This is a genomic window from Mucilaginibacter sp. SG538B, assembly GCF_013376065.1.
GTDB classification, from domain to species: domain Bacteria; phylum Bacteroidota; class Bacteroidia; order Sphingobacteriales; family Sphingobacteriaceae; genus Mucilaginibacter; species Mucilaginibacter rubeus.
The window spans coordinates 179344-294686 of the sequence record NZ_JABMJI010000001.1 but is presented as its reverse complement, the minus strand read 5'-3'; the positions used below and the strand labels follow the sequence as shown (position 1 = coordinate 294686).

The window sequence follows — 115343 nt, the reverse complement described above, 5'->3', positions numbered from 1 at the left end:
ATACAGATAACGCATCATTACTTTCTAAAAATGCAAGCTTTGACGGATTCCAAAAATTCGCATTTACATCCGGCGACAAAGCCACGCCCGCATCCCCCATAGCCCCCGAACGCGAATCAGGTGAAATATTTAAAAACGGGACTTCGGTGGGAATTGCATTGATATTACTTCCGTTAGGATTTGTTTGCGCAGCCGCAGCAAGTGGCAACAAAAATGGTGTAATAATAGCAAGGCCTCGAAATGTAAAAAACTTCATTTGTAGGAGTTAGGTTTTAACAATTTGTATTTTATAACTATGGGACCATGACTTGCTTCACATTTTCAAGTCCGCACTTTTGCTGAAAGTTAAATCAAAAATTTAAATCAACGCAACTAATTTCATTAATTTTTCGTTAAAACCCCTGATAATTGTAGTATTTATTTCTAAATAATGGTTCATTAGCATAAGCACTGTATCCATTTTTTTATAAATTTACCACTTAATATAACTGTAAAAATATGAAAATACTTTTTACTAAAACTGCTCTGGGATTGTTGGCTTTAGGTGCCGTGATGAGTAGCTGCAGTAAACGTGAGCAATCGCAAAAAACGGGTATAACTTATAACGATAAAAACAACGGCGGTTATGAGCGTTTCAGGCAAAGCCATCCATCGCCAGGACCCGGATTGGTGCCTATTGAGGGTGGTACTTTTGTTATGGGAGGCAGCGCCGATCAGGACATAACTTACGATTATAATAATGTACGCCGCAGGGTTACTGTACCCTCTTTTTACATGGACGAAACCGAGGTATCAAATCAGGATTGGCTTGATTACCTGCATTGGATAAACATTACTTTCCCGCAGGATCGCGAGTTATATTACAATGCGGTGCCTGATACATTGGTTTGGCGTCATCCCTTATCTTATAATGAACCATACGTAGATAACTACCTGCGTCACCCTGCTTTTCAGGATTATCCTGTTGTAGGCGTAACCTGGGACCAGGCACAGGATTATTGCTCATGGCGCACCGACCGTACCAATGAAAACATTTTACGCGAAACCGGAAAAATGGTAGCATGGAAAGATATGGGCAAAAAAGGTGGCGGCGGTGATGCCGGCATTGCAGCGAACGGACAACCTTTTAATACTGATATTTACCTCAACGGCCAGATGACCGGAGCAGGCATCGATGGTAAAAAAATGATGCCTAACCTGAGCCCTAATGCCCAGGCAGGTACAGGAAAAGGCGGCAAAGCCGTTAGGCCTGTACGTATGGAAGACGGGATCCTTAAGCAAGCATATCGCTTACCATCAGAAGCCGAATGGGAATATGCAGCATTGGCCCTTGCAGGAAACACCCAGTTTGAAAACATCGATGATGGCAAAATATATACATGGAACGGTATGGGTGTACGTTCGGCAAAAAAGAAAACACGCGGCCTGATCATGGCAAACTTTAAACGCGGCAACGGTGATAACGCCGGTGTTGGCGGTTACCTGAACGATAAGGCAGACATTACCGCCCCTGTACGTTCATATGCACCTAATGATTTTGGCTTATATAACATGGCGGGTAATGTTAACGAATGGGTTGCTGATACCTACCGCCAAACATCATTTGAGGAGTTTGAAGATTTTAACCCTTTCCGCGGTAATGAGTTTTCAAACAAACGCCTTGCAGATCCAAGCAAAGGACTTTATGCAAAAGATAAATATGGCAAGCCGATCAAAGATCCCGCACATGCCAATAAGAAACTAAAATACAGCGAACTTTTAGCTTTACAGCAACAGAATACAGTCGCGCAAAGCGCCAATCCAAACGCGCCGCTTGCAACTCCTCAAACAGGGTCATTGCCGGTTGATTCATTGCTGCCTAAAAACTCGGGGAAAGCTTACAACCCGGATGCGAGAGGTGAAAAAGACGAAGTTAATAAAGCTCTTTACGGAACAACCACCCTGGTTAATGATCACTCTAAAGTTTACAAAGGTGGATCATGGAACGACATGGCGTTTTGGCTAAACCCTGCTACCCGTCGTTTTATGGATCAGGACGAGGCAAGTGCCGAAGTTGGTTTCCGCTGTGCAATGACCTTAGTTGGCGCTCCCGAAATTAACCCTAATGGCAAACCACATTACCCGGTTAAAAAAGCTAAACCGTTTAAAACAAGATAATTTTTATAACAGATATTTGAAATGAGGCCTTTCAGTAATGAGAGGCCTTATTTGTTTTAAAGTAACCAACAAAATACATTATCACCAATTAGTAGATCTCGCTTCAACAATGCGTTATCCGTCAATCGGCTCAACCCATTGGCTTCGCCAGGCCGGAGCTTCGAAGGGATCCGTGAAATACTGTGTTTCATGTATTACCTTATCCTCACGAAACTCCATAATGCTTACTGTGTAAGCCAGCTGCTCCTGATAGTTAATAGTATATTCCGTGACCCAGGTATCGCCTTTTCCCAGAATCCTCCTGACACGGAAACCAGATGGTTTACCGGGATGATGCCCGCGCAAGGCCAGCAAATTAATGCGCCCAAAAATTCGTTCGCCCGACTGGGGATAATCACAGATAACATCGTCATCGTAAATGTCATGCTCTGCGTTTATGTCCCCGGCTGCCGAGGCTTGCCAGTGGGCATTCAGGGCGGCAAGTATTTGTTGATCGTTCATGGTTTGTATAATTTAGGTTATTTTATTTATCGATTGATACATCAATAATAATCTAATCGCATTTAGATAACGGATAGCCATCACTCGGGTAAAAATAGGATCTATATCCTAAATAAAAATCCCGGAAAACAATACTGTTATCCGGGATCCATATTATTAAAGCTATTGACAATTAATAACCTTCATTTTGCACCAACTTTGAATTAGCCAAAATTTCGCGTTGAGGGATTGGATACACCAGTCTCGGTGAATTGTAAGGAAGCCCGCCTGCACTTTGTTTTAGCCTTTTCGCATCATGCAGAAAAAACCCTCCTTCAAAACATAACTCATGCCTGCGTTCTGCTAATATTGTAGCAAGATTTACAGTTACTAAAGGGTCAAGGCCAGCCCTCTGCCTGATGGTGTTAACGTCACTTGCCGGCGTTGCACCTGTGGATGTTCCACCACGGAGGTTAGCTTCAGCACGGATAAGATACATCTCTGCAAGGCGCACGACATGTACGTTTCCATATTGATTATCGAACTTTTTAGTTCTGTTAACCGATGTAACAGTATAAAACTGGCCTCTTACGTCGTTGGCTTCAAATTCTGCCAAAAAATCATCTGTTATTTTAATATCTCCGCGCCCTCCGTTTGCAGATGAGGCATAAAATTCATTCAAGCTATTTATACCTTGCTGTTGAGTAACCTGTATAGCAAAGATATCTTCAGTAGTATTTTCCTGATGCGATGGTTTGCTTGACAGTAAAAACTCCTTGGTGTAATCAGGCACAAGAGAAAACGCGCCGGATGTAATAACAGTATTAGCCTCCTTTAAGGCATTGGTATAATCGCCTTTTTGCAGATAAAGCCTTGCAAGGATTGCCGAGGCGGAATATTTATTGGCATAGAAATCATTATCCTCCGGCAGCTTGCTTTTGGCAGCCGTCAAATCGTTGATAGCCTGATCATAAACCTGCTTTACTGTAGACCGGCCAACTTTAGCCCCTTCGCTATCAGCAGAAGTAGTTGGACTTGATACGATAGCGGCTGCTAAGTTAGTTGACGGATCGCCATCATTCCATGGCTTTCCAAACAAGCGGGCTAAGTCAAAATACATCAACCCCCTTATAAATTTAGCTTCCCCCTCCCATCTTGCTTTATCATCCGCGTTATCAGCTTTATCTAAATTGGCAAGCACAGTATTGGCCTGATTTATTACCTGGTAGGCATCCAACCATGTGTTTTCAACAAAACTATTATCTCTCGTTATAGCCTGTACAGTAATTTGCGTTAAACCTGTATAAGTGCCAGTCCAGGTAATTTCAGCCTGTGCAGCTAACAAATCGGGCTCCATAAATATACGGCCGCCATACAGGTCAACCTGCCCCAACCGGTTATAAGTGCCTACCAAAACGCCCTGAACATCTTTGGCTGTTTTAATAGCCTGGTTTTGATCAACAGATTCAACCGGCTTTATATTAAGTTGTTTATTACATGCACTTAAGAAAAGTGCTAATGCTGTTGCCGATATATATATAAACTTTATCTTCTTCATTTTTGTAATTTTTTAATATTATAAGCCTATATTAATACCAAATATTATAGTACGGGGCTGCGGGGCCGAGTAAAAGTCATTACTCAGATCAACATTACTTGGCAACTCGTCTGAATTTACTTCAGGATCCCATCCTTTGTACTTGGTAATTAAAAACAGGTTATAGGCGCTAGCATATACCCTTATTTTTTGCAGCCTCAATTTGCTAACCACAGCTTTTGGCAATGTATAACCTAACGTTACTGTTTTACAACGAACGTAGCTGGCTCCTGAAAGGTACCTGCTTGAAGTACTGATGCCATTTCCATAAAATAAACGAGGCTCAGGTATATCGGTTATGTCACCGGGCTTATTCCAGTATTTTAATTGGTCGATGGTTTGGTTATCGAAGCCATTGCCTGCACTTGTGCTCATATATTGGCCTCCATTGTTATACACTTTGTAGCCAAATGCACCCTGGAAGGTTACCGCCAATTCAATTCCGTTATAACCAAATGTATTTGTAATACCTCCGTAGTATTTAGGTGTTGGCGAGCCTACTACAACATTTTGTGCCTGGGTAGGATCGTTTGTTTTAGTACGATCCAGCTTTCCGTCGGTTCCCTTTGCGTTTTTGTAATATAAAGCATCTCCATTGGCAGGATCTACTCCTGCATATTCGGGCATGTAGAATATACCTATCGGCTGACCGGCCATTACATAATTGATATTATTATCAGTTATAACCTGGCCTTTTATATCGGTAATTAAATTTTTTTGGTATGAAGCATTCAAACTTGTTGACCATTTGAACTTACCCACAAAATTATCTGATGATAACTCCAACTCAAACCCTTTATTAGATAGTTTACCAAGATTTTGCAATTGCCTTGATATGCCTAACGTGCCAGGAAGGTTCACGTTTAATAACAGATCGCGGGTGTTTTTCTTATAATAATCAAAACTACCCGATAACCTGTTGTTAAAGAAACCAAAATCAACAGCTAAATCAAGTGCTGCGGTTGTTTCCCACTTTAAGTTTGGATTAACTATTTGTGAAAAGCGCTGACCGCCTACACCATTATAATTTGCTGCGGAAAATAAACCCAATGACGAAAAATTTCCAATATTGGCGTTACCCGTTAAACCATAACTTGCCCTAACTTTTAAATTACTTAGCAGATTATTGTTTTTCAAAAAGTCCTCTTCTGTTAGTATCCAGCCTACGGAGCCTGATGGATAAAATCCATACCGATTGTTCACACCAAACCTTGACGATCCATCTCTACGGATACTTCCCGAAAACAGGTATTTTCCTTTATAGGCATAATTGGCCCTGAAGAAATAGGCTAAAAAGCTGTACGGGCTATCATACGATGCACCTGAAACAATTACTGCTGCCGCGGTTAGTTTTTTATAAGCATCAGAGGCAAACTCCTGCCCCTGTACATCGTTACCAACAGTACGGGATTTTTGATACGTTGTTCCCAACGTTAAATCCAGTGAATGATCCTGACCAAAAATAGTTTTATAACTAAAATAGTTATTGGTATTATAGTTCAATACTTGTGTGGTTGTATTTTGACCAAAACCATTGTTAGTACCTGTATTACGGAAAGTAGCACTTCCATAGTAACTATCTTCAGCCTGGTTTAATTGATCAATACCAAATTCCGACCGGAAGGTTAGGCCTTTTACAATTTCCCAATTGGCATATACATTACCAATAGTGCGGTAAACTGTCGCCTGATAAAACGCATTGTTCTTGCTGATCAGCGGGTTATAATACAATGGAAAATCTTCTGATTCGCCCGGAGGGGTACCGCTTATTAAACCGCTGCGAGGGTCAATTAATGGTGTTATTGGCGATAAAGCCACTGATTGCAAAGGTGTACTGAAAGCATTATCGTTTGAAACCCTGTTATTAATGGTATTAGCAAAACTTAAGTTCATACCGATACTCAAGTTTTTATCTACCTTGCTATCCAAATTTAAACGCCCCGAGTACCTTTTAAAGCTGTTACCAATCAATATACCCGTTTGATCAAGATATTGCCCCCCCATATAATAGGTAGTTTTGTCGTTACCTCCAGATATGTTTAAATCATATTGCTGTTGTGGAGCACTTTGATATGCAGCCCTTTCCCAGTTTGTATTGATCTTGCCTGTTTTCCAATCATCAGTACCAGCCGAAAGGGAGGTAAAATTATCTTCAACATATGATTTATAATCGGCAAGTGCGTCGTCGAGTGTATCGTAAGCCCCGGCAGCAAAGTCCTGCTTGGCTGCACCCTCACCCGCACGTTCCATTATCTGTACAAATTGTTTGGCGTTCAGGAACTCGCGGTGCCTTGACGGTGTACTTTTACCATATGATGCTGAAAAATTAACTTTAGGAGTACCTGCCTTGCCTTTTTTGGTAGTAATTACAACTACACCATTAGAAGCCCGAGCACCGTAAATTGCAGCTGCCGATGCATCTTTTAAAATCTGTACAGATTCGATATCATTGAAGTTAATGTCCGCCAGCGGATTGGTTGGCGCATCGGTGCTTGATAAGTTATCGGTGGTAATTGGCATACCATCCAAAATATATAATGGCTCCGAACCGGCAGATATTGAAGATGAGCCGCGTACCCTAACCTGGATCCCTTGCCCAAGTTTACCATTTCCTGACTGAATATATACACCAGCTGTTTTACCCTGTATAGCCTGCTCAATAGAAGTGGTTGGGGTGCCTTCAATTTCCTTTGCAGATACTGAAGATATTGAACCTGTAATATTGGCCTTCTTCTGCGTACCATAACCCACTACTACAACTTCCGTCAGCTGTTTCGAATCACTTGTTAACTGAACATCTACAATGCTACCATTAATTGATTGTTCGGCAAGTTTGTATCCCAAAAAGTTAAAAGCCAAAACTTTGGCAGTGGCCGGCACACCTAATTTGTAACTACCGTTGATATCGGTTTGGGTGCCAAGTCCGGCAACTCCTTTTACGGTTACGCTTACTCCCGGTAAGGGCGAGCCGTCTTTCTGGTCTGTTACTTTACCTGTAATAACCCGGTTTTGAGCAAAAACCATAGCCATACAAGAAAACAGTAACATGACTGTTAGTAGATGTTTCTTCATAAAAGTTAATATTGTTAATTAAGAAAGTAAGTTCGTAAAAAAAATGTGTAGAAACAACAAAAGCCTTAAAACTACGTTGCATTTGTTGCAAAAATGTTATTATCGCATATTTAGAACAATAACAATCAGTTAAAACAGCATTAAAATCTGCCCTTTTTCAACTTTATCTCCTGATTTTATTAATATCTTTTCTACAACAACATCGGCCGGCGACTTGATAATATTTTCCATTTTCATGGCTTCAAGCACAAAGAGATTATCACCTTTTTTTACGATATCTCCTTTATTTACAAATACTTTCAAAACCAAACCCGGCATGGGAGCTTTTATTTCGCTAACCCTGGCACTGTTTAAATCACTAAATCCAAGCTTATCAAGTAATATATCAAACTGATCTTTAGCGCTAACATGATAAATACGATTATTAACCTTTATTTCAGCAGTTTTTTCGTCACCGTTAAAATCGACTATCTCGACATTGTATGAGCGGTTGTTTTCAATAACATGATAGGTTCCCGGCCTTAACTGTTTAATATCGGCTTCACTTTTAACCCCGTTAATAAGTAAGCCTGCCGCAACGGTTCTTTCAGCTTCAATACTGTAGCGGTCATTAATACTCAATTTATACATAGGATTTGGATTTGAAGATAAGCGGTTTATTTATTATTTGTTTAGGGGATTGGTATAAAGCTAAACATATTATATAAAAGCTGAAAGCAAAATGCAAAAAGCTTATGGCTTATAATTATTCAATTGCTTTATATAAAACCAATAATAAACACTATATAATTTCACTTACAATGCAGCAATAAGTAAATTCCATCCCCGATAGTGTTAAAAGGGATTGAAAGCTGCGGATAATAGCGGCTACTATTGAGTAAAAATATACTGGATTAAATTCGCGCCCATTTTAAGAGCTTTTTGGCGAGCTTCCTGGGTATCGCCAGCATAGGTACCATAATCCTCCCAGCCGTTGCCTAAATCGCACTCATAGGTATAAAAGCAAACCAGTCTGCCCTTGTATATCAAACCAAAACCCTGGGCGCGCTTGCCGTCATGCTCATGAATTTTGGGCAAGCCATTCGGGAAGTCATATTTTTGATGGTAAATAGGGTGATTAACCGGCAGTTCAACAAAATCAAGCTCAGGGAACACCTTCTTCATTTGCGGGCGAATATATTGGTCGAGCCCGTAATTATCATCTATATGTAAAAAGCCGCCACCTGTGAGGTATTTGCGCAGGTTACGGGCCTCCTGATCGGAGAAGATAACATTGCCGTGGCCTGTCATAAAAGTAAAGGGATAATTAAATAATGAAGCACTGCCTGCCTCAACTACTTCATCGTCGTCATCAAAATTGGTTTTGAGGTTTTCATTGCAGAACCTGATCAGGTTAGGTAATGCTGTGCGGTCGCCATACCAATCGCCGCCGCCGCTGTATTTAAGGCGGGCAATTTTATAGGCAGGGGCATTAAAGCTGCTCATTGCTATAGCCGCAAATAAAACAACCAATGCTAACCTTATTCTTTTCATCCCCTGTTTAAAAAATTCACCTCAAAACAAGCCTCCAGCGCGGCAGTTTCCGTACGCAGGCGACTTGTACCTAAAGATATTGGTTTAAACCCGTTGTGCAAAGCCTTATCAATCTCAGCCGGAGCAAAATCCCCTTCGGGGCCTATCAATATTAAATAACGGCCTTGCGGGGTTATTTCGTCTTTCAGATTGAATTTTTCCCCAGGCTCGCAATGCGCAATAAATTTTTGCCCCTCAAAAGGTTTATCAAGTAGCTGATTTAGCGTTACCGGCTCATTTAATATAGGGTGATAAGCCTTAAGGGATTGCTTGATAGCCGCCGTAATAATTTTATTTAAACGCTCTGTCTTGGCTTCCTTACGTTCCGAGCGCTGTGTGATAATTAATGACACCTCATCAATACCTATTTCTGTAGCTTTCTCTAAAAACCACTCCAGGCGTTCGATATTTTTGGTCGGAGCTACCGCGAGGTGCAGGTAATGGTTGCGTTTTTCAAATTCGGTAGATACGGATGTAATTTTAAGAATGGTACGCTTGGGGTGCGCGTCATGGATCAGGGCTGTGTATAAACCGCCCCTGCCGTCAATCAATTGTACCTCGTTGCCTGCTCCAAGGCGCAGCACACGTATAGCATGTTTGCTTTCCTCTTCGCTTAGAAAGTATTGGGGATGCGAGGCGTTAATATCAGGCGTATAAAAAAGTTGCATTTTGGAAAAGCAGATTAATGTAAATCTACTGCATCTTCTTCATTTATCAGTAATTCGAGTTTAACTGATTCAATATTTTGGTCGGATTTTTTCAGTACAGTGATATTGTACCCGTTCGATTCTTTCTGCTCGCCTACATCGGGGATCTTTCCGAAGATATCTCCAAGCCAGCCCGATACGGTATCAAAGTCGCCATCTTCAGGTAAATCATGCGGTAAATGCTCGTTCACATCGTAAATAGATGCAAGGGCATTAACTATAAACTCACGCTCATTTACTTTTTCGACAATCGGCTTTTCTTCATCATACTCATCCTGAATTTCGCCAACCAATTCTTCTACAATATCCTCCAGCGTAACCATGCCGGCCGTGCCGCCAAACTCGTCAAGTACAATAGCTATCTGGATACGCTTTTGCTGCAATTCGGCCATCAGATCGTTGATCTTTTTGGTTTCGGGGATGAAATACGGTTTGCGGATAATATCTTTCAGTACGATCTCTTCATTGCGGGCCAGTAGTGGCAAAATATCTTTGGCGTGTACTATTCCGATGATCTTATCTATCACATCGTCATAAACCGGCATCCGCGAATAACCTTCGTTGATGATCATATCCAGCAACTCTTCTTTGGTTGAAGCAATATCGACTCCCGAGATTTTGGTACGCGGTACCATGATGTTTTTTACCACACGCTCGTTAAAATCAAACACGTTCTGGATCAGTTCGTGCTCATTGGAATCAAGTGCACCAGTCTCTTTACCTTGCTCCAACAGGTATTGCAGTTCTTCCGAACTATGATGGGTTTCACTGCCTTCAACCGTGCTTATACCCAATAATTTCAGAATGAAATTTGCAAAATTATTAAGTACCCATATAAATGGCCTGAAAACTACAAAGAAGAACCTGAGCGGCAATGAAACAGCCATCACTGTACGTACCGATTTTTGGATAGCTAACGATTTAGGCGCAAGCTCACCAAAAACAATGTGCATGATGGTAATAAAGCTAAAAGCCAGGATATGACTGGCCGTGATATAACCGGGAGAAAGGGTTATGCCCACGCTCAGGAAAGCGCGGATAACGATGTTAGTGGCAACCTCCTCGCCCACAACACCGAGCGCCAGCGAAGCAATGGTAATACCCAGCTGTGTGGCAGCCAGGTAACCATCTAAATTATGCAATATGCCCCGGGCAACTTTGGCTACGCCGCTGCCGCCTTTAGCCCTAATTTCAATTTGCGAACCCCGAACCCTTACCATGGCAAACTCCGCAGCTACGAAAAAGCCATTGAGTAAAACCAAAAATATGGTAGCGAAAATGTAAAATAAACTAATCTCGTAATGTGCGGGGTCCATTTATTTAAGATTGATACACAGGGAACGTAGACTTGTACAGCTCCAAACTCTCGTTTATCACTTTATGTGCGTAACGCACACCTAACAAATGTTCGATGGTTACGTTTTTGCCTTCTAATTTTTTGTAGTCTTTAAAAAAGCGAACAATTTCGGTCATGGCATGTGGAGGCAATTCGTTTAAGTCGTTAATATAATTTACAGACATGTCATTTTTAGCCACTGCAATGATCTTATCATCCTGCTCACCGTTATCAACCATGTGCATTACACCTACTACCTTAGCCTCAATGATAGACATTGGGAAAACATCAATTGAGCAAAGTACAAGGATATCCAAAGGATCTTTATCATCGCAATAGGTTTGAGGGATAAAGCCGTAGTTAGCCGGGTACATTACAGATGAAAATAACACACGATCGAGCTTTAGCAAGCCCGACTCTTTATCAATTTCATATTTCGCTTTTGATCCTTTTGGAATTTCAATAATAGCGTTTACTATCTCAGGGATATTATCACCTGGTGAAACCTGGTGCCATGGATGCAGAGTACTCATTTATCTTTATTATATAGTATATAAAATTATTAACTAATCTATTTTTTCGTTTTTTTCACGAAGTTTCTTTTTAACATAAGCAATAACCAGCGGAATTGTTGTAATTACAATCAATCCCAGTACAATGTATTGCAGATAATCCTGCAGTTGAGGGAACCTTCGCCCTAAAAAAAAACCGCCCAGCGTAAATACACATACCCAGGCCACGCTGCCAATAAGGTTATAAACCGAAAATCTTTTAATATCAACCTTAACAACACCTGCAAATATAGGAGCAAATGTTCTAACAATAGGGAAAAATCTCCCTAAAATAAGCGCCATCCCTCCATGTTTGTTGTAAAACTCACTGGCCAGTACTACGTAGCGCCGCTTAAAAAATAGTGAGTCGTTTTTATTGAATAATACCGGCCCCGTTCGGTAACCAAACCAATACCCGGTAAAATTGCCTAATACTCCGGCGCCTATCAATGACAATACCAGCGTAGTTATAGAAACATCAACTTTACCAGCGGCACACAATAAACCAGCCATAAACAGCAGGTAATCGCCGGGCAGAAAGAAACCAAAGAATAAACCGGTTTCAGCAAAAACAACAATAAGCAAGAGATAAAAACCACCCCTGCTTATTATGGATTGTGCGTCAGTTAAATTTTGAAGGTATTCCCAGAAACTTTCCATTCACTATATCTGTAAAACTACAAATATTATATCAATTTGCAGTTATCAATACCGATTATATGAAACGGGCTATAAGATCGGGATAAACACCAATAAGGATTGTAACGAGAGCTGAAAGTGCGAATACTACTTTATAATAAACCGGCACTGCAACCTCTGCGCGTTCGTCGGTACGGAAGTACATGGCGATGATGACCCTGAAATAGTAAAAGATACTAATGATAGCGTTAATCACAGCTATAATAACTAAACCGATATGATAACGGCCTACCGCTCCCGAAAACATGAAGAATTTACCGATGAAGCCTGCAGTAAGCGGAATCCCCGCCAATGAAAACATGGCTACAGTTAATACAAAGGCAAGGAACGGGTTCTTCTTACCCAAACCATTAAAACTTTCAAAGTTATCACTTCCACCTTGTTGCTGTACTAATATTAAACCGCCAAACGCGATGATTGAAGCTATCGAGTATGCTGTCGCATATACAAATACCGAATTACCTGAGGCAGCGCCTAATGACACGATTGCAAATAACAGGTAGCCGGCGTGAGAGATACTTGAAAATGCAAGCATCCTCTTAAAGCTTTGCTGATACAACGCGGTGATATTGCCTATAAATAAGGTAATAATAGTGATTACAAGTATTATTGGTGTCCAGAAGTCAGACAATGGCTGGAAACAGGCTGAAAATAAACGCAGGAAAGCTGCAAACCCCGCCGTTTTAACTACTGTAGACATGAAAGCCGTGATCAGCGTAGGCGCACCTTCGTATACATCCGGTGTCCAGAAATGAAAGGGGGCTGCACCAACTTTAAAACATAAACCTACTATAATCAAGGCTATGCCGGTATAAAACATCGGATCGATATGCGGATGATTAATTACATATTCCCTGATTGCATCGATATTGAATGAACCTGACGATCCGTACAACAGCGCCATACCAAACAGCAGGAAACCGGTTGAAAAAGCACCCATCAAAAAGTATTTCAAAGCTGCTTCATTTGAAGCGAAATCGCTCTTTTTAATACCCGCCAGGATGTATAAGCTCACCGACATGATCTCGATGCCGATAAACAGCATCACAAGGTTATTAAACGATACCATTACGATTATGCCTGTCAGTGAAAACAGGATAATAGCATAATATTCCGCCGTGTGCCTGCTGATACGCTCAAAGTAACCTTTTGACAGCAACAGGATCAGGATAGTAGATATAATGGTAACGCTTGAAAATACAACCGAGAAATTATTGAACAACAGCATGCCGGTATAAAGCGGCTCAGCTGTATCTTTTGAAGTCCATTGGCAAATTGCAAAACCCAAGGCAGCCAGCAATCCTATAACAGTAACGGGCAGCAAAGCCTTTTGCGCTTTATATAGCCCTAAATACAGCAGCACTATAGGTAAAACAGATATGATGATTATAGTATTCATTCTTTTCTTTAAAATCTTAAACCTACATTGTAAACTTTGAACCTATCTGATTTACCAGTTGCGTTACCGCAGCTTCAGATATATGCAGAATAGGCTGAGGATAAATGCCCAATACAATAACCAGGGCACAAATGATACACAACGTTAACTTTTCAGTACCGCTAACATCAGCAAAAGTAGCTGTAAGCGGGTTGGTTTCACCCTGCATTACGTTTTTATAAAGGCGTAACATGTAAACCGCACCAAAAATGATGGTAAGACCTGCAACTGCAGCCAGTACCAGGTTTACATAATGCTGTACGCTAAAATCAAATACACCTTTCAGCAACAGGAACTCGCCAATAAAACCATTGGTAAGCGGTAATCCCACTGTACCTAATAATATGATCAGGAAACCTATTGCAAATTTAGGGGCTACCTTCGCGATACCGCCAAGCTGATCTATCTCACGGGTGTTTAGCCTGCGGCTGATGATGTCCCAGATAAAGAACATGCCAACAACGTTAATACCGTGGTTAAGCATCTGAATCATGGCGCCCTGAACACCGGCAATATTCCAGGCAAAAATACCCGCAGCAATCAGGCCAACGTGTGCTATTGATGAATAAGCCACCAGGCGTTTTCCGTCTTTTTGTTTAAAGGCGATAATAGAAGCATAAACTACACCTATAACCCCAAGGATCATGGCCAACGCCTGGAAATGATAAAAGCCAAGCGGGGCATTAGGGATCATCCAGCGGATAGCACCGTAAATACCCATTTTAAGCATGATACCTGATAACATCATGGTCCCGCCAGATGGAGCTTCGGTATAAGTATCAGGCTGCCAGGTATGGAAAGGGAACAAAGGCATCTTGATGGCAAAGGCCAGAAAAAACGCCCAGAAGATCCAGCTCTGATGTTTAACATCCAAAGTCATTTTATAGAAATTGTGGATATCAAAAGTTTTGTCGGGAGATTGGAGGTACAGGTAGATAATGCCTACCAGCATGAACAACGAACCGGCAAAGGTGTAGATGAAAAATTTAATGGTAATACGGATGCGGTTTTCACCTCCCCAAAGGGCACAAATGAAGTAGATCGGGATCAATGCCGCTTCCCATCCAACGTAAAACAAAAATCCGTCGAGGGCGGTAAATACAACCAGCATACCAGCCTGCATAAACAGGATAAGACCATAAAAGGCACCTTCGTTTTTATATTGATGCTGATAGGTTGTTAAAATAATTAATGGTACAAGCACGGTGGTCAACAAAACCAGGATCATACTGATCCCGTCAATACCGGCACTGAAGTAAATTCCAAAACTGCTGATCCATGGCACATCAATTACAAACTGGGTTGATGCATCCGGAACAAATTTGCTTAAAAATATAAGCGCTATTACCAGTTGGGCAACAGAGAAAAATAATGCAGCATGTTTAGCTATCCCGTTTTTAAGCAGGGCAGTTATAACAGCGGCAACTATTGGCAAAAAAAGTAATATACTAACGGTCATTTTTATGTTGCTAAACGCTTATCGTTTATATTTTAGTTAATCCAAATACGCTATACAGTAATACCGCGATAATTCCCAGTACCATTATAAATATGTAGAAACCTACATTACCTGTTTGCAGCAGGCGCAAGCCTTTACTGGTTTCAATTGTTCCTCTGCCAATCCCGTTCACCAAACCATCGATACCTAAACGCTCTATGATGTTATAGAAGAAGGTTGAAAGCCAGTCGAGTGGTTTGCGAACAATCAGGTCATAAAGTTCATCAAGGTAAAACTTGTGGTATGATAAGCTGGTCAACGCCGGACGCTCTTCAGTATCGGCAACAGGTACACTACCATTTTTAGCATATTTAACATAAGCATATGCCATAGCAGCTAAAGCCAATACTACCGAAGTACCCATTAAAGCATACTCAAGTGATTCGGACAAATGATGTTCGCCCAAAATCTCATTTGATTTTTTGAAAACTGGTTCAAGGAAATGTGCCAGTTCGTGATGCCCGTGTAATACTTCCGGCACACCTATAAAACCACCAAAAAATGAAAGTATAGCCAACACAATAAGCGGAATAGTCATGGTTGGAGGCGATTCATGTAAATGATGCTCCTGCTCATGGGTACCACGGAATTTTCCGTAAAATGTAAGGTACATCATCCTGAACATGTAGAATGAGGTTAGCATAGCAGTTAATACACCTACAGCCCAGAATATAGGGCTATGGGCGTAAGCATGTGCCAGGATCTCATCTTTTGAAAAGAAACCTGCCAAAGGAGGGATACCGGCGATAGCTACAGTACCGATCATCATGGTGGTGAACGTAGTTTTGATCTTGCCTTTCAAGCCGCCCATTTTACGCATATCCTGCTCACCACTCATGGCGTGGATCACTGACCCTGCACCAAGGAATAATAAAGCTTTAAAGAAAGCGTGTGTTAACACGTGGAAGAAAGCACCTGTATAAGCACCAACACCCAGGCCTAAAAACATATACCCCAATTGAGATACTGTTGAATAAGCCAATACCTTTTTAATATCTGTTTGCGTTAACGCGATAAGTGCTGCAATAAGAGCCGTGGCCAAACCTACATAAGCAATAATCTCCATTGTATCCGGAGATAAAGTATAGAATATGTTTGAGCGGGCAATCATATAGATACCGGCTGTAACCATGGTAGCAGCGTGGATCAAAGCCGAAACTGGAGTTGGGCCGGCCATCGCATCTGGCAACCAGGTAAACAACGGCAACTGCGCAGATTTACCGCAGGCACCAATAAATAGTAAAATGGTAATGATAAACAGTGGACCAGCGCCTGATTTCATAACAGCTGCCTTCGGAAAGATCTCTGCAAACTGGATGCTACCGAAAACATAAATAATGGTGAAGATGCCTAATAAGAAACCAAGGTCACCGATACGGTTCATTACAAACGCTTTCTTCGCTGCATCTGCATAATCAGGATTGGTAAACCAGAAACCGATCAGCAGGTATGAGCACAAGCCTACGCCCTCCCATCCAATAAACATGATGAGGTAGTTTGAACCTAAAACCAGCAGCAGCATGAAGAAAACGAACAGGTTGAGATAAGCGAAAAATTTCCCGAAACCTTCGTCGTCATGCATGTAGCCAATAGAATACAGGTGGATCAGGAAGCCAACGCCTGTAATGATCAGCAGCATGATAGCGCTTAACTGATCTATAAGGAATGCGAAAGGAAATTTTAATGACCCAACCGCAAACCAGGTAAAGTAGTTGACATTAATAGGAACTCCGGTTGATTTTACCTGGAAAAAAGCTGCAATGCTTAAACCAAATGATACCAGTACAAGCAAACTGCCAATAAAGCCAATTACACTTTTTGATAATGAATTACGGCCAAGTCCGTTTATAACAAAACCGGCTAACGGTAGTATTGGAATAAGCCAGATATATTTATCCATGTTCGATGTTGTACGTTTTACGCGTTACGTTATACGTTTTTAATTATCTAATCGCTATTGCGGGAAAGAGGCAACAACGTTTGTTTTATTACTAATCAGCTATTACAATTCCGAAATCGAAACTTCGAAATCCGAAATAACTATTACCACTTCAACCTGTTCAGTACGTTGATATCAATTGAGTTTGTGTTACGATAGATCATCACGATAATAGCCAAACCAACTGCAACTTCAGCAGCGGCCAGCGCCATGATAAAAAACACGAACACCTGCCCGGTTGCATCACCCCTGTATACCGAAAACGCGGTAAGCAGCAGGTTAACCGAGTTAAGCATCAACTCAACCGACATGAAGATCACGATTGCATTACGGCGGATCAATACGCCCATTACGCCTATAGCAAAAATGATTGTGCTTAACAGTATGTAATGATTAAGCGGCACGGCGTGCATAGTATTTGTTAAACTTTCCATTATGCTGCTTTAGGTTCTTTTTCTTTAGTGGCCAATAATACCGCGCCTACCATCGCTGATAAAAGCAATACGGATGATACTTCAAATGGCAATAAAAATTCGTTGAACAATACTTTACCTAAGTTTTTTACAAGGCCCAGATCAGGGTTTTGTAACAATACCGGGTTTGATGCGCCCATCAGTTTAAGTGAAGATGCAACAGCTACAGCCAAGATGCCGCCGCCAAAAACACCGGCTATTTTAACCATGAAAGGCTTTACAGGTTCCGACTCCTTGTTAAGGTTGATGAGCATCAGCGTATACAGGAACAATACCAATATAGCGCCCATGTACACGATGAAGTTTACTATCGCCAAAAATTGAGCGTTAAGCAAAATGTAGTGAATGGTGAAAGTAAAAAAAGTAAGGATCAGATAAAGGATACTATGTACCGGATTTTTGGCCGAGATTACCAATATCGAAAAGAATATGGACAAAAATGCGATGAAGTAAAATGTACTCATGTTTTTATTTACAAAATACCTTTACCCTTTTAGGCAGGGCAAAGGTATAAAACTTCTTTATTGATTTAAGGGTGCTTCTACTAATTTGTCTTTACCGTAAATAAAATCCTTCCTTAAATAGTCGGCAGGTACAATATCACCGTCAAGATAAATAGCTTCCTTAGGGCAGGCCTCTTCACATAAACCGCAAAAAATGCAGCGCAGCATGTTGATTTCATAAACAGCAGCGTATTTCTCTTCGCGGTACAGGTGCTCCTCGCCTTTCTGACGTTCGGCTGCTGTCATGGTAATAGCTTCTGCCGGGCACGATAATGCGCAAAGGCCGCAGGCTGTGCAACGTTCCCTGCCATCCTCATCACGTTTAAGCGAATGCATGCCGCGGAAATTCTCTGAAAACTCACGCTTTTCTTCAGGATAGCTGATGGTTACCGGCTTTTTGAAAAAGTGTTTCATTGTAGTGGATAAACCGCCCACAATGGCCGGCAGATAAGCACGCTCTAAAAAATTGAGTGGCTTAACTTCCAGTACTTTTCGTTTATTGCTTAATGATTCCATTTTTTAAAAACTCCAATCTATTTAAGTAATGTACTAATCACGCCTGTCAGCACGATATTGGTGATGGCCAAAGGAATTAATATTTTCCAGCCAAGGTCCATCAACTGGTCATAACGGAAACGCGGGATAGTCCAGCGTACCCACATGAAGAAGAAGATAGAGAAGAAGATCTTACCAAATAATACAACAACGCCAATAAGCGGTGCAATGGTTGGGCCTGCATGAGCCGCAACCCAATCCATACCAGGGTAATTGTAACCGCCCCAATACAGGGTAGCCATTACTGCTGATGAAATGAACATGTTGATATATTCGGCAAACAGGTAAAAACCTAACTTCATTGATGAGTATTCGGTGTGATAGCCACCTACAAGCTCAGTTTCGCACTCAGGTAAGTCAAACGGTGAGCGGTTGGTTTCGGCAAAAGCACACACCAGGAACAACAGGAAGCCAAGTGGCTGCCTCCAAACATTCCAGGCAAAACCATGTTGTTGCTCCGCGATTTCCTTAAGGCTTAAAGTACCGGTAAGCATCAGCAATGCGATGATCGATAAACCCATCGAAATTTCGTAGCTGATATTTTGTGACGCTGCGCGGATAGCACCTAATAATGAATATTTATTGTTTGATGCCCAGCCACCAATCATGATGCCATAAACACCCAACGATACTACACCAAATATGTACAATACACCAACGTTGATATCAGTAACCTGTAAGTCGAAAGTACGACCACCTATAGTGATTGCTGATCCCCATGGAATAACAGCCGAACCTATACAAGCGGTTAAAATTGCCAGCGATGGGCCAACAATGAACAGGAAGCCGGTTGCATTGGTAGGGATGATCTCTTCTTTCAAAAACATTTTACCACCATCAGCAAGAGGTTGTAAAATACCCCATGGACCGGCACGGTTAGGGCCTATCCTATCCTGGAAAAATGCAGCAACTTTACGTTCGGCATAGGTTGAATACATAGCCACAACCAGGCTGATAGCGAAAATCACAACGATCAGTACGATCCTGAATATTAAATCGGTAGTTTCCATTATAAGCGGGTCTCCCTTTCAAATTGTTCTTTATTAGCTTCCATCAGTACCGGGTTGGTTTTAACAACCGGCAGCGGTGTAAACTCGTAATGGTTAGCGCTGATCACAGAGTGGTGAGATACTTTACGTGGGCCTTCAATAACCCAATCGGCAGTTTTCTTTTTATCGAATCGGCAGGTATTGCAGATAAACTCTTCAACCTCACCATAAACGTCCTTACGACCGGTTACCCTGATCACATCTTCGCCTTTGTACCAAAGCGTTACTTTACCGCAGCATTTATCGCAATCGCGGTGTGCTTCAACAGGCTTGGTAAACCAAACACGGTTTTTAAAGCGGAAAGTTTTATCAGTTAAAGCACCTACCGGACATACGTCAATCATGTTACCCGAAAAATCGTTATCAACAGCCTTGCTGATGTAAGTGGAAATTTCAGAATGATCGCCCCTGTTCAGGATGCCATGTAAACGGGTATTGGTGATCTGATCGGCAGTAAACACACAACGGTAGCAAAGGATGCAACGGGTCATGTGCAGCTGAATTTTGTCACCTATGTCTATCTTTTCAAATGTACGGCGGTCAAATTCATAGCGCGTTTTAGCTGCTCCATGCTCAAAGCCCAGATCCTGCAAGTGGCATTCGCCGGCCTGGTCGCAAACAGGGCAATCAAGCGGGTGATTGATCAGCAGCATTTCTACCACGCCTTTACGGGCTTCAATAACCTCCGGCGAAGTAATATTTTGTACCTCCATCCCATCCATAACACCGGTACGGCATGAAGCCACCAGTTTAGGCATAGGGCGCGGATCTTTTTCTGATCCTTTGGTAACCTTAACCAAACAGGTACGGCATTTACCGCCGCTACCCTGCAGCTTAGAGTAATAGCACATTGCAGGCGGAACAATATCACCTCCTATTTGCCTTGCGGCGTTCAGGATGCTTGTTCCGGGTTCTACATCAACGGTTATTCCGTCTATTGTTACTTTCATTGACATTTAATAATAACGTCGTTTATAAATTCTCAATCCTGATTTCGAAAATGAAATATGGATAAATATGCAAATCAAAAGTCTCTCCTTTAGGGGAGATTTAGAGGGGTTACGCAGTCTCTACAACCTTCAGCGGATCAGCATAATGCGCTAAACCATAGTTTGTTGAAGTTGCTTCGCTCGCATTAGTTACGTGCCATTCAAACTCATCCCTGAAATGGCGAATAGCACTGGCCACAGGCCATGCTGCCGCGTCACCCAGCGGACAAATGGTATTTCCTTCTATTTTTTTAGATACATCTACCAGCAGGTCCATGTCGCTCATTTTGCCATGACCATACTCGAGGCGATGTAATACTTTTTCCATCCAGCCGGTACCTTCACGGCAAGGCGAACATTGTCCGCAGCTTTCGTGATGATAAAAACGGGCAAAGTTCCAGGTATTACGTACAATACAGGCATCCTCATCATAAGCGATGAAACCACCCGAACCCAACATAGTACCACTTACGAAGCCACCATCTGACAATGACTCATAGCTCATCAAACGGGCTTCGTTATTGATAGTTTTCAGGATCAGGTTAGCCGGTAAAATCGGCACTGATGAACCACCTGCAACAACTGCTTTCAAGCGTTTGCCGTTGGCGATACCACCGCAATACTCATCAGAATAAATAAATTCTTCAACAGGTACACCGAGTTCAATTTCATAAACCCCTGGTTTTTTCAGGTTACCACCTGCAGAGATCAATTTGGTACCTGTACTACGACCGATACCTATTTTAGCATATTCGTCGCCTCCTTCGTTAATGATAGGTACAACTGCCGCTATAGATTCAACGTTGTTTACCACTGTAGGGCAACCGTATAGACCTGCAATAGCCGGGAACGGAGGTTTGATGCGCGGGTTACCACGTTTACCTTCCAATGATTCCAATAAAGCGGTTTCTTCACCGCAGATATAAGCGCCACCGCCTGGCTGAACGTAAAGCTCAAGATCGTAACCGGTACCTAAGATGTTTTTTCCTAAGAAACCTTTTGCTTTTGCTTCAGCGATAGCTCTTTCCAGGATCCTTACCTGCGGCATCATTTCGCCGCGCAGGTAGATGTATGATGTATTAGCACCAAGCGCAAAACTTGATACAATCATGCCCTCAATCAGCAAGTGAGGGATATAAGTCATCAGGTAGCGGTCTTTAAAAGTACCAGGTTCCGATTCGTCACCATTACAAACCAGGTAACGCGCAACGCCTTCGGGCTTAGCCAAAAAGCTCCATTTCATACCGGTAGGGAAACCCGCACCGCCACGACCGCGTAAGCCCGATTTTTTAACCTCTTCAACAATCGCCTCAGGCGACATGGTTTTCAATGCTTTCTCCACAGAAGCATAGCCACCTTTTGAACGGTAAACATCAAATGTGTTGATGCCGGGTACGTTTATATGTTCTAAAAGTAATTTCCGTCCCATAACTTAATTCTTAGCTTTCGCTTTTAAATCACTGATCAATTTATCTACCGACTCGTTGGTCAGGTTTTCATAAAAAGTATATTCAGGGCCAATTTGCAATACGGGGCCAAAACCACAGGCGGCAAGGCACTCTACCCCTCTCCAGCTGAATAAGCCGTCGGGAGTAACTTCACCTTCTTTTACACCAAGGGTTTCCTCTATATGATCCATGATCTTTTCGGCACCTACCAGGCAGCAACCGCTTGTGCGGCAAACTTCCAGCACGTACTTGCCTTGTGGGCGTAAAAAGTACATGGTATAAAATGTAGCAACCTCGTATACCTCAATAGGCAGGATGCTTAAATATTCGGCAACCTTATCCATCGCGGGCGCGCTAACCCAGCCAAATTCGGCCTGTACCAGGTGAAGGATCGGCAGTAAGCCCGATTTTTGCTTCCCCTGCGGATAACGGCTAACTATTTCATCAAATTTGCTGATCAGTGCCGGCGAAAATTCAACCGGTTCCTGAGCTTCGTCAACTCTAAGCATCTAACTCTCCGGCTATAACGTTTAAACTACTCATGTTAATAATAGCATCTGATAATAACATACCACGGCTCATTGGCGCATACATCTGGTAATTAATGAAGCTTGGCCTGCGGAAATGCAAACGGTACGGTGAACGGCCACCATCATTAACCAGGTAAAATCCCAGCTCGCCGTTAGCTCCCTCAACCGAATGATAAACTTCGGTTTTGGGGGTGGGAATTTCGCCCATCACAATTTTAAAGTGATAGATCAAAGCTTCCATGTTATTATATACTTCCTCTTTTGGAGGCAGGTAAAATTCAGGTACGTCAGCGTGGAAAATATCGCTTGGTTCTTTATCAAGTTTGGCTAAAGCCTGTTCAATGATCCTTAAGCTTTGCCACATTTCTTCGTTGCGAACCAAAAAACGGCTGTAAACATCACCATTGTCGCCTACCGGAACTTCAAATTCAAAGTCTTCGTATGATGAATACGGGTTCATAGCTCTTACGTCGTAATCAACACCGGCAGCACGTAAAAGCGGCCCGGTCCAGCTGTAGCTCAAAGCAGTTTCGGCGCTAACAGCAGCTACGTCCCTGGTACGGTCAACAAAGATCCTGTTACGGTTAAACAGGCTCTCAAACTCTTTAAGGGTTTTAGGGAAGTTCTTTAAAAATGCGCGCAGCTTATCGAATGCACGGCTGTTGAAGTTACGCTCAAAACCACCTATACGGCCAATGTTGGTTGTAAGGCGCGAACCGCAAACTTCTTCATATATTTCATAAATAGCCTCACGGTGCTCCATCATGTACAGGAAGCCTGTAAACGCGCCGGTATCCACACCCAATACACCGTTACAAATGATATGATCGGCTATACGGGCAAGCTCCATCACAATTACGCGCAGGTAATCAACGCGCTTTGGAGTTTGGATATTTAACAACTTTTCAACTGTCATATGCCAGCCCATGTTATTGATGGGTGATGAGCAATAGTTTAAACGGTCGGTAAGCGGGGTTATCTGGTAAAAAGGCCTGTGCTCGGCAATTTTTTCAAATGCGCGGTGTATATAACCAATGGTTGATACACCGCTAACGATGCGTTCGCCATCAAGCTGGAGCACATTTTGAAACACCCCGTGGGTAGCAGGGTGAGTTGGCCCCAGGTTAAGGGTTGATAGCTCGCTTTGCGGATCGTTATCTGTATATACAGGATGATTTTGCATCAGTATTATTAATTAGAGTCAGGAATTTTTAGAGTCAAGAATCAAGAAATAAAGAGTCAAGACGGGAAACTTCCTCCCCCTTTCTTACTTTCCTATTTCTTGTTTCTTATGTCTCAATTTCTTGTTTCCATCTATGTATTATCTTCCAAAATAGAAATCCTTCTTGTCAACACGGTTAGGATCTTCCAGCGGAAACTCCTTACGCATTGGGAAAGCGGTCATATCATCTACGTTCAAAATCCTGCGCAAATCCGGGTGACCGTCAAATAGCACCCCGAAAAGGTCATAAGTTTCGCGTTCCATCCAGTTTGCACCATCCCAAAGCACCGTAGCAGTTGGGATATGCACATCAGCATCAGCCAAAAATACCTTGATCCTGATACGGGTATTGGTAGTGAGGCTATGCAGGTGATAAATAACGCCTATCGGCTTTTCCTGTTCAGGGTAATGAATACCTGTAATATCTGTCAGGAAAATGAATTTAAGGGCCGGATCCGTTTTCAGGAAAGTAAGCAGATCGATGATTGTTTCACGGCCAGTTTCAACGGTAAGCAGTTCATACGGCTCACCAACAACCGTTACTGAAGTATCAAATTTATCGGCTATAGCTTTAATAAGCTCTTCGTTAGGTATCTTAGCCATTATTGAATTCCGTATTTAGCTAATAACTCCTGGTATTTAGGCTCGCTCCTGCGGCGCAGGGATTCCGTTTTTACCAGCTCCTGAATATTCATAAAACCATCTATAATAGCCTCTGGCCTCGGCGGGCAACCAGGTACGTAAACGTCAACCGGGATAACCTCGTCAATACCTTGCAAAACGGAGTAAGTATCAAATATACCACCGCTTGAAGCGCAGGCGCCAACAGCCATTACCCAACGTGGCTCGGCCATTTGCAGGTATACCTGGCGCAGTACAGGAGCCATTTTCTTGGCTATAGTACCCATAACCATTAATAAATCGGCCTGGCGGGGTGAAAAGCTTAAACGCTCGGCACCAAAACGCGAAAGATCATAATGAGATGCCATGGTGGCCATAAACTCAATACCGCAACATGAAGTGGCAAACGGCAAAGGCCATAATGAATTTGAGCGTGCTATGCCTATTACTTTATCAAGCGAGGTAGCAAAAAACCCGGCGCCTTCAACTCCGGCAGGGGCATCAACTAATTGAATATCACTCATTGAACTAAATTGATAGAAAAACCATCACCACTAAATGTGGATAATAGCAGCAAATTTACAATAATAACGATGTAAAAAGTACACTACGGGTATAGAGGGGGTATATTTAGAATCAATCTAAACTTAATCCCAGTCTAAAGCTCCCTTTTTTATTACGTAGATAAAACCCAGCAGAAGTGTCGCCATGAAAATAAACATTTCAATAAGACCTGTAGTACCTAAAGCCTTGAAATTTACCGCCCAGGGGTACATAAAAATAACCTCCACATCAAACAGCACAAACAAAATGGCTACCAGGAAATATTTAATGGAGATTGGAGTACGGGCATTACCCACCACCTCAATACCCGACTCAAAAGGGGTCAGCTTATCTTTTGTTTTTCTTTTGGGCCCTATTTTATGCGTTACAAACATTGTTGTTACCACAAACCCTAAAGCAACCACCATTTGAAATATGATGGGTAAATAATTAACCGGTAAACTTTGTGCTTCCATGCTGCAAATATACTAATGCCTTAATAATAAAAAAGTGTGATTTATAAGGTTGTTAATCATTTCTGCAATTCGTTATTAATATTGATTACAAATCGCCGTCATTAATCAATTTCTCAAACCGGAATAAAAAAAGGGCCTCTTTTTAGGAGACCCTTCATATCTGTTAATTTATAATGTTATTTGCCTTTTCCAGCGCCACCTTTGTGTTGAAAGTAAGCTGCGGCACTTTTGTTAGCAGGATCCAGCTCGCGCGCTTTAGCAAAGTTTTCGGATGCTTTAGCGTCGTCTTTCTCTTTATACTGGTAAATAGTACCCAGATAAGCATAGGCTTCCGCTAAACTTTTCTTGGTTTTTTCGTCAGGGGCGCCCTTTGCGTTAACTACTTCGATATACTTTTCGTAGTATGGCTTCGCGTATCCTGAAATGTTATTACGGTCTTTTTCTTTTAGGTCGTTAACACGTGCACGATATAAAAATGCATCCGGAAACGGACTGGTAGCTGTTTTGGCAATTACATAGCTAAATGCACTGTCGGCACGTGTAAGCAGTGAATCGTTAGGAGCTTTTGTATCGTACCCATAATAATAGCTGATACCTTCGTAAAAATAGTCGGTTAATTTAACGCTGTGACCACCTTTAAGAGTAACTTCCCTGTAAGCATCACCAGCTTGAGCATATTTCTTTTGGCGGAAATATGATTTAGCTATCTCAGCATACACATCAGTTTGGGTGCTATCAAGTGTTAAAGCTTTCTTAAGAGTAAGTATACCTACCGAATCCTGGTTAAGGGCAACCTGCAAACGGCCCTGGTATAAATAATCGCGAGGGATGATACGTTTTGGATCAGCTTTCTGAAACCAGGTATTGATTGCAGTTAAACCGTTTTGATAATCTTTGTTTTCGTAAGCAGCGTAAGCCAAATAACGATAAACCCTTGCATTGGTGCTCGCTGATTTTGACAAATCAGTAGCCACCTGCTGTAAAGTTTTATAATCACCTGCAAGGATCAGGAAGTCGGCATAACGCATTTGAGATTCTACCGACTGATCTGTTAAGCTCAGGTATTGTTTGTAGTGATCAACAGCTTCCTTAATTTTAGCAGAAGCCATTTTAGGATCAGTTAATGACCAGCGCAGGTCGGTTTCAGCCCACTCGCGGTAAGCAGGGCCATAGTTGGCGTTGATAGCCAATGCGTCTTTAAATTGCTGCTCAGAGCCATCAAAGTTATTAGCAAATTTATACAATACACCGGTTGCAACCTTAGCAGCCGGGTTTTTAGGATCAAGCGTAGAAGCGTCAGAATAGTTTGAGTACGCTTCGTTACTTTTTAACACAGAGCGGTAAGCATCACCTAAAGCGATAAGCAAATCAACATCTTTCGCATTAATAGCTTTTCCTTTAGTCAGTACTGCAATAGCAGCATCTGCATCAGCGGGCGCAACTTTTTTATCGGTGGTAGTAGGCAGCAAATATGATAAACCTACATACGTGTAAGGTTTTGCGTCCTTACCTGCCAAAGCTACAGCCTGATTAAAGTTGGTTGTTGCTCCGGAATTATCCTTATCCAAACGGGCAACAGCACCTAAACCGGCATAATTTAATGCTGATTTTGGATTTGCAGCAATACCTTTATTGAAAACGACTTTCGCCGAATCAGCATAGTCCTGTTTAATGTACACCCAACCCAGATAAAAGAAATTCTCATCTTTGGTTGGCTGAGTAGTAGTAAGCGTTTTGAGCATCGACTCTGCTTTCTGATATTGTTCGGCGTCAATAGCTTTTTTGGCGTCGGCAAGACTTTGCGCAAAAACTGATGATGAACCTAAAAATACCAGTCCTAATGAAGCCTTAGCTATTTTACTGATCATTTTCATCTTTATTTAGTTATAGTTTACTTTTTTAAAATTATCTCTCTCGGGGGAATTGAATCAGGCAGTAAACCCGATTTCAGTATTATCCGTTGCCCCACATCACTGGCCAGGAACGTAACAAATCCCGCTGCCAAACCATTCTTACTCGAGCAATTGATCAAATATAAACTCCTGCTCAAGGGATACTGTTTTAAGACAAGTGATTCTTGCGAAGGTTTAAAATATTCATTAGGATACTGTTTGTTTCCTTCATCTCTAACCCCTACAACTTTCACTTTTTCAACATAATCCGCATACTCTTTTTCCGGGTTATTAATCCAGCTAAAGCCTATAATGCCTAATGCGTCAGGATGTTCGCTTACATACTTAATAACCTCTATATTTGATTTAAGCGCGTATATATTTTTCTGCTTAAACTCCTTATTACCAGAGAAATCCTTCAAATACCTTACCAAACTTGAGTTCGGGTTGTCAAAAACTATAGTTTTATTTCCGTTCCCCTCGCCTTTAAGCTCCTTTTTTAATTGAGCGATAGTAATAGCGGTATCATTTGACGACTTATTAACTATTAATGTAATTGCATCAACCGCAAAAGGTACTTCCTCAACACTCAACGTACGGCGCGTTATTATATTACGCTCCGCGGTATCAAGCCTGCGCGATAACACCGCAAGCCTAACACTGTCGTTTAACAACATATTTACAGCCTGGTTTTCTGTTTTATAAATAAATACAGGGTCGGCGTTGGGGTACCGGCTTCTGTAAACATATTCTTCCTGTGCTACTATAGGCGAAAAAGATTCATCGGCTACGAAAGTTGCTCTTCCGGCGTTGAAGCTGTCGGTTGGTACGGATTTTACTTGTTTTTGCTTACAAGCCTGTAAACCGGCTATTAAAACAATTAAAACCAATACATATACAACCCCTAATTTAATCTTCATACTGATCCTTCTTAAACAATCTCGAAAACCTCAAAATCGCATATCCTATAATAAACGCACCGAAAAGTAAACGTTGATAATGTTGCAGTTGCAGCGGGAGCGCGTCCCAAAACATGATCATGAGACCTAAAACCACAAAGCAAATAAATGCAGCAGTTCCTAAAATAAGCAAAAACCGCCTTTTGGGCGATTTTTGCTCTTTATTGTAATTAAATGGCATTACTTATTCTTCAGATGCTAAAGTAAAGCTGATTGGAACACTGTATTGTACACGAACCGGACGACCGTTTTGTATACCCGGTTTCCATTTTGGTGAATTTTTCAATACACGAACTGCTTCTTCGTCGCAGCCACTACCGATGCCTCTTACAACCTTTATATCGGTTAAAGAACCATCCTTTTCCACAACGAATGTACAAATTACACGTCCTTGTGTATTGTTTTCGCGGGCTACGGCCGGATACCTGATATTTTTGCTCAAATACTGACCAAATTTCTCCAAACCGCCGGCAAATTCAGGAACTTGCTCAACAGAAGTAAAGATCTGGTTAGGATCGGCTTCCACAACCTGCTTAACGTCTGAGTTACCTACCGGCTCATCAATTCTAATGTCGGCGTTAGGATCACCTTTTTGGTCTTTTTGACCAGGATCAGCAACAGCAAGCTCTTTTACTGTTGGTGGATCTTTCTCCTTAACCTCGTTATCTGGTTTTACAACCGGAGGAGGGAAACGTACCTGGTCTACCTTTGGTTTTGGCGGTTCAGGTGGCGGCGGAGGTGGTTTTTTGGTTTGGTCAACCGGTGGCGGAGGCAACAGAACCACGTCTGTTATCTTCACTTTTTCGTCTTTCGCTGGGATAAGACCTTTGATCTTGTTGATGATAGTTGGCAAAGAAACTATAAATACAAAAACCACAATAGCAATGATCAACGACCTGCTGGTGTTTTTTGAATTCTCTTTCCTTAGCTCGTAAGCGCCATAGGCTTTATTACGATTACTAAAAACAACGTCGATCCATTCCTGCTTTAGTATGTCTAATTTTGATCCTAACATCTGTTAAGGCTTTAATGGAAGTTTATAACGTTATTTAATATTATTTATTATCGTTGTACAAGCCGTCTTTTTTAAGCAACTCAATCTCCGGTGCTGAAATATCAACGATACCATAGCTTTGGATATTGGCGATATTGATCTCATCAAGCGTGCTAACCATATTTTTATATTTTGATTTATCGCTTGGTTTAATCACAACAAACATGTATTTGCCTGTTTTTTGCTGTACTTCTTTGCTTTTTTCAATTAACGTTTTACGTAACCCGTTAGGGCCAAAATTGTCAATTGTGGGCGCTGATTTTCCCGGCTCGCCGATGTACCACTCCAATTTATCGTCGCTTCCCAATAAAATGGTCATCGAACGAGAAGCGGCAATATCCATCTGATCTTTTGTTTTTTCATCCTTATCAGGCATGGCCAAGTCCATCGCTTTTGGTTTAGCGAGTGTAGTGGTCATGATGAAGAAGGTGATCAACAAGAAAGCCAGGTCAACCATCGCGGTTAAATCTACACGGGTTGATTGCTTCTTACTGCGAACCTTACCGCCTTTATGTTTGCCTCCCCCGGAGGTATCTAATTCTGCCATGGTCTTTTATTTTTTTGGAGCACCACCGGCGCTGCCCAAATCCGTAATTAAACTAAACTTGTTAACTTTTTGCTTTTGCAAAATACCGATAACATCCTTTATAACCGGATATTCCTCTTTGCTATCACCTTTAATAGCTAAACGAAGTTCCTTGTTATGTAAGGCTTTGGTAGCTATACGGGCCTGGCGAATCCAGTTGGTAAGCTCTGCCGAAACAGAGTCTCTCGGGATACCCGGCTGTGCATATTTCTTTTGCTGATCAGCAGATAAAGCGATAAACTGTTTCAACTGGTTCATTGGTACGCCAAATGAATTGATAGAAGAAAACCTTGTTTGTTCTTCAGGGGTAAAGGTCATATGATATATTGAACCCATCTGGTTCAAAGTTTCCTTACGGATATCAACACCTTCAACACCAAAGAAAGCTTTTTGATCACCTACAGATACTGTAGCAAAATCAGACTCAGGCACTGGCTGCTGGATTGAAGACTTTGGTATATCAATAGGTACCGGATCCTCGGTTTTTACTTTTGCGGTCATGATGAAGAAAGTAAGCAGCAGAAACGCCACGTCGCACATAGCGGTCATGTCAATTGCGGTGCTCTTTCTTGGAACTTTTATCCTTGCCATGTTAAATTTCTTAAAAATATATAGTGTTTCAGTATTAACTATCTTGCCCCTAACTTATTGTGCATGAGGCATAGCACTAATATATTCTTATTTGTTTTTGTGAGATGAAGCAAATGTTTGTACAATGCTAAATCCGGTTTCGTCAATAGCGTAAGTCAACTTATCAATTTTTGATGTAAATACGTTGTACATAACAATTGAAATAGCTGAAGTACTGATACCGAATGCAGTGTTGATCAAGGCTTCAGAAATGTGAGCCGATAATTCAACCTGGTTAGGTACACCGGCAGTTGCTAATGAAGAGAACGCTTTGATCATACCCACAACCGTACCTAACAGACCGGTTAATGTACCGATAGATACCAAAGTAGCGATGATAGTTAAGTTTTGCTCAAGCATTGGCATTTCCAAAGCTGTAGCTTCTTCAATATCTTTTTGGATAGCTAAAGTTTTTTGGTCAACGTCAAGGTTTGGTTCAGCTTCCATTTCGCCGTATTTTTTCAGTGCTGATTTGATAACGTTAGCAACAGAACCTTTTTGTTTGTCGCACTCTGCAGAAGCACCTGCAATGTTACCGGCATTTAAAAGAGATTGGATTTTCCTTACGAAGCTATCAACACTACCAGTACCTGAAGCTTTGCTGATAACGATGAAACGCTCGATAGAGAAAACGATAACCATTAATAAGAAACCCATGATCACCGGTACGATAACACCACCACTGTGAACTGTGCCGAAAATGTCTGTTGGGTAAGCGTTAACATCACCACCTTTAAAGTGGCTTGGATCGCCTAAAATGAATATAAAGATACAGGTTGTAACAATAAGACAGATTGGAATGGTTAAAGAAGCAAACATGCCAGATGCACTTGAGCTTTCTTTCTTAACAGGAGTAGTTGGTTTTGTTGGTGCGTTTGCCATTACTTTTGAATTTTTAGTTTTTGTTTTTGTTTATTTTATAAGTTAGTTAAAATGCGCTGTTTGTTGGGAATAACAAAAATAGAATTTTATTGAATTAAAAAAACCATTTATGTTATTCTTTACAATTTTTTAATACAGAATATCATTCTGTGTATTGTTGGTGAATATAAACGCAACATTACAATTTTATTGTGTGTTACCAACACAATTATATGCAATGAAAACCATTTTTTTTAAAAATAGCAAGTGATAACACATAAAATTTGTGTTACCAAGCTAAAATAGCCCGTTTTTTTTAAGTTTATAAAAGGTATCTGTACCTTTTAACTATGATGCAAGCTTTGTAACAGATAGTTGTACATTTTGTTTAAAAGCGCATCTTTTAAATAAGTCTGTTAAACTACCGGTTTATAATTGTTTATTTTTTCAGATCACCCGCCGGCTTTTTTAGCTTTATACCCGTCGGTTTGTAATAATACCAGTATTTTATCACGGAAATCGCCCTGGATCAGTATTTCGCCATCTTTAACCGAACCTCCAACCCCGCATTTCGATTTTAGCTTTTTTCCCAAAGCTTCCAGGTCAGCATCGGCACTAATAAACCCGGCAATGCGGGTAACCAGTTTGCTGCCTCCTTTACGGTCAAGATATATTTTGAGATTTTGCTGCTGTGGCGGCAATGTTTCGGCCCCTCCCCCGCCGTTTTCCTGGTATTGAAAATCAGGGTCGGTTGAGTAAACTACGCCTGTAAAATTTTTCTTAGCCATATTGATCAATTTTTAAATGACGGGCCAACTATAACCCTTAATGATTTTGGCAATATAGTAATATCTATGCCCGTACCCGCCACTTGCGGTTCACCATCCAGGTGAATAGGGCCGGTATGCTCCCTTTTTATCAGGATTTGCTTACCGCGGATAATTTCTACGTATTTTGAGCTTTCGGTTGCTTTAATCAGCATGCGCATGCTCATCTCCGGAAACCTCCACAACGGAAAAGGCTTTATCACGCAAACATCCAGCAAACCATCCTGCAGGCTTGCTTTGGGCGATATATGCACATTATTGCCATATTGAGAAGAATTGGCTATACTGAGCATAAATGCCTTATAATCATATTTCTTTCCGTCAATATCCAGGTGATAGTTTTGCGGCTGGTAGCCAACCACCTCTTTTATCGACGATTTTATATAGCTGATAAAACCGCGCTTTTTACCATGCGAAAAGATCTCGCTGATGTGGGCGTCAAACCCCATGCCTGCCATATTAAAAAACGGTTGCCCGTTAATCCTGGCCGAATCAATAATTTCGGTACGGCCCGAGGCAAGGTTTTTAATAGCATCCCGTGTATCCATAGGGATCCCTAAAAACCTCGAAAGCCCGTTGCCCGAGCCAAATGGCACTATGCCAAGCGACGTATCTGTATCCACAATGGCCGATGCTACTTCATTAACTGTACCATCACCCCCAACTGCAACCACTATATCAAATTTGCCAATGGCTTCGGATGCGATAACCCTTGCATGTGCCACGCCGTCACTAAAAGCGATAACCGGCTCCATTACACCGGCATCAATAGTATCTTTAATCAGTTCAGGCACCCCGTCCTTCTTCTTCCCCCCCGAAATTGGGTTTATTATAAATAACGCTTTCCGTTTCAACTATATATATTATTTCAATCTTCAAAAGTAAATGTATTTTCGGCTTTGTGAAATTTGTTTTATTTTTACCGCCCGAATGTGGACTGATTTAATGCTCCTTTTTACACCGGAGCCGGATTGCAACCACGTAAAAAAGTGCTAAAACCATGCTTCTTTTTACCGCCCGATCCGTCTTAAAACCCTCCCAGTCGATTTTTACTTTACTTATTTAAATTTTATGTCATATTTATTTACTTCAGAGTCTGTATCAGAAGGTCACCCGGATAAAGTGGCCGATCAGATCTCGGACGCGCTGATTGATCATTTTTTAGCATTTGATGCCGAATCGAAAGTTGCCTGCGAAACGCTGGTAACCACAGGCCAGGTTTTTTTAGCCGGCGAAGTAAAATCAAAAGCCTATCTCGACGTACAGAAGATTGCCCGCGAGGTGATCAACAGGATCGGGTACACCAAAGGCGAATATATGTTTGACGGCAGTTCATGCGGTGTGCTATCGGCTATCCACGAACAATCGCCCGATATTAACCAGGGGGTCGACCGCACCGCCAAAGAAGAGCAGGGCGCCGGCGACCAGGGCATGATGTTTGGCTATGCCACTGTTGAAACCGACAACTATATGCCGCTTGCCCTTGATATAGCCCACGCTTTATTAATTGAGCTTGCAGCCATCCGCCGCGAAAACAATGAGATCAAATACCTCCGCCCGGATGCAAAATCGCAGGTTACGCTTGAGTACAGCGACGACAACAAACCGCAGCGTATTGATGCCATCGTTATATCAACTCAACACGATGATTTTGACGATGAACCGGCCATGCTTGCCAAAATCAGCGCCGATATCATCAGTATCCTGATCCCGCGTGTTAAAGCTAAATATCCTAAATACGCCCATTTCTTTAACGACGATATTAAGTACCACATTAACCCAACCGGTAAATTTGTTATCGGCGGGCCGCATGGCGATACCGGCTTAACCGGCCGCAAAATTATTGTGGATACCTACGGTGGTAAAGGTGCACATGGTGGCGGCGCTTTCTCTGGTAAAGACCCTTCAAAGGTCGACCGCTCGGCTGCTTACGCTACCCGCCACATCGCTAAAAACCTGGTTGCCGCCGGTTTGTGCGATGAAGTGCTTGTACAGGTATCATACGCTATCGGCGTTGCGCAACCAATGGGTATCTACGTAAACACTTACGGCACCGCCAAGGTCGACCTGCACGACGGCGACATTGCCAAAAAAGTAGAAGGCATTTTCAATATGACCCCATACGCCATTGAAACCCGCTTTAAACTGCGTAACCCTATTTACAGCGAAACCGCGGTTTACGGCCATTTCGGCAGGCCTAACGAAATAGTTACCAAAACTTTTGTTGGCCACGACGGCAGCAAGCTGGAGCGCCAGGTTGAACTGTTCACCTGGGAAAAGCTTGATCATGTTGACCAGGTTAAAGCAGCCTTCGGGTTGTAATTAATTACACCTATATAATATATGCAATAGCGACGGTCTTACCTGTCGCTATTGTTGTTTTGGGGCCATCCTGTTTATAAGACAGGAAAGTACTTTAGTAATAACAAAAATCATTGGCCCGCTCAGTTACCGCCGGGGCTGTTACTTTACCTTAGATGCAAAGTAGCCAAACATCAAGTCAGCAGGGAGGCTTTTTTTCGCACGGGCCTTTACCCTGCAAACCAGCCAGAACCACGGGCTGCAATTATTTTGCCCTGCTTCGCTCCCTCCAGCCATTGCTTCTGCAAAAACTTGCTATGCCCTTCCGTACCCGCAACCCCCCGCATTGTTCTGCCCGGTTTCGCCCAAAGCTTTCCTGCTGACAAAAACAACACCATTCGAACCAAACTCCCGCTTTCCTAATTAAATTATAAATACATACATTTATCACCCAAAATCCCCGAGCCCAATTTAAATGCCTGCTAACACCCGAAACGCCATAACCGCCATCATAAACTTTGCCGCATCAGTCATGATAACCGCATGGTTCATTGAACAAAAGTTTGGCTATGTGGTTACGCCCGAGGCCATATTGTTATCCAACGTTGTTGCATGCAGTAAATGGGTAGTCATGGTTATAGCGGCTATCATCCTGCTCGAAACCAATAAATGGGTCTTCATCAGGCGAATGAGCTTTGCCAGCCTGGCGGGCAGCTGCGCCATGTTTTCTGTTTATGCGTTCAGATATTTACCTGTAAGCAGCTGGCAGCAATTCACCTGCGCCATGGCTTTAGCCTTGCTGGTAATGACCATATTCTTTTTTAAGGCCGTTGTAAATACCCGGCTATCGCTTAAATGGTTTGCGGCATGGTTGGTTTGCCTTGTTATAAGTATGGTACTGCAAGTTAAAGTCGTGTTTAACCTGCACCCCGGAATTGTAACAAATGAGGTGTCCCATTTTTTTGATTCCCGAAAAAAAAATGAAATTTCCTGATAGGTTCTTTTTTTAAAAATCACAAGTGTTCCATTTTTTGAGAGCCGAAACGCGAAACAGCTTTTAATAAAACACCTTAATAATCAACTATTTAGCATTTTTGGTGAAACTTAGTTAAATATTTGATTATCAACAATTAAAGCTTTTTACCAGTAAATTTAACCGCTCATTAAAGCAGCGGTTAAACGCGTTTTTCGCCTTGTATTTTTCATGTATTTTTTGCCGTTTTTTGGGGATTTTTATTTGAACCCTCCATTTTACCGAAAGGTACTGACAACACAGCGTCACCAATATTGCAAAAACCTACAGCTAAATTTGCCCCTCACACAACCCTCTCCAAAGGAGAGGGGCTTATGAAAATTTCCCGGGACATTAAGTCAACATTTCTAAGTCCGAAGCCATAAGTCGGGGTTATGCCGTAAGTGTTCGGAAGGTTTTTAATTCCCTCCGCTGGGAGCATAGCCGTTAACTTATGGTTAATTCAGCTTGAACGCATCAAACTCCCCTCTCGAGAGGGGGCGCGTTGGAAAAAGCGGGAGCAGGGGTGTGTTATACAAGCGATAAGTCGCGCGTAGAGTAACACACCCCTCCCCCCCTCTCAAGAGGGGAATCGCGCAATCCTTCGCTTTTTTTATTTCTTTTGAACACTTATGCCGCTTTACCCGGGACTTACGACTTTGCCCTAAACACTGAGCATTAATTTATCAACGACATAACACCATGATTCAAAAAAATGGACGACCACTGGTTGTAGAAATGATCCGCGCTGATGTGCGCGAGGCGGCGCGAAGAGACGCTAAAAGAGGGATCCGCCCGAGGGTTTATGACCCTGACGCTATCATTCCCGATGCTTTTATTATTCACCAGGCCAGTACATGGATGGCCATGGAACGCGAACGCCAAACGCCCCGGATGCTGTTTGGCGAGTTTTGGCTTGAAGGTGAACTGTGTATCTTGTTTGCCGATACCAATATGGGCAAAAGTTTACTGGCCGTACAACTGGGCGACAGCATTACCCGCGGCAAAGCCATCACGCCTTTTAAAATGGATGCCGAACCCTGCCCGGTCCTCTACATTGATTTTGAACTCACCGGCAAACAATTTGAACAGCGCTATACCGACGGCAGCGCCACCCACACCTTTCACGAAAATTTTTATCGCGGCGAGTTTGACCAGATGACCGGCCTGCCGCAAGATTTTAAAACTTTTGATGAGTTTATTACCCACGCGCTTAGTCGCGCTATTAAGCGTACCGATGCCAGGGTGCTCATTATTGATAATATTACCTGCCTGCGCAATGGTACCGAACGCAGCAGCCAGGCGCTCTCGCTCATGAAACAGCTCAAACTGCTTAAAACCCGGCATGGCCTCAGCATCCTGGTGCTGGCCCACACCCCTAAACGCAACCCTTCACTGCCCATAACCCGCAACGACCTGCAGGGCAGCAAAATGCTCATCAACTTTGCCGACAGCGCTTTCGCCATGGCCGAAAGTCAGACCCTGCCCGGCTACCGCTACCTCAAGCAGGTAAAACAACGCAGCACCGCCGAAATGTACGGCAGCCATAACGTATGCCTCGGCCGGCTGGAAAGGCAAAATGGCTTTTTACAGTTCGTATTTTCCCATACCGATAACGAGGTTAAACACCTGCGCCGCTACAGCCAGGTAGAACGGCAACGCCGGGCCGCAGATGTACTTTCGCTCCATAAACAGGGTTTGAGCCAAAGACAGATTGCCGGTCGGTTGGAGATGAGTTTATCGGCGGTGAACAGGGTGTTGGGGGTGGCGGGGGGATAGGAAGGAATTTCTCTTCTGTGTATGCTCCCGCAAGCGCCCTCGCTTGTGGGTTTTATGCAAGTCTCTGTTTCGTTATTGCGTGTTTAGCAGCAATTAACTAAGCTATTTTTAACTCAATCAAACTTGTACCTTGCTCACAAAACTCCTTACATTTCTTAATTAAGCTCCACTCGGAAAGATTTTCGATATCTGAAAGTTGAGACTCTAAATGACTTAACTTGGGGTATAATTCACTTATTGTATCCTGTCTCTTAATTGGAGCCGTCTTTTGCCAATACCTAAGGCATTGTACGTAAAACGAGCAAGCACTATCGTAGTCGTTAAGCATCAGACTTGTTTCAGTAATCCAAAGACAGGCGTAGCCTCGATTTAAAATTGCATTAGAATAATTTTCTTCATTTAATGCTAAATAAGACTTTTTATAAAAGTGGAGGGCTTCTGAGTATTTCGATTGAAAAAACAAGCATCTTCCTATATTTCCCCAAAATGAACCACTAAATTTATCATTAGGATTTTTACCATTTATTAAATCATCATAAGTTTCACCACTTAAAAATATTTTCAGAGCAGATTCAACTTTATCTGTAACTTTCGTATCCCTTAGTGCTAAAGCGTAAGTGTGGTTAATATCCCATCCAGAATTAATATTTGTTGCAGCAACCATATCCAAGGCTATCTGAGCATATTCGATAGCCTTATCAAGTTCGTTTTTATACCAATAATGATATGCATATAAATGATTAAGCTCTAAATATTGTACCCCTTTAAAAGGAATTACTCTTTTATATTTATTTAAAAAAGATTCTGCTTCACTGTATTTTCCGACTTCGGTCAACGTTCTAATAAAAATCTGAAATTGCTCAAAAAAATAAGGTATATCATTTGCTACCGCTGTTTCAAATTCTATTTCTATAAAAAACCTCGTTGCAACTCTTTGAAAATCTTCCGCATAACCCGCACTCAGTAATGGCTCGTACACCTCATGTAATGCTATTAAAGCTTTTTCATACTTTTCATCGTTAATTAACAATTCAATTTTGTTTAAGTAATTTTGAAAATGAATGTAAGGAGAATCATGAGTTAAACCTTCTTTAAATAACATGATGATCTGATCATAAAGCCTTACCCACATTCCAATAAAAACGGATCTTTCACTTTTGTTATATTTTCTAACCATGTATTCTTTTACCAATGGATGAAGTTCATACAAATTCTTTCCCGTAACAGATGTCTTAGTAACAATCAAATTCAAATTCTTAAGTGCTTTAAAAGCTTTGTTAAAATGATTTTCATTCAAATCAGACATAATCTGTCTTAAATGAATTTCTGTTTCAGCTGTAACAGTTTCGGCCATTCCCCGCATAAATGATTGTTGCCGAGCATTTAGATGTTTCCAAACTATATTAAGCGTATTAAATGCCAAAGTACCGGATGGATTTGCAGAATTTTCAGATTTTGACAACTTGATATCGTCAATAATTTGTAATACTAATTCCTTCCCTTTTGATAATTGAGCTGCAATTAGATTTAACCAAAGTGTGTGACCAGAAGTGGTCTGATGAGCCTGCTCCGCAATAAAGATTAAATCGCGTTGCTTTATTTGAGTTGAATAATTTTTAAATAGCTCTATCGTTTCATCTATTTTAAATGGCTGTAATTGAATGTTTAAAAAATGAATATTTGAAAAATCTATTGCAGGCCGACAAGTAAAAATAAATTTTGAGTTATGATCTCTTTTTAACGACTCATCAAATAAATATTTAAGACCTTTCGACGGATAAAAGTTAGCTAAGTCTATATAATGATCTACGTTATCAAAAACAAAGACGCCTTTATGATCATTTAAAATGTCAAAAAACAGATCGATTACTTTTTCAATTGTTTCATTTACTAAAGTTTTGATTTCAATTGAACCATTAGATATCCTTTCAACTAATGAAATAATAATAGATAATAATCTGTGATCTTCTTCTTTACAGTCTCTCCAATCCCAAAATGCGTAGGAGAGGTCATTTTGGATAACATTTTTAACAAAATTGGATGCTAATCCGGATTTCCCTTGACCTCCAATTCCTGTTATAAAAGAGGCTTTAAAATTATTTTCTTTCAACAAATTGGTTTCTTCGTGTCTTCCAATCCAAAAAAGATTAACAGGAGGATTATCACATTGATATTTATCAAACTTTTCCTTTGTCTTAGTGCCCAATAAAACTCGTTCTTTGTCAGTTTGTTCCTCGACTACTTCTTTTGCCTTTATTGCATATTTACTCCCCTTTTCCTCTTCACTAATAAGAGCAGCCTCAAGCTTGGGTAAAAATACATTGAAATCAACTCCTTTATAAAATTGAACCCTGGAATTTGGGAACTTCCGAAAACATTCCAATAGCTCTGCATTGTTTGACTTTATTATTTGTTCATCTGCACTATAAAAGGTCCAAAGAATATCAATGCTTAGGTCAGAATCATTTACTAAATCCAAAAGAGTCTTAGTAAAAACATCACTCCACCCACCATAACCAAGAACAACAAGTGTAACATCAGACAATGCCTTTTTTAAGTCACCTTTTAATAAAGGTCGGCTATGCTGCAATTGTTTTGTCGTATGCAAAGTATCACCTTGCCTCCAAAAGCCATGTAAATGAACTATCTGCATTTGATGGTTTGATGCAATAGAGTTCATAAATCTTGCATCTCCATCAAGAAATATTGTATTTGTATTAATTTTATGGCGCCTTACGGCAACCTCAATTAGAGGATCAAAATTGGTTGTCAATATTAATCTACTAAAACTTTCAGGCTTTTTTGATATAAGGTTACTAAGAGAACTGAAGCCAGCATTTATGTGCCAACCATCTAAATCATCTTCTATTACACTTAAATCAGCTATGGTAGATTCGGTATATACTTTATTGTAATACGTGATTTCAATACCGCCTTAATAATTACATTATTAACTTCATCTTGTCCAAACCCTTGAACCAAAGCTTGGGTTGCTTTTTGATAATCATTGATATCACCTTGGATTGTTTCAAAGAACTCATCATAAACCTCAGAGTCACCATTTTCAACAAAGATTTGTTTAATATCGTTAACAATTTCCTGAGCCGATGGAACACCGGGCCCATTCGTTATTTCAGGCAAGCTACAACCTGACCCGATAAGAAACATTATTTTCTTTTTTTTTAAAACTGTGCTTTTAAGACGTGTTAAAAGCATGGCACTCAAAGCAATCTCCATTTTTATTATTTAGGGGTTATAAATTTATAAAAATTATAATTAAAATAACAGAGAATACTTATAATATCAACAAACAAAAAAAGGTAATCATATTGGAATACAGCAATAATTGAACGAAAGCTGATTACATTCATAACAAGTCGGCTTTGTTATCGATTATGCGGATGATAAAGTTTAATTGATATTGAGTTTTTATAAATAGTACATACTTGCAGCCAGGATACACGCGGCACGCATGTACCAGCGTTCAAGATTATTATCCAACAAAAAAAGGCTAATCATCTCTGATCAGCCTTTTCACATAATTACCCCGTTTAGCCTATTACATTTAACATTCATTTTCCTTTGTACTGTGCGCAACAAAAAAACCGCATAATGCACTTGCGCTTAATGCCAATAATAACGTAATCATAGTGTTTAATTTTAGGTGAATAATTAATTAATACAATAATTAGTACGTATAAAACTGGCTATAGTTTTATTAAATAATCGTTTTTTGATACAAGGGAGGCACTTTTACAATTATTATTTCTTTCAGGTTAAAAAATTAGGATATTATTAGCAATAAGGCCCAACACGCAACAAAATCAAAATAACTTTACCATTATTTGTGCAGTAAAATACAGCGTATTCGGCGTTTTATATAAATCTTTAGCGTTTGCTGCCGTGTTATGCATGTTATCAAGCTCATCGCTTTTGGCAAAAAGTCCTGAATTTTACCTTTGTTAGCTTTCAAAACGCAGCCACGCATATCTCACGCGGCCTGGTTTTAATTTAATCTCCTCCTGTTGTGCATTATCTTGTTACAATACCGTTCTTTAAAACATATTATCTTTGCGATACCTGTTTAACCATTACGCCAAAAACATTGTTAAAGGCCAAAGCATGATACGCGGAAAAAACATTAAGCCCATACGTTCATCACTAAGTTTGATGATGATGGTGATTTTCCTGGTGCTTGGCTACTGCCCGGTAAGGAATACTTTGTGTTCGCTCGCCAGCCATTCGTCTCAAAATAAAGAGCAAAAGGCCCCGCGCGATATCAAAGCTATTGTTGATGACGTATGTAACGCATACAATAGCGGCGATAAAATTATACCATACCAGGAAGTTGTATCAAAAACAACAATCCCCTTGCTCCTGGCAATTGTTGTTGCGGCAGCATTTTTTGGGAGCATAGCCCCGTTAAAAAGGCTTGTTGTTTTATACCCCTACCCCGCTGCCCGGGGTTTAAATCCCATCCCGCTTTATTTGGCAAACAGGTCGTTATTGATCTGAACCTTTCCTGCCCCATTTTATGCTTCTCGCCACGCAACAATTACGTTGTGCGTTTAAATTAAGCATTGTCCACTAACGCCTTACGGCTCTTTGTATTCAATTTTTTAATGATCACCGGCTTTTCTGTTATTGATGTTGCTATCTGCAGCGGCATCTGTATACACGGCCTAAATGATCATTGCATATCATTTTTTTAAATCATGATCAAACATATTTTTTCAATAACCGGTAAAAATTACCGGCAATCAGCTCCCCTGTTTCTGCGGCTGACTATCGGCTTCGGCTTTATGGCACATGGCTGGGCAAAATTAATTAAAGGTCCGGAAGCCTTCGGAAACCTGCTGGCCCAGATACATGTCCCTTTCCCGCATGCTATGGCGTGGATGTCAACCTTAACAGAACTGGTTGGCGGCCTGGCCATGTTTGCCGGGTTTATGGTAAGCTTAACCGCCTTGCCACTTATCGGCATTATGCTTGTAGCCATGTTCGGTATTCAAATTCATTATGGTTTCAGTTCGGTAAAAACCATTGGTTTAACTCCCAACGGGCCGGTTTTCGGGCCGCCGGGATATGAGATCAATTTATTGTATATCGCCGGACTAATCTCGCTGCTGATCTCGGGAGGCGGTATATTCTCTGTCGATTCCATTCTGTCGTCGAAACGAGGCACAACTAAGTCGTAATAAAAATTAATAACAACCTATTGATCATTAAGCCTCCCCGGCAAATGATCAATAGGTTTAATACACATTGATATGTACACTGTTTTTCTTTACATTTTTATTATAAGTTTTATTGCAACACTGGTGCGATCGACCTTTGGTTTTGGCGAGTCGCTGGTTGCTGTACCACTACTAAGCATATTTATCCCTCTTGGCGTTGCCGTTCCGCTTTCGGTACTCATTTCTGTTTTGATTGCGCTGGTAGTGGTGATACAGGATCATAGCAGCATCCAGTTTAACAGCGCGAAATGGCTTATCATTTTTGCTATACCAGGCATCCCCATCGGCTTGCTGATTTTAATATATGGCAACGAGTTTTGGGTAAAAACAGGGCTGGGTGCCCTCATCATCCTTTACTCGTTATATGCCATGTTTGGCAAAAACAGCTTTAAGCTTAATCATGATAGTAAATTATGGTTGTTTATCTGTGGGTTTCTCTCGGGCGTTTTGGGAGGGGCCTATGGCGTTAACGGGCCGCCGCTGGTTGTTTATGGTAACATGCGCAAATGGAGCGCTCAAAATTTCAGGGCAACACTTCAGGGATACTTTTTACCGGCAAGCTTAATTGGTGTAGCAGGCTATATTTTTAAAGGGCTAATTATCGGGGAAGTATTGAAATATTTTATCATGTCGCTACCGGCTGTTTTCCCCGCGATTTTTTTAGGACGATATCTTAATCACAAGCTAAATAGCGCTTCATTTTTCAGGTATGTATATTGGGGTTTACTGCTTATCGGGCTATTTTTAATTGTATTTTGCCTGTTCAACATAAAAACCTGATGTACAAGCCATCAACAAAAAACCTATCTTTAAAATAAATAATTTACCTGGACTTATCTGCCTGCTATGGAACCTATTGCACCAGCCCAAACTATTAACCAGATTATTGAACAGTTAGAGGCTATTATTGCCGACGCTATAAAAAACGACAGCAGGGCGGGGTATTTCGCGGCCCTGTACCATAAGGTTACCTGCAAGGTAAGGGAAGGCATCCAAAACGGTGAGTTTGAAAACCCTGCCCGCATGGAACAACTGGACGTAATCTTCGCCAACAGGTACATCAAGGCCTATCGCAGCTGGCAACAAAAGCAGCCTTGCTCCAACTGCTGGCAACTGGCGTTCGGTATCTTTAGTAAATCATCAAAGCTGGTATTACAGCATCTGCTCATCGGCATGAACGCGCATATCAACCTTGATTTGGGTGTTGCCGTTGTTGAAGTAGCCAACAAGCTCAACCAGCCGCTAACCGAAGTTCATAATGATTTTAATTCCATCAATACTATACTATCGGCGCTTACCTACGAGGTGATCAGCGAGTTGAACCGGATCTCGCCGCTGCTGTCATTAGCTGGCCTGCATGCGCAAAATAATTCTATCCTCATCCAGTTTGCGCTTAGCAACGCCCGCGACGGCGCCTGGTGCTTTGCCGAAGACCTGTTTACCCGTACCGGGGATGCTTATCCTAAGCAGATAGCCAGCAGGGATAATGACATCAACAAGTTGGGTTTAGGCATTGTTAACCCGGTTGGGATGCTGCGTATTACCGTATGGATCATTCACCTGTTTGAAAAACGTGATCCATCCAAAATAACAGAGATTTTGAGTACTTATAAAAAGACTTATTTAAAGGTGAATTAGATGTTTAGCGCTGGGTAAACGCTAAATTGCAAGAAGAGGTGGGAGATCCTATTTGTAAATTGCGATCAGCACAAAAAACAATACCAGCATTCCTCCACCAAAAAACTTCACATAATTGTTAAGCCATTGAGGTATATAAAAGAGATACCGATAGCTGGGAAGATGTTGCCCTGTAAGCACTGCACGCAGTATTTTATAAATATATAGCGGAATATTACACAGGTATACACCAAGTAAACCAATTGTTTCGAGCGTTGAGCCTATGTGTAACACGCTTTGGAATTTAGATTATTTATAATACAATAATAATTAATATTGTGTATCGTCGGGCAGTCAATTAAATATAAAGTCGATAACGTACTATATAAGCCTTCCTAACAATAAACTCTCCCTCATCAAAATTCATTATCTTTGCCCCCTGATCGATGAAAGCAGCTGTTAATTGGTGCCTTCATCCAAAAATCGGTGAAATCATAAATGCAAACAATAACAACCTGGGAAAAAGGCTATAACAATTACGGACCATGGCTTAAGGAAAAATACAAAGGCCATCGCGTGTTTAAAGTAATTGTTGATGGTGGTTTTACCTGCCCCAACCGCGATGGCTCGAAGGGTTACGGCGGTTGCACTTATTGTAATGTTGATTCCTTTACCCCTTCGGTTAGCCGCAACGCCCCTACTGTAAGACAGCAGGTTGAGGAGGGCATGGAACGCGCCCGTAAAGGCAATAAGGCCGATAAGTTTATTATTTACTTTCAGCCCAATACCAATACCTATGCCCCGGCGCATTACCTCAAAATGCTTTATGATGAAGCCCTGAGCTACGGTACCGAAGATATTGTAGGCCTTTCGGTAGGTACCCGGCCCGATTGTATCGATGCTGAAAAAATCGCGCTGTTGGAAAGCTATACCGATCGTTTTGATGTTGATTTGGAAATGGGTATGGAAAGCATCTATAACGAAACCCTAAACCAGATCAACCGGGGCTGCAGCCACGAAGAACTAGTGAAAGCCCTGAGCCTGGTCGAAAACTCGAAACTGGATATCTGCGTGCATACTATTTTCGGTTTCCCCTGGGAAACTAAAGAAATGATGCTGAAATATGCCGACGAGATCAACCGTTTTAAACAGATCAAGTTTGTAAAATTCCATCACCTGCATATTGTTGAAGGCTCGGTAATGGGCGTAAAATACAAACGCGAACCATTTCACCTGTTTGGTATTGACGAATATGCCGATTTTCTGTGTGAGCTGTTACCGCTTGTTCGCCCGGATATCGTGATCCAGCGCCTCTTCGGTCTCAGCGACCGCGAACTGCTCATCGCCCCCAACTGGGGTTTGAAAAAATCAGAGATCCAGTATTATATTGATCAAAGGATTTTGAGCAAGGGCGTGGTGCAGGGAAGTGGTCTGAACCTTGATTTATAGGATTTGAGGATTGTCAGGATTTTTTATGCTGTGGTAGTTTTTCAGAAAAAACGAGGGTTTGTCTGCCGTTGTTGGTGTTGTCACCAACAACATTTACCCCTCGGCTATCAATGGTAAAGCAATTAAGAATATGATGTATTGAACAAATAGAAGTTGTTGGTGACAACACCAACAACGGCGAGAGATTACTCGGATTTGCAGGTAAAATCCATCAATCCGGCAAATCTCCCAAAATCCCGGTTCAGGTTTAACGAATAAGCAAATCAATGCTCTTCTCTCTGCAACTAAAAGCTGCCACTGCAACTTAAAATATCACACTTGTTAGCTGTTACTTCCTAAACATTGGTATCCCTTTTGCAAACATTTACGTATAATTAAATTGATCTGAAAGTTAAAATCGTCTATTTTGTCACAAAGAGCACAATCCAATTATATCCCGGCATTAACTGGTGTAAGGGCCATGGCGGCCTACCTGGTTTTCATTTCGCATTTTGCCTATGTGTTTGATGAGAAATTTCCCCACTCTGTGCAACGTTTCTTTAACGAGTTCCATATCGGGGTTACCATTTTCTTTGTGCTTTCGGGCTTTTTGATCGCATTTCGTTATTTTGATAGTTTTAAATTAACAAAAGCCTGGTTTCTGCAATACCTTAAAAACCGGGTGGCGCGCATCTATCCCATGTATGCATTGCTTACCATTGGGGCGTTCATAGCTTATCATTTTACGCAAAGTCCAACAGTAACGGCAGGGCAAAACCCGGTGGTTATGTTTTTCATGAATATCGTTTTTGTGCGCGGCTTTTTTGATCAGTTTAAGTTTACAGGCATTGCACAGGGCTGGTCGCTCACGGTTGAAGAATGTTTTTACTTTTCGGCGCCATTTATTTTCCTTATCGCCACTAAATACAAAAAGTTTTATATACAGCCTATCGCGGTTACCGGTTTAGGGGCTTTGCTTGTATTCATCTTTAGTCATGTAAACTGGTTCGGTTTCTTCGGCAACTTTACGTTCATGATGCTGTACACCTTTTTAGGCCGATGCTTTGAGTTTTACGCGGGCATTCAGCTGGCGCTTATTGTTCGGAAACAAAAACTGGAGGGTACAAGCAAAAAGAAGTTCACTTACCTGGGTTTTTTCATGATCTTTTTTTGCGTGTGGATCATGTCCACCTTGACCATCCCGAAAGGATATGAGGCAGGCTTGCATAATCCCTGGGGCATTATAACTAATAACTATCTGCTGGCTACCTCGATTGCCATTTTCTTTTATGGTCTGCTCACCGAAACTACCCTCCTTAAAAAGTTTTTAGCACACCCTTTTATTGAACTGCTGGGCAAAAGCTCCTACATATTTTACCTGATCCACTTAGGCTTTATGTACAATTTCATCCATCAGGGCATGAACAGTCTTAACGATTATGTTTTTGAGCTTTATGATAAATGGGGTGTCGACTGGCATTCGCCTTTTGAGTATGATAGCTTAAACCTTTTGTATGCCTTTATCGTTTTAAATGTCGTTTCCATAACGTTGTTTAAATTAATTGAAGAACCACTTAATCATTATATCCGTAAGTCTGATTTCCTGATTAAAAACAAAGCACGTAATCCCGAAAATGAATCAGCTAAGATTAAAGCCTAATTACAACATGTTAAAAAACGCTAACAAATTACTGATTATTGCTTTCGCTTTACTGACCTGGTGTGCCGCCCTACCGGCCATGGCCCAGGAAACTGAAAAAGATCCGGCGGAGAATACCGGCAAAAGCGGTGGTGATGATGAAGTATCAACGGTATTAACTATCAATAATAAGGATGGTATATTCAGTTCAACAGCCTCGTTCAGCTTTGAAATTAAAAACACTTATGATACTAACCAGGAAGGCAGCATATCATACAATATCACTACCGAAAATGGGCAAATTGTTAAAACCCTGTCAAAGCCGGTAAACCTGGGCAAAAAAAGCACTTCCAAATATGATTTTGAGGTACCCAACCTAAAAACAGGTTTTTACAAGGTTAACATGATGATCAATGTGAGCGATTATGACGATACCACTCGCCGCGCTTTTGGGATCAGGCCGGAGGAAATCAGATCACAATATGCCAGGCCGGCCGATTTTGACCAGTTTTGGCAAACCGCTAAAGATGAGCTGGCAAAGGTAAAACCCAACTACAAAATTACCGAAGCACCATCCATGAACACCGGAAACCGCAAGGTTTACGAAATAGAGATGAAATCGCTGGATAACCTTACCATCCGCGGTTACATGACGGTACCTATCAGCAAAAATAAAAACAAGAAATTTTCGGTACTGCTGGGTTTGCCCGGCTACCAGGTAAAGCTATATCCCATTGTAGGTGATGACCCCGACCTCGTGATCATCACCCTAAACACGCGCGGACAAGGTACCAGTCGCGATGTGATCCACACCGAGCGGGATGCCTTTATCTCCTATCATATTGAAGATAAAAACAAATATGTGATGCGCGGCGTAATTATGGATTGTGTACGCGCTGTTGATTTTATTTACGCGCAGCCCAATTTAAGACACGATCAGATCCTGGCAACCGGCGGTAGTATGGGCGGTTATTTATCGCTTGCACTTGCCGGCCTTGATCATAGGGTTACACTTTGCTCGGCACAAAATCCTATCATGAGCGATATCCGGAACCTGGTTGGCACCGTTGAATGGCCCATTAACGACATTAAAAAATATGTTTTAAGTAAGCCTGGCGTAACATTTAACCAGGTACTCAACAACCTTGACTATTACGATACCAAAAACTTTGTAACAACCATAAAATGCCCTACTATTTTGGGCTTAGGCCTTTTGGACCCATATGTACCACCAGGCAATGGTTATGCGGTGTTCAATTCGATGCATGGCGATAAGCACTTAATGGTATTTAAAAACCTTGGGCACGAGGTAAGCCAGGTATATAAGGATTATGAAGGCCGTTGGATGCGCGACACCTTTGGTTTATTTTAAAACGATTAAAATCTACACACATGACCTTGAAAAATACTTTATCAAAATATTTGCTTACGGGGATAGTAATATTTGCCTTAGCCACAGGTAAAAGTTATGCCGGAGGTTTCCCGGTAAGGCCGGGCAGGATCTCGCTGTCGCCCTCGGCAACTTACTTTTTTGCCAATAAAGCCTGGGATGCCGACAGCCATAAAGGCGCATTTGCCAATAACGGCAAGTTCAGTTCATGGAGCTATTCCTTATATTCGGAAGTTGGTTTAAGTCGCAGGTTTACCCTGTCGGTACTGGCACCGTATGTGATGAACACCTTTAGTACAGATCTGGGCACCAGCAAAAGCTCAGGTTTCCAGGATCTGGAAGTGGGTATCAGGTATTACCTGGCCAATATCAACTATAAATATTATTTCAGCCTACAGGGTACGGCTATTGTACCTATGTATACCAACACCGCGCTGGGCTATAACCAAAAAGGGGCCGAACTTAAACTGGCCTTTGCAGGCAGCGGGCATTTATTCGGCAAAAACTCATTCTTTATCCTTGAAAACGGCGTGCGCGAATATTTTGGCTATGAAAGCGTTTTTCAGGACAGGTACAACGCCACATACGGCTTAACACTTGATAAAAAGTTCCGCGAGCAAATTTCCTTAAGTGTAGGCGGCTTTTATGCCACCAGTATCAATAAAGATTTTAACGTAAACCCAAGCGCCAGTAAAAACTTTGCCTTTAACCAGGTATCGCTAAGCTACGGCCATGCATTTGCCAAAAGCCTGTCGCTGTTTTTAACCGGCGGCACCTTCGTTACCGGGCGAAATACCGGCGCGGGCACCAGTTTTTCGGCATCACTTAATTACCGGATAGATACGAAATAGCCTTATAAAAAGCTAAAAGCGGAAGGCATAAAGCTTAAAGCAATAGGGTAGTCAAAAAACTTCTTTAGATTCTGCTATGCTAAATCTGCAGAAGTTTTTTCCATTTCAAACAGGTTCAACACCTCATCCCAATTGTAAACGCGCACATGCTGGTGTTCGTGTTTATTGTGATGCGCGTTAAACATAATCGCCTTGCCGCTGCAATAGTCGAGGTTTTTACAATGGTCATCTATCATGTAATCGGTATGGATGATACTTTTATCGCCACACAGCACAATATTACGCCAGCTGATAAACGGGAAATATTCCTGAAGCCATTCCAACTTTTCGGATAACGACAGCGGGAATTCCGTTGCGGCGGATACAATGTATACCTCGTAATCTTCCATCAGTTTTCTAACAGCCTCAATAGCGCCGGGCATAACCGGCAGCGTACGGAAAAATCCGGGCAGGTTCAGGGAAGCCTTCGTTGCAGCATCTAAGGGAAAAGCCTCGGCATGTGATAAGCCATCAATAGCCTCAAGGGTTTTCGTAATACCGTACAACTGTTCATAATATTTGATCAGTTGCGGCTCAACATCGGCCATAACACCGTCCATATCGATGGCGATAGTTTTCTTTGTTTGCGTTTTCATGCAACAAATCAAAACAAAATTGCAATATTTTGCAAATTATTTATAAATTTGCATCATATTGCAAACATGGTAAGAGAAGAAAGACTCCAGATCATTTTAGATCACGTATCAAAAGACAACAAAGTTATGCTTGCCGAACTGAGCGAAAAACTCAATGTTTCGGAAGATACAGTACGCCGGGATATTAAAGTATTGGCCGACCAGAAGTTGCTAACAGCAGTAAGGGGCGGCGCGGTTGCCCACTCTCCCATTCCGCACCATTACCGCGCGAGGGAAAAGCATGATATTGCCTCTAAGAAAGTCATCGCATCAAAAGTGTTGAGTTTTTTAAAAGACGGACAGGTTGTACTTTTTGATGGCGGTACATCAACATTAGCTGTGGCTGAAAGCCTGCCAGATGACTTGAGGATCACCGTAGTTACCAACAGCTTTCCGGTTGCAAGCGCGCTTGAAGATCATCCAACGGTTGAGGTCATATTTGCCGGTGGGCGTCTGTATAAATCGTCCTTTACTACCATCGGCCATGAAACCATCAATGCCTTCAGGAATATCCGGGCCGATCTTTGCATTTTCGGGATTTGCAGTGTGCACCCTGCCATCGGCATCACAACCAGGGATTATGAAGAGGCCGAGATCAAGAAAACGATGATAGAAGTATCGAAAGAAACTATCGCCTTATCCACCTTAGAAAAAATAAATAAAGCCGATTCTTATTACATAGGCCCGGTAACAGAACTGGACACCATCATTACCGATGTATCCCCCGACAATGAAGAACTTTCGGCATACAAGGAAGCAGGCATTAATATTATTTAATATAATACTACCGCGGGCTTTCGGCCCGTGGTTTAATACTTGTACTTCCCAAACAGATCCTCTATCGCGCTGGTACGGTAATCAAAGATCTGTTCTACCTTGCCTTTAACAAAAACGTTGTTCGCCAGCCTGCCAATCGCGCCATAAGGGATAGCATAATGTAAAAGATCGGTCATGTGAACACCGCCATTTATTTCTTTAAAATGGTGCTGATGATGCCATAGCGCGTATGGCCCGAAACGCTGCTCATCAACAAAATACTTTTTATCATCAACATGGGTGATCTCTGTCATCCAGTTCATTTTAATACCTAATAACGGCGAGATCTTATAAGTGATGATCATTCCGGGGTACATTTTTGTCTCGGCGGTATAATCAGATGTTACTACGAAGCTCATGTCACTGGGTGTGATCTTAGCCAAATTTAATGGCGACGAAAAAAAATCCCAGGCCTGATCAAGGCTGATAGGAATGGATTGTTCTTTTTTTAAAACGTATGTTTTCACGATGACGTAACAAGAAGGGACGGATAAGTGTTTTGGTCGACTCGCCCAATGGGCTATAAAATGATGTCATTGCGAGCGTAGCGCGGCAATCGCATGCCATACAGAACCGCTCTGCGTCCGTGCGATTGCTTCGTTCCTCGCAATGACATTTTTTTCTGATCCTACCGATCTTCCTTCCCTATTGGCAAATCCCTTCTTGACCATTCGCTCCAGGAGCCAACGTAAAGCTTTGGGCCGCTGATGCCCGCGTAATCCATACCCAGTAAGGTATGACAGGCTGTAACACCCGAACCGCAGTGAACTATTACTTCGCTATGCGCTACATCGCCAATTGCAGCATCATAAGCCTTTCGCAACTCATCAGCGGGTAAATACCTACCGTCGGCACCGAGGTTGTTGATATAAGGCAGGTTTAACGCCCCGGGGATATGACCGGCTATCAAATCCAAAGGTTCAGTTTGGCCTAAATAACGTGGTGTTTCGCGCACATCAATTACCAGTCGTGAGGGATCCTGTGCAGCTTCTCCGGCCTCCGCTATCTCAACAGTATTTGCATATTCGTGTGTTACCGGGTACGGATCAACGGCAACCGGGGTATAAACTTCAGTGCTAAATGTTATACCTGCATCTTTAGCGGCCTGTAAGCCGCCATTTAGTACCTGTACGTTTTCATGACCAATTGCCCGCAGCATCCACCACAAACGTGATGCGCTGAACGCGCCTGATTTATCGTCATAAACCACTACGTGACTGTCGGGTGTAATGCCCCAGTTACCTAACAGTACGGCAAACTCCTGTATATTAGGCAACGGATGTCTGCCGCCAAAGGCAGGGTCATCGGGTTTAGTGGTAAGGTGCTGATCAAGGTCGGCGTAGATGGCGTGGTTTAAATGGCCTGCCAGGTAACGCTGGTAAGAGTCCTGCCCTCCGCGGGCATCAATAAGAATAGTATCCTGTGCGGCTAAAGCCGGGTCGTTGATTTCAATAAGTGGCGACATAGGTATATCTGATATGTTTTAATATCAAATATAGATACACGCTTTGGGTTTCGGCAAATTTACTGCACTATTTTATTGGCGCAGTATGAGCTTGCAAAAGCCTCGGGCTTGGCCTTAAACACAAAACCCATGCTCAGGATGTAACCCATAGCCTCGTGCAGGGCCGCGTTACTTTTAAACATCGGGTTGGTGTTAATGTCGGCATGTACCTCAAGCTCCACATCATACAGGTCGAGCAAATCGCAAAGCTTGTAAGCAATGTCGATAGACTTCTGCACCTCGCTCAGCATCCTTTCTTTAATGCTCATTTTTTGCGAAGTACGCTCCTGGTGTATGAACATAAAAGCGCCGCGTTTTTCGCGCAGAAACACAATCACCGTTGCAAAATCCGTTACGGATCCTTTAACTTGCGAGTCGGTGCCTATACATACTTTTAGCTTGTTGCCAAGGAGGGCTTCGCGTTCAATTGCCTTTTCAACCTCTTCCATAATGGGCGATTGGATTACTTCGCCGCTGAATTTTCTCCAGGTCATAAAAATTATTTTAGGTAAATTTTAGGCGACCTCTTTTATGGGTCTATAAAAATAAGCGATAACGTTTCATATTAACGTAAATAACGTGTGATTTATTTGTTAACATTTACCTGATTATTAACAGGTTGGTTGCATTTCGAATATCGGATTTGGGATTTCGAAATTAAAGAGGAAGGAGTTTTTTTACTGGTCGAAGTTTAGCGATAGCGTAACTTCGTCCCAAAACCGGGCAAGCATTCTGCTTGCGGAAGCGGAAAAGTAAATTGATTGTATAGTTAAGCTGAAAGCTTAAGGCATTTTAGGACGAAATTACGCTATCGCTAAACTTCGACCAGTTGGGGTGTTCGGAAGAGGTTCGAATTCCCTCCTTGGGGAGGGGTGCGTTGGAGAAGTGTAGTGGCAGGGAGGGGTTTATCCGCTATTTTGACGATGTAAACAAGTCTATGAAACCCCTCCCTACACCCTCCCAAGGGATGGAATCGCTCAATCCCGCGCTTTTTATCCGCGCGAGCCAAAAATAAAAAAAACCAAAATCGAAATTCCGAGATCCGAAATCAGGACAACGCAGCCTTGATCCTGTTCTCGGCTTCCAATACCAGGTCGCCAATCGAGGTTTTACCGGGCTCAATCGGTTCAAGTACCGTCCAGGTCATGGATATAAAAGTATTAAGCGGATAAAAGCCATATTGTACAACCTTCCAGCTATTTTTTATGGCGATGGGCACCAGCAATGCTTCAGGGCATTTTTTTAGCAGCATGGCAACACCTCCCGGCTGAAAAGACCGTACTACACCATCCTTAGAGCGGGTACCTTCCGGAAAGATCACTGCCGACCAGTTATTGGCTTTCATGCGCTCACCTAAACTTATCATTTCGGTCATGGATTGGCGGGAGTCTTTCCTGTCGATATTAGCACCGCCGCCGTGTTTCAGATTGTAACTGATAGAGGGGATCCCTTTGGTAAGCTCTATTTTAGAAACAAACTTGGCGTGATACTTGCGCAGGTAATAAATAAGCGGGGGGATATCGAGCAGGCTTTGATGATTGGCCACAAATATAATTGGCCTACCCATCGGCAAATTTTGCTTATTGATAAAAGTTACCGTATCGCCAATGATATAAAAAGTGCGGAACAGGCATAAGTTCAGGATATCAACCGAACGTTTGTGCGCGGCATAGCCAAAAAAACGAAAGCAGATCCACTGGATGGGCTGAAAAATAACCAGGGCTAAAAAAAATGCAATTATGGCAAAGGGCGACAGGATATAACCTAATAACTTCTTCATCAATGTGCAAAGTTATATTTTTTTCAGTAATGCAATAATTTACAAACGGTTTTCTGTTAGCAACAGTCGCACTTTAAGTACCGCGGCCACAGTCATGGAATCAGTAATCTCGCCATCGCAAACCATACGGTAAATTTCAGCAAAAGGCACTTTTCTGATAATCAGCTGTTCGGTTTCTTCGGGTTCGGCTTCAAACTGCTCAAGGCCCCGGGCCAGGTACAATATGCTCAACTCATCGCTTACTGAATTGCTGAGGTGCAGGCGCTGGATCTCCGTCCATTGAGAGGCTTTTAACCCGGTTTCTTCAAGCAATTCACGTTTGGCCGATTCGAGCGGATCCGTACCTTCAGGGCCACCACCTTCCGGCATTTCCCAGCTGTACTGATTTAATGCGAAGCGAAATTGCCCTACAAGATAAGTATTTAGTTCAGCGTCTAAGGGTAAAACACCAATCGCCACATTTTTAAAATGTATTTTACCATAAATACCGGGATTACCGGAAGGGTTAATAACCTGGTATTCGGTTAGGTTGATCCAGGGGTTATCGTAGATATTTTTTTGGGACGTTATTTTCCAGGGGTTATCTTCAGGGTGATGCATGGCCCTAAAAATAGACATCTTTTTATTAAAAAAATGTCATTTCGACTGAGCAGCGAGGTGCGGGCAATGGCGCGAAAGAGAAATCTTCTATATCAGGCCTTACAACTAAACCTGTAAAAGCATGGCGTAGAAGATTTCTCCTCACCTCCTGACACACAAAACCAATCCCTGGTTCGTTTGTTTTTTTATCTACTCCACTACATACTCCAGTTTCACTTGCACGTTCAGGTCTTCGTGCATCCGGGCAAACTGGCGCGGGTTGCGGGTAAAGTCGGGATCAGTGTCCATATAAATGTTGGTGATCTTAACCATTTCGGGATGCTTATCAGTACCTATATTATAGGTAAGCCCCTCGCCGCTTTCTAAACTTTGTTTTAGCTCAAGGTATTGCTTACCGGTTACAATGATCATTTTTTCGGCAGTCATGGATACTATTTATATAAATGGATAAACTACTCAAAACCGTGAGTTGATTTGCCCTGTAACATACCGGCGATACAAAATTATCGCTTACCGGGTTCTGTAACGGTTTATTATATTTACATCAAATATAACTTATATATATCCGCATAAATGATCAGTATTAAAAAATTATTGCCTTTTGCTTTATTATTGAGCGGTACTGCAGCATTGGCCCAGCAAAGCCTACCCATAGCTGTAAACTTGCAAAAAACCTACACCAAAGGAACACGCACCACAACCGGGGCGCCCGGCAAAAATTACTGGCAAAACACGGCCGACTATAAGATCAAAGTAAATTTCGACCCTAAAACCCGCTTGTTAAGCGGGACAGTTGGTATCGATTATGTTAACAACAGCCCCGATACGTTAAAGCGGGTACAATTTAAACTTTACCCTAACTTATATAAAAAAGGCTCGGTACGTCAAATGCAGGTTTCGGCCGCTGACTTGACCGATGGGGTGCAGATCAAAAGCCTTAGCATAGATAATAAAACACCCGACAGCGCTAAAACCCGCCGCATCAATGGTACCAACATGACGCAAAGGGTTTCCCCTATCGCTCCAAAACAAAAAGTACATTTTGATATCAGCTATGCTTATACATTAAACAAGGGCTCACATATCCGCACCGGTCAAGTTGATACCGGTGCATTCTTCATTGCCTATTTCTTCCCGCGTATAGCAGTTTATGACGATATTGACGGATGGAACGATTATCCATACGTTGGCTCACAGGAATTTTATAACGATTTTTGCCATTTCAGCGCGGAGATCACCATACCCGGCGACTATAAAGTTTGGGCGACAGGCGATCTGAAAAACGCCGGCGACGTTTATGACAGCCGGATCGTTAAACGCATTGCCGATGCCGGCGTAAGTGATAAGATAACTGATATTATTACCGAAGATGATATTAAAGCGGGCAACATCACCAAAAACAATCCAACTAACACCTGGAAGTTTGAGGCTGATAGCGTTACCGATTTTGTTTTTGCTGCCAGCAACCATTATTTATGGAAAGCATCGAGCCTGGTGGTTGATCCGAAAACCGGCAGGCGTACCCGCGTTGATGCGGTGTTTAACGAAAAACATAAAGATTACTATGCAGTAGTTGATTACGCCCGTAAAACGGTGGAAGTGATGAGCTACAAATTTCCGAAATGGCCGTATCCATACCAGCATGAAACCGTTTTTGATGGTTTAGACCAAATGGAGTACCCGATGATGGTGAATGATAATCCGCTGGAAGATAAGGCCGATGCCATTGAGCTTACCGATCATGAGATCTTTCATACCATGTTTCCGTTTTACATGGGTATTAACGAAACCAAATACGGCTGGATGGATGAAGGCTGGGCAACCATAGGCGAATGGCTGGTAAGTCCGGAGATTGATCCGTCTATAGTTGACCCATATGGTGTTGCCGCAGTTGAACAAAGCGCCGGCCACGAGGTTGATGTGCCGGTAATGACACTTACACCAATGCTCACAGGCCCTGCCGGTTTTACCGACAGCTATCCCAAACCAGGCCTGGGCTATTTATATGTAAAAGATATGCTTGGCGACGAGCTGTTTACCAAGGCACTGCATTACTACATTGCACAATGGCACGGCAAACACCCCATGCCTTACGATTTTTTTAATTGTATGAACACCGGTTCGGGCGTAAACCTCAACTGGTTTTGGAAAGCATGGTTCTTTGATAGTGGGATAACCGATCTCGCGATAAGCAAAGTAACTAATGCCGGGCAAAATTACAGTGCCACGATCACCAGGGTTGGCAGCAAACCCATTCCCGTAAATTTAACCGTTTATTATACCAATGGCACTACCCAGCTGGTACATAAAAGTATTGCTGTTTGGGCGGCCGGCAATAAAACAACTACAGTTAATTTCGCCGCCAAAAAAGCAGTAAAAAAATTAGTATTGGGCACCACTTATGATCCCGATAGCAATAAAAAGGACAATGTGTGGGTGAGTGCAAATTAAACTTGCCTTCCGAGACTTACGAAGTTTTAAAAACTTCGTAAGTCTCTTTTCTTAATCTCCCATCTCTGCAAAAGGCCCTAACGGAACATAAAATGGGTGTCATGCTGAGGTCCTCGAAGCATGGTGTGTAGGGCCTCTGCGCACGAGTCTTCGACAGGCTCAGACTGACGGCCCCCTTATCTCTGCTGATATGCCCTCATCAGTTCATCCACATCAATCCCATTGATTTTCATACCGGCTATATCACAATCGGTAATATCAACACCACTTAAGTTGCAATCGGTTATTGTGCTGCCCTGCAGGTCACAGTTCTCAAATTTAAGGGGGCGTTGTTTTGCAGCAGGATCATAAGCCGGATGACCTTCGGGCGGCATACCTATATCATGGATATAAGCACCGCCAAGCTGGGCGTATTTTATTTCCAGGTCACTCAAATTGGCATCTTCAATTTTAAGCCCGGTTATACAAACATCCTTAAAGCTTGCATTGTTCATCATCGTTTGCTCAAAGCTTGAACCATTAAGCAGAGCGCATTTAACATCAAGTATCTTTTGAGTTTCTTTTATAACAATAACTTCGGGGCTGTTAGCTGTTGAGTTTTCCATGATTCATTATTGATTTATTCAAAGATGCTGAAAATGAACGCCAAAGCAAGGTTATACACGCGACAAATAACGGGTGTATTTGCGACAAGGTTGTGCTGTCGCTAAGTCGCAAATGCGCTAAGTTAAAATCTTTGCGGCTTAGTGCCTTTGCCTGAAATTTGAATACATACTGATATATAATTTCGTAAATTCAAATACTTTATCAAAATACCATGATCCTGCTTCGTTATATCCAATCACTACTGCTTGTTGTGGCCTTTATTACACTTGTTCATACCTCATCTTATGCGCAACAAAAATCCAATCCTATTTCACACGCTAAATGGCTTATCGGCAGCTGGAAAAATCAATCGGCAAAAACAGTGGATATTGAAACATGGAAAAAGCTTAACGACAGCACCTTTATCGGCAGAAGCTATTCGTTGACTGGTGCAGATACGGTATCATCCGAACATATCCGACTGGAGCAACATAAAGGCAAGCTTTACTATATCCCAACGGTAAAAAATCAAAATGGCGGCAAAGCGGTAACTTTTACGCTTACCTCATCTAACAACAAACACCTCGTTTTTGAAAATCCGGAACATGATTTCCCGCAAAAAATAACCTATACCCAAATCACTAACGACTCGTTGGTGGCCGAAATATCGGGGACAAGGAAAGGCAGGCAAAAGGCAATACAATTCCCAATGAAAAGGGGCAAATAAGAGAGGAGTGGCTTTATATCTATTGCAAAAATTCGGCTATATCACGACCATAAAATTCTTTAAACAGTTTCCGGAAATAAGCCGGGGTTTCAAACCCTGCTATATAAGATATTTCGGCCACGGTACGGTATTTACCACTATTGATTGCCTCCATCGACATCAGTAAACGGATTCGCCGGATATAATTATTTGGCGTAATACCCGTGGTGTTTTTTATGCGCCGATGCAGTTGTCTTTCACTTAAACCCATTTCATTACTTAACAATACAATGATCAAATCAACTTTTCCAATATATTTTCTTACCAGCGTTTCAAGCTCATAAAGCCAAAGCTGATCGGCAATAGAAAGTTCACTGATTGGCTTTAGATTATGTGTATTTAACTCCGCCCCTCTTTCAATTTCGTTATTTTTTACCGATACGAGTGATACTTTGCTAAATTCTTCCAGTTTCTTTTTATCGGTAATATTCCTGGCAATAGCAAAAACCAGCTGCTGTTTTTGTACCGGCATCGAGATCCATGAAAGCCATACTATTTCTCCGCTTTTGGTTACATACCTGTTTTCAAAATTATACAACGGATTGTTTTTCTTTATACTCTCACGTTTACTTGCGGTGATGCTTCTGTCTTCGGGATAAACAAATGAATCGATAGGCCTTGCAAACAGTTCGCTTTCGGTATAACCTAAAGTTTTGGAAACAGCCGGGTTAATTTTTTTAAAGTAACCATCAAACCCGGCAACACATAACCAATCGGGCGACAAGCGAAAGAAGTATTCCAGATCAAAAATCTCATTGAAGTTTTCCATATAAATTTCAGTTCCTCTTGTAAGGGAACGCAACACATTTGGTAATTAAAAGCAATATAGCCACAGGTTGTGAAAAGGCAAATTCAAAAGAAACCATTTTTTATGATACCCATAAATATTTAACATAAACTGGCAGGATTCTTTAGTAAAATGTCAGTAATGTTAACTTTTCCAAACCGGATTTTATCTGCTTAAAGTGAAACAGCCAACCGCTATATCCCGTTATGCAAAAGCTTGATTATTCATAAACCAGTGGCGATAGTACAATTGAGTGTTTTTTCATATTATTACGGATAATATGAAAACCCTATACCAAAACACAATTAAACTCATTCCCTTCGCTTTACTGGCTATATCATTACAAAGCTGTATTAAACAGCCGGGAGCATGGCGAAACGACCGGATTCCCGGCGGTAAACGCGACGATTTCCACAAACTTAACGAACAACTGCTCCATGACCTCCGTACCGGCAACAGTGATGATATCAGCAATATGGAATCGCGGGAGATGCTGGACGACAAGTCAAATCTAAGGCAAATAGACTTGGTAGGCAACGCTGTTAAAATTGCCGACTATGATATTTACGATGAATATTACATTGTAAATAAACATCGCAGTACAGATACCATAGGCAATCCGTCGGCAGGCATTAACAGTTATAAAATGATCTATAATGGTATTACCCATGAAATGTACATGGCGCTTTTTTTGCCAAAGGATAAAAACCTGCCTAACCAGGAAATGATTACCGCCCTGTATGCCAAATACGATTATGGCTGGAAACTAACCTCGGTAAATGTAAATACTTATAAAATTAATGGCAAAACAGCCCCGGAGCTTTATGAGCTGGGAAAAAAGAAATACAATAAACAGCATTTTGCCGATGCCCGTTTAACCCTTGAGCTTGCTTTACAATGTACCGCCCCTAACGACTACTGGCAATACGAACACGATACCGATGCAGGCAAATTATTCCAGGATGCTGCCGAGGCAACAGTAAAACAATACCGTTTCCCGGTAGTAATTGATGGTGTTGCAGGCAAACCGCGGGTATTCCGGATTGGCAATCAGAAAACCAGCCATGGCTGGTTCCCGGTAATTTTTTATACAACCAAAGTAAACATTGCCGATACCAACGCGGTAAAAAGCGAGAACACGCAGATTGGGAAGGTTATTAACAAACTACTACCGGGTATTACTGAGGATAAGGATTATATTTTCTACTCTGCCTGCAGCAAACTGCCGCTGGGCGCCGCAAGGGTTGAGCATTTTGATATTACAGATAAGTTGAGATAACAGGCTATAAATCCCCGTCGTGATGCCGACCTTGTTTCGGCACCCCACAGGACAAGTAGCCGATTTGCTCAGCGCGATTGCTTAGCGAGTGGGGTGTTGAAACAACATGACAAACAAAAAAGGGGGCACCGGGCAAAGCCTTGCTGCAGCGATGGATGACATATCTTTGAGCCCCCCTAAATAAAAGAAGCCCCGGAACAATTAATGCTCCGGGGCTTCTTTATAATATCAAATCGATTTTATCAAATCGCCTCCAACTCCAACACTACACTGGTGTGATAAGCGCTGTTTCCGGGATTAATACCCACATTCATCAGGAAATCGCCGGTAAAAGTTAAATCCTCTTTGCCTAAAACCGAACCCGCGCCCGGATAAAGGTTAATCTCTTTTACACGGTATTTTTTATTAGGGTCGAGGCCTTTTAGGCGTACAGGCACTTTGGTACCCGAGCCGTACCGGTTATTCACCAGGTAGTTAAACATTACTGCCTTTGATTTATCGTCGTTTACATACATGATAGATGCCGCGTCGTTATCCCATGGCGAAGCTAAGCGGTACTGGTCGCCGTGCCAGATCACATCTTTTAATGCATCATAATTTTTCAACGCCGACTGACAGAAACTCAGCTCGCTTTCACTTAATTTGCCTATCACAATATCAAAACCCATTTTACCCATCATGGCCACATCCACACGGTATTTGATGGGTTGTTTGCCCCAATCGGTAACATGGTTTGAGCTGGTGATAGCCGGGTAGAAGAATGAATACTCCCACTGGATAAATACACGTTCCAGCGGATCAGTGTTATCGCTTGGCCAAAACTCTGTAAAGTATTGCAGTGCACCATAGTCAACACGGCCGCCGCCGCCCGAGCAAAGCATCAGAGGCACTTTAGGATATTTGGCACGAACGCGTTTCAATACATTGTATAAACCATTCACATAATCAACATAAATGTGCGACTGGTCTTTTTTCAGGTATGCTGAATACGCGTTATAGATTACCGCGTTACAGTCCCATTTGATATAAGCCAAATCAGGATTTTTGGTGAACAGACCGTCAACCACGCCAAATACAAAATCCTGCACTTTAGGGTTAGCCAGATCAAGCACCAACTGGTTACGGAAGTATTTTTCAGGACGGTTGGGCTGTTTAATCACCCAATCAGGATGGGCTTTGTACAGGTCGCTGGCAGGGTTAACCATTTCCGGTTCAATCCAGATGCCGAATTTTACTCCGTTGGCCTGCGCTTCTTTCACGAGCGAACTGATGCCATTTGGAAGCTTTTGTTTATTTTCCTGCCAATCGCCCAAACCTGCATTATCGCCGTTACGCGGGTGGCTGTTGCCAAACCAACCGTCATCCAACAAAAACAAGTCGACGCCCAGCTTTTTGGTATCTTTTAGCAGGCCGGCAAGTTTGCTCTCGTTAAAATCAAAATAGGTTGATTCCCAGTTATTGAGCAAGGTAAGCCTTGAGCCGTTACCGTCAACAATTTTGTATTGGCGTGCCCAACTTTGCAGCTTGCGGCTGGCGTCGCCCTTACCATGATCAGAGTAAGTGTAAAGGAAAGCTGGCGTAGTAAATTCAACACCTGGTTTTAAATGATATTCGGAAGCGGCATTGTTAATCCCTGCAATAATTTTCAGGTTATTGGCTACATCCAGCTCAAAATCAACCCTGAAATTACCCGACCATTCCATAGCGCCATAAAGCACTTTGCCTTCGTCCTCAGTAGCAGGTTTATCCATCGATATGGCAAACATCGAATGCTCATACAAGTTGGCACGGGTACCCAGTTTGCTATCGATAGTTTTGATCCCGTGAGTTAAGCGGGCTTCTTCGGGCTGCATTTCCATAGCCCAGTTGCCATGGTATTGCTTCAGCCAAAAACCGCCGGTAGTATTACCCTTCAGGTTTAAGTTAGCCGACGCATATTTATCAAGCGTTACTATCCCCTTTTCGTTATGTTTAATAACCGACCATTGCTCGGTAACATCCTCTTTAAAATAGGTTTTGTAGTATAGCTTTACTTCAAAATCATAAGCAGGATCTTTCATGGTAACCACCAGTAATGAAATATCATCACTTACCTTGCTCACCATATGGCTTACATAGGTCAGGTTCAATGATTTATTGCCATCGGCATGGGTAACTGTAATAGCCGGCTCACCCAGACTGGCTGAGCCTGATGGTGTGTAAGCATCGTTTTGTACGCCCGAATCATCGGCTTGTTTGTACATTTTTGAGATGCCTGCATACTCGGCTGTATTGGCAAGCTTTGCACCCAGGTACACCATGTTGAGGTGTTTTTCGGCATCGGTTTGTAATACAATAGCATTGTGCTGTGTTTCAACAGGGATGGTTACATCCTGCGCTGCTGCCCTGCCGGCCAACAGCATTGAGCCTGCGAAAAGCAGGCCCAGTGGTAAAGTTTTTCTTTGAGTAGTTCTCACGTGTGATTTTTTGGTTTAACCGGCTGCTTCGGTAATTTGGTTTATCATGTTTTGATGTATCCTTGCTCCAAAGTGCCCGGCATCAAGTTTCAGAACCTCGGTAAAGGCCTTTTGTGCCTGCTCGAAATCACGTAAACCGAGGTATCCCAGTCCCTGTAAAAAGTAGCAATGCACGCGGTTCCTTACCTGCAGATCATCTTCAAAAATGAGCAAATTTGGCAGCGAGACGGCAAAGTAATCAATTTTTACGTTATCATCCATGTGCCCGATACCATAATTAAGCAGTTTTTTGAAGATTCGTTCGGCCGATGTACTGTCACCCAGACATTTTTTAGCTAAACCCTGATAAAAGATCTTATCAGGCTGCTGATCGTTATAAAAAACAGCAGCTGTCGGGTCTTCCAAACCTATGGCTGCCTGCTCAAAATAAGCCTTTGCCTGTTCAGTTTGCTGCAGGCCTTCATGGGCCTGGCCCAGCCAGTAAAAGATATCATTTTCCTGTGTGCCGAATAGTTTACCCTCGCCTAAATTATGTGGGTAGGTTTGTGCCTGTGTTAACTGTTCAATGGCTTCATTGTATTTGCCATCGCGGATGTTTTGCTTGGCCAATTCAACCAAAGCTGCAACATATTGCCCCGAAGCTTTGCCTTCGCCGCCCTCCCATGGGTGGAATGTTCTTTGCATCACCTGTTCAAACGCGGTTTGGTACTCGCCTAAAAAGTTATACAGCGTTGCACGCTCTAAATAAACATCATCACGAAGTTTGGCAGTCTCCAGATTAGCTTCAACAAAATTCAGTCGTGCTTCTGCAGAATAGTTCAGCTTTTTGTAAAGCTGGTCAAGTTCCATCAGTACACGGGCATCTGTTCTATCCAGCGCGAAGGCTTTTTCAAAACAAATTAAAGCTTTTGCCGGGTCATTACGTTTATTATAATAGGCTATACCCAGATTCCTGAATACTGTTGGGAAAGTATCATCAAGCTCTGCCGATGTTTCCCAGGTCGCGATGGCATCATCATACTGCAGTTTGTCATAAAACAGGTTACCTAAATAATAAGGTGCTTTGGCATCGGTGGGCACAAGCTCAGCGGCCAGTTTCAGTATGCTGATCTCTTCCAGCCTATCGGGGAAGCACAGGTACGAATCGGCAGCTGAGGCCTGTTTAAAATATGCAGAAGCCTGTTCATTATTGCCTAACCTGTACGCAAAGTAGCCCAGGTAATAATACACCATCGGACTGGTAGCATCACCGTTCACCGCATAATTCAACAAATCTGCAGCTTCCTGGTACAGGCCGGCATTGGCGTAATCAAGCGCGTATTCAATGTAATTTTGGTAATAACCGCGCGATAGTTTAATGAGTTCATTAAGGGTGACAGTGCCTTTTTCTTCATCACCCAAAGCTTTGTAAGCATAAACCAGCTCAAACAGAGCGCCCAGGTTAAACGCATCCCTTTTTATTGCCGCTGTAGCTACCTCGACAGCATCTTCAAAACGCCCGAGCTTACGGAAAGCCGCCGAGCGCAAAACATAGGCTTTACTGTTATTGGCATTTCTATCTAATGACGACAGCGAGTGATCAAGCGCCAGTTCGTAATCGCCGTTTTCAAGGTCTATCTGCGCTACCGAAAAATAGCCGCTATCTTTCCAGGCATTGCTCCAGGTGGCTTTGTAAAATGCTTTGTAAGCATCCTCTTTTTTGCCGAGGAATTTCAACGCCAAACCTAAATTGTAATAACACTCGCTATCATAAGGATTAGGGTTACGCTGGGTGATGGTTTCAACCGCCTTGCGGAAATAAGGTTCGCTTTTAGCAAACTGTCCGCGGCGCAGGTACCACAAGCCTAAAGCATTATTATTGCGGATGTCTTTCGGGTCACGGCGCAGGGCTTCCTCATAGTAAGGAACCGGGCTATAAGTAGCATGACGGTACTGCTCCAGGTGCTGGCCCGTTAAAAACAACTGCTCGTTATTTTCCACATCGGCAGGCAGCAGGGCCGGTTTAGCAGCTTCAGGAATGTTGTTAAGCTTATTGCTTGATGCATCGTATTTGATCAATTCTTTGCCTGCTTCAGAATGTACGGTAAGCAGTAAAAGATTTTCGTTGATATCTTTAATGGCTATCTCGCGGGTATAAACCTGTTCTGGTACAATGCAAACTTTTTCGCTCAACAATATTTTGCCATCATGCTGCAGTTTGATGTTCAGGTTGTTTTGCTCGCCGGTTACGTAAACTTTCAATAGTAGTTTGCCATCTTTATAATCAAGTGCCAGCAGGATATCTTTGGTAGCATTTTTTACTACGCCAAGCTCGCGGTATGGCATAAAGTATTGGGTAAAATGCTTTTCCTCGTGCGGCATCAGCCAGGTAAAATCGGGTTGGTTATCGGTAAACATACCTGTCATGAGCTCAATGTACGGGCCATCCTCGTCGGTTAGGTTCCTGTCCCAGGCCAGGCCGAAATCGCTGTGGCCCCAGGTCCACTGTTTTTTGCCGGGCGATACATGATGATTGGCTACATGCAGCAAACCAGCCTGACTGTCATGCTCATATCCGCCCACAAAATCGTAATTGGAGTTGATAGCCATGTACGACGTTGGCACCGGGATATTTTTATACCTTGAGATATCTGTACCCGGCGAATAATCAACTTTATAGTAAGTACCCGTAGCTATCGGGAATGTTGATACGTCGCGCTTACCATGGTCAAACACCGCGTTCACATCCGGCGGAAAAACCGACTGGTAATCGTCATTAACTTTCACCGCCGGGTTAGCCCACCATAAAAAAGTTTGCGGCAGGGCCGAGCGGTTATAGAGCTTCGCTTTTATTTCGATGTAAGCCTTATCCGGGTGCAGCGTAAAACCGGCCATACCTTTGGTATGGAACATGCGCTCCACTTCATTAACCCAAACGGTTTTGCTGCCATCGGCATTTTCTTCAATTTTATAATCAACCGGTTCAAAAGTGCTTGGGCGATGGTGCTGTGGCCAGTTAAATTCAATACCGCCCGAAATCCAGGGGCCGGTTAACCCTACCAGTGCCGGCTTAATCACCTGGTTATAATAGATGAAATGACGGCCCCTGATTTTGTCATAAGCCATCTGGATACGGCCGCCAAGCTCGGGCAGGATGAGTACTTTGAGGTATTTATTTTCGAGGTAAAGGCCTGCGTATTCTTTATCTTCTTTTTCGTCGTAAATTTTTTCGATAACCGGGTTAGGGTACACCTTGCCGCTGCTACCCTGGTAAACGCGCTTTTCAAAAAACATGGGGTTTTTATCGGGCTTCCCTATACCGTAGGTTGGGATAACTACCTTCTCTTCCCAAACATTTACATACAAATTATTCATGTGGCTTATGATTATTAATGTCTTATTAAATTTTCTTCTAACTCTTCAAGGGTTTGGCCTTTGGTTTCTCTCACTTTTTTAAGCACAAACAAAAAGCCTAAAAAGCAGATCACCGCGTACATATAAAATGGCCCGTAAGTGCCCAGCACCTTAGCCAGTATAGGGAAGGTGAACACCAATATAAAATAGGCAGCCCATAACGATACAATGGCCACTGTTGATGCAGCGCCACGGATCTTATTAGGGAAGATCTCTGAAATAAGTACCCAGGTTATAGGTGCAAGTGAAAGCGCGTAAGTGCTGATGGCCAGCAACACAAATATGGATACCAGCCCGGCCGCCAGGTGATTTTGCAGCAGGTAAGCCAATACAATATAAAATATGGATAAGCCCAATGAACCAATGAGCATCAATGGCTTACGGCCGAGCTTATCAACCTGCCACATAGCCAGCAGGGTAAAAACCAGGTTAACAATACCAATAGAAACAGTTTCAAACAGCTGCTGGTTTAAGCTTGAACCCACCGAGGCAAAAATGGTTGAAGTATAGTTAAACACCACATTGATGCCACAAAACTGTTGAAACACAGCCAGCGTAATACCTATCAATACGGCAGGGCGTACGCTTTTTTCAAATACGGCGCGGTACGATTGCTTTTTTGCGCCGGTAAGCGATTTTTCAATAGCCTGCTGTGTTGAAGTCACAAACTCTTCGGAGCCTATTTTGTAAAGTACCTTTTCGGCATCAGCGTGCCGACCGGCCTTGATCAGCCACCGGGGGCTTTCGGGCAGGGCTATAACCCCTAATAAAAATACCGCGGCAGGTACCGTGCCCAAACCAAACATCCAGCGCCAGGCATTATCGCCGCTGTCGGCCAAAAAATAGTTGCACAGGTTGGTGATCAGGATGCCCAATACCACGGTAAGCTGGTTGATAGCTACATTGCGCCCGCGCACCTGTGCCGGGGAAATTTCGGCAATGTACATGGGGCAAAGCATTGATGCCATCCCTACCCCTATGCCCGCTGCAAAACGCAGAATGATAAAATAAGTGAGCCCGGTTGAAAAGGCAATACCCAGTGACGATACCGCGAAAATAAACGCCGCAACCATGAGACCGGGTTTACGGCCGTATTTTTCGGCAATGCGGCCGGCTATGATACAGCCCACGATACAGCCCAGCGCCAGGGAACCGGTAAGGAAGCCCTCCCAAACAGGGTCAAGCGCAAACTCCTTGCGGAGGAACGGCAGCGCACCCGATATTACGGCAAAATCAAAGCCGAACAGGTAACCGCCCAGTGCCGATATAAAGGAGATCCCTATAATATAGCCGCTGTTAAATTTTACTTCTTTTTTAAAATCGATGGTCATTTGATATTGGTTAGTTTCTTCTCTCTGTATAAATTTACTTTAATTAAAGTCCGTTATTAAACAAGCTTTGGGCCTTCTGCCTTTTGCTTTTAGCTTCATATGGTGCCAAACTTGTATAAAATACTTTGATTGTATACATCGCCTGCCCGTAATACAGCCTGCGGAAAATCAGGATGATTGATGCTATCCGGATAATGCTGACACTCCAGGCACAACGCATCAAAAGGTTTCGCCCCCTGGCCAGTATGTATAGGCGTAGTGCTGCTTAAATAATCACCGGTGTACAGGAACACGCCGGGATAATCCGTATAAACTTTAAGGGCACGGCCCGATGCTTCGTCGGTTAAAAGAGCGGCATAAGTTAAGCCGTTCTCCCTGGCTCCAGTGTTGATAATGTAAAACAGGTTAAGGCCCTCAACACGGTTTTCATCTATATTAAATTTATCGCCCAGCTTGTTATTATTGAAAGCCTTTTGCCCGGCTGGTATAATTGCCCCGCTCGGCGTATAATCTTCGTGCAAATCCACAATACTATCCGACAGCAGGGTAAGTTTGTGGTTATAGATCTTACTTTTAAATGCCGATAAATTAAAGTAAGCGTGATTGGTAAAATTTGCTATCGTAGCTTTGTCGGTAGTAGCTTTATAATTGATCAGCAACTCATTATCATTGCTCCAGGTATAGATAACCATAAGCTCCAACTTACCGGGATAACCCCCATCGCCATCAGGGCTGGTCAGGGTCATCATTACGCCATTATCAAAAGCTTCGGCAGTAAACACCCTATAGTTAAAACCGCTTTTACCGGCATGGTTGGAATTTTTACCTTCATTGGCATCCAGGTGAAAAGTTTCGCCTTCGAGCTGAAATTTCACCCTGCTGATACGGTTGGCGTACCGGCCTATGGTTGAGCCGATGTAGCAGCTATCGGTTAAATACCCGTTCAGGTCAGGAAAACCAACCACCACGTTTTCAAAGTGCTGCAGCCTGTCGGGCACCACAACTGATACAATGGCCGCGCCGTAATTGGTAAGTTCAACATAGGCCCCGCTCTCGTTTTCAATTTTGAAAAGATAAACGTTATGACCGTTATGCTGCCCCCATAAACGGGTTGTGGTGTTAACAGCCATGTACGTTCAGATATTTAAATTGTTTGTTCATAAGTTATCAGCTTCATTAAACAGCCAGGTAATTTGCCTGACTTGTTTTAGCCCTAATTGGTTTTGGTAAACCTACTATGAAACAGGTGTTAAAAAAATGGATATTCTTTAAAAAGTGATGGATAATACTATCATTTGCCGGCAGGTATTAAAATCTTGCCGGGATAAAAAAAATAAATACCTTTAATCGCCAGTTATACAGCAACGTTATGAATGTGATAGCCGAACCTAAAAAACGGATCAAAGAAGGCTTTATCGGTCAAAAAATGATCGTATTGCCACCAAACATAAAAAAAGCCATCACCAGCAATGCTTTGATCAAAGGCTTTTACCTTACCGCTATAGGCTATTACCCAAAGGCGGCCTTTCATGACCGTGAACGCCGTACAGGCAGCAACGAATATATTTTTCTTTATTGCGTTGATGGAGAAGGCTATGTTTATTTAGGGGGCCAGGACCACACCCTTAAACCCAATACTTTTTTCATTATCCCCCGTAACGTGGCACATCGTTATAAAAGCTCGGAAACCAATCCCTGGAGCATTTACTGGGTGCACTTCAGCGGGCTAAATTCGCACCTGATCTATGAGCGCTCGCTCGAAAACGGGCAGCCTGCGGTACAATCCGTTCCCTACGACAGCAGCCGGATCAAGCTGTACGAGCAGATCTATGCCGTGCTTGAACACAGCTATCATGAAAAAGAAATGGAGATCGTTAACATCAACCTGCTCAATTTTATCTCCTCGCTGGTGTATTATAAGCAAACCAACCCGGTTGATTATGATAACGATTTTGTGAGCAACTCCATCGCTTATATGAAAAAACACATTAGTCAAAAGTTTGAAGTGATGCATTTGGCGAAACAGCAGGGAATTTCGTCATCACATTATTTGCGGCTGTTTAAACAAAAAACAGGCTCATCACCTATTAACTATTTTAACCTGCTCAAGATTCAAACCTCCTGCCAGTACCTGTACTTTACCGACAGGAGCATTAAGGAAATTTGCTCAGAACTGGGCTTTGACGACCCTTATTATTTTTCAAGGCTATTTACCAAGCTGATTGGCATGTCGCCGTCAAAGTACAGAAAAACACATAAGCGATAGGCCGACGCAGGTTCGGGTTAAAGCCGGTGGCGAGAAATGCCAGGGAATAAAACAGATGACTTAGTTACTCCTCATCCTTTCACTCTCCTCTTTTGAACCGCTTTCCGGTTTCCCCCGGTTTGCCGGTCTTGTACTACCAAACGACTTTGAATAAGTAAGTTTAATTACCGGGAAACGTCTGGTTTCGGTATTGACAAGTACGTTGCTCTTTATGTCAAAAGCCTCACGTGTAAGTGTGCCGTACCGCACATGGATCTGTGCGGCACTAAACACATCGGCCACTGATAACTGCAGGCTGCCCCCGTTATTTTTCAGCTCTTTTTTGATCCCGGCATTGATCACCCCAAAACCATCAGCCCTCGTTGTGCCATTGTATGACAGGGAATTGTACTGCCCCGATACCTCTGCCGACAAGCTGCGGGGCAGCTTAAACAACTGGTTAAAATTAAAGGAACATCCGAAGTACGATTTGGTTAATGGATGTAACGTATAATCCTCCTTAAACTGCCTTAGGCCGCCAACAAAGCTATAGGTCATCTCCCACCAGTTACTTACTTTAAACGGCGCATTGGCCTGCAAGGTAAAGTAGTTTTGATACGGCAGATTTTGTGGCGAAATGAACAAAATATCGTGCGCGGGGCTTTCGCTGAGCTGATAGCGGGCTATGGCATTATCATCCCGGCTGTAAAGCAGGGAAAAGCTATAGTCGCCATAGTTATAGCCCAGTTTTATATTATTGGTGATGGTTGGTTTAAGAAAAGGATTGCCGGTGTAAACCGCCGTAGGGTCACTGTATGCAAAGTATGAGGCCAGGTCGTCATATGATGGGCGGCTGATCCTTTTGGTATAGGATAGCTGCAGTTCGGACCGGTTGTTCAGCTTTTTGGTAAACAGCACTGTGGGGAACAGTTTTCCAAGTTTACGGTCTACAATGTTGCCGCCGGTTTGTGGGTTATCCATATTGGTATAGGAATATTCATAACGTACTCCTGTGTTAAGGCTTATGTTTTTACCAAGCTGCCAGTTTAGGGACAGATAAGCCGCGCCAATATCTTCCTTCATGTAAATGTTCGCGGCGGTCTGCATATTGCGTTCCCAGGCCCCATTGTTAAAACTTTCGATACCTGAAGAGCTTGAACTGCCGGTATGCGTTCCTTTAATACCTGTTTCCAGTTTTAGTAAGGGTGATGGCTGGTTGGTATAATCGGCTTTAAACACGCTTACGTTGATGGCCGTATTGGCAAATCCGCGTTGCCTTTGCGCGCTTACACTGTTGTTGGCGTACACCTGCTCACCGTATTTGTTTACAAAGGAAGTATTAACTTCGCTTGGACTGTTATTTCCATAATGGATATAATCGGCTTCCATGCTTATCTTCTCCCCTTCCTTCAGCACATGTTCAATATTGAGCGAGCTGGTGAGGTTATCCCAGCGCCCGTTCCCGTCAATATGCCCAATGTACCTGAGCAATGAATCGGGCAGGATCTTATAGCCCGCGTTACTGTAGGTATAAGTGGGCGAATGGCTGTTGTTATAGCTCAGGTTAACGCTTATGGTAGTTTTAGGATCCAGCTTAATATCAGTACCCAGCGTGGCATTGTGATTATTGCTGATCCTTTTAGTTTTTGTGTAAAACTCTACCTCGGCATTGCCTCCGATAAAAGGCATGTACTGACTTCCGGTAATAAAAAGATCGGTATAGGTCCGGTCGTGCTGAAACGTGTAGGAGCCGTACAGATTGATATTTTTAGTATTATTACTGAGGTTGATGCCAGCAGTGCCTTTCTCGCCCATGCCGTAACCGCCGGTTAAGGAATAGGAGCCGTTTGTTCCCTGCTTTTTGCTTTTCTTCATTACAATATTGATGATGCCGGCACTGCCTTCAGCATCGTATTCGGCGGGCGGGGTGCTCAGCAGTTCTATTTTTTCAATATTATCGGCACTGGTACCGTTAAGCAAATTCATGACCTGGGTAAGCGGCATACGCACCAGGTTCCCGTTGATCATTACTGTAGCCCCGCTTTTACCGTTCAGGGCAATACCATTATCCCGGTGATCGATAGTTACGCCCGGCGAACGTTCCAGCACCTGCAGGGCCGTACTGCCTTTGGTAAGCACGCTGCTTTCAACATTTACCACTAAACCATCGCTGCGCTGCTGGTACAATGGCTTATTTGCCCGCACTACCACCTCGCCCAATTGCCGGGTGTCCTCCTTCATCACAATAACAGCAAGATATTTTGCATCCTTGTTCCCACTGATTTCAAAAGGCGATGAAAACCAGGTTTGATAGCCGATACTGCTTAACCGCAGCCGGTAATTTCCGGAAGGGGCATCCGCGATATTATAGCCTCCTTGTTCATTGGTAAGTATACTTTTAACTGATGAAGAATCTGTAGTTCTGACAAGCGATACAGTGACATATGGCAAGGGCTGGCTGCCGGCCGTGGTAACCCTGCCCGACACCTGGGCTTTTATCACTTGTACCAGGCAAACAAGTAACAGGCTGATGCATAAAGTTTTCATGTGGCGTGTGTAACCTTTTTGGTGGTTATGCCGGCAAATAAAAACAGTGCTTTAAACTTTAAAAAACATGAATGATGAGTGACATCAGATAATTGATGAGATACACAGAAGCGGGTTAATGGGTTTAAACCAAAACTATATTGCCTTTTTTACGGCTTATAAGTTAAAGCCTGCATTTGGTCAATTATTTGTGCAGGTTGATACAATAACGAAATATAAATCAGTGCAATTGCTGTATCTTTAGGTAGGATGTTGGAACGCGCTGGGCCTCAGGGTCCTCTGCGAGAGACCCTGACGGGACGGGAGCATGACACCCGTTTTTTAATCGTGTCATGGGTAGGCTGTCGAAGTGCGCGCAGAGGCCGCGTTAGGGATTGCAGTGTAAAGCCCACAGCGCGGGTAGGGTTGCGGGCAGACAAAGCGAGGACTTGTAACGGAAAGCCCGGGCCACAGGCAACGCCCATGTTTATAAAAACGACTAACTAATATAATTAATAATCAACAACTTACGACAACCCTATTACAAAAAACGAAGACAAACGACCAAAGAGATCTCATTAACCTCCACTCAGGGTCTCTCTTCCTCGGCGAGAGACCCTGAGTGGACAGGGAAATATATTTGGTGTAGAGGAGTATCCTGAGCCTGTCGAAGAATGTGCGCAGCGGCCCTGCCCGCCATGCTTCGAGAGCCTCAGCATGACACCTGTTTTTTATTATTATGATATTTAATATGAACAGTTTATCCGTTGATACATTAAACCAAAACTGGCTGTTTAAATACAAGCTGTACCACATCCCGTTTTGGTGCGTGTACCATTATTTTTGGTTCACCATAGCGGTGGCTAACCCTGTAGCAGCGGCCAAATCCATGTTTTTTTCGGCTTATAGTGTCAAGATCCTGGCGTATGTAGTTTTCCAGGCGCTGGCGGTATATTTTAACCTTTACTTTTTAATGCCGCGGTTTATGAAAAAAGAGCGGCTTACCCAATATGTAATTTATCTTTCGCTAACCATCATCGGCACATCATCACTTATTAACGGCGGCTATTATTTAAGTGCTTTTTTTGCAGGCTGCTCAGTAAAAAAAATGTTTGGCGTTGATCCGGGCGATTTCATGAGTTTCTATAATACTTCCTTCCCCTCTACCGTAGCCAGCATGACTTTGGGTATGAGTATCAAACTCACCAAAAACTGGCTGCAAACCCAGCACCGCCAGCAGCTGCTCGAAAAAGAGAAACTGGAAACCGAACTTAAATTCCTGAAATACCAGTTTAACCCGCATTTTCTGTTCAATAGCATCAACTCTATATTTTTCCTGATCCATAAAAACCCCGGTATGGCATCGGCATCACTCGCCAAATTTTCTGAATTGCTGCGGTACCAGTTGTACGAGTGTAACGACCAGCAGATCTCTTTAGGAAAAGAGCTTAGCTATCTCCAAAACTTTATCGAGCTGGAAAAGCTTCGGCAAAATAATAATGTGCATGTTACCTTTGAAGCAGATGAGCCCATGGCTGGTCATTTAGGCATAGCCCCCTTTATATTGATGACCTTTGTAGAAAACGCGTTTAAGCATGTATCCAAAGACGCGGAACACCCTAACTGGATTGCGATTAGATTGGGACTGAAAAACGATCAGCTCGATTTTTACATTGCCAACAGCACATCAAACGACCCCGAAACCGCGGTTGTGAACTATGGGGGTATTGGCCTGAAAAATGTAAAGCGCCGGCTCGACCTGATTTACCCCGACCTTCATAAGCTGGAGATCCAAAATACCGGAGACCGCTTTGAGGTACACCTGCAATTAACTTTAACCGAACTGGAACAATCATCCGCAACCTTTCAAATGGCCTCACTATGATGAACTGTGTAATAATAGATGATGAGCCCTTAGCCCGCGAAGGATTAGCCAGCTATGTACGCGAGGTTGATTTTTTGAATTTAACCGGCACCTGCGAAAACCCGCTCGAACTGATCAAGCTACTTGATCACCAGGCTATCGACCTGATATTTCTGGATATCCAGATGCCGAAGATGAACGGCATTGATTTTTTAAAGATCATGCAGAAACCGCCGATGGTGATAATCACCACAGCCTACCCAAGCTATGCATTAGAGGGCTTCCAGCTCAATGTGCTCGATTACCTGCTGAAGCCGATCACATTCGACCGATTTTTTAAATCGGCCAATAAAGCTAAAGATTATTACCGCCTGCTCAACAATTGGGTCCAGCCCGGTGCACCAAAAACGGAAGCGGATGAAGGCTACTTCTTTATCAAATGCGGTAATAAATACGAAAAGATTTACTTTGATGAGATCCTGTACGTGGAGGGGATGCAAAATTACGTTACTATATTTACTCCCAAAGGCAAATATATCACGCTGCTTAACCTCAAAAGCCTTGAACAAAATTTAGATAGCAAGCTCTTTATCCGCGTACATAAATCATACATCGTATCAACCGGCAAAATTGATGGTATTGAGGGGAATGATATTTTTATCGGTCAGCACCGCATCCCCATCAGCCGCAATTACCGCGAGCAGGTGATCCGGCAGGTTGTCGCCAATAAACTATGGGATAAAATAAAATTTTCGTGATATATTTATATATCGTTTTTAACCTTTATCCTGCTTAAGCCATGGCCAAAAACACCAACAAAACCACGGAAACCGCAGCAAGCGTAAGCGATTTCATCAATACCATTGCCGACGAAACCAAACGGGCCGACAGCTTTAAGCTCACCGCGTTGATGGAAGAAGCCAGCGGCCACAAAGCAAAAATGTGGGGCCCGGCCATTGTAGGCTTTGGCAGCTATCATTACAAATATGAAAGTGGCCGCGAAGGTGATGCCCCGCTTATAGCTTTCTCGCCCCGTAAAAGTTCTTTAACACTCTATCTTCCAGGCTTTGAGAGCAAGGAACAATTGCTGCAGAAATTAGGTAAGCACAAGCAAAGCGGCGGCTGTACGCATATTGTTAAACTGACCGATGTAGATAATACTGTGCTCAGGCAATTGCTCGACGAATCATTTAAACAGGCGGAAACAACGCATTGCAAGTAATGGCAGCATTAGCTTACCATTACTATACTTTTAATCCTTAATACATCTTACCGAATAGCCATAGTATTTCGGACTGTTATGCCGTTCAAAATAGCCTTTAACATAAAGGTCCATATACCAGGCATTTGAAGCTCCGTTGGCTGTTGTGCTCCAGAAATAGGCATCATAAGTTAAGCTGGCAAATACTCCTTGAAACGAATCGAAAATACGTCCGCCTCCCGGCAATGCGGTAAACAATGTACTATTGGTAGCACCCGTATTGGCAGACCAATGTGCAGTGCCCTGCTCCTGGATCTTTTTCCCATCTTCGCGGTCGCCGCCTAAATAATTATACAAGGTTGTCCATTCGGCATCGGTTGGGATATGAAAACCCTTCGGCGCAAGTTTTTTTGTATTGGTAACTGCATACCAGTTATACAATTTGCCATAAGTAGCCGCTATAGAAGCATCATTTTTATAGTTGCAATAAGCGCCGGTGGTAAGTCCTTTCCAGGTATTATCTTCGGTTACGTTTGGTATGGCCGTACCATCATTATAATGGGTAACTTTCAAATTTTCAATCATCCAGGTTTGCGTACCTATAGTGATTGTTTTATAAACATTACCATCCACATCGGTAACCGTTCCGGTTAAAGCGCGGTCTTCCACAGTTAAAACAGCCGTTATACTTCCCGATGTATAATTGCCATTAGCAGCCTGAGTTGCGGTTATAGTTGTTTGTCCTTTTGCTTTAATAGTGATGATATTGCCGCTTATAGCAGCCACGCCTGTATTGCTGCTGGCATAAGTAAAAGCCCCGGCACTTGTACTGCCCGGTGCAGTTATAGTAAAAGGTGCATCTCCAACTCGTTTATCGGGCAATACAAAACTATAAAGGTTAGGGGCAATCGGTCCGGCTGTAACAGTTAAAGTGGCCTTGGTCGAGTCGGCGCTATAGGTGGCAGTAGCCCTTTGTATGGCGGTAATTACCGTAGTGCCGGCGGCCTTAATGGTTACCATATTGCCGGTAACATAAGCCACAGCTGTATTGCTGCTTTTATAAGTAAACAACCCCGTGCTGTTACTGGTTGGGTTGGTTATAATAAAAGTGGGGTCACCAACCTTTTTAGCGGGAAGAGTAAGCGCTCCCAAAGTAGGCTTTAAACCCGTTACGGTGAAATTTGCGGTGATAGAATCTGTTTTGAAGTTGATTGTGGCTGCCTGTACAGCTACAATTGAAGCCCGCCCGGCCCCCACTATAGTCACTTTATTGCCTGATACCGTAGCTACAACCGGGTTATTAGTTTTAAATGTAAAAGCCCCCGTACTCTTACTTTTAGGGTTTACGAGCGTGAATACCGCATCGCCTATTTTTTTATCTGCAATGGTAAAATCAGTAAGGGTTGGCGATGACAGGCCTACCGTGAAAGTAGTTTTAACAGAATCGGCCAGGAAAGCTTTTGTCGCGGCCTGGTGCGCCGTGATTACCGAAGCCCCTGAACTTTTAACGGTTATAGTTTCGCCGCTAACAGTTGCGACTTTGGTGTTACTGCTGGTATAAGTTATGGCGCCATCGCTGGTGCTTTTAGGAGCGGTTATTTTGAAAGCTGGATCGCCAAATTCTTTTGAAGGGATAGCAAAATCGCCGAAAGTAGGTGCTACAGGTGCGGGCGGAGTAACTTTATCATTTTTACTACAACCGATAGCAAATGCTATTAATATGACAAGGCAGGTTTTTAAGGTTTTCATTAACAATATTTTGCGGCGAATATAAATATTACCAACGGGTTATTTTTATTAATTTAATATTAAATAACTATCCCACTACTGTGCCAAATTTCTCACTAATCTCCCCAGCACCTTAAAACTCTCTTCAACCACCCCGTCAAAAGCTAAACCAAAACTAATGCGGATAAAATTGGTAAACCGCCCGTCAACACTAAAGATCTGGCCGGGAGCTATGCTAATGTTTTGCTCTATTGCCAATTGATACAGTTCAAAGGCATTTACCTTTTTATCCAGCTCGACCCAAAGCGCATAGCCGCCCTGCGGCCTGCTGATCTTTGTACCTGCCGGGAAGTGTGTTGCGATAGCCTGTGTATACCGCAGGCATTGGGTATATAACGCCTTCCGCAAATGCCTCATGTGCAGGTCATAGCGCCCGGTTTCAAAAAAATGACCAATGGCTGCCTGTGTAGGTGTGGCCGAGGCTATGGAATGCATCATTTTAATATTCAGCACCTGTTCTTTAAACCTGCCCGGAATGCACCAGCCTACCCGGTAACCGGGCGCTATTGATTTGGATACCGATGAACAAAGGATTACCCAGCCATCCTTATCATAACTTTTGCAGGTGCGCGGACGGCTTTTTCCAAAATAGATCTCACCATAAATATCATCCTCAATTAAGGGAACTTGCTTTTCAGCAAGCAGGCGCACCAGTTGCTGCTTACGCTCATCGGGCATGCAAACCCCTATCGGGTTACTAAAATTGGTAACAAACAGGCATACTTTTACTGGCACTTCATTCATAGCCCGTTCCAGATATTCCAGGTCGAGGCCGGTATCGGGGCTAACCGGAATTTCCAATACTTTCAAATCCAGACTAAGCATTACATTGAAAATCCCGAAATAGGTAGGGCTTTCAATGGCAATGGTATCGCCGGGCTTGGTGAGCGCCCTTAAGCAAAATATCAAAGCTTCCAGGCAGCCCTGCGTTGTGATCACATCCTCTCCGGTAATATTACCACCCCAGTTAAAGGCGTTTTTAGCCACCTGTTTGCGCAAAGCGATGTTACCCTGCGGGTTTTCATAAGTGATATTACCTGATGGACTATTGCGGATAGATTCCATCATGGATTTACTGAGCTTGGCCAGCGGGATCAGGCTGAGCGGCGGCGATGAGCGCGAGAGCTGCAAAACGCTGTCTTCCGACATGTTACGGTAAACCATCGCAATCATTTCAGCAACGCTGGCCTGTTTAACCTTTTTAAGCGGAGGTTTGGTTTCGGGCACGCTGGTAAAACGGGCAGGCAGGTATTTTACATAGTAGCCCGATTTGGTACGTGCCTCTATCAACCCCAGGTTCTCTAACTCAACATAAGCTTTATAAGCCGTACTCATGCTGATGCCCTGCTCCTGGCTCAGCGCCCTTACCGACGGTAGTTTATCGCCGGGTTTGAGCAGGTTTTGTTTAATCTGCTTTTCAATGCGGGCGGCTATCTGCGCATATAAAAAATCGTTGTCTGTATTGAGTACCGGGCTTTCCATACAAAATCTGTTATGCTCAAAATTAACAAAACTGCATCTGTTTTGCCATTGTCGGATGTTTTTATTTTGTATTGATCAAATAATTAAGCACATGGAACTACAGGTTATCGATTATCAGCCACAACATGCCCCCTACTTTGAAAAGTTTAACAAAGCTTGGCTTGAAGAGTATTTTACCGTTGAGCCTTTTGATAAATGGGTACTGGAAAACCCCGACGAGGCTATCATTAAAACAGGCGGCAGCATTTACTTTGTCACTTCGAACCAAAAAATTATTGGCACAGTAGCATTGCGATATATGGAAGACGGCGTTTACGAGCTTACCAAAATGGCGGTTGATAAAGACAGCCGCGGGGCTGGCGCCGGTCAGTTTCTATGTCAAACCGGTATTGATAAAGCGCGTGAACTGGGTGTAAAAAAGCTGGTACTGTTTTCGAACAGGGTGCTTGAAAACGCCATCCACATTTACCGCAAACTGGGCTTTACCGAAATCCCGGTTGAGCCCGGCACCTACAAACGCGCGGATATCATGATGGAAATAAATTTTATAAATAACTAACAGCCTTCAATTTTTTGTAGAGACGCATCACATGCGTCTTTCAACGGACAAGCCCCTTAGCATACGAGAGACGCATGTGATGCGTCTCTACACCGAAAATCAAATTATCCAATCTATCTCAACTTTATGAAAAATATACTAAGCGAACAGGAAGTACAGCAACTAAGGGCCGAAACCCGGGGCACAACAAAAACCATCCACTTTAATAATGCGGGCTCATCCCTGCATCCCGATGTGGTGGTTGATACGGTGATAGATTACCTGTACGAAGAAGCGCAAAACGGCGGCTACGAAACCGAGTACACATACCGCGAAGAGCTTGAAAACACCTACAACCTCATAGCCCGGCTCATCAATGCCCATAAGGATGAAATTGCCGTAGTAGAGAACGCCAGCATCGGCTGGTGGCTTGCCTTTAACGGCATTGATTTTAAACCCGGCGATGAGATCATTACCTGCGAAATGGAATATGTAACCAACCTGATAGGTTTGCTGCACGCTAAAAAAACCCTGGGTGTTGAGTTTAAAGTAATCCCCAATGATGAGCAGGGTAATTTCCGGCTGCAGGCTTTGGAAGATGCTATTTCTGACCGGACAAAGCTGATAGCCGTAACCCACATCCCCTCAACCGCAGGGGGTATGATCCCGGTAGCAGAGATAGGCAAAATAGCGCGCAAACACAATATTTTGTACCTGCTTGATGCCTGCCAAAGCGTGGGCCATGTGCCGCTGGATGTGCAGGAAATAGGCTGCGATATGCTGGCAGTAACCGGCAGGAAGTATTTGCGGGCGCCGAGGGGTACCGGCTTTCTGTATGTCCGCAAAGAAATTCAGGATAAGCTGAAGCTGTTTTTCCTGGATGGCTTCACTACCCAATGGGTAACCGAAACTGATTTTAAACCGCGCAATGATGCCCGCCGTTTTGAAGTGTATGAGAAAAGTAGAGCCTTAACGCTTGGCCTTGGCAAGGCGGTTGAATATGCACTCAACATAGGCATTGAGCGTACCTGGCAGCGGGTGCAATATTTAGCCGGCTTACTACGTGAAAAGCTAAAAAATATTAACGGCGTAACCGTTCATGATTTTGGCGATGAGTTATGCGGCATCGTAACTTTTTCGGTAGATGGCATGGAGGCCGCAACGGTAAAAAACAAGCTGGCCGAAAAGCACATCAACGTATCAGTTGGCAAGGCGGTTTCAACCCTCATTTATATGAACAAAAACAAACTGGGCAATATCGTAAGAGCTTCAGTACATTATTATAATACCGGGGAAGAGATTGATATCTTATGCGGAGTTTTAGAGGAGTTGGTTAGAGTGAGTGTTTAACATTCGCACTATTGAGCGCCCCGCTATTGTTGGTGTTGTCACCAACAATAGCGGGTTATAGTTCAAGCGAAAAACGCTTAAACTTGCTTGATAAAAGTTGTCAACAAAACAGCTGCATCTATTGATGTTTTGTAATTTTTGAGCGCAAACTCGGCCTCATAAAAGTCGTTGTCGCTATAAAAAGCAGAGTATATTTATATTAGTGCCATAAATCATTGGCCATTGAAAGCAATCCGCGATAAAGCAGGTGAATTTTTACTTGGGTTACAGGATGTACGGGAAGATATTTTATGTACGCCTGCCCAGTTTTCTGAATATACCGTTTACCTCGTTCCTGAAGGGTCGGGTATTTTCCACGCAGATTTTGGGGCATTCCCTTTTACAGGCCCGGTGTTGTTGTTTTCGACCCCGCTGCAGATTATTTATGTAGATGAGTGCCGCGCCATAAAAAGCAATATCTTACAATTTCACAGTGATTTTTATTGTATCGAGTACCACCGCGAAGAGGTAGCCTGCAACGGGTTATTATTTAACAACATCTATATTGATCCAATAGTTGTGCTTACCCCGCAGGATGTAAAAGTGTTTGAGCTGTTACTGATGCAGATGGACGACGAATTTATGCAGCCGCAACCATCCGAAATTGTATTGCGGGCCTACCTGCAGCTTTTTTTGGCCAAGGCCAGCAGCATAAAAATAAATAGCATCAGTACCGGTGAGGATAAACCCCAAAAAGATGAAATAATGGAAAAGTTCCGGACGTTGCTTAACCAGCATTATCTTGACCTGCATAAACCATCAGATTATGCCTCGTTACTCGCTATATCTTCTGATAATTTAACCCGGCGTTGTGCCAAATACTTCCACAAATCACCATCACAGCTTATCCAGGAACGGCTTATCCTCGAAGCAAAGAAACAGCTCCATTTAACCCGGCAAAGCGTCAAAGAAATTGCCTATAACCTTAAATTCCAGGATGAGTTTTATTTTAGCCGGGTATTTAAAAAGTTCACCAAAGTATCGCCCCAAACTTTTCGCGATAAAACAGGCATCTCCATCGTCGCGGATTTGTACAAATAAAACCCCGTTTCGTCCATGTTTGCGGGGCTCATAGCGTTGTAGTTTTGCTTTATCAAAAAACAACAACATGAAAACTTCAATCATAAACACCATAGCAGGCCTTGATCAGCTTGGTAAAAAAGCAGTCCGTTTCGGAATCGTAGTCGTATTCCTTTGGATAGGCGGGCTAAAATTTTTCACTTACGAAGCCGATGGCGTTGTACCCTTTGTGGCCAACAGTCCGGTGATGTCATTCTTTTACAATCACCCAACCGAATATAAAAAACACATCAATAAAGAAGGCGAACTGATTGCTGCCAACCACCAATGGCATATCGAAAACAACACTTACGGCTTTTCTGTTGGCCTGGGTATTTTCCTGGTAACACTGGGCATACTGGTTGCGCTTTATAAAGTTGCACCAATACCAAGTATGATTGCCAGTATCCTGGTATTTATCATGACTTTGGGCACGCTTTCCTTCCTGGTAACTACGCCCGAAAGCTGGGTACCACATTTAACCGATAACCAATGGGGCTTCCCATACCTGTCAGGCCGCGGTCGTTTGGTTATTAAAGATATTGTGATCCTTGGCGGTGCTATCATGACTATGAGCGAAACCGCGCAACTTTATCTTAAACGTAAAACAACAAGTAAATAATCTTAAACCATAATATAATCATGAAAACTATAAATGTTCCCACCCGCGAACAGGTAAGTGCCGAAGCGCAGGTAATGTTTGATACGTTCACAAAACGTGTTGGTAAAGTGCCTAACCTTTATGCCACTATGGGTTATTCGGCACCTGCACTTAAAATGTTTATGGATATGGAGGATGACATGAGCAAAAGCGTGTTTACCCCCAAAGAAAGGGAAGCTATTGCCCTCATTGTTTCTGAGCTAAACGGTTGTGCCTATTGCTTAGCAGGTCATAGTATGCTGGCCATGAAACGCGGTTTTACTAAAGAACAAACCCTGGATATCAGGAGAGGCCATACAGCTGATGACAGATTGAATGCCATTATCGGTTTAGCCAAATCAATTGTTGAAAATAAAGGTAAAGGCGATGAAACCTTACTAAATAACTTTTTCGAAGCCGGTTTTGATGAAGCCGCTTTGATGGATCTTATTGCCTTTATTACCATACGTGTGTATACTAATTACGTATTTGCCAACACCGAAGTTCCAATAGATTTTCCCGCCGCCGAGCCTCTTAACTAATAGCTAAACATATCATCATGAAAACCACAGAAGAAGTAAAAGGCCAGTTAGCCAATAAGTTTTTAACAGGACTAAAAAATCGTGATTGGGAGCTCATGCGCCCGGCCCTTGCCAATGATGTGACGTGGACCCTGCCGGGAACAAGTTTGCTTTCGGGTCCTGCTGTTGGTGCCGATGCCGTGATTAAACGTGCCGGTCAGCTGCGTGATTTTGGGGTAATGGTTCAATTAAACCACATTCTATACGGATTGGATAGTGTAGCCCTGTCGCTTCACAATACTGCCAGCCGTGGCGATTTGATACTGGATGAGCAGGTAGCCATAGTTTGCGATATTACTGATAATAAGATTAGCCGGATAACTACCCATTTGAGTGATATTGAAGGGATCAATAAGTTTTTTATTGAAGGGGTGATTTAACGTCATACAGCATATCATAAACTCATTTTACGTTCCATCAGGGTCTCTCGTAGAGGACCCTGATGTCTTCGCAACGCAAGTACGCCTGTTTGGCGCATGTTATATTATAGTCTCCCGTCACAGTCAGGAACATCCGGGTCCTCTACGAGAGACCCCGATGGACAGGAGCCTGGGCTTGCTTCGTGCCTCGCAAATGACGCTTTTTTTTGAGTTGCATCTACGTTATCTTTGGGCCTAATCCCTGCAATACACATGAAATATTTCATTGTCCTTTTATTTATCTTTTTCATTGGCCAACACAGCTTTGCACAAACTCACAAAGAGCAAATTGCGGCCTTCAGGCAAAATTATAAGGATGATTTTTTAAAAGATCCGCGATCGCCGCTTAAACAGGATGACCTGCAATTTCTAAGGTTTTATGATGCCGACAGTACCTACCGCGTAACTGCTAAAGCTGAATTATTGACTAATCAACCGGCTTTTATAATACCAACCTTCAGCGGTGCAGGCAGCCAGTATGTGCGTTATGCCCAACTTTCGTTTACGCTAAAGGGTAAACCAATGCAGTTAACCATTTACAAAAGCATCGCCCTGTCGCAAAACCCTGCCTTCAGCAATTACCTGTTCCTGCCTTTTACTGATGCTACAAACGGCTCTGAAACCTATGGCGGAGGCCGCTATATCGACCTTACCACCAAAGACATTAAAAACGGCTCGATTGTTATAGATTTCAATAAAGCCTACAACCCATACTGCGCTTTCAGCAGCGGCTATTCATGCCCCAAACCTCCCGACGAAAACCGGGTTGATATGGCTGTTGAAGCAGGTGAAAAAAACTTTGGGAAAGGGCATTGATCTAAATCTGCATTAAACAAGCACATTAAATATTTTTTACCTTACAAAAATACCGGCATCTATGTGCGCCCCCGGTGATGAAGATGAAAGGTTCAGGTAATCTTTTGGTATGCCTTTGGTTTGCACTTCGCTCAGGGTTACTTTTCCAACTTTTTGGATACTCTGTTCTATAGGCTTATTTAGCCGGTCTGGCTTTACGTCCTCTTCGTTAAAGCCCAAATAAAAAGCGTTTTCGGAGATAAGCGAATTGGCAAACTTATAGTTAGCATGCGCACCACGGTAACCTATCCAAAAATAATTGCAATTGGTAACGATATTATCACTGAACGTAAACGGCATATTGGAACTCTGGCCGTAGCCGTACCAAACAGCACCTTCATAGGCCCCGTAAATAATAGAATGAGTGAGTGAAAAATCCCTGATCCCGAGGAACACCATAACGGCGTTTTTTACCCCATAAAATATACAATGGTCCACGCGGATACCGGCACCCTGGGCAAAAACCCCTCCTTGTATAGGTGCAGAATTCTTTTCCCCGATAAAATAACACTGGGAAATTTCCAGCCCGGTCAATGTGCTGTCCCTCCTTTCTATAACGTAATAATACTCTGATGCGGGGTTTGGGTTACCGGTGAACTTAAGTCCTTTAATTACTACATGATTCCGCGCTACCTGGAAAGCGGAACTGGCATGCTTTAATTTACCAGCCCTGTTGGAATCGGCCACGCATTGGATAACCGGCATTTTGGCCGGTGCCCAGTCCGGATCACCGGGCATGACCATCGCTTCGAAAGTGTATTTTGAAGCAACCTGCCGGTTACTTTCATCACGAATAGCCAATGCACTTTTAATGGTATAAAGGCCGGGCGCAATCTTAATGGTAATGGGCTCTTCACCGCTAAACGTATTTGCCTTGATAACCGCTTTTTCAAGGCTTGCCAGCGGTTCACTTTGCGTACCCGGGGCATCATCCCTACCCTGGCTTACATCTACATATAGTGTTTGTGCGTTCAGCGAAATGCTCCAAATCAATAATATTATAAAGCTTAAGAATTTTAACGCTATAGGTTTCATAAGTTCAATTACAAGGCATGCTGCCTGTTAAACAAATGTAAAAGAGCAGAAGGAGCCCTCATATTCATAACAGGTTCAAGTTTGTTCAAGTTTCATCACGCCGGAATCAAAAATATAATCAAACATTACCTCTGAAAACAAAAAGCAGCCCGGCGGTTAAAATAAGCTTTCAAAGTCTGTGGTTACCGGTCTGATAGTTTCAGGTTGTAAGGAAATAAAAACATACCATGTAGAAACTCTCGCAATTCAACACACAAAACATTACCGGTAACGAGACTGTTACACCCTAAACAAAACCTAACCGGTAAATTTGAACAAAGCCTCCGGAAATATGAACCAAATCAGCAAAGAAGATATCAAACAGGAAGTATTTGACCTGTATGATGATTACGCACATAACCGCCTCGACAGGCGCTCATTTGTGCAAAAGCTCTCCATGTATGCAGTGGGCGGCCTTACCGTAACCGCATTAATGAGTTTCCTGATGCCCGATTACCAGTCGACAGCAGAGATTAAATCTGATGATCCGCGTTTAAAATCGGGCTACATTAATTACCCTTCGCCAAAAGGCGGCGGAACAATTAAAGGATTATTATCGAAGCCTGCAGATGCAAAGAAGAAACTGGGCGGCATTGTGGTAGTTCACGAAAACCGGGGCTTAAACCCTTATATTGAAGATGTGGCAAGAAGAGCTGCCCTTGCAGGATTTATTACCCTTGCACCCGACGCGCTAACACCGCTTGGCGGCTATCCCGGCAATGATGACGAAGGGCGTACCATGCAGGCCAAACGAAATAAAGGCGAAATGGAGGAAGATTTTATAGCTGCCTATGAATACCTGAAAAACCATAAGGATTGCAATGGTAAGGTAGGTGTTGTAGGCTTTTGTTTTGGCGGAGGAATTGCCAATATGATGGCTGTGCGTGTTCCCGATCTGGCTGCCGCTGTTCCATTTTATGGAAGTCAACCCGCTGTTGAGGATGTCCCTAAAATTAAAGCGCCGCTGTTGCTGCATTACGCGGCCCTGGATACCCGAATTACGGAGGGCTGGCCGGCATACGAAAAAGCGCTTAAAGAAAATGGCAAAAAATATCAGGCTTATATCTATGAAAACGCGAACCACGGCTTTCATAATAATACAACTCCACGTTATGACAAAGCCGCGGCAGAACTGGCCTGGAAACGGACCATCGATTTTTTTAATGAGAATTTAAACTAAAGACCTAAAATTTCAGGTCTTTAGTTTCGCAGGATGATATTGTGAGGATACCTTATTCTTTGGGGGTATCTTCTTTATCTTCCTCTTCCCGTTCTACCGTTATGGTACATTCCGTAACCAGTGCGGCCAGGGTACCTACGGCAGCAAAAACCGGTGCCAGGATCATCCCAAAAAGGCCCACACTTAACGGAAAAGTCATTAGCTCTTTACCATGCTTGTCCGAAATGGTGATCCTGCTGGCTTTACCTTCGTTAATTATCTCTTTTATCTTTCCCAATAACGCTTCACCGTTAATTGAAAATGTTTCTTTGGTGCTCATGTTTTTTCTAAGTTTTTATATTTAGATGAGCATACCAGCAGCTTGTTACAGGTTCTGCTAAATATGCCGATGTGTACCTGTAGCTATGTAAGGCAGAACGCTACGACTATGGAGCCATAGCATTTGCTATAAACAAAGTGCCCTCATATGCGATACCTAAATTAAAGATTGGCCGGCTGCACCAGAGGTGCAAAAGGTTTGTAGAAATCAAAAACAGCGCTGGCGTGTGCCAGAGGTACACAACCCCGGTGTTCCGTACCTCTGGCACGGTTGTTTTCGGTATAATGCGTTACCACTACAAACCTGTTCCCCCTCTGGGGGGATTTCTCTTAACTTACTGACATTGCCCTACGGTGTATATTGCAAGCCTGCCTACTAACTATTTAACGACGCCCATAAGAGTCGTGTTTTTATAGCATAATCAATTGAGAATTGGTTAAACACTTATCTCCACCTTCTTTCCGGTTTTAACAGCAAGGTAAATGGCATCAATAATTTTAAGGTCTTTCACTCCCTCTTCGCCATCTACCGGTACTACCGGCTTTTTATTATTAAATATAATCTCGCACATCTCATCCATCTGTACGGTTTGATGTGTGGTAACAGGCTGGTTTAATTCTCCTAAGTGGGTGCGGCCTTTAATTGGCCCGTAGCCGGTAGAAGGCTGCATTTCGGCAAAGCCTTTTTCTCCATCAAGGAAAAATCGGTCGAGATTGTTCATATTGTAGGTTGACAGGCAAGACGCGACGGCCCCGCTTGGGAAGCCGAACTGGAACTGGATGGTTTCATCAACCCCTTCTTTAAATTTCACCGTATCGGTTTTAGTTTCCTGGGCTGTAACCCATATCGGTTCTTCACCGGTCATATAGCGGGACCCATTGATGGCATAGATCCCAATATCCATCATAGAGCCGCCACCGGCAAGCTTTTGATTCAACCGCCATTGTGTGGGATCGCCGATGGTAAACCCGCATTGCCCCTGAAAAAACCTGATCTTCCCAAACTCGCCGTTTTGCCTCATCCTGATCACTTCAAGCGTTTTGGGCTCAAAATGCATCCGGTAGCCAACCAACAATTTTACATTGGCCTTTTTACAGGCATCAACCATCTCCTGCCCCTCTTTGGCATTCACGGCCATTGGCTTTTCGCATATAGCATGTTTACCGGCTGCAGCCACCCTGATCACAAAATCGCGGTGCAAGCCGTTGGGTGTAATAACGTATACCGCGTCGATATCGGGGTTGTTTTTAATGTTATCGAAATTCTCATAGTTGTAGCAATTTTTTTCGGGGATGCCATATTTGCTTTGCCATGCTTTAACTTTTGATGGGGTTCCGCTAATTACCCCAACCAGTTTAGCTTTGGTACATTTCCGCATAGCTTCTGCAACTATGGTTCCATAGCCTCCAAGTCCCATAATAGCCACACGTAATACCGGGCCGTCATAAACCTGTGCAGTTTTGTCTGCTCCCGCTGCACATCCTAAGTATGGTACAAGTTGCAGGGCCAGGGCCGATAAGCCCAACTTTTGTAAAAAATCACGACGAGAATTCATAGGTATGTTTTTTGGTTTATGACAATTTACATATTTCCGGGTAAAATACACTTAAGTCATCTGATTTTTACAGGGAATGAGGAGCTTCCTTCTAAAAGAAGCTAAAAACAAATAAGAAAATCGTAATGCGTGGAACGAAGCCCGGCCCGACCTATAGAGTAGCTCTCCATTGTTTGGGATTGCTTTGCTTATCACAATGGAACTATCATAAGTAATTGATTATTAAGCATTTTTTTAATCTATTTTATAACATGGGCGTTGCCTGCGGCCGGGCTATCCGCTGCAAGTCCTCGCCTTGCCTGCGCATAAACCTAACCCGCGCTGTGGGCTTTACGCTTCTATCCCTAACGCAGCCCTTGCGAAACACCCCTAAAATATGGTTTATACATCATTACATTTTTCGATCTGTTTGTAAATACCTTCCGATGCTAAGCTCCATTATATCACATCCCCTCAGGTTGATTTGCCGGTTTCACTGCCCAGTTATTTCCCGGTTGATCGTTCAGATATATGTCGAGCTTACCGCCGTTGCTGATATCGTTGTAACGGATAAAATTATTGGGCATTATTTTGCCATTCAATTTCACCGAGCGGATATACATTGATTTAGGGCTTGATTTATGACAGATGATCTCAAACTTTTTGCCGTTTTGAAGCGTGATAGCAATTTTATCAAACAAAGGTGAACACAACAGGTACTCGCCCGAAACCGGGTTTACCGGGTAAAAACCTATGGAAGCGAACAGATACCAGGCCGACATTTGGCCGGCATCATCATTTCCTCCCAAACCACCCGGACCATCACTGTATTCAGTGGCCAGGATCTTGCGTACAGCGGCTTGCGTTTTCCATGGCGATGGCGTATAATCATACATAAAAGGGATCTGGTGCCCCGGCTCATTGCCATGCCAGTATTCGCCTTTTTCAAACAGGCTATCTAACGACTGTTCCAGTTTCTTCGTTCCACCCATCAACTTTGCCAGGCCGGGGACATCCTGCGGTACATAAAAGGTATATTGACGTGCGGTACCTTCTGTAATATAAGTCGCCTTTTTATCCGGATCAAAGGGGGATATCCATGTACCATCAGCATGCTTGCCGCGGACAAAGCCACTTGCAGCATCAAATACATTGGCATAATATTTTGCCCGTTTGGTGAGTGTGGTATAATCGGCAGATTTTTTTAAAGCTTTTGCAAATTGCGCCAGCGCGTAATCATCATAAGCATACTCCATTGTGCGGCTTACCTGTTCCATTTTATGAAAGGCATCGCGTACGCTATCTTCCAAAGGAATGTATTGATATTTTAAATAACTATCCAATGCCCTGCGGCCTTTGCCTTCTACATAGTCGGCCCGGTTGGCAGGTAGTTCAAAAGCGTTATGCCTTAAAATTTGGTAAGCTTCTTTAGCGTCAAAATCAGTGATCCCCTTTAAATACGCCGAACTGATTACAGAAGCCGTATGATCGCCGATCATTTCGGATGTATAGCTGTTCCAGCAGGGGAACACTGGCATCCAGCCACCCTGTTTACCTTTCAGGATCAGTGATTTCGCCAGGTTATTGATCAAAGTTGGGTTCAGGATCTCAAACAACGGCAACTGTGCCCGGTAAATATCCCACATCGAAAAATCATCATAATAATTGCCGCCTGATAATTGTTCCATTTGATAATCGCCGGCAAACCGCGGGTATCTGCCATCAACATCATTAAAAAGACGCGGATGCTGCATTGCATGGTAAAACGAGGTATAAAAGATCCTTTTATCCTGCTCATTTTTAGTTGAAATATTGATTTGCCCTAAGGCCTTCTCCCATTTTACCCTGTTGCTTTCTGCCAACTTGTCAAAATCAAATCCCGGCATTTCGGCTTCCAGGTTTTTGCGGGCGCCTTCCAAACTGGTAAACGAAGTGCCTATCCTGATGGTTAGCTTTTCGTCTTTATTGAGCTTAAATCCGGCATAAATCCCTGTACCTGAGTCGTTTTTGATGCTATCCGCAATAAATATTTTATCGCCTGCAAAAGTGCCCGTTTTACCTAAACTCCGTTCAAACCTGATCACAAAGAAACCGCTGAAACCTGCGTTTTTTCCCCATCCCTGGTAAATACGGTGAGCAGGATTGTAACCCGATATTTCGCCCTTTTGTTGATCCACTTTTACAAAGCCTTCATGATAATCGCTATTAGCTTTGATCAATAAATAAAGGCTGTCGGCTTGCTGCATAGTAAACTGCATCATGCCGCAACGCTCCGTGGAGGTTACCGCGGCACTCACTTTATATTGGTTAAGATTGATGCTATAAACGTGAGGAGACGACAGTTCATCAGTATGTTTAAATGCTGCACTATAATTAACTGTTTTTAGCTTACCTGTGATGGGCATAATGGTAAAGCTGCCATAGTCCTGCGTACATGAACCGCTTAACCAGTGCGAACCACGGAGGCCGTTGAACAGGCTGTCTTTATAATAATATGGGGGCACGCACTTGGTTTCACCGCTCTCAGTTTCGGGTGTCCATTGTGTCATGGCAAAGGGGGCAGTAACCGCGGGAATAGTGTTGGCAAACCGTGTATCAGCCGCCTGTCCATGTTTTAGTGCCGAAGCTGTAGTGGCGATAGCTGTACCGGCCATGGGCTGTACATATTTAACCAGTTTTTGGGCAAAAACCGGCCACGGAAACAACAAGAAAATGATATAAATAAACCGGTTTGCAATTTTGGAGATGAACTTCATTTTCGGACAGGGCATTAACAAACAAATTTCGGCAAAATACAGCAATCGTTGCTAATTGTTACATTCACGAGTAAAATAATGATGTTATACAACCTGGCCGGTACCGATAAACCATAAGGATTAGTTGTTACTGCGCTCCAACCAGCACTGCCACTTCCAACTAATTTCAGTTAATGGCAAATCTGCTGGGGAATATGTCTAACTGAAGTCACCATTTGTCCGGTTCATGCATCAACCTCTTCCATAATCCTGGTGCTGGTGTACTTTTGTTATGCCCGATGATGAGGAAAGCATCTGAAAGCGAATTATTAACCAAACTAATCCGAAAAAAATGAACAACGAAACAACATTCAGCCGTCGCCGCTTTCTTGGTATCTCCGCATTAACAGTTGCAGCAGCAGAGTTAGGCGGTCTCGGTTTACTTAAAGCAGAAACCAAACAGATAGATTCACCGGCACAGCAAAACAATACTCTTTTTTCTACAGCTTCTTTCGACTCGATCAAACAGATAAATGCAGGCCTGCTTAATATTGGCTACGCAGAAAGCGGCCCGGCAAACGGGCAGCCTGTTATCCTGCTTCACGGATGGCCATATGATATACATAGCTATGTTGAAGTATCAGCCATACTTGCCAAAGCCGGCTACAGGGTTATTGTACCTCATTTGCGCGGCCATGGCACAACGCAATTCCTTTCGGCACAAACTTTCAGGAACGGGCAGCAGGCAGCAATAGCTACTGATGTTATCGCACTGATGGACGCATTAAAAATAAATAGCGCCATTATTGGTGGTTTTGACTGGGGCGCTCGTACAGCAAATATCGTGGCGGCATTATGGCCTGAGCGCTGCAAAGCAATGGTTTCGGTAAGCGGATACCTGATAGGCAGCCAGGAAGCAAATAAAAAACCATTGCCGCCCAAAGCAGAACTATCATGGTGGTACCAGTTTTATTTTAGTACCGAGCGCGGCCAATTGGGCTACGAGGCAAACAGGCGTGAATTTAACCGGCTCATCTGGGAAACAGCATCACCCAACTGGAAATTTGACGACGCTACTTTCGCGCAAACCGCCCCGTCTTTTGACAATCCCGACCATGTTGCTATCGTGATCCATAATTACCGCTGGCGCCTGGGCCTTGCCCGAGGTGAGGCAAAATATGACGATATGGAAAAAAAGCTGGCTACCGCACCTCCAATCATTGTGCCTTCCGTAACCCTTGAAGGCGATGCCAACGGCGCTCCTCACCCTAAGCCTGCTGATTATGCAGCCCGCTTTAAAGGTAAATATGCACATCATACTATTAGCGGGGGCATAGGCCACAACCTGCCCCAAGAAGCCCCTAAAGCTTTTGCTGACGCCATTATAGAAGCCGAAAGCTTTGCCAGATAAATAATCCCTTTTTTTTAATAACACGGTAAACCAGGATAAGAAATGTTAAAAATGCGTTTCCTATCCTGGTTTTTTATTTACTTAAAAGCAGGTATGCATACCTGTCTGTCTTTCTAAAACCCTTTTGCACCTCTGGTGCAATCATCGTTGAGCTCTATTCATTAAAATCTGTTACCGGTATCAAATGCTATGGCGGGGGGAAGGCTGCAGAAAACAGCCTCCTTCAATGCCCGAATCCCTCCCGGGCGGCAATTCAAATTGATTGCTTTAAACTGATCGTTTTATTTATAAGTTAACTAAATCTGTGAGAGTCTATGATAGCACAGCAGGCAGCAGATGAGTTTGCGTAATTTAAACCGCTATGGGTTTGACCTGCGCTTGCTATACTATATATTTTACCAGACTGGCTTTATCAATTGGTTTTACGGGCTACCTTAAATCTGCGGAACAACCTGTTGGAACTCGTAGCGGTATCCAATACCATCATGGCAAAGATTGTATACCGCTCTTCAACAGGAAAAGGGCAGCCGTTAAAACGGTCGCCCCTTTCCATCTTTTAGTAAATGAATTAAAATAACATTACCTTATTTTTTTTCAGAACCATTTTTTGCAGCAGCTTCAATTACGCGGGCCACAGCGGCAGCCTGCGATATAAATATAACGTGACTGCCTTTAACCTCTGTAACTACAGCACCGGCACGTTTATACATTGCACGTTCCAGTTCGGGGTTGATGGCTTTGTCCATAGTGGCTACAATGCCATAAGTTGGTTTGGTTTTCCAGGCGGCCTGTGTTAATGGGGCTACAAAGCTTGAGCCAACAATCGGCTGTTGTGAATCAAACATAAAATCTGCTTTCGCTTCAGTCAAATCAGCTGCAAAACATTCGTGAAAGAGCGCTTTATCAAAATATACCAGGCCATTTTTATCGGCAGGCAGGATACCATTTTTGGCAAGTGCCGGGCCCGACTGGTAAACATCCAGGGTCGACTGGCCAACTTCCGGCGCAAAAGCCGCAACATACACCAAACTTGCTACTTTGGGCGATACGCCGGCTTCGGTAATTACCGAACCGCCCCAAGAATGCCCTACCAGCACCGCGGGGCCGTCCTGTTTTTCCAGGGCACGATTGGTTGCGGCAACGTCATCATTGAGCGAAGTAAGCGGGTTTTGCACAAGAGTTACGTTGTATCCATCCTTTTTTAATATTCTATATACACCTTCCCATCCCGAGGCATCGGCAAAAGCGCCGTGTACTATCACAATGTTCTTTACAGCAGGTGCAGTTTGAGCCATACTGTTTTTTGGGTTGAAAGTAGATAAAAAGACCGCGGCGGCAGCTATTGTTAGTTTGGCAATGTTGATTTGAGTTTTCATTTTGTTAAATATTTATTGATTTACTCCCAAAAGTATATTTCAACTTGCCGCATACCGCGTTCAAGTGCGTTAACCCGACAAAAAAGTCCCTGAACCGGACATTTCAAACATTGAAAAAATTAGCGCCAGGCATTACATGTTAATCTATTTAACAGTATGATAAAAACCCGTCTTTCCGGCCCCGTCGCGTTTAGTTTATACGCCCGTCACCGGGATCGCTGCAATCATTATCTGAGGGATAGAAAACTTTAAGGCACGCTTTAATTAACATATTGAAGCAGTTTACATCAATGCCCTATGGAAGTCGGGGTCCGGATTGTCCGACCAGGAGCTTAGTTTGTCTGCTTCATCCCGAAAGTGGTTAGATATCCGTTGATTTTGCCACAATTTTGAGCCATCAAACAACTCAAAACTACATATCATGACAACAAAAACAGTAAAAACAATCTATTGGATAGGAACAGCATTGACTTCATTATGGTTTGCAGCAAGCGGATTTGGCGAGCTGACCAAAAACCAGTTTGTGTGGGATATCACCTTAAAACTGGGCTATCCTCCACACTTTATTTATATCCTTGGTGTCGCTAAACTTTCGGGAGTAGCTGTTCTTTTAACACCTAACAGATTGCTTAGATTAAAAGAATGGGTATTTGCAGGTATTTTCTTCGATATTATATTTGCTTTTTTATCTAAAATCGCTGTACTCGGTTTTCCCGCCACCATAGATGCCATTGTTGCATTTATCATGGTAACGGTTACCTACCTGATGTTCCGTAAACTTTATCCGGCTACATACACAGCTCCTGCCGCTGCATAAAATGCTAAGTTGCAGCAGGCCGATTCATAATACATCGGTTATTTCAGGCTTTAAGCAATCTCAAAAGAGGCTATCCCACAGGTAGCCTCTTTTGCATGCATGCTACCGTGCCGCATGATTATCCGGCAGGGGCAGGCGCTCTGCCGGTCGCTTAATCTTCAAGAACAAGGGCATCCTTTATTTTTTCCAATACCGAGGCCGGTAAATACGGTCTGCCGCCTGTTGCCGGCACACAGGTGCCCGTAAATACAGCTTTGGTCATTACCTTATTGTTGCATATAATAGATTGTTTAAAGTGCAGCTTTGGCAAGCCCCCTTTATCAGTATACAAGGTGCAGGTAACTTTAAATTCATCGCCCTTTTTTAGTGATCTGAGAAAGCTGATGCTATAGTTTGAAAGTACCATGTAAATGCCGTTTTTGGCTTCGGTTTCAAAATCAAACCCCAATATTTCCCTGATATAATCATGCCTGCAATATTCCATATAAAACGGATAATATAAACCATCCATGATCTCCTGTACATCTATATGCTCATCTTTTGCAATATAGGTTTTTGAGTATTCCATAATAATTAACCTTTTGTTGGATTGCAAAGCTATTGAACCTTTTGGTTTCAGGAAATGAGAGATCTGAATTTTAATGGATCAGTCCGGGCTGTGTCAAATAAAAAAGCCCCAATTGTTTGTGAGGCTTTGCTCCTGAGGCTGGGCTCGAACCAGCGACCCTCTGACTGTTAGGCTTAATTTCATTGAAAACAGGTAATTCAATTCCGCGCTCTTATCGGAGATCAATGATTCCAATCCCATAACCGCATTAGCGATGCGTTGCACTATTGATATAATAGCTAACGAGGCACTGATACAAAACATCAATTACAAAAAGTTAATATTTCCATAACAGCTTTTTTGGGTGGTTATAGATGTAAATTAATTATGACGATCCGGACATCACTCCGGGAATGTCCGAGTCGGACACAAAAAAATAAAAGAAATAATTAGATTTTGATAGTTGAGAACTAAATAAAATCTGAGTGTAACAAAATATGATGGGTAAAATAATAGAATACCTAAGCCTTAATTTAAATATACAATGCCCGACTAATTCAATTAATTAATAATGTTGAGGATTTAGGCTTTAACAAAAACGTGTCGCTATCTACCTTGTTAAAAACATTAAGATATAAAATCCATATTTTTAAACATGACTTTTGAATTTACGGTGCAGGCAGGTTTTAATTTTGTCAAAAGCTTTGGCAACCATTTTAATATTCCCGTTTTCAAGAATGAACTGAAAATTCCGCCGCATATGGGCGAAGGTCACATTAAGGCGATTGATGTAGCACCCGGCTTTAAGTTCGTATTGCATCATTATACTTTGAAAGAGGAATTTCATTTAAAGCGTAAGTCCCCCGCTGAAGTCAGTGATTTGATCTCCATTGTATTCAACAGTAATGAGCTACCTGCAGGATCTGCTATTGACCGGGAAACGGCAGTAGAATTTTTAAAGAAGAATGGGTCGTCAATCCAAATCGCCTCCACCGCTATATCCACCGAAACTATTTTTCCCGCCAATGTCGAGGTCTATTTTGGTGTCATCGGCATCAAGAGGCAATTGCTTTCCGACATCCTGCGGGTAGACCAGGTTAATGGTCCTTTGGAAACTATTTTAAATAGCGATAATCTATTCTTCTATCATGAAAAGATGTACCCGGATGTGGCGAGGGTTTTGAAGCTTGTTTCGGAGATCAACGAACAAAATAAATTGAGTGAGCTGTTTTATAGTAACAAGGCGCATGAGATGATCTACCTGTTGTTTGATAAACTGCTGGAAAGAGACAGCGACAAACAAAGTCCTGTTAACAAAGCTGATATAGATAAATTATACCTGATCAGGACTGCTGTACTGGCTGACTTGGGTCAGCCACCTCATTTAAGCGAACTTGCAGCCAATGCCGGCCTGAGCGAAACAAAAATGAAGCATTTGTTTAAGCAGACCTTTGGCGATACTATTTATAACTTTTACCAGAATGAAAGGATGCAGGAAGCCGGCTTTTTATTAAAACATGCGGGTTACTCCGTTTCTGAGGCTGGTTACCGGCTTGGGTTTTCGAACCTCAGCCACTTCTCACGGCTTTTCGAAAAACACTTTGGAACCCCCCCCAAAAAATACACGCTCGTCGGATAGGACTATTTTTCGGGCTTGAGGCGCTATTTTAACCGTCATATCCTGCGGACATTTGACATATCAAATAAAACAAACGATATGAAAAAGTTACTGATGCCCTATACCAGCCAGGCACTGAATTTAAAGAATCATTTAGTGATGGCACCCATGACCCGCAGTCGTGCTATTGACAACCTGCCCAACGCACTTATGAAAGAATATTACAGTCAACGCCGCGGGGCCGGGCTGATCATTACCGAGGGAACTGCTCCTGCACCGGAAGGCCTTGGTTATGCCCGTATCCCCGGCATATTCTCCAATGAACAAATTGAAGGCTGGAAATTAACCACCGCAGCGGTACACCAAAACAATACCAAAATTTTCCTGCAGCTGATGCATACCGGCCGCATCGGCCACCAGGCTAACCTGCCAGAAGGAGTGCGAGTGATTGGTGTTTCTGCTATCCCGGCGGCAGGGCAAATGCATACCGATACAGCAGGTATGCAGGATTACCCCGTACCTGTAGCATTATCAACGCAAGGGGTAAAAGAGGTGATCGGCCAGTATGTCACCGCTGCAAAAAATGCAATAGCTGCTGGTTTCGACGGCGTGGAACTGCATGCTGCAAATGGCTACCTGATCGAACAATTCCTTAACCCTAACGTTAATGACCGTACCGATGTTTATGGCGGAAGTATTGAAAACAGGTCCAGATTTGCTATTGAAGTTGCAGAACAAGTAGCAGAAGCGATAGGTAAAGAAAAAACAGGTGTAAGAATTTCGCCTAACTCTACCCTTGGCGACCTGCAGGCTTATGAGGCAGACACAACCGAGGAAACATACATTTATTTAAGCCGGGAGTTTAACCGGATCGGCCTGGCCTATATCCACATCAGTCTCAGCCCGCAGGTTCCAGCACAAACCTTAAACGCCATCCGTACCGAATTCGAAGGAACGCTCATTTACTGCAATACCTTTACTGCCGAAGGGGCTGAAGCCGAACTGGATAAAGGAGATGCAGACCTGATCGCATTTGGTAGGGGATTCCTGGCCAATCCCGATCTGGAACAGCGAATCATCCATGGCTCAGAACTGAATGCCCCTGACTTTACCACCCTTTACACACCGGGCGCTAAAGGCTATACAGATTATCCGGTATTATTTAATTAATTCAATAAGAGATCAAAAATGAAAAAGATAGTTTATCATAAATTCGGCAACGCCGATGTGTTGGAAATGACCGATACAGTTATTCCAGAGGTCAGTGAAACAACAATCCTGATCAAGGTCAAAGCAGTCTCCATCAATCCCCTGGACTGGAAGATAAGAAACGGCGAAATGAAATTAATGTCAGGCAGCAAATTTCCAAGAGGCACCGGTATCGATTTTTCAGGTATAGTTGAGGCAACCGGTAGTTCCATTAAAAACTATAAAGAAGGAGACGAAGTATACGGCCTGCTTGATGTTTTTAAAGGGGCGGCTTTAGCTGAATATATTATTGCAGAGGAAAAAGATATTGCAACTAAACCCATGGGAATTTCTTTTGAGCAGGCGGCCGCCGCGCCGGTGGTAGGCTCTGCGGCGATCCAGCTGTTCGATACCTTAGTCAATATTCAAACCGGCTCGGAGGTGCTGATCAATGGTGCTTCCGGAGGAATAGGCATGTTCGCCATACAGATTGCCAAAACGAAAGGAGCCACCATTACAGCCGTTGTAAGTGATGGTGGCTTAAAGGCAGCAAAAGATTGGGGCAGTGATTTTGTAATTAACTACCGCAAGGAAGATGTTCTTAAAGCCGGAAAGCTTTACGATGTGGTGATCGATCTATCTAATCAAATGTCTTATAGTGTTGCAAAAAAGATTATGAAGACTTCTTCTGTCTATGTGCATACTGCTCCGGGGCCAAAAGAAATCGTCTCCGCTTTTTTCATCAGTCTTTTTTCACCCCAAAAATATAAGGTCCTCATGCTTAAACCTTCGCAGCTATATTTAAAAGAACTTAAAAGATATATAGAAGCGGGACTTTCTGTCTTAGTCAGCAAGGCTTATTCCTTTGATTCATTTAAAACTGCTTACGCTGAGGCTCCTAAAGCGCACATCGTCGGAAAATCAGTAATCAGGGTTAATTGAAAAAAGTCAAACCGATAGGGGATGATCACTGAAATAAAAGGTCATAATTACCGGCAAAATAGCGATTCCGATAAGCCATTTTTTTTCGACTATCGAAAAAGTATTCAAATTTTATGAAAATAAAAAAACCCCACTCGCCAGAGTGGGGTTAAATCATTGATTTTAAGGCTCCTGAGGCTGGGCTCGAACCAGCGACCCTCTGATTAACAGTCAGATGCTCTAACCGGCTGAGCTACTCAGGAGTGTTGTCCGGTTGGGGATTGCAAAAGTATAATTTTCATTGATATTTTGCAATTTTATTCAACTTGTTATATCCTGCTGTTTCAGGGCTACGTGGTACTTGTATTCTTCCCTGCCCATTTTACAAGTTTTTTAACCAGGTCATCTAATTTAAATGGTTTGCTTATATAATCGTCCATACCTGCATCTATACAAATTTGCAGATCGGATTGGAGGGCATTGGCCGTCATCGCTATAATAAAAGGCCGTTCCGGGAAACGCTTCTTTATTATTCGCGTAGCTTCCAGGCCATCCATTTTGGGCATTTGTACATCCATTAAAATAACATCGAATGTTTTTTTATTAACCAAATCCAGTACCTCCAGGCCGTCTGCTGCCAAAGCGGCTTCATATCCTAACTTACTCAATATCTTCATGATCAGTTTTTGGTTCATCTGGTTATCTTCGGCAACCAAAATCCTCAATGGGTAACTTTCTGAAAAATTATCAGGCAGTTTATGATTTGCAGTATCGCTGTGCAGCGACTCATGAGTGGCAGAACTTACATGCTTGCCAAGTTCCTTTATAATGTGCTTGTATAAGTTATGCTGTTTTGCAGGTTTGGTTAGTATAGAACAAAACAAACCGGGGTTATCTTTATGGAAAACATAGCTGATGGAGCTCAACAGCATTATAGGTAATTCGGGGTATTTGGCCCGTATTAAGGTTGCCAGTTCAATCCCATCCATAAAGGGCATTTGCATATCGGTAATAACAAGCTTAAAATCATGCTGCTGCTGCTGCGCCAGGATCTCAAGAGCCTGTTCGCCTGATTTGGCTACTACCGGGCTTAGTTGCCACTGCTCCAGTTGAGCCTTTAAAATTCTGCAATTGGTATCATTATCATCAACAACCAAAATTTCGCTCTTTTCAAAACCCTGCATGGTATGGTTTATTTGTACAGGGTCCTGTAGTAAACTTTTTTGCGAGTGAATAGAAAACCTGAACGTACTTCCTTTGTCAACTTCACTTTCTACACTGATTTTGCCGCCCATTAATTTTACAAGTTGTTCACTTATAACCAGGCCAAGGCCGGTACCTCCGTATTGCCGGGTGGTTGATGAGTCAACCTGCGAAAATGCTTTAAATAGCCGGTGCAGCTTATCGGCAGAAATACCAATGCCGGTATCTTTTATCTCAAAGCCTAATTCGATTTGGTTATCATCTGATATGCTGAGCAAATGCACGGCTACATAAATTTCACCCTTTTTGGTAAACTTGATAGCGTTACTGATTAAATTGATCAGGATCTGGCGAAGCCTTAAACTATCGCCAATAATTTGCGCCGGTACATCATAGTCAATCTGGTAAACCAGGTCCAGCTTCAGGTGGGCGGCTTTTAGGGCAAAAACATCAAAAACCTCTTCAATACAGGTACGCAGGCTAAAATCCTTTTCCTCCAGCTCCATATTGCCCGATTCTATTTTCGAAAAATCTAAAATATCGTTAATCACCGCCAGCAGGTCTTCGCCGCAGGTTTGTATGGATTCGGCAAAAGTACGCTGCTCTTCATCCAAAGGAGTTTCGGCCAGTAACGACGCCATCCCGATCACCCCATTCATAGGTGTGCGGATCTCATGGCTCATGGTAGCCAAAAATATGCTTTTAGCCTTGTTAGCCTCCTCGGCCTCGAGGGCTAATTTTTTTTCAACTTCTATGGCACGGGCCAGCTGCCCGGTACGTTCTTTCACCTGGCGCTCAAGCTCGGCCTTTTGCTTTAATATAGAACGTGTACGGATAAGATAAAATGCCGGGCCGCTGATTATAAAAATTAACGCTACAATTAATTTAAACCACCAGGTAAGCCAAAAAGGAGGCTTAATGTTGATGATGATAAATGTGCCTTTGTTATTCCATTTGCAATCATTATTTGATGCCTTAACCCTGAATGTATAACTACCCGGATCAAGGTTGGTATAAGTGGCCGTTCTTTTATTGCCAACATAATTCCAATCTTTATCAAACCCTTCCAGCTTGTAGGCATATTGGTTTTTTTCGGGAATGGTATAATTCAGGGCCGCAAACTCAAATGTAAGTACCGACTGTTTGTAAGATAGGTTTATGGAGTCTGTTTCGCTGATATCTTTTTGAAGCGGGGAGTTTTTAGCCCCGGCGTTTACCTCCTTATTGAAAATCTGCAGCCCGGTAATATAAACAGGAGGGACAAAGTCATTATCTTTTAAACTATCGGGATAAAAAGTACTGAATCCGTTTACGCCGCCAAAAAACATTTCCCCGTCGGCAGTTTGAAAACAGGAATGGCCTTTAAATTCATCTCCCTGCAATCCGTCAGAAATGTCATAGTTTCTGATGGCTTTTGTTTTGGGATTAAACCGCGAGATCCCCTTGTTGGTGCTTAACCAGAGGTTACCTTTGCGGTCTTTCAAAATCGCATAGATCACATTATTAGGCAAACCCTCTCTTTCGGTGTATATAGTAAATGTTTGGTTATGCTTGTTAAACAGGTTAAGGCCGCCGCCGTTGGTACCTATCCATATATCACCGTTATCGGTTTCGATAATCGACTCGACAGTGTTGTTTGATAAGCTGCGTTTATCCCTCTCATCGTGCGTGTAGTGCGTAAAGCGGCCTGTTTTAGGGTTAAATACATTCAACCCGTTATCATCAGTGCCTATCCACATATTGCCCTGTTTATCCTGAAACACTGCTGTAACAATATCACTGCTTATGCTGTTGTTATCTTCCGGGTTGTTCCTGTACCGTGTAAAGAGACCGGTTTTTACGTTATAATGATTAAGGCCCCCTTTCCAGGTCCCTAACCATATATTGCCGTCACGGTCTTTATACATATTGTTGATATCTGAAAGGGAGAGGCTACGCGGATTATTTGCCTGGGGCATGTGATGTGTAAAGGCTCCCTTTTTTTTATCAAACAGGTCAAACCCGCCAATATGATAACCAATACCAATAACATCTTTATTTATTGGCACTATGGCCATTACATAATTATTACTTATGGTGTTGCTGTTATTATCACTATGCAGGTAATGAACAAAGGTCTTTTTCTTGCGATTAAATAAATTAAGGCCGCCCCCGTCGGTGCCTATCCAAATATTTTCGTCACTATCATCACCGGAGATGGCCAGCACGTTGTTGTTGCTCAAACTATTCGGGTTGTTGGGGTTTTGACTGTAGGAACTGAATTTATCGCCAAAGCCAGGCAAAAAATCAACACCGCCCGAATAAGTGCCTATCCAGGTATTCCCCGTATCATCTTTATATAAACAATAAACCGAGTTACTGCTCAGGCTGTGATGGTCGTTTGCATCAAATTTGTAGCAAGTAAATTTATTGGCCGGATAATCGAGCACACTTATGCCGCCATTTTCGGTCCCTATCCAGAGTTTCCCGTCGCCGTTTTCGAGTATCGAAAGAATATCGTTATGGCAAATACTGTTGCTGTTATCAGGGTCGTGTTTGAAATTTATAAACGAATTATTTTTATTGTTATATAATGCCAGGCCTCCTCCATGTGTACCTGCCCAAATATTGCCTTTGCTATCTTTGTATACCGCCTTTACCCAGCTGGCGCCGATGCTGTTTTGGTTTGCAGGATCATGAACATAACCAATAAACTTACCGTTTTGTGGATTAAAATGGTAAAGCCCGTCATCGGTACCTATCCATAACCAGCCATTATTATCCTCGGTAACCTGGTAAATGAAATCGTTAGCTATACTGTTTGTGCCATTCGCGGCATGTGTGAATCTTTTAAATGAACCATTTGCAGCATTAAACAGATATAAACCCTTGCTGGTGCCCAACCACATCCTTTTTTTACTATCCAAAAAAACAGACTGTACAGCAAAAGTTAAATGATTGGAATAGTGGATAAATGTATTTGAGGCCCGGTCAAATCTGTCAAGCCCGCTTTCGGTTCCAATCCATAAATTATGATAACTGTCTTCCGTTATAGCTAATACATAGTTATCGATGATGGTTGTTTTATTATTCTGGTCGTGCTTATAATGCGTAAACTTATAACCGTCGTACTTATTAAGGCCATCTTCGGTGCCAAACCACATAAAACCACGGCTATCTTTAATAATGGTTACTACATGGCTTTGTGACAGGCCTTCATTTGTGCTGAGCTGTTTAAATTTAAGGGCGAGTGTTTGCGAATAGGATAATCCGGGAAAAAGCAGGTATAAACACCAGATAAAAAGCGATATTGGCCTCATTATTATTTTGCTGGTAGTTTTATCGTATTTTTAATCGGTTGATGTTATAGCCAAAACAAGCATTGCAGCGGCTGAATAAATGCTCTTATCTTGCGGAACTTATTAATTTGGTTTCAGGAATTTAGTCTTAATAAGTTCTATCGGGTAAGAATTTATATTGACCAAACCGCCTTTAACGTTCATGATAATTCCGGGTTACCGGGAGCTTGTTTTAAGTTAGTCCTGCTTGCCAGTCATACGGTATTTACGGGAAATAGTTTCGTATAACGTGTTATTTTCGCCCAATTAACGGCTGTTGTTAACTCAGGAGAAATATTAACGAGCCCGGCTTTCGTTTACAACCTACCGGTCTGTATCCGGCAACTGTTTAATCTCTATATTCCTGAAATCGACGGGCTGTCCTTCACTTTGCAGAGCGATAAAGCCGCTGCTTAGTAATTTGCCATCCTGCTTGTATTTAGGATCATAGCCATGTGCCACGCCGCCGCCAATGGTAGGCCTTGAATATTGAAGTACGGTATCGCCGTTGATAATATGGGTAATTAATTTGTTGCCCTGAACAATTAGTTCGCCTTTTACCCACTGGTCACCGTCATAGGTTTTTGAAGTAGAGTTGATACAATGATCGGGCGAAACCTTTCCTTTATAAACAACATCAGTGCCGGGTGAGCACATATTCCCTGTTGGCCTTGGTTTCCCGTCGCTCAGACCGCCTAATAACTGCATTTCTATCGATATCGGCCAATCCTGGTCCTTTAGCATAGTTCGGGGATCCTGTGAATGAAACATGACGCCGCTGTTAAGGAGTGTGTAGTCTGGTGCGCCTTTTTGCTGTTTACCAACAAAGCGGTATTCAAACCGCAGGTGATAGTAAGAGAACGGGGTTTTGTAATACAAATGACCAAACTGATCGTTGAAATCGCCGTACTGATCATAGCTAACCCTGATCATGCCATCTTCTACCCGAAAGGTATTGCCATAATTTTCGCCAACCAGGTGGTGATTGATCTTCACAAACCAATCATTAATGTCGGTCCCGTTAAACAGCTTCGTCCAGCCTTTATCGGCATTGCCGGCGTCAGCCAGCTTTTTCGGCCCGGTGCAGCCCAATATAAGGAGGCAGGAAAACATAAAAACGCGTGTTATTTTCATAGGTGGTAAGGTATTATGCTTTTTATAGACAAATTAAATGCTTTTGTTCACTTAACGCTTTGCTAACCGGTATTTCGAAAGTTTGCTCAATATTAATTTTGCTGACCCTCCTTTACCGTAAGTTTTATCTCTTATGCTACGAATTTAAGAAATTCAGGCCATGTTTTATTGCTTTTAATGCTTTGCCTGTCAAGGTACGCTGAGGCCGCTTTTGTTCAAGATCTCTTTTTAACCAAGCTTTTTTCGCAGCCAGCTACGCACCGGCTCATCATACCATTTCAAAGTAATATACGCCAGGAAAATTGCACCAATCAAAATAACTAAGGCATAAGGCCAGGCCTGTACTATGGTTACGCCTTTATGATTGCTGATCCATGCCACGTAAAAATAAACCAGCGGATAATGCACCAGGTAAAGAGGATAGGATATATCGCCGAGAAACCTGCATACCCTGCTCTCCGTTTGGGTATGGACCTTACCGCCGGCGCCAAGATAAACGATAAGCGGAAACATGATAATAATGCAAACGGACTCATAGATCCCGTTCATCCAAAGATGGGCAGCACCGCCGATGCGCGGCATATACATTACTATCGATATTAAAACACTGCACCATAAAAATGCGTGCCTGATGCGGGCTGGTTTAGCAATACGTGAAAGCAACAGGCCGGCAAAGAATGGGTATATGGTGCGGGTAATGCCAACGCGCACCTGTTCCACGTTAAGTGTCCAGCCGCCGCTGACATCTCCATTGGTGATAGCCAGGTGCGCAAATGCTACAGCTGCAACGCATACTAAAACCGACAATGTAGTTTTTGAAAATTTTCTTATCCAAACCGCATAAAGAATGTTGGCGATGTATTCAAAGAACAATGACCATCCTACGCTGTTAAGAGGATGCATTTCCTGCCAGCCGCGAATATCCAAAGACAGCGGTACCGGCAGGATGGTATAACCGATCAGCATTACCAGCAGCATCTTCCAAATTGGTACAGTATGAATGAGCGGCCACAGCGTAGAATCTGTAAAATAAAAACCTATGGCACCCAATGTCATCCCGAGAATTACCATAGGCTGAAGTCGCTCGATACGGCGTTTAAAAAAACTGCCGATTGTCATTTTATGCCAGCGGTCGTCATAAGCATAGCCCATAACGAAACCCGATAGCAGGAAAAAGAAATCGACAGCCAGGTACCCGTGGTTAACTATGATATCCAGATGGCCGCTCCCCAATGGTTCGGTTAGGTGAAAGGTAACTACGATAATGGCTGCAACACCGCGCAAGCCATCCAGTATCGGGTAATGTGGTTTGGTGATCAGTTTATTATTGTCCATGTATAAGATTAGAGTTGGTAGATATTTGGCCGGACGCTAAAGCAGGCGTTGCCAATGTTCAGCGGGTGTTTTTCTTTCCTGTGCATGTACGGGCCGGTAAGACCAATGACTTAAATCGGTTAGATTGGTTCATGAACAATATATAATTGAAGTCTTATTCAGATCGTAAAAATAAGTGAAAGTGATGCCGGGATATCTTCATATCGTGTCAAAATACATGCATATCGTCTCATTTTCGCATGTTTTGTGGATCATCGCCTGCAAAGTGATCTGCAGAATATCAGATATAAAAAAAGCCTCACAGACATGTGAGGCTTTTTTGCTCCTGAGGCTGGGCTCGAACCAGCGACCCTCTGATTAACAGTCAGATGCTCTAACCGGCTGAGCTACTCAGGAATCTAATCCGGTTTGGAGTGGGGCAAAGGTAAAAACTCAACGGATATTTCACAATTTTTATTAAAAAAAATTTAAAATATTTTTTACAGGCTTTTTTAGCCCCTGATTATGTGCTACTTAAAACCCAATGACACATTGTATTTTTTTTTAGTTCCCGCAATTCTTTCTGCAGAGCCCTTTTTTCAGCCGCCAGGTTTCTGAAACTGCTTAAATTATGTTTTCTCAAATGAAAATTGGCATCACAAACCGGCATCAATGAATGATTATCCCTTAATTTTCACAATATTTGCGGCAAAAAAATATAAATATCTTTACATGAGTTTGTTAGTTATTGGCACTGTGGCGTTTGATGCCATTGAAACCCCTTTTGGTAAAACCGATAAAATAGTAGGCGGCTCTGCAACCTTTGCAAGTTTGGGCGCTTCTTACTTTTATGATAAAATAAAAATTGTTGCGGTTGTTGGCGATGATTTCCCGCAGCACGAGATTGAGGACCTTCAAAAGCACAACGTTAATACCGAAGGCCTGCAGGTAAAACAGGGCGAAAAATCATTTTTCTGGAGCGGGCGTTACCATAACGACATGAATAGCCGGGATACCCTGGTAACTGAGCTTAATGTATTGGAAGCTTTCGATCCAATTATCCCGGATAGTTACCAGGATTGCGAATACCTGATGCTGGGCAACCTTTCTCCACAAGTACAGCAAACAGTTATAGCGCGCCTTAAAAACCGTCCTAAGCTCATTGTAATGGACACCATGAACTTTTGGATGGATATTGCCCTTGATGAGCTTTTAAAAACCATCCAGCTGGTGGATGTGCTAACCATTAACGATGCCGAAGCCCGCCAGTTATCCGGCGAATTCTCATTAGTTAAAGCCGCCCGCAAAATATTAACCATGGGCCCTAAATACATCATCATTAAAAAAGGTGAGCACGGTGCATTGCTGTTCCATGAAGATAAGATTTTTAGTGCCCCCGCCCTTCCATTGGCCGAAGTATTTGATCCTACTGGCGCTGGCGATACTTTTGCAGGCGGCTTTATTGGCTACATGGCTAAAGTAGGCACCGTTAATTTCAACAACATGAAAAACGCCATCATTTTTGGTTCGGCCCTGGCCTCATTCTGTGTTGAAAAATTTGGTTCAGAAAGATTAAGAAACCTTAGCGAAGAGGAAATAGCCGCCCGGATCCAGGAATTTGTAGGCTTATCTAAATTTGAATTGTAAGATAGCTGTTTAAAAACATTAATTTTTTAATGTAGAGACACATCACATGCGTCTCCCGTTTGCAATTCAAGATGTATAGTAACGCTCTAAAAAGCAGCTTGCCCTATGAGAGACGCATGTGATGCGTCTCTACAAAAAAGAACTTTTATAAAGCATTTTAGGGTATGTTCAGAAGAATCTCTAAAATACAAAAAAATAAACCCTCTATATGTTTTACATACAGAGGGTTTACAAATAATATAATTGTAAATCAATAACTACAGGCAGAATAACCGGGTTCCCTATCCTTTCAACACTTCCCTGCTAATCACTATCTTCTGGATCTCACTGGTGCCTTCGCCTATAGTGCAAAGTTTGGCATCACGATAAAACTTCTCAACAGGGAAATCCTTGGTATAACCATATCCACCGAAGATCTGAACAGCCTCGGTGGCTGTGCGAACCGCCGTTTCAGAGGCAAAATATTTAGCCATGGCCGATTGTTTTGTGACCGGCAGGTGGCGGTTTTTCAGATCAGCGGCCTGCATTATCAGCAGTTCGGCTGCTTCAATTTCGGTAGCCATATTGGCCAGCTTAAATGCTATCCCCTGGAAATTACCAATAGGCTGTCCAAACTGGCGGCGCTCTTTGGCGTAAGCAACCGCCGCTTCAAAAGCACCTTTTGCAATCCCTAACGAAAGCGCCGCTATCGAGATCCTGCCGCCGTCTAACACTTTCATGGCCTGTTTGAAGCCCTCTCCCTCAACACCCAGCAAATTTTCCTTTGGTACACGGCAGTTATCAAAAATAAGCTCCGTGGTTTCTGAAGCACGCATACCCAGCTTGTTTTCTTTTTTACCATGGGTAAAACCCGGCGTACCTTTTTCAATCACCAGCGCTGAGATCCCGTGCGAATCGCCCTTGTTGCCTGTACGCACCATCACTACCGCCACATCGCCCGATTTACCATGGGTTATCCAGTTTTTTGAGCCGTTCACTACATAATGGTCGCCATCCAAAACGGCGGTGGTGTTCATACCCAGCGCGTCCGAACCGGTGTTGGCCTCGGTTAATCCCCAGGCGCCAAGCCATTCGGCAGTGGCCAGTTTGGGCAGCCACTTCAACTTTTGCTCTTCATTGCCAAAGGCAAGGATATGCCCCGTACAAAGCGAATTATGGGCGGCAACCGATAAACCTATAGCACCGCAAACTTTGGCTATTTCACTGATCACGGTTACATATTCAAAATAGCCGAAACCGGAACCGCCATATTGTTCGGGCACAAAAATGCCCATCATGCCAAGCTCGCCCAATTGTTTAAACAAGTCGATAGGGAAAACCTGGGCTTCGTCCCATTCCATTACATGAGGTTTAATATAACGTTCGGCAAAGTCTTTGGCCATCTGGCCAACCATTTGCTGATTTTCGTTCATAGCAAAATCATACCCGCCTGTTGAGGGGGTATCGGTTAACAAAGTATCCATACATTTATAATTGGTTACTACAAAATAACGTATAAAAAATGAGATTGGTTTGCCCGTAAAAGCCTGCAAATCAAGAACAGTTTGGTATTGGGTATGAATTATAGGTTTAGTTAAAACAGAGTGGTTTTGGGGAGAGGAAACTGATGAAAAATATTTTTCAGGAATTGTTGAAGCGGGGACTAACCTGACAGTCCCATCGGAGTTTTTGAAGCTTTAAGTCAACCGATAGGCCAGGTGGTAAATCACTTTGCAGGTGAAATACCGTCAATTTTTATGAGCTAACCTAATCTCCAAACCTCTGATGAAACGGGAAGCCTGATAAAAATGATTGGATAATTTTTTCATTCATCCTTATCAGGCTTTTCTTATGTTAATCATCATCGTCTGCTTTTTGAACGGCCTTTACAAATGCTGCCCGTACCGGCGTGGGCACAATTGTATTTTCTCCTTTAATCGCTTTCCATACCATGTTGTTCATGATCTCGTCGGGTACCCGGTCAACTGCCGAAAAATCAAGCCCCCTGGCCATTGCTGCAAGCTTTGTGCCCTTAGGATTAAGTTCATTAAGGTTAATATTTGAACGCAGGCTGTTAAATGGTTTGGTATCGGGCGTTTTATTAAAACAACGCCACATGGCTGTAGCCGATGCATCATACTGGGTCATAGGCGGCAGGCCGAGAATCAGCTCGATAGTACGCAGCACCGACGAAGTGGAATACATGGTGTGATCAACAAAATTACGTTTTACAAATCCCCCGGCCATGTATGCAGGCGAACGATGAGCGTCAACGTGATCGGGGCCATTCTGTGCATCATCTTCAAGTATAAAAATCACGCTGTTTTCCCATATCGGGCTTTTACTGATATGCTCCACCAGCCGGCCAACAGCAAGATCATTATCAGCCACATGGGCAAAGGGTGTAGGCCTGCCCGGAGTTGTGCCCTCCGTATGATCTGATAGCATCCGGATGGTATTTAGCCGCGGCAAGGCATTGTTGCGCATCAGCGAGTCAAAATCATGTTCCCAGGCCTGGTACCGCAAGGTATCAGGGTCACGCAGGTCGCGGGTGGGATAGGCTTTTGTAAAATGGTCTCTCAGAACAGGTATCTGTGGCGTATTATCGGCATTGATAAACTCGCCATAAGTACGGAAAGTTACGTTGGACCGGTTGGCCTGGTCCCAGATGTAGAGCTTATTTTTTGCGGCGGGGCCTACAGCGCCCGGACCGCGGCCGCCATAACTGGTAGGCCAGTTTTTTTCCATATAATCAGTAGCATAGGCGCCCAGGCTCCAGTTATGCCCATCGGCACTAACCTCACCATCTACATAAAAATTATCCAGCAGCACAAAGTTTTCGGCCAAAGCGTGGTGATTGGGCGTAATCCGTTTGCCAAACAGCAGCAGGCTTGTATCGCCATTGCCCTTCGGCATATCTGACAGTACCTGGTCATACGTCCGGTTTTCCTGGATAACATAAAAAACATACTTTATTGGCGATGCAGCTCCTACTTTAGCCGGAATGGGGTTGCCATCTTCGCTATAAGCCCCTGTTTCCTGTTCCCGGTGATAAGGCGTATTACGAACTACGGCCTGCGAATAAACCGTCAGCTGCTTTTCTGTTGGCGTGGGGATGATGCTCAAAGTCCCCATTAATAAGCCGCCGCCGATATATTCTGTACGCGCGGGCCTGAATGGATCGCCTCCATGCAGTACAACGGTTTGACTTTTGGCTGCCGGGTTAGGCCCATGCGGATTAGGCAGCGACGAAAAGCCTTTAGCATTGGCTACGTATAATTTATCATCTATAACACGCACAACGCTGGGATACCAGCCCGTGGGCACAAAACCAAGCGACTGACTGGCACCCGGCTTTGTTACATTAAACACGGCCAGGCAGTTATTATCGGCATTGGCAATGTATAATGTTTTACCATCCTTACTCAGGGCTACCGAGTTACTGGTAGTACCGCTAAGCGGCGTAGGTGATACTGCGGTGTTCAGTGTTTCCAGTACTTTACTTTTGCGCACGTCAATTACCGATACTGTATTGTCGTTGCCGTTGGCTACATACAGGTATTTTCCATTCCGGGAAATGCACAGGTCATTGGGGTTATCCCCTACCGCAATGGCATCTGTGAGCTTATTTTCTTTTGTATCAAATACGGCTACCTTATCGCCACCCCAAAGACTGATGTACAATTTTGACATATCGGGCGATAACAGGCAGGTATAGGCCTCTGCGCCCAATTTAACCTGCTGAATGACTGTTTTTGTCTTGAGATCGATAAGGTACAGGCTGTTATCCAGTTTGGTAACTACATATAAAACACCGCGCTTATCATCAAGGGCCAGCCCGGTAGGTGAAATGGACGCCGAATTAGGCTTTTTGCTCCATGCTTCGCCCAGCTTTATGGTGTCAGCTGCCAGCAGCTTATCATTATTGATGGCATAACGAATAATCCAGTTATTGTCACCTCCTGAGGCGTAGAGTGATTGCTCGTCTGCACTAAAAACCAGGCCTCCCCAGGCTTTGCTGATCAGTACTTTGTCCAGTTCACGATCTGTACGTGCGTCTAAAAGCTGAATGGTTTGAACACTCTGCCCATTATTGGTAACCGCGGCATAATGATGGCTTTTGCTCACCGCGATATTCAGGGGCAGATCGCCCAGGGGAAGGCTCTTGCCAACAGGTGTTAATGACCACCCATTGGGCAATTTTACCCGTTTATTTTCAATAGCGGCGAGATCTTGCGCCCGAACGAACTTGCTGCAGATAAGCAGCAAAACGATTAGGCAGAGCATTTTTTTTAGTGACATAAGATAATGATATGCCGGTAAAAGTAGACCACCAATATTAATACATTATTAAATCATGGGCGAAGATCACCAGCTTGATTGTAACAAAATGAATGGAAATCAGCGGGCGCTAACCGGTACCAATTTTACCGGTCAAAAAACGGCGCGGTATTAGTACCGGGTAATGTGAAGTCCATTTAAATCTGCGAGACACCCTGATGGAACGAAAAAAGGGGCACCCCTGCCCCTTAATCTATTAACTAACCTTATGAAGAATGAATTGCATGAAAATGCCTGATTAATTTGCAGTGCCGTTTTTCACGTCGATCTTAAACGGAGCCGGCTCAGGAAGCCAAAGCTTACCATCCCCGATCTGAACAGGCATCCATAAATACCGGGAATCCCATTGTTCTTTCGGTTTCCAGATATCTCCCAGATACAATACTGTCGTATCCTTCTTCCCGCTAACTTTAAGCAATAAGGTAGATTGTGAACCATATGTGTTTTTTTCCTTCGGCGCTATGTCTTTAAACTCCGACCACGGGCCTTCCAGGGTTTTTGCTGTGGCATACCGGTTAGGATTGGGCTTCCAGCCGGTAAGCGCGGAGCCTATGGCGTAATAAAGGCCCTTATAATGCACTATAGCCCCGCCTTCCATATGCTCGGCTATCAGGCACATTTCCCGGTCAATACTGAGGCAATCATCGGAAAGCCGGACGATATGAAACCCAAGCGGACGGTCTTCGAAAACAAGGTATGGCGTACCATCATCATCTATAAACTGGCCAATGTCGCGGCTTTCATGCTCCAGGGGCCTGAAGCTTTTCAGGTATTTAAAATCACCGTCGGGGCTGTCACTTACGGCGATGCCGACCCGGGCAAACTTATAAGTTGCATTGTCAAGATGGAAATACATAACATATTGCCGGCTCTTTTTGCTGTAGAAAACTTTGGGCCTTTCCAGAACCCAGCGCCGCCCCAGGTTTTCGGGATCGGTCATCTGAACAACATCGCCTTTGAATGTCCAGTTCGTCAGGTCTTTTGACGCATAACAGCTAACATAACGTTTATTTGAATCCAGTCCCCGCCGTCTTTCTTCGCCATACCAGTAGTATGTGTTCTTTATTTTTATAATCCCTCCGCCATGCGCCTGGATATGTTCTCCCCGGTTATCGGGCCAAACTGCCCCGGGGTTTATGATTTTTTGATGCTGTGCATATACCTGGCCTGTAATCAGCAAAGTCATGACAGCCATGGTTATTCTTTTTAAAAGTATTTTTTTAATCATTCGGTGTTTTTTTTGAAGGTCAGGAAATCTTATATACGTTTTTATGAAAGCACCAGTTCGGTTGTGGCAATCTTACTGCCTTCAGAAAGTTTAATACGCAGTTGATTGATGCCCCTGTGTACATGATTAACTACCGACTGATATTGTAACCCCGTTACTTCAGCAATCTGATCGTAATTCCAATTATCAAAATACCTTAAAAAGATCATCTCCTTCTGGCGCCTTGGCAAGGTATTCAAGGCAAGCGCAAGCATGTGCTCCACTTCTCTCCCGGTTTCTTCCAAAACAAGCACATCTTCCCTCGAAAAAACAATATCGATATCATGGCTTGCGGATAAGCCTACAAACTCGGGCCGCGCGGCCTTTAAAAAATTAATGGCAAGTGACCGCGCCGATTTAAAGAAATAGTATTTAACATTTTTAATAGGTCCAAATGTTATCCTCCGCTCCCACATTTTTATAAACAGTTCCTGTAAAACATCCTGGGCTGCATCCTCGTCTTTAATAATTTTATAGAGGTAGAAATACAAACCGGAATACAGTTCGTCATGTATCCTGCCAAAAGATTTGACATTTCCGTGGAGGGCTTCTTCCCACCATGTAGTTAGCTGGTTACAATTGTTCATATTGGCTTTAAAAACTGGTTTCTCTTTCAATTGGTCGTTGCCGACTTTAGGAACCTAAGCTGAAAACCGATTTACATAATCGATTAAGTAAGTTTGCCTATGGTTCTAATAACTGGTTTATATAAGCTAATATGAATAGATTTTATTCGGCAGATGGGACTCAAATTGGTCATTTATGCGGTATAAATTCGGCAATTTATCAATTTACTCAATTGATTAAGCAATGGAGAGAATATACATAAATAACTTAATATCAGTTAATTATATTTTTATTTTTCTTAAATACAGGTCTTTTTTGCTTAAGAAAGTCTGATGGGTTAGCGCCGAACAGTTTAAAAAACTGATCGCGGAAGTATTTAATGCTGTTAAAGCCTGTTTCAATGGCTACTTCATTAACATTCATATCCGACTGGATCAATAGCTCAGCCGCCTTTCTGAGGCGTATGTAGCGGATGAAGCTATTAACGGTATGACCCGACAGCGATTTAATTTTGCGGTAAAGATTTGAATGGCTCATGCCGATCTCTGAAGCCAGTATTTTGATGTTGAAGTTTTCGTCGGTAATGTGCTGCTCAACAATTTCGATACATTTTTCCAGGAAGTTTTTATACTCATCCGAAATAGTGACGTTAACCGATTTCAGGGTAATGGTATTATAAAAATAACTTTGAAGGTTACTCCTGTTTTGCAGCAGATTGGCAATGCGCGCTACCAGCACATCTTTATCAAAAGGTTTGGAAATATAGTCATCGGCGCCGCTTTCCAGCCCTTTGATCTTATTTTCGGCAGATGAGCTGGCTGTTAGTAAAATCATCGGGATATAGCTTAATTGCTGGTCCTGCTTAATGGTTGAGCAAAGTTCAATGCCATTTAAACCAGGCATCATTACATCACAGATAATAAGATCGGGCTGCTTTTCTTTCGCTTTCTGTAAACCGGTCAAACCATTATCTGCCTCGTAAACCCTGTAACGGCTTTCAAGAATGGAACAAATGTACGACCTGATCTCGCTGTCATCATCAATAACCAGGATCCTTTGCTTGTCGGTAAAAATCTTATCAGCTTCAAAATCAATATCATTAATTTGGTCGGCTTCAGCTATTGCCGGCTGGTCTTCAACCATTTCACTAAGCAAAGGCGATAAATCAGCGGCATCGGCTGCCGCTGCCACATCCGGCGAATAATGAGCTTTATCCTTTAACAGGGTTAAACAAAAATCAGAGCCCTTACCCGGCCCACTTTCAAACGTTAATGAGCCGCCGTGATCTATGGTAAACTGGCGGGCCAGGAATAAGCCGATCCCAAAG

General features: G+C 42.9%; 100 protein-coding genes and 2 tRNA genes (2 of these 102 only partly in view). 34 read left to right on the top strand and 68 right to left on the bottom strand.

What is annotated here, in order from left to right; all coding sequences use genetic code 11:
• Window positions 1-256, bottom strand: the beginning of a protein-coding gene (gene porV / locus FHW88_RS01145) for a type IX secretion system outer membrane channel protein PorV (RefSeq protein ID WP_090533878.1). Its footprint begins 914 nt before the window's first position; 256 of the gene's 1170 nt are visible here — the first part of the coding sequence; its start codon is at window positions 254-256; the stop codon falls past the left edge of the window.
• 242 nt (window positions 257-498) lie between these two features.
• Here porV and FHW88_RS01140 point away from each other — a divergent pair, with 242 nt between their 5' ends.
• Window positions 499-2157 carry an SUMF1/EgtB/PvdO family nonheme iron enzyme gene (locus FHW88_RS01140; RefSeq protein ID WP_090533880.1) on the top strand — a complete coding sequence of 553 codons (1659 nt, stop codon included), beginning with the start codon at window positions 499-501 and terminating at the stop codon, window positions 2155-2157.
• A gap of 114 nt (window positions 2158-2271) precedes the next feature.
• Here FHW88_RS01140 and FHW88_RS01135 read toward each other — a convergent pair whose 3' ends face one another.
• The 32 genes from FHW88_RS01135 to FHW88_RS00980 all read right to left on the bottom strand — a co-directional run bounded on the left by FHW88_RS01135 (window position 2272) and on the right by FHW88_RS00980 (window position 33118).
• Window positions 2272-2658 (bottom strand): nuclear transport factor 2 family protein, encoded by a 387-nt coding sequence (locus FHW88_RS01135; protein WP_176622482.1) that lies wholly within the window; start codon window positions 2656-2658, stop codon window positions 2272-2274.
• A 172-nt stretch (window positions 2659-2830) separates the two neighbouring features.
• Complete coding sequence (locus tag FHW88_RS01130) at window positions 2831-4195, bottom strand: RagB/SusD family nutrient uptake outer membrane protein (RefSeq protein WP_176622479.1); 1365 nt, start codon at window positions 4193-4195, stop codon at window positions 2831-2833.
• 18 nt (window positions 4196-4213) lie between these two features.
• Window positions 4214-7282 carry a SusC/RagA family TonB-linked outer membrane protein gene (locus FHW88_RS01125; protein WP_255485190.1) on the bottom strand — a complete coding sequence of 1023 codons (3069 nt, stop codon included), beginning with the start codon at window positions 7280-7282 and terminating at the stop codon, window positions 4214-4216.
• Between the two features lie 153 nt (window positions 7283-7435).
• Complete coding sequence (locus FHW88_RS01120) at window positions 7436-7936, bottom strand: biotin/lipoyl-containing protein (protein ID WP_176622475.1); 501 nt, start codon at window positions 7934-7936, stop codon at window positions 7436-7438.
• 240 nt (window positions 7937-8176) lie between these two features.
• Window positions 8177-8839, bottom strand: a complete 663-nt coding sequence (locus FHW88_RS01115) for a DUF4159 domain-containing protein (protein ID WP_176622473.1) — start codon at window positions 8837-8839, stop codon at window positions 8177-8179.
• A complete protein-coding gene (locus tag FHW88_RS01110) occupies window positions 8836-9546 on the bottom strand; it encodes a 16S rRNA (uracil(1498)-N(3))-methyltransferase (RefSeq protein ID WP_176622471.1) in 711 nt (236 codons plus the stop codon). Before FHW88_RS01110 ends, FHW88_RS01115 begins: the two co-directional genes overlap by 4 nt.
• Window positions 9547-9560: 14 nt before the next feature.
• Window positions 9561-10901 (bottom strand): hemolysin family protein, encoded by a 1341-nt coding sequence (locus FHW88_RS01105; protein WP_176622469.1) that lies wholly within the window; start codon window positions 10899-10901, stop codon window positions 9561-9563.
• Between the two features lie 4 nt (window positions 10902-10905).
• Window positions 10906-11454 carry an inorganic diphosphatase gene (locus tag FHW88_RS01100; protein WP_090533892.1) on the bottom strand — a complete coding sequence of 183 codons (549 nt, stop codon included), beginning with the start codon at window positions 11452-11454 and terminating at the stop codon, window positions 10906-10908.
• Between the two features lie 33 nt (window positions 11455-11487).
• Window positions 11488-12132: a DedA family protein gene (locus FHW88_RS01095; RefSeq protein ID WP_090533894.1), complete on the bottom strand. Its 645-nt coding sequence runs from the start codon at window positions 12130-12132 to the stop codon at window positions 11488-11490.
• A gap of 55 nt (window positions 12133-12187) precedes the next feature.
• Window positions 12188-13570 carry an NADH-quinone oxidoreductase subunit N gene (locus FHW88_RS01090; protein WP_176622467.1) on the bottom strand — a complete coding sequence of 461 codons (1383 nt, stop codon included), beginning with the start codon at window positions 13568-13570 and terminating at the stop codon, window positions 12188-12190.
• Window positions 13571-13592: 22 nt separating this feature from the next.
• Window positions 13593-15068: a NuoM family protein gene (locus FHW88_RS01085; RefSeq protein WP_090533898.1), complete on the bottom strand. Its 1476-nt coding sequence runs from the start codon at window positions 15066-15068 to the stop codon at window positions 13593-13595.
• 25 nt (window positions 15069-15093) lie between these two features.
• A complete protein-coding gene (gene nuoL, locus FHW88_RS01080; protein WP_176622465.1) occupies window positions 15094-17007 on the bottom strand; it encodes an NADH-quinone oxidoreductase subunit L in 1914 nt (637 codons plus the stop codon).
• Window positions 17008-17150: 143 nt separating this feature from the next.
• Window positions 17151-17480, bottom strand: a complete 330-nt coding sequence (gene nuoK, locus FHW88_RS01075) for an NADH-quinone oxidoreductase subunit NuoK (protein ID WP_090533902.1) — start codon at window positions 17478-17480, stop codon at window positions 17151-17153.
• Entirely contained in the window at window positions 17480-17983 is a 504-nt protein-coding gene (locus FHW88_RS01070) for an NADH-quinone oxidoreductase subunit J (RefSeq protein WP_090533903.1), read from the bottom strand. Before FHW88_RS01070 ends, nuoK begins: the two co-directional genes overlap by 1 nt.
• A gap of 57 nt (window positions 17984-18040) precedes the next feature.
• Window positions 18041-18538 (bottom strand): NuoI/complex I 23 kDa subunit family protein, encoded by a 498-nt coding sequence (locus tag FHW88_RS01065; RefSeq protein ID WP_090533905.1) that lies wholly within the window; start codon window positions 18536-18538, stop codon window positions 18041-18043.
• A 17-nt stretch (window positions 18539-18555) separates the two neighbouring features.
• The gene (gene nuoH, locus FHW88_RS01060; RefSeq protein WP_176622463.1) at window positions 18556-19587 is read right to left on the bottom strand and encodes an NADH-quinone oxidoreductase subunit NuoH; all 1032 of its coding nucleotides are present in this window, start codon (window positions 19585-19587) and stop codon (window positions 18556-18558) included.
• Window positions 19587-20576 (bottom strand): 2Fe-2S iron-sulfur cluster-binding protein, encoded by a 990-nt coding sequence (locus FHW88_RS01055; RefSeq protein ID WP_371328329.1) that lies wholly within the window; start codon window positions 20574-20576, stop codon window positions 19587-19589. Before FHW88_RS01055 ends, nuoH begins: the two co-directional genes overlap by 1 nt.
• A gap of 109 nt (window positions 20577-20685) precedes the next feature.
• Entirely contained in the window at window positions 20686-22044 is a 1359-nt protein-coding gene (nuoF, locus tag FHW88_RS01050) for an NADH-quinone oxidoreductase subunit NuoF (RefSeq protein WP_090533910.1), read from the bottom strand.
• 3 nt (window positions 22045-22047) lie between these two features.
• On the bottom strand, window positions 22048-22572 hold the full coding sequence (gene nuoE / locus FHW88_RS01045; protein ID WP_090533912.1) for a complex I 24 kDa subunit family protein: 525 nt from the start codon (window positions 22570-22572) through the stop codon (window positions 22048-22050).
• Window positions 22565-23776, bottom strand: coding sequence for an NADH-quinone oxidoreductase subunit D (locus FHW88_RS01040; protein WP_175490103.1), 1212 nt, complete (start codon window positions 23774-23776; stop codon window positions 22565-22567). The genes nuoE and FHW88_RS01040 overlap by 8 nt, the downstream gene beginning before the upstream one ends.
• 138 nt (window positions 23777-23914) lie before the next feature.
• Window positions 23915-24418: an NADH-quinone oxidoreductase subunit C gene (locus FHW88_RS01035; RefSeq protein WP_090533916.1), complete on the bottom strand. Its 504-nt coding sequence runs from the start codon at window positions 24416-24418 to the stop codon at window positions 23915-23917.
• Window positions 24418-24960, bottom strand: a complete 543-nt coding sequence (locus FHW88_RS01030; RefSeq protein ID WP_090533918.1) for an NADH-quinone oxidoreductase subunit B — start codon at window positions 24958-24960, stop codon at window positions 24418-24420. The genes FHW88_RS01035 and FHW88_RS01030 overlap by 1 nt, the downstream gene beginning before the upstream one ends.
• A 123-nt stretch (window positions 24961-25083) precedes the next feature.
• The gene (locus FHW88_RS01025) at window positions 25084-25455 is read right to left on the bottom strand and encodes an NADH-quinone oxidoreductase subunit A (protein ID WP_090533920.1); all 372 of its coding nucleotides are present in this window, start codon (window positions 25453-25455) and stop codon (window positions 25084-25086) included.
• Window positions 25456-25631: 176 nt separating this feature from the next.
• A complete protein-coding gene (locus tag FHW88_RS01020; RefSeq protein ID WP_255485189.1) occupies window positions 25632-27323 on the bottom strand; it encodes a tetratricopeptide repeat protein in 1692 nt (563 codons plus the stop codon).
• Window positions 27324-27346: 23 nt separating this feature from the next.
• Window positions 27347-28267 carry a PstS family phosphate ABC transporter substrate-binding protein gene (locus FHW88_RS01015; RefSeq protein ID WP_176622461.1) on the bottom strand — a complete coding sequence of 307 codons (921 nt, stop codon included), beginning with the start codon at window positions 28265-28267 and terminating at the stop codon, window positions 27347-27349.
• A complete protein-coding gene (locus FHW88_RS01010) occupies window positions 28257-28487 on the bottom strand; it encodes a hypothetical protein (RefSeq protein WP_090533924.1) in 231 nt (76 codons plus the stop codon). The genes FHW88_RS01015 and FHW88_RS01010 overlap by 11 nt, the downstream gene beginning before the upstream one ends.
• A gap of 3 nt (window positions 28488-28490) precedes the next feature.
• Window positions 28491-29321 (bottom strand): energy transducer TonB, encoded by an 831-nt coding sequence (locus tag FHW88_RS01005; protein ID WP_090533925.1) that lies wholly within the window; start codon window positions 29319-29321, stop codon window positions 28491-28493.
• 40 nt (window positions 29322-29361) lie between these two features.
• Complete coding sequence (locus FHW88_RS01000; protein WP_090533926.1) at window positions 29362-29907, bottom strand: ExbD/TolR family protein; 546 nt, start codon at window positions 29905-29907, stop codon at window positions 29362-29364.
• 6 nt (window positions 29908-29913) lie between these two features.
• The gene (locus FHW88_RS00995) at window positions 29914-30537 is read right to left on the bottom strand and encodes an ExbD/TolR family protein (protein ID WP_090533928.1); all 624 of its coding nucleotides are present in this window, start codon (window positions 30535-30537) and stop codon (window positions 29914-29916) included.
• An 87-nt stretch (window positions 30538-30624) separates the two neighbouring features.
• Window positions 30625-31458, bottom strand: coding sequence for a MotA/TolQ/ExbB proton channel family protein (locus FHW88_RS00990; RefSeq protein ID WP_090533930.1), 834 nt, complete (start codon window positions 31456-31458; stop codon window positions 30625-30627).
• A 431-nt stretch (window positions 31459-31889) separates the two neighbouring features.
• Window positions 31890-32225, bottom strand: a complete 336-nt coding sequence (locus tag FHW88_RS00985) for a translation initiation factor (RefSeq protein ID WP_090533932.1) — start codon at window positions 32223-32225, stop codon at window positions 31890-31892.
• Window positions 32226-32230: 5 nt separating this feature from the next.
• Entirely contained in the window at window positions 32231-33118 is an 888-nt protein-coding gene (locus FHW88_RS00980; protein ID WP_176622459.1) for a diacylglycerol/lipid kinase family protein, read from the bottom strand.
• 217 nt (window positions 33119-33335) lie between these two features.
• Between FHW88_RS00980 and metK the strand changes: the two genes are divergently transcribed.
• From metK to FHW88_RS00965, 3 genes are all read left to right on the top strand, one after another.
• Entirely contained in the window at window positions 33336-34586 is a 1251-nt protein-coding gene (gene metK / locus FHW88_RS00975) for a methionine adenosyltransferase (protein ID WP_176622457.1), read from the top strand.
• A 454-nt stretch (window positions 34587-35040) separates the two neighbouring features.
• Window positions 35041-35559: a hypothetical protein gene (locus tag FHW88_RS00970; protein WP_176622455.1), complete on the top strand. Its 519-nt coding sequence runs from the start codon at window positions 35041-35043 to the stop codon at window positions 35557-35559.
• Between the two features lie 720 nt (window positions 35560-36279).
• The gene (locus tag FHW88_RS00965) at window positions 36280-37356 is read left to right on the top strand and encodes an AAA family ATPase (RefSeq protein WP_176622453.1); all 1077 of its coding nucleotides are present in this window, start codon (window positions 36280-36282) and stop codon (window positions 37354-37356) included.
• A 97-nt stretch (window positions 37357-37453) separates the two neighbouring features.
• Here the strand turns inward: FHW88_RS00965 and FHW88_RS00960 are convergent, their stop codons facing one another.
• Both FHW88_RS00960 and FHW88_RS00955 read right to left on the bottom strand, forming a co-directional pair.
• Complete coding sequence (locus FHW88_RS00960; protein WP_176622451.1) at window positions 37454-40129, bottom strand: SIR2 family protein; 2676 nt, start codon at window positions 40127-40129, stop codon at window positions 37454-37456.
• A gap of 110 nt (window positions 40130-40239) precedes the next feature.
• Window positions 40240-40593, bottom strand: a complete 354-nt coding sequence (locus FHW88_RS00955; RefSeq protein ID WP_176622449.1) for a hypothetical protein — start codon at window positions 40591-40593, stop codon at window positions 40240-40242.
• 885 nt (window positions 40594-41478) lie between these two features.
• Here FHW88_RS00955 and FHW88_RS00950 point away from each other — a divergent pair.
• The 8 genes from FHW88_RS00950 to FHW88_RS00915 all read left to right on the top strand — a co-directional run bounded on the left by FHW88_RS00950 (window position 41479) and on the right by FHW88_RS00915 (window position 49518).
• Window positions 41479-41871: a hypothetical protein gene (locus FHW88_RS00950; protein WP_139160060.1), complete on the top strand. Its 393-nt coding sequence runs from the start codon at window positions 41479-41481 to the stop codon at window positions 41869-41871.
• 200 nt (window positions 41872-42071) lie between these two features.
• Window positions 42072-42554, top strand: a complete 483-nt coding sequence (locus FHW88_RS00945) for a DoxX family protein (RefSeq protein WP_090533951.1) — start codon at window positions 42072-42074, stop codon at window positions 42552-42554.
• Window positions 42555-42626: 72 nt separating this feature from the next.
• A complete protein-coding gene (locus FHW88_RS00940; RefSeq protein WP_090533953.1) occupies window positions 42627-43373 on the top strand; it encodes a sulfite exporter TauE/SafE family protein in 747 nt (248 codons plus the stop codon).
• Window positions 43374-43439: 66 nt separating this feature from the next.
• Window positions 43440-44231, top strand: a complete 792-nt coding sequence (locus tag FHW88_RS00935) for a DUF5995 family protein (RefSeq protein WP_176622447.1) — start codon at window positions 43440-43442, stop codon at window positions 44229-44231.
• 477 nt (window positions 44232-44708) lie between these two features.
• Window positions 44709-45659: a TIGR01212 family radical SAM protein gene (locus tag FHW88_RS00930; RefSeq protein WP_176622445.1), complete on the top strand. Its 951-nt coding sequence runs from the start codon at window positions 44709-44711 to the stop codon at window positions 45657-45659.
• 406 nt (window positions 45660-46065) lie between these two features.
• Window positions 46066-47298 (top strand): acyltransferase family protein, encoded by a 1233-nt coding sequence (locus tag FHW88_RS00925; RefSeq protein WP_176622443.1) that lies wholly within the window; start codon window positions 46066-46068, stop codon window positions 47296-47298.
• A 7-nt stretch (window positions 47299-47305) separates the two neighbouring features.
• Window positions 47306-48649, top strand: a complete 1344-nt coding sequence (locus FHW88_RS00920) for an acetylxylan esterase (protein ID WP_176622441.1) — start codon at window positions 47306-47308, stop codon at window positions 48647-48649.
• Window positions 48650-48669: 20 nt separating this feature from the next.
• Window positions 48670-49518, top strand: coding sequence for a hypothetical protein (locus FHW88_RS00915; protein WP_176622439.1), 849 nt, complete (start codon window positions 48670-48672; stop codon window positions 49516-49518).
• A 74-nt stretch (window positions 49519-49592) separates the two neighbouring features.
• On the opposite strand, the gene FHW88_RS00910 is transcribed toward FHW88_RS00915, so the two are convergent.
• Window positions 49593-50153: a 5' nucleotidase, NT5C type gene (locus FHW88_RS00910; RefSeq protein ID WP_176622437.1), complete on the bottom strand. Its 561-nt coding sequence runs from the start codon at window positions 50151-50153 to the stop codon at window positions 49593-49595.
• 66 nt (window positions 50154-50219) lie between these two features.
• Here FHW88_RS00910 and FHW88_RS00905 point away from each other — a divergent pair, with 66 nt between their 5' ends.
• Window positions 50220-50969 (top strand): DeoR/GlpR family DNA-binding transcription regulator, encoded by a 750-nt coding sequence (locus tag FHW88_RS00905; RefSeq protein WP_090533966.1) that lies wholly within the window; start codon window positions 50220-50222, stop codon window positions 50967-50969.
• A gap of 32 nt (window positions 50970-51001) precedes the next feature.
• On the opposite strand, the gene FHW88_RS00900 is transcribed toward FHW88_RS00905, so the two are convergent.
• The 6 genes from FHW88_RS00900 to FHW88_RS00875 form a co-directional block, all read right to left on the bottom strand.
• A complete protein-coding gene (locus tag FHW88_RS00900; protein WP_176622435.1) occupies window positions 51002-51475 on the bottom strand; it encodes an SRPBCC family protein in 474 nt (157 codons plus the stop codon).
• Between the two features lie 161 nt (window positions 51476-51636).
• Entirely contained in the window at window positions 51637-52473 is an 837-nt protein-coding gene (locus FHW88_RS00895) for a sulfurtransferase (RefSeq protein WP_176622433.1), read from the bottom strand.
• Between the two features lie 59 nt (window positions 52474-52532).
• Window positions 52533-53006, bottom strand: coding sequence for a ribonuclease H-like YkuK family protein (locus FHW88_RS00890; protein ID WP_090533971.1), 474 nt, complete (start codon window positions 53004-53006; stop codon window positions 52533-52535).
• 554 nt (window positions 53007-53560) lie between these two features.
• Window positions 53561-54292, bottom strand: coding sequence for a lysophospholipid acyltransferase family protein (locus tag FHW88_RS00885; RefSeq protein WP_090533973.1), 732 nt, complete (start codon window positions 54290-54292; stop codon window positions 53561-53563).
• Between the two features lie 39 nt (window positions 54293-54331).
• Entirely contained in the window at window positions 54332-54910 is a 579-nt protein-coding gene (locus FHW88_RS00880) for an NUDIX domain-containing protein (RefSeq protein WP_410505578.1), read from the bottom strand.
• A gap of 171 nt (window positions 54911-55081) precedes the next feature.
• A complete protein-coding gene (locus tag FHW88_RS00875; protein ID WP_090533977.1) occupies window positions 55082-55318 on the bottom strand; it encodes a hypothetical protein in 237 nt (78 codons plus the stop codon).
• Between the two features lie 147 nt (window positions 55319-55465).
• Here FHW88_RS00875 and FHW88_RS00870 point away from each other — a divergent pair, with 147 nt between their 5' ends.
• A complete protein-coding gene (locus tag FHW88_RS00870) occupies window positions 55466-57343 on the top strand; it encodes a M1 family metallopeptidase (RefSeq protein WP_176622431.1) in 1878 nt (625 codons plus the stop codon).
• Between the two features lie 176 nt (window positions 57344-57519).
• Here the strand turns inward: FHW88_RS00870 and FHW88_RS00865 are convergent, their stop codons facing one another.
• The gene (locus FHW88_RS00865; RefSeq protein WP_176622429.1) at window positions 57520-57948 is read right to left on the bottom strand and encodes a pentapeptide repeat-containing protein; all 429 of its coding nucleotides are present in this window, start codon (window positions 57946-57948) and stop codon (window positions 57520-57522) included.
• A 212-nt stretch (window positions 57949-58160) separates the two neighbouring features.
• On the opposite strand from FHW88_RS00865, the gene FHW88_RS00860 reads away from it, so the two are divergent.
• The gene (locus tag FHW88_RS00860; RefSeq protein WP_176622427.1) at window positions 58161-58655 is read left to right on the top strand and encodes a DUF6265 family protein; all 495 of its coding nucleotides are present in this window, start codon (window positions 58161-58163) and stop codon (window positions 58653-58655) included.
• 19 nt (window positions 58656-58674) lie between these two features.
• Here FHW88_RS00860 and FHW88_RS00855 read toward each other — a convergent pair whose 3' ends face one another.
• Window positions 58675-59463: a helix-turn-helix domain-containing protein gene (locus FHW88_RS00855; protein ID WP_176622425.1), complete on the bottom strand. Its 789-nt coding sequence runs from the start codon at window positions 59461-59463 to the stop codon at window positions 58675-58677.
• A 298-nt stretch (window positions 59464-59761) separates the two neighbouring features.
• Between FHW88_RS00855 and FHW88_RS00850 the strand changes: the two genes are divergently transcribed.
• A complete protein-coding gene (locus FHW88_RS00850) occupies window positions 59762-60760 on the top strand; it encodes a hypothetical protein (protein ID WP_176622423.1) in 999 nt (332 codons plus the stop codon).
• A 242-nt stretch (window positions 60761-61002) separates the two neighbouring features.
• Here the strand turns inward: FHW88_RS00850 and FHW88_RS00845 are convergent, their stop codons facing one another.
• The 4 genes from FHW88_RS00845 to FHW88_RS00830 all read right to left on the bottom strand — a co-directional run bounded on the left by FHW88_RS00845 (window position 61003) and on the right by FHW88_RS00830 (window position 69070).
• Window positions 61003-63216 (bottom strand): alpha-galactosidase, encoded by a 2214-nt coding sequence (locus tag FHW88_RS00845; protein WP_317171292.1) that lies wholly within the window; start codon window positions 63214-63216, stop codon window positions 61003-61005.
• Window positions 63217-63231: 15 nt separating this feature from the next.
• On the bottom strand, window positions 63232-66570 hold the full coding sequence (locus tag FHW88_RS00840) for a DUF5107 domain-containing protein (RefSeq protein ID WP_176622421.1): 3339 nt from the start codon (window positions 66568-66570) through the stop codon (window positions 63232-63234).
• A gap of 14 nt (window positions 66571-66584) precedes the next feature.
• On the bottom strand, window positions 66585-67970 hold the full coding sequence (locus tag FHW88_RS00835; RefSeq protein WP_317171347.1) for a sugar porter family MFS transporter: 1386 nt from the start codon (window positions 67968-67970) through the stop codon (window positions 66585-66587).
• 65 nt (window positions 67971-68035) lie between these two features.
• Window positions 68036-69070, bottom strand: a complete 1035-nt coding sequence (locus FHW88_RS00830; protein WP_176622417.1) for an aldose epimerase family protein — start codon at window positions 69068-69070, stop codon at window positions 68036-68038.
• Window positions 69071-69309: 239 nt separating this feature from the next.
• Between FHW88_RS00830 and FHW88_RS00825 the strand changes: the two genes are divergently transcribed.
• Entirely contained in the window at window positions 69310-70206 is an 897-nt protein-coding gene (locus FHW88_RS00825) for an AraC family transcriptional regulator (protein WP_176622416.1), read from the top strand.
• Between the two features lie 60 nt (window positions 70207-70266).
• Here the strand turns inward: FHW88_RS00825 and FHW88_RS00820 are convergent, their stop codons facing one another.
• Window positions 70267-72732 carry a TonB-dependent receptor domain-containing protein gene (locus FHW88_RS00820; protein ID WP_176622414.1) on the bottom strand — a complete coding sequence of 822 codons (2466 nt, stop codon included), beginning with the start codon at window positions 72730-72732 and terminating at the stop codon, window positions 70267-70269.
• Window positions 72733-73462: 730 nt separating this feature from the next.
• Between FHW88_RS00820 and FHW88_RS00815 the strand changes: the two genes are divergently transcribed.
• Genes FHW88_RS00815 through FHW88_RS00805 form a run of 3 tightly spaced genes read left to right on the top strand, consistent with a single transcriptional unit; the run spans window position 73463 to window position 75797 of the window.
• A complete protein-coding gene (locus FHW88_RS00815) occupies window positions 73463-74596 on the top strand; it encodes a sensor histidine kinase (protein ID WP_176622412.1) in 1134 nt (377 codons plus the stop codon).
• Window positions 74593-75333 (top strand): LytR/AlgR family response regulator transcription factor, encoded by a 741-nt coding sequence (locus tag FHW88_RS00810; protein WP_176622410.1) that lies wholly within the window; start codon window positions 74593-74595, stop codon window positions 75331-75333. Before FHW88_RS00815 ends, FHW88_RS00810 begins: the two co-directional genes overlap by 4 nt.
• A gap of 41 nt (window positions 75334-75374) precedes the next feature.
• The gene (locus FHW88_RS00805) at window positions 75375-75797 is read left to right on the top strand and encodes a DUF1801 domain-containing protein (RefSeq protein ID WP_176622408.1); all 423 of its coding nucleotides are present in this window, start codon (window positions 75375-75377) and stop codon (window positions 75795-75797) included.
• A gap of 30 nt (window positions 75798-75827) precedes the next feature.
• Here the strand turns inward: FHW88_RS00805 and FHW88_RS00800 are convergent, their stop codons facing one another.
• Together FHW88_RS00800 and FHW88_RS00795 are read right to left on the bottom strand one after the other, a co-directional pair.
• Window positions 75828-77525, bottom strand: a complete 1698-nt coding sequence (locus FHW88_RS00800; RefSeq protein ID WP_176622406.1) for a fibrobacter succinogenes major paralogous domain-containing protein — start codon at window positions 77523-77525, stop codon at window positions 75828-75830.
• Between the two features lie 75 nt (window positions 77526-77600).
• A complete protein-coding gene (locus FHW88_RS00795; RefSeq protein WP_176622405.1) occupies window positions 77601-79046 on the bottom strand; it encodes a PLP-dependent aminotransferase family protein in 1446 nt (481 codons plus the stop codon).
• A 91-nt stretch (window positions 79047-79137) separates the two neighbouring features.
• Between FHW88_RS00795 and FHW88_RS00790 the strand changes: the two genes are divergently transcribed.
• From FHW88_RS00790 to FHW88_RS00760, 7 genes are all read left to right on the top strand, one after another.
• Window positions 79138-79605 carry a GNAT family N-acetyltransferase gene (locus tag FHW88_RS00790; protein ID WP_176622403.1) on the top strand — a complete coding sequence of 156 codons (468 nt, stop codon included), beginning with the start codon at window positions 79138-79140 and terminating at the stop codon, window positions 79603-79605.
• A gap of 126 nt (window positions 79606-79731) precedes the next feature.
• Window positions 79732-80934 carry an aminotransferase class V-fold PLP-dependent enzyme gene (locus tag FHW88_RS00785; RefSeq protein ID WP_176622401.1) on the top strand — a complete coding sequence of 401 codons (1203 nt, stop codon included), beginning with the start codon at window positions 79732-79734 and terminating at the stop codon, window positions 80932-80934.
• A gap of 222 nt (window positions 80935-81156) precedes the next feature.
• Window positions 81157-82014 carry a helix-turn-helix domain-containing protein gene (locus FHW88_RS00780; protein WP_176622399.1) on the top strand — a complete coding sequence of 286 codons (858 nt, stop codon included), beginning with the start codon at window positions 81157-81159 and terminating at the stop codon, window positions 82012-82014.
• A gap of 67 nt (window positions 82015-82081) precedes the next feature.
• A complete protein-coding gene (locus FHW88_RS00775; protein ID WP_176622397.1) occupies window positions 82082-82654 on the top strand; it encodes a DUF417 family protein in 573 nt (190 codons plus the stop codon).
• A gap of 20 nt (window positions 82655-82674) precedes the next feature.
• Entirely contained in the window at window positions 82675-83214 is a 540-nt protein-coding gene (locus tag FHW88_RS00770) for a carboxymuconolactone decarboxylase family protein (protein WP_176622395.1), read from the top strand.
• Window positions 83215-83231: 17 nt separating this feature from the next.
• On the top strand, window positions 83232-83633 hold the full coding sequence (locus FHW88_RS00765) for a nuclear transport factor 2 family protein (protein ID WP_217633221.1): 402 nt from the start codon (window positions 83232-83234) through the stop codon (window positions 83631-83633).
• Between the two features lie 252 nt (window positions 83634-83885).
• Window positions 83886-84488, top strand: a complete 603-nt coding sequence (locus FHW88_RS00760) for a DUF1684 domain-containing protein (protein ID WP_176622393.1) — start codon at window positions 83886-83888, stop codon at window positions 84486-84488.
• Window positions 84489-84524: 36 nt separating this feature from the next.
• Here the strand turns inward: FHW88_RS00760 and FHW88_RS00755 are convergent, their stop codons facing one another.
• Complete coding sequence (locus FHW88_RS00755; RefSeq protein WP_176622391.1) at window positions 84525-85562, bottom strand: hypothetical protein; 1038 nt, start codon at window positions 85560-85562, stop codon at window positions 84525-84527.
• 331 nt (window positions 85563-85893) lie between these two features.
• Between FHW88_RS00755 and FHW88_RS00750 the strand changes: the two genes are divergently transcribed.
• On the top strand, window positions 85894-86781 hold the full coding sequence (locus FHW88_RS00750; RefSeq protein ID WP_176622389.1) for a dienelactone hydrolase family protein: 888 nt from the start codon (window positions 85894-85896) through the stop codon (window positions 86779-86781).
• Window positions 86782-86833: 52 nt separating this feature from the next.
• Here the strand turns inward: FHW88_RS00750 and FHW88_RS00745 are convergent, their stop codons facing one another.
• From FHW88_RS00745 to FHW88_RS00735, 3 genes are all read right to left on the bottom strand, one after another.
• Complete coding sequence (locus FHW88_RS00745) at window positions 86834-87100, bottom strand: DUF4342 domain-containing protein (RefSeq protein WP_090534028.1); 267 nt, start codon at window positions 87098-87100, stop codon at window positions 86834-86836.
• 436 nt (window positions 87101-87536) lie between these two features.
• Window positions 87537-88655 carry a Gfo/Idh/MocA family protein gene (locus FHW88_RS00740; RefSeq protein ID WP_176622387.1) on the bottom strand — a complete coding sequence of 373 codons (1119 nt, stop codon included), beginning with the start codon at window positions 88653-88655 and terminating at the stop codon, window positions 87537-87539.
• A gap of 443 nt (window positions 88656-89098) precedes the next feature.
• Complete coding sequence (locus FHW88_RS00735) at window positions 89099-91405, bottom strand: GH92 family glycosyl hydrolase (protein WP_255485188.1); 2307 nt, start codon at window positions 91403-91405, stop codon at window positions 89099-89101.
• Window positions 91406-91721: 316 nt separating this feature from the next.
• Between FHW88_RS00735 and FHW88_RS00730 the strand changes: the two genes are divergently transcribed.
• The gene (locus FHW88_RS00730; protein ID WP_176622385.1) at window positions 91722-92780 is read left to right on the top strand and encodes an alpha/beta fold hydrolase; all 1059 of its coding nucleotides are present in this window, start codon (window positions 91722-91724) and stop codon (window positions 92778-92780) included.
• A gap of 412 nt (window positions 92781-93192) precedes the next feature.
• On the opposite strand, the gene FHW88_RS00725 is transcribed toward FHW88_RS00730, so the two are convergent.
• Window positions 93193-93333 (bottom strand): hypothetical protein, encoded by a 141-nt coding sequence (locus tag FHW88_RS00725; protein ID WP_175490104.1) that lies wholly within the window; start codon window positions 93331-93333, stop codon window positions 93193-93195.
• Window positions 93334-93364: 31 nt separating this feature from the next.
• A complete protein-coding gene (locus FHW88_RS00720) occupies window positions 93365-94156 on the bottom strand; it encodes an alpha/beta hydrolase (RefSeq protein WP_176622383.1) in 792 nt (263 codons plus the stop codon).
• A gap of 421 nt (window positions 94157-94577) precedes the next feature.
• On the opposite strand from FHW88_RS00720, the gene FHW88_RS00715 reads away from it, so the two are divergent.
• Complete coding sequence (locus tag FHW88_RS00715; protein WP_176622381.1) at window positions 94578-94973, top strand: DoxX family protein; 396 nt, start codon at window positions 94578-94580, stop codon at window positions 94971-94973.
• 151 nt (window positions 94974-95124) lie between these two features.
• Here FHW88_RS00715 and FHW88_RS00710 read toward each other — a convergent pair whose 3' ends face one another.
• Window positions 95125-95541 (bottom strand): acyl-CoA thioesterase, encoded by a 417-nt coding sequence (locus FHW88_RS00710; protein WP_176622379.1) that lies wholly within the window; start codon window positions 95539-95541, stop codon window positions 95125-95127.
• Window positions 95542-96175: 634 nt separating this feature from the next.
• On the opposite strand from FHW88_RS00710, the gene FHW88_RS00705 reads away from it, so the two are divergent.
• The 3 genes from FHW88_RS00705 to FHW88_RS00695 all read left to right on the top strand — a co-directional run bounded on the left by FHW88_RS00705 (window position 96176) and on the right by FHW88_RS00695 (window position 99268).
• Window positions 96176-97159 (top strand): helix-turn-helix transcriptional regulator, encoded by a 984-nt coding sequence (locus tag FHW88_RS00705; protein WP_176622377.1) that lies wholly within the window; start codon window positions 96176-96178, stop codon window positions 97157-97159.
• Between the two features lie 78 nt (window positions 97160-97237).
• A complete protein-coding gene (locus tag FHW88_RS00700) occupies window positions 97238-98308 on the top strand; it encodes an alkene reductase (RefSeq protein WP_176622375.1) in 1071 nt (356 codons plus the stop codon).
• Between the two features lie 18 nt (window positions 98309-98326).
• Window positions 98327-99268 carry an NAD(P)-dependent alcohol dehydrogenase gene (locus FHW88_RS00695; RefSeq protein ID WP_176622373.1) on the top strand — a complete coding sequence of 314 codons (942 nt, stop codon included), beginning with the start codon at window positions 98327-98329 and terminating at the stop codon, window positions 99266-99268.
• A 168-nt stretch (window positions 99269-99436) separates the two neighbouring features.
• Here FHW88_RS00695 and FHW88_RS00690 read toward each other — a convergent pair.
• From FHW88_RS00690 to FHW88_RS00670, 5 genes are all read right to left on the bottom strand, one after another.
• Window positions 99437-99510, bottom strand: a tRNA-Asn gene (locus tag FHW88_RS00690).
• Window positions 99511-99597: 87 nt separating this feature from the next.
• Window positions 99598-103749: a hybrid sensor histidine kinase/response regulator gene (locus FHW88_RS00685; RefSeq protein ID WP_176622371.1), complete on the bottom strand. Its 4152-nt coding sequence runs from the start codon at window positions 103747-103749 to the stop codon at window positions 99598-99600.
• Window positions 103750-104091: 342 nt separating this feature from the next.
• Window positions 104092-104901, bottom strand: coding sequence for a DUF1080 domain-containing protein (locus FHW88_RS00680; protein WP_176622369.1), 810 nt, complete (start codon window positions 104899-104901; stop codon window positions 104092-104094).
• 228 nt (window positions 104902-105129) lie between these two features.
• Entirely contained in the window at window positions 105130-106236 is a 1107-nt protein-coding gene (locus FHW88_RS00675) for an acyltransferase family protein (RefSeq protein WP_176622367.1), read from the bottom strand.
• A 322-nt stretch (window positions 106237-106558) separates the two neighbouring features.
• Window positions 106559-106632: transfer RNA gene (locus FHW88_RS00670), tRNA-Asn, on the bottom strand.
• 315 nt (window positions 106633-106947) lie between these two features.
• On the opposite strand from FHW88_RS00670, the gene FHW88_RS00665 reads away from it, so the two are divergent.
• Window positions 106948-107862: a PfkB family carbohydrate kinase gene (locus FHW88_RS00665; protein ID WP_176622365.1), complete on the top strand. Its 915-nt coding sequence runs from the start codon at window positions 106948-106950 to the stop codon at window positions 107860-107862.
• A 281-nt stretch (window positions 107863-108143) separates the two neighbouring features.
• Here FHW88_RS00665 and FHW88_RS00660 read toward each other — a convergent pair whose 3' ends face one another.
• The 5 genes from FHW88_RS00660 to FHW88_RS00640 all read right to left on the bottom strand — a co-directional run.
• Window positions 108144-109325 (bottom strand): acyl-CoA dehydrogenase, encoded by a 1182-nt coding sequence (locus FHW88_RS00660; protein ID WP_129568600.1) that lies wholly within the window; start codon window positions 109323-109325, stop codon window positions 108144-108146.
• Window positions 109326-109695: 370 nt separating this feature from the next.
• Complete coding sequence (locus tag FHW88_RS00655) at window positions 109696-112143, bottom strand: bifunctional YncE family protein/alkaline phosphatase family protein (RefSeq protein WP_176622363.1); 2448 nt, start codon at window positions 112141-112143, stop codon at window positions 109696-109698.
• 277 nt (window positions 112144-112420) lie between these two features.
• The gene (locus tag FHW88_RS00650; protein WP_208102419.1) at window positions 112421-113410 is read right to left on the bottom strand and encodes a family 43 glycosylhydrolase; all 990 of its coding nucleotides are present in this window, start codon (window positions 113408-113410) and stop codon (window positions 112421-112423) included.
• Window positions 113411-113451: 41 nt separating this feature from the next.
• Window positions 113452-114036: an RNA polymerase sigma factor gene (locus FHW88_RS00645; RefSeq protein WP_176622361.1), complete on the bottom strand. Its 585-nt coding sequence runs from the start codon at window positions 114034-114036 to the stop codon at window positions 113452-113454.
• Between the two features lie 253 nt (window positions 114037-114289).
• Window positions 114290-115343 carry the final stretch of a two-component regulator propeller domain-containing protein gene (locus FHW88_RS00640; RefSeq protein ID WP_176622359.1) on the bottom strand. 3053 nt of this gene lie beyond the right edge of the window, so only the last 1054 of its 4107 coding nucleotides appear in the window; its start codon lies beyond the right edge, outside the window — the gene reads right to left on this strand; it ends in the stop codon at window positions 114290-114292.

What these genes read in the sequence shown, in the direction of transcription:
- FHW88_RS01140 (WP_090533880.1), top strand. Translation starts at nt 499, where the DNA reads ATGAAAATACTTTTTACTAAAACTGCTCTGGGATTGTTGGCTTTAGGT.
- FHW88_RS01135 (WP_176622482.1), bottom strand. Translation starts at nt 2,658, where the DNA reads ATGAACGATCAACAAATACTTGCCGCCCTGAATGCCCACTGGCAAGCC.
- FHW88_RS01130 (WP_176622479.1), bottom strand. Translation starts at nt 4,195, where the DNA reads ATGAAGAAGATAAAGTTTATATATATATCGGCAACAGCATTAGCACTT.
- FHW88_RS01125 (WP_255485190.1), bottom strand. Translation starts at nt 7,282, where the DNA reads ATGTTACTGTTTTCTTGTATGGCTATGGTTTTTGCTCAAAACCGGGTT.
- FHW88_RS01120 (WP_176622475.1), bottom strand. Translation starts at nt 7,936, where the DNA reads ATGTATAAATTGAGTATTAATGACCGCTACAGTATTGAAGCTGAAAGA.
- FHW88_RS01115 (WP_176622473.1), bottom strand. Translation starts at nt 8,839, where the DNA reads ATGAAAAGAATAAGGTTAGCATTGGTTGTTTTATTTGCGGCTATAGCA.
- FHW88_RS01110 (WP_176622471.1), bottom strand. Translation starts at nt 9,546, where the DNA reads ATGCAACTTTTTTATACGCCTGATATTAACGCCTCGCATCCCCAATAC.
- FHW88_RS01105 (WP_176622469.1), bottom strand. Translation starts at nt 10,901, where the DNA reads ATGGACCCCGCACATTACGAGATTAGTTTATTTTACATTTTCGCTACC.
- FHW88_RS01100 (WP_090533892.1), bottom strand. Translation starts at nt 11,454, where the DNA reads ATGAGTACTCTGCATCCATGGCACCAGGTTTCACCAGGTGATAATATC.
- FHW88_RS01095 (WP_090533894.1), bottom strand. Translation starts at nt 12,132, where the DNA reads ATGGAAAGTTTCTGGGAATACCTTCAAAATTTAACTGACGCACAATCC.
- FHW88_RS01090 (WP_176622467.1), bottom strand. Translation starts at nt 13,570, where the DNA reads ATGAATACTATAATCATCATATCTGTTTTACCTATAGTGCTGCTGTAT.
- FHW88_RS01085 (WP_090533898.1), bottom strand. Translation starts at nt 15,068, where the DNA reads ATGACCGTTAGTATATTACTTTTTTTGCCAATAGTTGCCGCTGTTATA.
- nuoL (WP_176622465.1), bottom strand. Translation starts at nt 17,007, where the DNA reads ATGGATAAATATATCTGGCTTATTCCAATACTACCGTTAGCCGGTTTT.
- nuoK (WP_090533902.1), bottom strand. Translation starts at nt 17,480, where the DNA reads ATGGAAAGTTTAACAAATACTATGCACGCCGTGCCGCTTAATCATTAC.
- FHW88_RS01070 (WP_090533903.1), bottom strand. Translation starts at nt 17,983, where the DNA reads ATGAGTACATTTTACTTCATCGCATTTTTGTCCATATTCTTTTCGATA.
- FHW88_RS01065 (WP_090533905.1), bottom strand. Translation starts at nt 18,538, where the DNA reads ATGGAATCATTAAGCAATAAACGAAAAGTACTGGAAGTTAAGCCACTC.
- nuoH (WP_176622463.1), bottom strand. Translation starts at nt 19,587, where the DNA reads ATGGAAACTACCGATTTAATATTCAGGATCGTACTGATCGTTGTGATT.
- FHW88_RS01055 (WP_371328329.1), bottom strand. Translation starts at nt 20,576, where the DNA reads ATGAAAGTAACAATAGACGGAATAACCGTTGATGTAGAACCCGGAACA.
- nuoF (WP_090533910.1), bottom strand. Translation starts at nt 22,044, where the DNA reads ATGGGACGGAAATTACTTTTAGAACATATAAACGTACCCGGCATCAAC.
- nuoE (WP_090533912.1), bottom strand. Translation starts at nt 22,572, where the DNA reads ATGCTTAGAGTTGACGAAGCTCAGGAACCGGTTGAATTTTCGCCGGCA.
- FHW88_RS01040 (WP_175490103.1), bottom strand. Translation starts at nt 23,776, where the DNA reads ATGCAAAATCATCCTGTATATACAGATAACGATCCGCAAAGCGAGCTA.
- FHW88_RS01035 (WP_090533916.1), bottom strand. Translation starts at nt 24,418, where the DNA reads ATGGCTAAGATACCTAACGAAGAGCTTATTAAAGCTATAGCCGATAAA.
- FHW88_RS01030 (WP_090533918.1), bottom strand. Translation starts at nt 24,960, where the DNA reads ATGAGTGATATTCAATTAGTTGATGCCCCTGCCGGAGTTGAAGGCGCC.
- FHW88_RS01025 (WP_090533920.1), bottom strand. Translation starts at nt 25,455, where the DNA reads ATGGAAGCACAAAGTTTACCGGTTAATTATTTACCCATCATATTTCAA.
- FHW88_RS01020 (WP_255485189.1), bottom strand. Translation starts at nt 27,323, where the DNA reads ATGATCAGTAAAATAGCTAAGGCTTCATTAGGACTGGTATTTTTAGGT.
- FHW88_RS01015 (WP_176622461.1), bottom strand. Translation starts at nt 28,267, where the DNA reads ATGAAGATTAAATTAGGGGTTGTATATGTATTGGTTTTAATTGTTTTA.
- FHW88_RS01010 (WP_090533924.1), bottom strand. Translation starts at nt 28,487, where the DNA reads ATGCCATTTAATTACAATAAAGAGCAAAAATCGCCCAAAAGGCGGTTT.
- FHW88_RS01005 (WP_090533925.1), bottom strand. Translation starts at nt 29,321, where the DNA reads ATGTTAGGATCAAAATTAGACATACTAAAGCAGGAATGGATCGACGTT.
- FHW88_RS01000 (WP_090533926.1), bottom strand. Translation starts at nt 29,907, where the DNA reads ATGGCAGAATTAGATACCTCCGGGGGAGGCAAACATAAAGGCGGTAAG.
- FHW88_RS00995 (WP_090533928.1), bottom strand. Translation starts at nt 30,537, where the DNA reads ATGGCAAGGATAAAAGTTCCAAGAAAGAGCACCGCAATTGACATGACC.
- FHW88_RS00990 (WP_090533930.1), bottom strand. Translation starts at nt 31,458, where the DNA reads ATGGCAAACGCACCAACAAAACCAACTACTCCTGTTAAGAAAGAAAGC.
- FHW88_RS00985 (WP_090533932.1), bottom strand. Translation starts at nt 32,225, where the DNA reads ATGGCTAAGAAAAATTTTACAGGCGTAGTTTACTCAACCGACCCTGAT.
- metK (WP_176622457.1), top strand. Translation starts at nt 33,336, where the DNA reads ATGTCATATTTATTTACTTCAGAGTCTGTATCAGAAGGTCACCCGGAT.
- FHW88_RS00970 (WP_176622455.1), top strand. Translation starts at nt 35,041, where the DNA reads ATGCCTGCTAACACCCGAAACGCCATAACCGCCATCATAAACTTTGCC.
- FHW88_RS00965 (WP_176622453.1), top strand. Translation starts at nt 36,280, where the DNA reads ATGATTCAAAAAAATGGACGACCACTGGTTGTAGAAATGATCCGCGCT.
- FHW88_RS00955 (WP_176622449.1), bottom strand. Translation starts at nt 40,593, where the DNA reads ATGGAGATTGCTTTGAGTGCCATGCTTTTAACACGTCTTAAAAGCACA.
- FHW88_RS00950 (WP_139160060.1), top strand. Translation starts at nt 41,479, where the DNA reads ATGATACGCGGAAAAAACATTAAGCCCATACGTTCATCACTAAGTTTG.
- FHW88_RS00945 (WP_090533951.1), top strand. Translation starts at nt 42,072, where the DNA reads ATGATCAAACATATTTTTTCAATAACCGGTAAAAATTACCGGCAATCA.
- FHW88_RS00940 (WP_090533953.1), top strand. Translation starts at nt 42,627, where the DNA reads ATGTACACTGTTTTTCTTTACATTTTTATTATAAGTTTTATTGCAACA.
- FHW88_RS00935 (WP_176622447.1), top strand. Translation starts at nt 43,440, where the DNA reads ATGGAACCTATTGCACCAGCCCAAACTATTAACCAGATTATTGAACAG.
- FHW88_RS00930 (WP_176622445.1), top strand. Translation starts at nt 44,709, where the DNA reads ATGCAAACAATAACAACCTGGGAAAAAGGCTATAACAATTACGGACCA.
- FHW88_RS00920 (WP_176622441.1), top strand. Translation starts at nt 47,306, where the DNA reads ATGTTAAAAAACGCTAACAAATTACTGATTATTGCTTTCGCTTTACTG.
- FHW88_RS00915 (WP_176622439.1), top strand. Translation starts at nt 48,670, where the DNA reads ATGACCTTGAAAAATACTTTATCAAAATATTTGCTTACGGGGATAGTA.
- FHW88_RS00910 (WP_176622437.1), bottom strand. Translation starts at nt 50,153, where the DNA reads ATGAAAACGCAAACAAAGAAAACTATCGCCATCGATATGGACGGTGTT.
- FHW88_RS00905 (WP_090533966.1), top strand. Translation starts at nt 50,220, where the DNA reads ATGGTAAGAGAAGAAAGACTCCAGATCATTTTAGATCACGTATCAAAA.
- FHW88_RS00895 (WP_176622433.1), bottom strand. Translation starts at nt 52,473, where the DNA reads ATGTCGCCACTTATTGAAATCAACGACCCGGCTTTAGCCGCACAGGAT.
- FHW88_RS00890 (WP_090533971.1), bottom strand. Translation starts at nt 53,006, where the DNA reads ATGACCTGGAGAAAATTCAGCGGCGAAGTAATCCAATCGCCCATTATG.
- FHW88_RS00885 (WP_090533973.1), bottom strand. Translation starts at nt 54,292, where the DNA reads ATGAAGAAGTTATTAGGTTATATCCTGTCGCCCTTTGCCATAATTGCA.
- FHW88_RS00880 (WP_410505578.1), bottom strand. Translation starts at nt 54,910, where the DNA reads ATGTCTATTTTTAGGGCCATGCATCACCCTGAAGATAACCCCTGGAAA.
- FHW88_RS00875 (WP_090533977.1), bottom strand. Translation starts at nt 55,318, where the DNA reads ATGACTGCCGAAAAAATGATCATTGTAACCGGTAAGCAATACCTTGAG.
- FHW88_RS00870 (WP_176622431.1), top strand. Translation starts at nt 55,466, where the DNA reads ATGATCAGTATTAAAAAATTATTGCCTTTTGCTTTATTATTGAGCGGT.
- FHW88_RS00865 (WP_176622429.1), bottom strand. Translation starts at nt 57,948, where the DNA reads ATGGAAAACTCAACAGCTAACAGCCCCGAAGTTATTGTTATAAAAGAA.
- FHW88_RS00860 (WP_176622427.1), top strand. Translation starts at nt 58,161, where the DNA reads ATGATCCTGCTTCGTTATATCCAATCACTACTGCTTGTTGTGGCCTTT.
- FHW88_RS00855 (WP_176622425.1), bottom strand. Translation starts at nt 59,463, where the DNA reads ATGGAAAACTTCAATGAGATTTTTGATCTGGAATACTTCTTTCGCTTG.
- FHW88_RS00850 (WP_176622423.1), top strand. Translation starts at nt 59,762, where the DNA reads ATGAAAACCCTATACCAAAACACAATTAAACTCATTCCCTTCGCTTTA.
- FHW88_RS00840 (WP_176622421.1), bottom strand. Translation starts at nt 66,570, where the DNA reads ATGAATAATTTGTATGTAAATGTTTGGGAAGAGAAGGTAGTTATCCCA.
- FHW88_RS00830 (WP_176622417.1), bottom strand. Translation starts at nt 69,070, where the DNA reads ATGGCTGTTAACACCACAACCCGTTTATGGGGGCAGCATAACGGTCAT.
- FHW88_RS00825 (WP_176622416.1), top strand. Translation starts at nt 69,310, where the DNA reads ATGAATGTGATAGCCGAACCTAAAAAACGGATCAAAGAAGGCTTTATC.
- FHW88_RS00820 (WP_176622414.1), bottom strand. Translation starts at nt 72,732, where the DNA reads ATGAAAACTTTATGCATCAGCCTGTTACTTGTTTGCCTGGTACAAGTG.
- FHW88_RS00815 (WP_176622412.1), top strand. Translation starts at nt 73,463, where the DNA reads ATGAACAGTTTATCCGTTGATACATTAAACCAAAACTGGCTGTTTAAA.
- FHW88_RS00810 (WP_176622410.1), top strand. Translation starts at nt 74,593, where the DNA reads ATGATGAACTGTGTAATAATAGATGATGAGCCCTTAGCCCGCGAAGGA.
- FHW88_RS00805 (WP_176622408.1), top strand. Translation starts at nt 75,375, where the DNA reads ATGGCCAAAAACACCAACAAAACCACGGAAACCGCAGCAAGCGTAAGC.
- FHW88_RS00800 (WP_176622406.1), bottom strand. Translation starts at nt 77,525, where the DNA reads ATGAAAACCTTAAAAACCTGCCTTGTCATATTAATAGCATTTGCTATC.
- FHW88_RS00795 (WP_176622405.1), bottom strand. Translation starts at nt 79,046, where the DNA reads ATGGAAAGCCCGGTACTCAATACAGACAACGATTTTTTATATGCGCAG.
- FHW88_RS00790 (WP_176622403.1), top strand. Translation starts at nt 79,138, where the DNA reads ATGGAACTACAGGTTATCGATTATCAGCCACAACATGCCCCCTACTTT.
- FHW88_RS00785 (WP_176622401.1), top strand. Translation starts at nt 79,732, where the DNA reads ATGAAAAATATACTAAGCGAACAGGAAGTACAGCAACTAAGGGCCGAA.
- FHW88_RS00775 (WP_176622397.1), top strand. Translation starts at nt 82,082, where the DNA reads ATGAAAACTTCAATCATAAACACCATAGCAGGCCTTGATCAGCTTGGT.
- FHW88_RS00770 (WP_176622395.1), top strand. Translation starts at nt 82,675, where the DNA reads ATGAAAACTATAAATGTTCCCACCCGCGAACAGGTAAGTGCCGAAGCG.
- FHW88_RS00765 (WP_217633221.1), top strand. Translation starts at nt 83,232, where the DNA reads ATGAAAACCACAGAAGAAGTAAAAGGCCAGTTAGCCAATAAGTTTTTA.
- FHW88_RS00760 (WP_176622393.1), top strand. Translation starts at nt 83,886, where the DNA reads ATGAAATATTTCATTGTCCTTTTATTTATCTTTTTCATTGGCCAACAC.
- FHW88_RS00755 (WP_176622391.1), bottom strand. Translation starts at nt 85,562, where the DNA reads ATGAAACCTATAGCGTTAAAATTCTTAAGCTTTATAATATTATTGATT.
- FHW88_RS00750 (WP_176622389.1), top strand. Translation starts at nt 85,894, where the DNA reads ATGAACCAAATCAGCAAAGAAGATATCAAACAGGAAGTATTTGACCTG.
- FHW88_RS00745 (WP_090534028.1), bottom strand. Translation starts at nt 87,100, where the DNA reads ATGAGCACCAAAGAAACATTTTCAATTAACGGTGAAGCGTTATTGGGA.
- FHW88_RS00740 (WP_176622387.1), bottom strand. Translation starts at nt 88,655, where the DNA reads ATGAATTCTCGTCGTGATTTTTTACAAAAGTTGGGCTTATCGGCCCTG.
- FHW88_RS00735 (WP_255485188.1), bottom strand. Translation starts at nt 91,405, where the DNA reads ATGCCCTGTCCGAAAATGAAGTTCATCTCCAAAATTGCAAACCGGTTT.
- FHW88_RS00730 (WP_176622385.1), top strand. Translation starts at nt 91,722, where the DNA reads ATGAACAACGAAACAACATTCAGCCGTCGCCGCTTTCTTGGTATCTCC.
- FHW88_RS00725 (WP_175490104.1), bottom strand. Translation starts at nt 93,333, where the DNA reads ATGGAAAGGGGCGACCGTTTTAACGGCTGCCCTTTTCCTGTTGAAGAG.
- FHW88_RS00720 (WP_176622383.1), bottom strand. Translation starts at nt 94,156, where the DNA reads ATGAAAACTCAAATCAACATTGCCAAACTAACAATAGCTGCCGCCGCG.
- FHW88_RS00715 (WP_176622381.1), top strand. Translation starts at nt 94,578, where the DNA reads ATGACAACAAAAACAGTAAAAACAATCTATTGGATAGGAACAGCATTG.
- FHW88_RS00710 (WP_176622379.1), bottom strand. Translation starts at nt 95,541, where the DNA reads ATGGAATACTCAAAAACCTATATTGCAAAAGATGAGCATATAGATGTA.
- FHW88_RS00705 (WP_176622377.1), top strand. Translation starts at nt 96,176, where the DNA reads ATGACTTTTGAATTTACGGTGCAGGCAGGTTTTAATTTTGTCAAAAGC.
- FHW88_RS00700 (WP_176622375.1), top strand. Translation starts at nt 97,238, where the DNA reads ATGAAAAAGTTACTGATGCCCTATACCAGCCAGGCACTGAATTTAAAG.
- FHW88_RS00695 (WP_176622373.1), top strand. Translation starts at nt 98,327, where the DNA reads ATGAAAAAGATAGTTTATCATAAATTCGGCAACGCCGATGTGTTGGAA.
- FHW88_RS00685 (WP_176622371.1), bottom strand. Translation starts at nt 103,749, where the DNA reads ATGAGGCCAATATCGCTTTTTATCTGGTGTTTATACCTGCTTTTTCCC.
- FHW88_RS00680 (WP_176622369.1), bottom strand. Translation starts at nt 104,901, where the DNA reads ATGAAAATAACACGCGTTTTTATGTTTTCCTGCCTCCTTATATTGGGC.
- FHW88_RS00675 (WP_176622367.1), bottom strand. Translation starts at nt 106,236, where the DNA reads ATGGACAATAATAAACTGATCACCAAACCACATTACCCGATACTGGAT.
- FHW88_RS00665 (WP_176622365.1), top strand. Translation starts at nt 106,948, where the DNA reads ATGAGTTTGTTAGTTATTGGCACTGTGGCGTTTGATGCCATTGAAACC.
- FHW88_RS00660 (WP_129568600.1), bottom strand. Translation starts at nt 109,325, where the DNA reads ATGGATACTTTGTTAACCGATACCCCCTCAACAGGCGGGTATGATTTT.
- FHW88_RS00655 (WP_176622363.1), bottom strand. Translation starts at nt 112,143, where the DNA reads ATGTCACTAAAAAAAATGCTCTGCCTAATCGTTTTGCTGCTTATCTGC.
- FHW88_RS00650 (WP_208102419.1), bottom strand. Translation starts at nt 113,410, where the DNA reads ATGATTAAAAAAATACTTTTAAAAAGAATAACCATGGCTGTCATGACT.
- FHW88_RS00645 (WP_176622361.1), bottom strand. Translation starts at nt 114,036, where the DNA reads ATGAACAATTGTAACCAGCTAACTACATGGTGGGAAGAAGCCCTCCAC.